General features: G+C 74.5%; 102 protein-coding genes, 1 tRNA gene and 1 riboswitch (1 of these 104 only partly in view). Of the genes, 58 read left to right on the forward strand and 45 right to left on the reverse strand.

The genetic code is table 11. The annotated features are described in order from the left end of the window. Positions 1-507 precede the first annotated feature (507 nt). Complete coding sequence (locus tag ACH4B3_RS11455; RefSeq protein ID WP_398462567.1) at positions 508-2,007, forward strand: hypothetical protein; 1,500 nt, start codon at positions 508-510, stop codon at positions 2,005-2,007. Positions 2,008-2,181: 174 nt separating this feature from the next. After that, complete coding sequence (locus ACH4B3_RS11460) at positions 2,182-2,355, forward strand: hypothetical protein (RefSeq protein ID WP_398462568.1); 174 nt, start codon at positions 2,182-2,184, stop codon at positions 2,353-2,355. Between the two features lie 56 nt (positions 2,356-2,411). Here the strand turns inward: ACH4B3_RS11460 and ACH4B3_RS11465 are convergent, their stop codons facing one another. Continuing rightward, positions 2,412-3,701, reverse strand: coding sequence for an MFS transporter (locus tag ACH4B3_RS11465; RefSeq protein ID WP_398462569.1), 1,290 nt, complete (start codon positions 3,699-3,701; stop codon positions 2,412-2,414). Positions 3,702-3,805: 104 nt separating this feature from the next. On the opposite strand from ACH4B3_RS11465, the gene ACH4B3_RS11470 reads away from it, so the two are divergent. Then, positions 3,806-4,258, forward strand: a complete 453-nt coding sequence (locus tag ACH4B3_RS11470; RefSeq protein ID WP_398462570.1) for a winged helix-turn-helix transcriptional regulator — start codon at positions 3,806-3,808, stop codon at positions 4,256-4,258. 19 nt (positions 4,259-4,277) lie between these two features. Here ACH4B3_RS11470 and ACH4B3_RS11475 read toward each other — a convergent pair whose 3' ends face one another. The 3 genes from ACH4B3_RS11475 to ACH4B3_RS11485 all read right to left on the reverse strand — a co-directional run bounded on the left by ACH4B3_RS11475 (position 4,278) and on the right by ACH4B3_RS11485 (position 7,511). Further along, positions 4,278-5,363, reverse strand: coding sequence for an alcohol dehydrogenase catalytic domain-containing protein (locus tag ACH4B3_RS11475; RefSeq protein ID WP_398462571.1), 1,086 nt, complete (start codon positions 5,361-5,363; stop codon positions 4,278-4,280). Between the two features lie 104 nt (positions 5,364-5,467). Further along, entirely contained in the window at positions 5,468-6,328 is an 861-nt protein-coding gene (locus tag ACH4B3_RS11480) for a MaoC/PaaZ C-terminal domain-containing protein (RefSeq protein ID WP_398462572.1), read from the reverse strand. A gap of 361 nt (positions 6,329-6,689) precedes the next feature. After that, on the reverse strand, positions 6,690-7,511 hold the full coding sequence (locus tag ACH4B3_RS11485) for an SDR family NAD(P)-dependent oxidoreductase (protein ID WP_398462573.1): 822 nt from the start codon (positions 7,509-7,511) through the stop codon (positions 6,690-6,692). 139 nt (positions 7,512-7,650) lie between these two features. On the opposite strand from ACH4B3_RS11485, the gene ACH4B3_RS11490 reads away from it, so the two are divergent. From ACH4B3_RS11490 to ACH4B3_RS11500, 3 genes are all read left to right on the forward strand, one after another. Then, positions 7,651-8,292, forward strand: a complete 642-nt coding sequence (locus ACH4B3_RS11490) for a class I SAM-dependent methyltransferase (RefSeq protein WP_398462574.1) — start codon at positions 7,651-7,653, stop codon at positions 8,290-8,292. A gap of 219 nt (positions 8,293-8,511) precedes the next feature. Beyond that, positions 8,512-9,426 carry an N-acetylmuramoyl-L-alanine amidase gene (locus tag ACH4B3_RS11495; RefSeq protein ID WP_398462575.1) on the forward strand — a complete coding sequence of 305 codons (915 nt, stop codon included), beginning with the start codon at positions 8,512-8,514 and terminating at the stop codon, positions 9,424-9,426. A 200-nt stretch (positions 9,427-9,626) separates the two neighbouring features. Next, the gene (locus ACH4B3_RS11500; RefSeq protein WP_398462576.1) at positions 9,627-10,499 is read left to right on the forward strand and encodes a hypothetical protein; all 873 of its coding nucleotides are present in this window, start codon (positions 9,627-9,629) and stop codon (positions 10,497-10,499) included. Positions 10,500-10,717: 218 nt separating this feature from the next. On the opposite strand, the gene ACH4B3_RS11505 is transcribed toward ACH4B3_RS11500, so the two are convergent. Together ACH4B3_RS11505 and ACH4B3_RS11510 are read right to left on the reverse strand one after the other, a co-directional pair. After that, a complete protein-coding gene (locus ACH4B3_RS11505; RefSeq protein WP_398462577.1) occupies positions 10,718-11,410 on the reverse strand; it encodes a permease prefix domain 1-containing protein in 693 nt (230 codons plus the stop codon). Further along, complete coding sequence (locus ACH4B3_RS11510) at positions 11,407-11,748, reverse strand: PadR family transcriptional regulator (protein WP_398462578.1); 342 nt, start codon at positions 11,746-11,748, stop codon at positions 11,407-11,409. Before ACH4B3_RS11510 ends, ACH4B3_RS11505 begins: the two co-directional genes overlap by 4 nt. A gap of 130 nt (positions 11,749-11,878) precedes the next feature. On the opposite strand from ACH4B3_RS11510, the gene ACH4B3_RS11515 reads away from it, so the two are divergent. The 3 genes from ACH4B3_RS11515 (at position 11,879) to ACH4B3_RS11525 (ending at position 13,443) form a co-directional block, all read left to right on the forward strand. Further along, the gene (locus ACH4B3_RS11515) at positions 11,879-12,352 is read left to right on the forward strand and encodes a hypothetical protein (RefSeq protein WP_398462579.1); all 474 of its coding nucleotides are present in this window, start codon (positions 11,879-11,881) and stop codon (positions 12,350-12,352) included. Beyond that, entirely contained in the window at positions 12,349-12,681 is a 333-nt protein-coding gene (locus tag ACH4B3_RS11520; protein WP_398462580.1) for a hypothetical protein, read from the forward strand. Before ACH4B3_RS11515 ends, ACH4B3_RS11520 begins: the two co-directional genes overlap by 4 nt. A gap of 153 nt (positions 12,682-12,834) precedes the next feature. Next, positions 12,835-13,443: a helix-turn-helix domain-containing protein gene (locus ACH4B3_RS11525; RefSeq protein ID WP_398462581.1), complete on the forward strand. Its 609-nt coding sequence runs from the start codon at positions 12,835-12,837 to the stop codon at positions 13,441-13,443. Between the two features lie 66 nt (positions 13,444-13,509). On the opposite strand, the gene ACH4B3_RS11530 is transcribed toward ACH4B3_RS11525, so the two are convergent. From ACH4B3_RS11530 to ACH4B3_RS11540, 3 genes are all read right to left on the reverse strand, one after another. Further along, complete coding sequence (locus tag ACH4B3_RS11530) at positions 13,510-14,604, reverse strand: prenyltransferase/squalene oxidase repeat-containing protein (protein WP_398462582.1); 1,095 nt, start codon at positions 14,602-14,604, stop codon at positions 13,510-13,512. Then, positions 14,601-15,335, reverse strand: coding sequence for a methyltransferase domain-containing protein (locus ACH4B3_RS11535; RefSeq protein ID WP_398462583.1), 735 nt, complete (start codon positions 15,333-15,335; stop codon positions 14,601-14,603). Before ACH4B3_RS11535 ends, ACH4B3_RS11530 begins: the two co-directional genes overlap by 4 nt. A gap of 134 nt (positions 15,336-15,469) precedes the next feature. After that, on the reverse strand, positions 15,470-16,783 hold the full coding sequence (locus ACH4B3_RS11540) for a glycosyltransferase family 4 protein (protein ID WP_398462584.1): 1,314 nt from the start codon (positions 16,781-16,783) through the stop codon (positions 15,470-15,472). A 508-nt stretch (positions 16,784-17,291) separates the two neighbouring features. Between ACH4B3_RS11540 and ACH4B3_RS11545 the strand changes: the two genes are divergently transcribed. The 7 genes from ACH4B3_RS11545 (at position 17,292) to ACH4B3_RS11575 (ending at position 25,171) form a co-directional block, all read left to right on the forward strand. Then, the gene (locus tag ACH4B3_RS11545) at positions 17,292-17,903 is read left to right on the forward strand and encodes a TetR family transcriptional regulator (RefSeq protein ID WP_398462585.1); all 612 of its coding nucleotides are present in this window, start codon (positions 17,292-17,294) and stop codon (positions 17,901-17,903) included. A 115-nt stretch (positions 17,904-18,018) separates the two neighbouring features. Next, positions 18,019-18,149, forward strand: a riboswitch (cobalamin riboswitch). 203 nt (positions 18,150-18,352) lie between these two features. Further along, positions 18,353-19,666, forward strand: coding sequence for a prenyltransferase/squalene oxidase repeat-containing protein (locus tag ACH4B3_RS11550; protein ID WP_398462586.1), 1,314 nt, complete (start codon positions 18,353-18,355; stop codon positions 19,664-19,666). Continuing rightward, a complete protein-coding gene (locus ACH4B3_RS11555; protein WP_398462587.1) occupies positions 19,666-20,430 on the forward strand; it encodes an SCO2322 family protein in 765 nt (254 codons plus the stop codon). Before ACH4B3_RS11550 ends, ACH4B3_RS11555 begins: the two co-directional genes overlap by 1 nt. Before the next feature lie 215 nt (positions 20,431-20,645). Beyond that, a complete protein-coding gene (locus ACH4B3_RS11560; RefSeq protein WP_398462756.1) occupies positions 20,646-21,884 on the forward strand; it encodes a CbiQ family ECF transporter T component in 1,239 nt (412 codons plus the stop codon). Further along, positions 21,881-23,494, forward strand: a complete 1,614-nt coding sequence (locus ACH4B3_RS11565) for an ABC transporter ATP-binding protein (RefSeq protein WP_398462588.1) — start codon at positions 21,881-21,883, stop codon at positions 23,492-23,494. The genes ACH4B3_RS11560 and ACH4B3_RS11565 overlap by 4 nt, the downstream gene beginning before the upstream one ends. Next, on the forward strand, positions 23,491-24,480 hold the full coding sequence (locus tag ACH4B3_RS11570) for an ECF transporter S component (protein ID WP_398462589.1): 990 nt from the start codon (positions 23,491-23,493) through the stop codon (positions 24,478-24,480). The genes ACH4B3_RS11565 and ACH4B3_RS11570 overlap by 4 nt, the downstream gene beginning before the upstream one ends. 340 nt (positions 24,481-24,820) lie before the next feature. Then, positions 24,821-25,171 (forward strand): transglycosylase SLT domain-containing protein, encoded by a 351-nt coding sequence (locus ACH4B3_RS11575; protein ID WP_398462757.1) that lies wholly within the window; start codon positions 24,821-24,823, stop codon positions 25,169-25,171. 229 nt (positions 25,172-25,400) lie between these two features. Here ACH4B3_RS11575 and ACH4B3_RS11580 read toward each other — a convergent pair whose 3' ends face one another. Continuing rightward, on the reverse strand, positions 25,401-26,570 hold the full coding sequence (locus ACH4B3_RS11580; RefSeq protein ID WP_398462590.1) for a steroid 3-ketoacyl-CoA thiolase: 1,170 nt from the start codon (positions 26,568-26,570) through the stop codon (positions 25,401-25,403). Between the two features lie 551 nt (positions 26,571-27,121). Here ACH4B3_RS11580 and ACH4B3_RS11585 point away from each other — a divergent pair. From ACH4B3_RS11585 to ACH4B3_RS11595, 3 genes are read left to right on the forward strand one after another with little or no spacing between them, the layout of a single operon-like run. Continuing rightward, positions 27,122-27,742, forward strand: a complete 621-nt coding sequence (locus ACH4B3_RS11585) for a DUF6230 family protein (RefSeq protein WP_398462591.1) — start codon at positions 27,122-27,124, stop codon at positions 27,740-27,742. After that, positions 27,733-28,224 carry a DUF6114 domain-containing protein gene (locus ACH4B3_RS11590; RefSeq protein WP_398462592.1) on the forward strand — a complete coding sequence of 164 codons (492 nt, stop codon included), beginning with the start codon at positions 27,733-27,735 and terminating at the stop codon, positions 28,222-28,224. Before ACH4B3_RS11585 ends, ACH4B3_RS11590 begins: the two co-directional genes overlap by 10 nt. Positions 28,225-28,283: 59 nt before the next feature. Beyond that, the gene (locus ACH4B3_RS11595) at positions 28,284-28,979 is read left to right on the forward strand and encodes a hypothetical protein (protein WP_398462593.1); all 696 of its coding nucleotides are present in this window, start codon (positions 28,284-28,286) and stop codon (positions 28,977-28,979) included. A 197-nt stretch (positions 28,980-29,176) separates the two neighbouring features. Here the strand turns inward: ACH4B3_RS11595 and ACH4B3_RS11600 are convergent, their stop codons facing one another. Both ACH4B3_RS11600 and ACH4B3_RS11605 read right to left on the reverse strand, forming a co-directional pair. Beyond that, complete coding sequence (locus ACH4B3_RS11600) at positions 29,177-29,734, reverse strand: superoxide dismutase family protein (RefSeq protein ID WP_398462594.1); 558 nt, start codon at positions 29,732-29,734, stop codon at positions 29,177-29,179. A 54-nt stretch (positions 29,735-29,788) separates the two neighbouring features. Next, on the reverse strand, positions 29,789-32,089 hold the full coding sequence (locus tag ACH4B3_RS11605) for a bifunctional glycosyltransferase 87/phosphatase PAP2 family protein (RefSeq protein ID WP_398462595.1): 2,301 nt from the start codon (positions 32,087-32,089) through the stop codon (positions 29,789-29,791). Positions 32,090-32,319: 230 nt separating this feature from the next. Here ACH4B3_RS11605 and ACH4B3_RS11610 point away from each other — a divergent pair, with 230 nt between their 5' ends. From ACH4B3_RS11610 to ACH4B3_RS11620, 3 genes are all read left to right on the forward strand, one after another. Then, a complete protein-coding gene (locus ACH4B3_RS11610) occupies positions 32,320-32,658 on the forward strand; it encodes an antibiotic biosynthesis monooxygenase family protein (protein WP_398462596.1) in 339 nt (112 codons plus the stop codon). A 248-nt stretch (positions 32,659-32,906) separates the two neighbouring features. Next, a complete protein-coding gene (locus tag ACH4B3_RS11615) occupies positions 32,907-33,146 on the forward strand; it encodes an antitoxin (protein WP_398462597.1) in 240 nt (79 codons plus the stop codon). Between the two features lie 353 nt (positions 33,147-33,499). Continuing rightward, complete coding sequence (locus ACH4B3_RS11620) at positions 33,500-34,024, forward strand: GNAT family N-acetyltransferase (protein ID WP_398462598.1); 525 nt, start codon at positions 33,500-33,502, stop codon at positions 34,022-34,024. 46 nt (positions 34,025-34,070) lie between these two features. Here the strand turns inward: ACH4B3_RS11620 and ACH4B3_RS11625 are convergent, their stop codons facing one another. Beyond that, a complete protein-coding gene (locus tag ACH4B3_RS11625) occupies positions 34,071-36,164 on the reverse strand; it encodes a DHA2 family efflux MFS transporter permease subunit (RefSeq protein WP_398462599.1) in 2,094 nt (697 codons plus the stop codon). Between the two features lie 749 nt (positions 36,165-36,913). Here ACH4B3_RS11625 and ACH4B3_RS11630 point away from each other — a divergent pair. Together ACH4B3_RS11630 and ACH4B3_RS11635 are read left to right on the forward strand one after the other, a co-directional pair. Continuing rightward, positions 36,914-37,639, forward strand: a complete 726-nt coding sequence (locus tag ACH4B3_RS11630) for a peptidoglycan-binding protein (protein ID WP_398462600.1) — start codon at positions 36,914-36,916, stop codon at positions 37,637-37,639. Positions 37,640-37,760: 121 nt separating this feature from the next. Next, entirely contained in the window at positions 37,761-38,438 is a 678-nt protein-coding gene (locus ACH4B3_RS11635; RefSeq protein WP_398462601.1) for an HAD-IA family hydrolase, read from the forward strand. A gap of 114 nt (positions 38,439-38,552) precedes the next feature. On the opposite strand, the gene ACH4B3_RS11640 is transcribed toward ACH4B3_RS11635, so the two are convergent. Both ACH4B3_RS11640 and ACH4B3_RS11645 read right to left on the reverse strand, forming a co-directional pair. Continuing rightward, positions 38,553-39,134: a TMEM165/GDT1 family protein gene (locus ACH4B3_RS11640; protein ID WP_398462602.1), complete on the reverse strand. Its 582-nt coding sequence runs from the start codon at positions 39,132-39,134 to the stop codon at positions 38,553-38,555. 197 nt (positions 39,135-39,331) lie between these two features. Beyond that, the gene (locus ACH4B3_RS11645; protein WP_398462758.1) at positions 39,332-40,198 is read right to left on the reverse strand and encodes an ABC transporter permease; all 867 of its coding nucleotides are present in this window, start codon (positions 40,196-40,198) and stop codon (positions 39,332-39,334) included. A 367-nt stretch (positions 40,199-40,565) separates the two neighbouring features. Here ACH4B3_RS11645 and ACH4B3_RS11650 point away from each other — a divergent pair, with 367 nt between their 5' ends. The 6 genes from ACH4B3_RS11650 to ACH4B3_RS11675 all read left to right on the forward strand — a co-directional run bounded on the left by ACH4B3_RS11650 (position 40,566) and on the right by ACH4B3_RS11675 (position 47,819). Beyond that, entirely contained in the window at positions 40,566-41,234 is a 669-nt protein-coding gene (locus ACH4B3_RS11650) for an HNH endonuclease family protein (RefSeq protein WP_398462603.1), read from the forward strand. Positions 41,235-41,431: 197 nt separating this feature from the next. Further along, positions 41,432-43,183, forward strand: a complete 1,752-nt coding sequence (locus ACH4B3_RS11655) for an alkaline phosphatase D family protein (RefSeq protein WP_398462604.1) — start codon at positions 41,432-41,434, stop codon at positions 43,181-43,183. Between the two features lie 157 nt (positions 43,184-43,340). Then, the gene (locus ACH4B3_RS11660; RefSeq protein ID WP_398462605.1) at positions 43,341-45,305 is read left to right on the forward strand and encodes an FAD/NAD(P)-binding protein; all 1,965 of its coding nucleotides are present in this window, start codon (positions 43,341-43,343) and stop codon (positions 45,303-45,305) included. Positions 45,306-45,448: 143 nt separating this feature from the next. Beyond that, on the forward strand, positions 45,449-45,916 hold the full coding sequence (locus ACH4B3_RS11665) for a DoxX family protein (RefSeq protein WP_398462606.1): 468 nt from the start codon (positions 45,449-45,451) through the stop codon (positions 45,914-45,916). Positions 45,917-46,148: 232 nt separating this feature from the next. Continuing rightward, positions 46,149-46,817, forward strand: a complete 669-nt coding sequence (locus ACH4B3_RS11670) for a DedA family protein (RefSeq protein ID WP_398462607.1) — start codon at positions 46,149-46,151, stop codon at positions 46,815-46,817. A 300-nt stretch (positions 46,818-47,117) separates the two neighbouring features. After that, positions 47,118-47,819, forward strand: coding sequence for a lytic transglycosylase domain-containing protein (locus ACH4B3_RS11675; RefSeq protein WP_398462608.1), 702 nt, complete (start codon positions 47,118-47,120; stop codon positions 47,817-47,819). On the opposite strand, the gene ACH4B3_RS11680 is transcribed toward ACH4B3_RS11675, so the two are convergent. The 6 genes from ACH4B3_RS11680 to ACH4B3_RS11705 form a co-directional block, all read right to left on the reverse strand. Further along, positions 47,806-48,693 carry an alpha/beta fold hydrolase gene (locus tag ACH4B3_RS11680; protein WP_398462609.1) on the reverse strand — a complete coding sequence of 296 codons (888 nt, stop codon included), beginning with the start codon at positions 48,691-48,693 and terminating at the stop codon, positions 47,806-47,808. The two genes, ACH4B3_RS11675 and ACH4B3_RS11680, sit on opposite strands and share 14 nt — an antisense overlap. Before the next feature lie 223 nt (positions 48,694-48,916). After that, positions 48,917-49,120 carry a hypothetical protein gene (locus tag ACH4B3_RS11685; protein WP_398462610.1) on the reverse strand — a complete coding sequence of 68 codons (204 nt, stop codon included), beginning with the start codon at positions 49,118-49,120 and terminating at the stop codon, positions 48,917-48,919. A gap of 213 nt (positions 49,121-49,333) precedes the next feature. Further along, the gene (locus ACH4B3_RS11690) at positions 49,334-50,680 is read right to left on the reverse strand and encodes a lactonase family protein (protein WP_398462611.1); all 1,347 of its coding nucleotides are present in this window, start codon (positions 50,678-50,680) and stop codon (positions 49,334-49,336) included. A gap of 375 nt (positions 50,681-51,055) precedes the next feature. Continuing rightward, a complete protein-coding gene (locus ACH4B3_RS11695) occupies positions 51,056-52,132 on the reverse strand; it encodes a phosphatidylinositol-specific phospholipase C domain-containing protein (RefSeq protein ID WP_398462612.1) in 1,077 nt (358 codons plus the stop codon). 135 nt (positions 52,133-52,267) lie between these two features. Beyond that, positions 52,268-52,885 (reverse strand): dihydrofolate reductase family protein, encoded by a 618-nt coding sequence (locus tag ACH4B3_RS11700; protein WP_398462613.1) that lies wholly within the window; start codon positions 52,883-52,885, stop codon positions 52,268-52,270. Positions 52,886-53,256: 371 nt separating this feature from the next. Next, complete coding sequence (locus ACH4B3_RS11705) at positions 53,257-53,859, reverse strand: TetR/AcrR family transcriptional regulator (RefSeq protein WP_398462614.1); 603 nt, start codon at positions 53,857-53,859, stop codon at positions 53,257-53,259. Between the two features lie 129 nt (positions 53,860-53,988). Between ACH4B3_RS11705 and wrbA the strand changes: the two genes are divergently transcribed. The 3 genes from wrbA (at position 53,989) to ACH4B3_RS11720 (ending at position 57,057) form a co-directional block, all read left to right on the forward strand. Next, the gene (gene wrbA / locus ACH4B3_RS11710; RefSeq protein ID WP_398462615.1) at positions 53,989-54,594 is read left to right on the forward strand and encodes an NAD(P)H:quinone oxidoreductase; all 606 of its coding nucleotides are present in this window, start codon (positions 53,989-53,991) and stop codon (positions 54,592-54,594) included. A gap of 410 nt (positions 54,595-55,004) precedes the next feature. Then, positions 55,005-56,024, forward strand: a complete 1,020-nt coding sequence (locus ACH4B3_RS11715) for an NAD-dependent epimerase/dehydratase family protein (RefSeq protein WP_398462616.1) — start codon at positions 55,005-55,007, stop codon at positions 56,022-56,024. Between the two features lie 298 nt (positions 56,025-56,322). Further along, a complete protein-coding gene (locus ACH4B3_RS11720) occupies positions 56,323-57,057 on the forward strand; it encodes a sortase domain-bontaining protein (RefSeq protein ID WP_398462617.1) in 735 nt (244 codons plus the stop codon). A gap of 94 nt (positions 57,058-57,151) precedes the next feature. On the opposite strand, the gene ACH4B3_RS11725 is transcribed toward ACH4B3_RS11720, so the two are convergent. Both ACH4B3_RS11725 and ACH4B3_RS11730 read right to left on the reverse strand, forming a co-directional pair. Next, positions 57,152-58,426 (reverse strand): serine/threonine protein kinase, encoded by a 1,275-nt coding sequence (locus ACH4B3_RS11725; RefSeq protein ID WP_398462618.1) that lies wholly within the window; start codon positions 58,424-58,426, stop codon positions 57,152-57,154. A 515-nt stretch (positions 58,427-58,941) separates the two neighbouring features. Beyond that, positions 58,942-59,298 (reverse strand): carboxymuconolactone decarboxylase, encoded by a 357-nt coding sequence (locus ACH4B3_RS11730; protein ID WP_398462619.1) that lies wholly within the window; start codon positions 59,296-59,298, stop codon positions 58,942-58,944. A 345-nt stretch (positions 59,299-59,643) separates the two neighbouring features. Between ACH4B3_RS11730 and ACH4B3_RS11735 the strand changes: the two genes are divergently transcribed. From ACH4B3_RS11735 to ACH4B3_RS11755, 5 genes are all read left to right on the forward strand, one after another. Further along, a complete protein-coding gene (locus ACH4B3_RS11735) occupies positions 59,644-60,132 on the forward strand; it encodes an excalibur calcium-binding domain-containing protein (RefSeq protein ID WP_398462620.1) in 489 nt (162 codons plus the stop codon). A 414-nt stretch (positions 60,133-60,546) separates the two neighbouring features. After that, on the forward strand, positions 60,547-61,074 hold the full coding sequence (locus ACH4B3_RS11740; RefSeq protein ID WP_398462621.1) for a hypothetical protein: 528 nt from the start codon (positions 60,547-60,549) through the stop codon (positions 61,072-61,074). A 427-nt stretch (positions 61,075-61,501) separates the two neighbouring features. Next, positions 61,502-61,573 (forward strand) — tRNA-Val (locus ACH4B3_RS11745). A gap of 583 nt (positions 61,574-62,156) precedes the next feature. Continuing rightward, entirely contained in the window at positions 62,157-63,524 is a 1,368-nt protein-coding gene (locus tag ACH4B3_RS11750; RefSeq protein WP_398462622.1) for a hypothetical protein, read from the forward strand. 86 nt (positions 63,525-63,610) lie between these two features. Beyond that, positions 63,611-63,826 (forward strand): zinc ribbon domain-containing protein, encoded by a 216-nt coding sequence (locus tag ACH4B3_RS11755; protein ID WP_398462623.1) that lies wholly within the window; start codon positions 63,611-63,613, stop codon positions 63,824-63,826. Between the two features lie 404 nt (positions 63,827-64,230). Here the strand turns inward: ACH4B3_RS11755 and ACH4B3_RS11760 are convergent, their stop codons facing one another. From ACH4B3_RS11760 to ACH4B3_RS11770, 3 genes are read right to left on the reverse strand one after another with little or no spacing between them, the layout of a single operon-like run. Further along, the gene (locus tag ACH4B3_RS11760; RefSeq protein WP_398462624.1) at positions 64,231-64,935 is read right to left on the reverse strand and encodes an O-methyltransferase; all 705 of its coding nucleotides are present in this window, start codon (positions 64,933-64,935) and stop codon (positions 64,231-64,233) included. Positions 64,936-64,942: 7 nt separating this feature from the next. Continuing rightward, on the reverse strand, positions 64,943-65,590 hold the full coding sequence (locus ACH4B3_RS11765) for a response regulator (RefSeq protein WP_398462625.1): 648 nt from the start codon (positions 65,588-65,590) through the stop codon (positions 64,943-64,945). Further along, on the reverse strand, positions 65,587-67,191 hold the full coding sequence (locus ACH4B3_RS11770) for a histidine kinase (protein WP_398462626.1): 1,605 nt from the start codon (positions 67,189-67,191) through the stop codon (positions 65,587-65,589). Before ACH4B3_RS11770 ends, ACH4B3_RS11765 begins: the two co-directional genes overlap by 4 nt. Before the next feature lie 221 nt (positions 67,192-67,412). Here ACH4B3_RS11770 and ACH4B3_RS11775 point away from each other — a divergent pair, with 221 nt between their 5' ends. After that, positions 67,413-68,036 (forward strand): DedA family protein, encoded by a 624-nt coding sequence (locus tag ACH4B3_RS11775; protein WP_398462627.1) that lies wholly within the window; start codon positions 67,413-67,415, stop codon positions 68,034-68,036. On the opposite strand, the gene ACH4B3_RS11780 is transcribed toward ACH4B3_RS11775, so the two are convergent. The 3 genes from ACH4B3_RS11780 to ACH4B3_RS11790 all read right to left on the reverse strand — a co-directional run bounded on the left by ACH4B3_RS11780 (position 68,005) and on the right by ACH4B3_RS11790 (position 73,039). Continuing rightward, positions 68,005-68,868 (reverse strand): HAD family hydrolase, encoded by an 864-nt coding sequence (locus ACH4B3_RS11780; RefSeq protein ID WP_398462628.1) that lies wholly within the window; start codon positions 68,866-68,868, stop codon positions 68,005-68,007. The two genes, ACH4B3_RS11775 and ACH4B3_RS11780, sit on opposite strands and share 32 nt — an antisense overlap. Continuing rightward, entirely contained in the window at positions 68,865-71,579 is a 2,715-nt protein-coding gene (locus ACH4B3_RS11785; RefSeq protein ID WP_398462759.1) for a phosphoribosyltransferase, read from the reverse strand. The genes ACH4B3_RS11780 and ACH4B3_RS11785 overlap by 4 nt, the downstream gene beginning before the upstream one ends. Before the next feature lie 272 nt (positions 71,580-71,851). Beyond that, complete coding sequence (locus tag ACH4B3_RS11790) at positions 71,852-73,039, reverse strand: HpcH/HpaI aldolase/citrate lyase family protein (protein WP_398462629.1); 1,188 nt, start codon at positions 73,037-73,039, stop codon at positions 71,852-71,854. Between the two features lie 254 nt (positions 73,040-73,293). Here ACH4B3_RS11790 and ACH4B3_RS11795 point away from each other — a divergent pair, with 254 nt between their 5' ends. After that, positions 73,294-74,280, forward strand: coding sequence for a TerD family protein (locus tag ACH4B3_RS11795; protein ID WP_398462630.1), 987 nt, complete (start codon positions 73,294-73,296; stop codon positions 74,278-74,280). A gap of 329 nt (positions 74,281-74,609) precedes the next feature. On the opposite strand, the gene ACH4B3_RS11800 is transcribed toward ACH4B3_RS11795, so the two are convergent. The 6 genes from ACH4B3_RS11800 to ACH4B3_RS11825 all read right to left on the reverse strand — a co-directional run bounded on the left by ACH4B3_RS11800 (position 74,610) and on the right by ACH4B3_RS11825 (position 79,073). Next, positions 74,610-75,347: a Tellurium resistance gene (locus ACH4B3_RS11800; protein ID WP_398462631.1), complete on the reverse strand. Its 738-nt coding sequence runs from the start codon at positions 75,345-75,347 to the stop codon at positions 74,610-74,612. Positions 75,348-75,490: 143 nt separating this feature from the next. After that, a complete protein-coding gene (locus ACH4B3_RS11805) occupies positions 75,491-76,618 on the reverse strand; it encodes a DUF475 domain-containing protein (protein ID WP_398462632.1) in 1,128 nt (375 codons plus the stop codon). 51 nt (positions 76,619-76,669) lie between these two features. Continuing rightward, entirely contained in the window at positions 76,670-77,245 is a 576-nt protein-coding gene (locus ACH4B3_RS11810; protein WP_398462633.1) for a TerD family protein, read from the reverse strand. A 120-nt stretch (positions 77,246-77,365) separates the two neighbouring features. Continuing rightward, a complete protein-coding gene (locus tag ACH4B3_RS11815; RefSeq protein ID WP_398462634.1) occupies positions 77,366-77,941 on the reverse strand; it encodes a TerD family protein in 576 nt (191 codons plus the stop codon). A gap of 97 nt (positions 77,942-78,038) precedes the next feature. After that, positions 78,039-78,497, reverse strand: a complete 459-nt coding sequence (locus ACH4B3_RS11820; RefSeq protein ID WP_398462635.1) for a peroxiredoxin — start codon at positions 78,495-78,497, stop codon at positions 78,039-78,041. Positions 78,498-78,650: 153 nt separating this feature from the next. Continuing rightward, entirely contained in the window at positions 78,651-79,073 is a 423-nt protein-coding gene (locus tag ACH4B3_RS11825; protein ID WP_398462636.1) for a DUF3052 domain-containing protein, read from the reverse strand. Between the two features lie 458 nt (positions 79,074-79,531). On the opposite strand from ACH4B3_RS11825, the gene aceE reads away from it, so the two are divergent. Continuing rightward, complete coding sequence (gene aceE / locus ACH4B3_RS11830; protein ID WP_398462637.1) at positions 79,532-82,279, forward strand: pyruvate dehydrogenase (acetyl-transferring), homodimeric type; 2,748 nt, start codon at positions 79,532-79,534, stop codon at positions 82,277-82,279. Positions 82,280-82,482: 203 nt separating this feature from the next. Here aceE and ACH4B3_RS11835 read toward each other — a convergent pair whose 3' ends face one another. Continuing rightward, on the reverse strand, positions 82,483-82,863 hold the full coding sequence (locus ACH4B3_RS11835; protein WP_398462638.1) for a peptidase inhibitor family I36 protein: 381 nt from the start codon (positions 82,861-82,863) through the stop codon (positions 82,483-82,485). A gap of 211 nt (positions 82,864-83,074) precedes the next feature. Between ACH4B3_RS11835 and ACH4B3_RS11840 the strand changes: the two genes are divergently transcribed. The 3 genes from ACH4B3_RS11840 (at position 83,075) to ACH4B3_RS11850 (ending at position 86,054) form a co-directional block, all read left to right on the forward strand. Continuing rightward, positions 83,075-83,812, forward strand: coding sequence for a TetR family transcriptional regulator (locus ACH4B3_RS11840; RefSeq protein ID WP_398462639.1), 738 nt, complete (start codon positions 83,075-83,077; stop codon positions 83,810-83,812). A 69-nt stretch (positions 83,813-83,881) separates the two neighbouring features. Further along, entirely contained in the window at positions 83,882-85,087 is a 1,206-nt protein-coding gene (locus ACH4B3_RS11845) for an alpha/beta hydrolase (protein WP_398462640.1), read from the forward strand. Between the two features lie 73 nt (positions 85,088-85,160). Next, on the forward strand, positions 85,161-86,054 hold the full coding sequence (locus ACH4B3_RS11850; RefSeq protein ID WP_398462641.1) for a DUF4429 domain-containing protein: 894 nt from the start codon (positions 85,161-85,163) through the stop codon (positions 86,052-86,054). 225 nt (positions 86,055-86,279) lie between these two features. On the opposite strand, the gene ACH4B3_RS11855 is transcribed toward ACH4B3_RS11850, so the two are convergent. Next, the gene (locus ACH4B3_RS11855) at positions 86,280-87,320 is read right to left on the reverse strand and encodes an aldo/keto reductase (protein WP_398462642.1); all 1,041 of its coding nucleotides are present in this window, start codon (positions 87,318-87,320) and stop codon (positions 86,280-86,282) included. 10 nt (positions 87,321-87,330) lie between these two features. Then, positions 87,331-87,795, reverse strand: a complete 465-nt coding sequence (locus tag ACH4B3_RS11860; protein ID WP_398462643.1) for a MerR family transcriptional regulator — start codon at positions 87,793-87,795, stop codon at positions 87,331-87,333. A 125-nt stretch (positions 87,796-87,920) separates the two neighbouring features. Here ACH4B3_RS11860 and ACH4B3_RS11865 point away from each other — a divergent pair, with 125 nt between their 5' ends. Further along, positions 87,921-88,733 (forward strand): serine hydrolase domain-containing protein, encoded by an 813-nt coding sequence (locus ACH4B3_RS11865; protein WP_398462644.1) that lies wholly within the window; start codon positions 87,921-87,923, stop codon positions 88,731-88,733. A gap of 149 nt (positions 88,734-88,882) precedes the next feature. Here ACH4B3_RS11865 and ACH4B3_RS11870 read toward each other — a convergent pair whose 3' ends face one another. Next, the gene (locus ACH4B3_RS11870) at positions 88,883-89,548 is read right to left on the reverse strand and encodes a pirin family protein (protein WP_398462760.1); all 666 of its coding nucleotides are present in this window, start codon (positions 89,546-89,548) and stop codon (positions 88,883-88,885) included. Between the two features lie 75 nt (positions 89,549-89,623). Here ACH4B3_RS11870 and ACH4B3_RS11875 point away from each other — a divergent pair, with 75 nt between their 5' ends. The 5 genes from ACH4B3_RS11875 to fabF all read left to right on the forward strand — a co-directional run bounded on the left by ACH4B3_RS11875 (position 89,624) and on the right by fabF (position 94,570). Continuing rightward, positions 89,624-90,808: a PucR family transcriptional regulator gene (locus tag ACH4B3_RS11875; RefSeq protein WP_398462645.1), complete on the forward strand. Its 1,185-nt coding sequence runs from the start codon at positions 89,624-89,626 to the stop codon at positions 90,806-90,808. Between the two features lie 89 nt (positions 90,809-90,897). Beyond that, a complete protein-coding gene (locus tag ACH4B3_RS11880) occupies positions 90,898-91,851 on the forward strand; it encodes an ACP S-malonyltransferase (protein ID WP_398462646.1) in 954 nt (317 codons plus the stop codon). Between the two features lie 13 nt (positions 91,852-91,864). Beyond that, on the forward strand, positions 91,865-92,875 hold the full coding sequence (locus tag ACH4B3_RS11885; RefSeq protein ID WP_398462647.1) for a ketoacyl-ACP synthase III: 1,011 nt from the start codon (positions 91,865-91,867) through the stop codon (positions 92,873-92,875). Positions 92,876-92,976: 101 nt separating this feature from the next. After that, the gene (locus ACH4B3_RS11890; RefSeq protein ID WP_398462648.1) at positions 92,977-93,225 is read left to right on the forward strand and encodes an acyl carrier protein; all 249 of its coding nucleotides are present in this window, start codon (positions 92,977-92,979) and stop codon (positions 93,223-93,225) included. Between the two features lie 79 nt (positions 93,226-93,304). Beyond that, positions 93,305-94,570, forward strand: coding sequence for a beta-ketoacyl-ACP synthase II (fabF, locus tag ACH4B3_RS11895; RefSeq protein ID WP_398462649.1), 1,266 nt, complete (start codon positions 93,305-93,307; stop codon positions 94,568-94,570). 195 nt (positions 94,571-94,765) lie between these two features. Here the strand turns inward: fabF and ACH4B3_RS11900 are convergent, their stop codons facing one another. After that, positions 94,766-95,260 (reverse strand): DUF3145 domain-containing protein, encoded by a 495-nt coding sequence (locus ACH4B3_RS11900; RefSeq protein WP_398462650.1) that lies wholly within the window; start codon positions 95,258-95,260, stop codon positions 94,766-94,768. Between the two features lie 368 nt (positions 95,261-95,628). On the opposite strand from ACH4B3_RS11900, the gene ACH4B3_RS11905 reads away from it, so the two are divergent. Beyond that, complete coding sequence (locus ACH4B3_RS11905) at positions 95,629-96,651, forward strand: SGNH/GDSL hydrolase family protein (protein ID WP_398462651.1); 1,023 nt, start codon at positions 95,629-95,631, stop codon at positions 96,649-96,651. A 369-nt stretch (positions 96,652-97,020) separates the two neighbouring features. On the opposite strand, the gene ACH4B3_RS11910 is transcribed toward ACH4B3_RS11905, so the two are convergent. Then, on the reverse strand, positions 97,021-99,621 hold the full coding sequence (locus tag ACH4B3_RS11910; RefSeq protein ID WP_398462652.1) for a beta-glucosidase: 2,601 nt from the start codon (positions 99,619-99,621) through the stop codon (positions 97,021-97,023). Positions 99,622-99,979: 358 nt separating this feature from the next. On the opposite strand from ACH4B3_RS11910, the gene ACH4B3_RS11915 reads away from it, so the two are divergent. Next, entirely contained in the window at positions 99,980-101,278 is a 1,299-nt protein-coding gene (locus ACH4B3_RS11915) for a pyroglutamyl peptidase (RefSeq protein WP_398462653.1), read from the forward strand. A 336-nt stretch (positions 101,279-101,614) separates the two neighbouring features. Here ACH4B3_RS11915 and ACH4B3_RS11920 read toward each other — a convergent pair whose 3' ends face one another. Together ACH4B3_RS11920 and ACH4B3_RS11925 are read right to left on the reverse strand one after the other, a co-directional pair. Continuing rightward, a complete protein-coding gene (locus ACH4B3_RS11920) occupies positions 101,615-102,451 on the reverse strand; it encodes an EI24 domain-containing protein (RefSeq protein ID WP_398462654.1) in 837 nt (278 codons plus the stop codon). 392 nt (positions 102,452-102,843) lie between these two features. Beyond that, a complete protein-coding gene (locus tag ACH4B3_RS11925; RefSeq protein WP_398462655.1) occupies positions 102,844-103,863 on the reverse strand; it encodes an NADP-dependent oxidoreductase in 1,020 nt (339 codons plus the stop codon). 256 nt (positions 103,864-104,119) lie between these two features. Between ACH4B3_RS11925 and ACH4B3_RS11930 the strand changes: the two genes are divergently transcribed. Both ACH4B3_RS11930 and ACH4B3_RS11935 read left to right on the forward strand, forming a co-directional pair. Beyond that, on the forward strand, positions 104,120-104,596 hold the full coding sequence (locus ACH4B3_RS11930) for a MarR family winged helix-turn-helix transcriptional regulator (protein WP_398462656.1): 477 nt from the start codon (positions 104,120-104,122) through the stop codon (positions 104,594-104,596). 185 nt (positions 104,597-104,781) lie between these two features. Next, the gene (locus ACH4B3_RS11935; protein ID WP_398462657.1) at positions 104,782-105,612 is read left to right on the forward strand and encodes a hypothetical protein; all 831 of its coding nucleotides are present in this window, start codon (positions 104,782-104,784) and stop codon (positions 105,610-105,612) included. 115 nt (positions 105,613-105,727) lie between these two features. On the opposite strand, the gene ACH4B3_RS11940 is transcribed toward ACH4B3_RS11935, so the two are convergent. Then, a complete protein-coding gene (locus ACH4B3_RS11940) occupies positions 105,728-107,017 on the reverse strand; it encodes a helix-turn-helix domain-containing protein (protein WP_398462658.1) in 1,290 nt (429 codons plus the stop codon). Between the two features lie 2 nt (positions 107,018-107,019). After that, positions 107,020-107,385: a hypothetical protein gene (locus ACH4B3_RS11945; protein ID WP_398462659.1), complete on the reverse strand. Its 366-nt coding sequence runs from the start codon at positions 107,383-107,385 to the stop codon at positions 107,020-107,022. Between the two features lie 129 nt (positions 107,386-107,514). Here ACH4B3_RS11945 and ACH4B3_RS11950 point away from each other — a divergent pair, with 129 nt between their 5' ends. The 4 genes from ACH4B3_RS11950 to ACH4B3_RS11965 all read left to right on the forward strand — a co-directional run. Then, on the forward strand, positions 107,515-108,468 hold the full coding sequence (locus ACH4B3_RS11950) for a DUF3068 domain-containing protein (protein ID WP_398462660.1): 954 nt from the start codon (positions 107,515-107,517) through the stop codon (positions 108,466-108,468). 175 nt (positions 108,469-108,643) lie between these two features. Beyond that, on the forward strand, positions 108,644-109,825 hold the full coding sequence (locus ACH4B3_RS11955) for a glycosyltransferase family 4 protein (protein WP_398462661.1): 1,182 nt from the start codon (positions 108,644-108,646) through the stop codon (positions 109,823-109,825). Positions 109,826-109,923: 98 nt separating this feature from the next. Further along, positions 109,924-110,646, forward strand: coding sequence for a class I SAM-dependent methyltransferase (locus tag ACH4B3_RS11960; protein WP_398462761.1), 723 nt, complete (start codon positions 109,924-109,926; stop codon positions 110,644-110,646). Continuing rightward, positions 110,643-112,546 carry the start of an alpha-(1->3)-arabinofuranosyltransferase family protein gene (locus ACH4B3_RS11965; RefSeq protein ID WP_398462662.1) on the forward strand. The gene runs 2,491 nt beyond the window's last position, so only the first 1,904 of its 4,395 coding nucleotides appear in the window; the start codon lies at positions 110,643-110,645; its stop codon lies beyond the right edge, outside the window. Before ACH4B3_RS11960 ends, ACH4B3_RS11965 begins: the two co-directional genes overlap by 4 nt.

Here is a 112,546-nt window from a genome sequence, read left to right on the forward strand (position 1 = left end):
CAGACCCCGAGCCGACCAGCCGACCGAGGCCGACCAAACCCACCGAGCCGACCAGGGCCACCCGATCGACCGGACCGACCGGACCCACCGAGCCGACCAGGCCACCCGACCGACCAGACCCCGAGCCGACCAGCCGACCGAGGCCGACCAAACCCACCGAGCCGACCAGGGCCACCCGATCGACCGGACCGACCGGACCCACCGAGCCGATCAGGCGACCGGACCGACCAGCCCGACCCCGCGACCAGGCCGACCGACCCGACGGGCCAGGCGCCCCCGCCGACCAGGCGAGCGGGCCGGCCAGGCGAGCGGGCCGGCCGCACGCCGTGCTCGTCCCGCCCGCCGGGGCCCGGGCCGGCGGGCGGACCGCATGGCCGCCAGCACACCGGCGAGCGCCCGCTCCACCGAATCGGGCGATCGCCACCCTTATGCGTGAACGCGCCCGACTCACGTCGTTCGGCAGGAAGTGCGAAAACTACGTTCTCCTGCCGGAGGTGACGTAACACCATGACGGCCTGTGCCATCGAGTCCGCCACGGATTCCGACCACGACGCCGCGCGCTCCCCGCGCCCCACGCACTTCTCACGGCCCCCGCGCCCCGCGCTCCCCGGGCTGGTCCTGGCCGCGGACGGCTCGTACGCCGCACGGCTGGCGCGCTGCGCCGCGACCGGCGGCCACTACCCGGAGCGCTGGACCCTGCACGGACCCGAGCCCTACGCGGTGCCGCTGCACGGCACGCAGCCCGAGGAACCGGGTACCGAGGTGCTGCCGCTCGCGGACGGGCAGGTGCTGATCTGCCGGCGGGTGGCCGGGCACCACCGGGTGTCGCTGCTGTACCCGGCCGGAGCGGGCACCGGGGAGCGGCCGCTGGGGCCGGTGGACCGCGCGGAGCTGTCGCTGCTGCCGCCCGCGCCCGGCGGCACCGCGGCCCTGGCGCTGTCCCCCGCCCCGGACGGGACGGTGACCCAGCTGTGGCTGGTGTACGGCGACGGCGCGCCCCGGCGGCTCACCGAGGTGCCGGGACGCTGCACCGGCGGCATCTGGCTGGACCGCGCCGGATGGCTGCTGGCGCTGGACCGGGAGCTCGACGGGCGGACCAAGACCGTCGTACTGGATCTGCGGCACGGCGGCGGTCCGAGCCCGCTGCTCCAGCTCACCGAGGAGAGTGAGGACCGGCTGCTGCTGGCCGACCCGGACAGCGGGCTGCTGCTGCTGCGCTCCGACGCGCCCGGCGAGGACCGCCTGGGCTGGGGGGTGCTGGGCAGCACACTGCCGGTGCGCTTCCCGGAGTGCCTGCGCGGGGCGGGCGACGCGGGCCTGACCCCGTTCGCGGCGCAGCCGGGTCAGCCGCTGGCGCCGGAGAGCTGCGCGGTGGCCTTCCGGATCACCGGTGGACCGGCCGCGGAACCCGGTGCGCCGGGCGGCGGCGAGGCGGCCGTCGGGCCCGCGGCCCCGGCGGGACGGGCGGGCATCGGGCTGTGGCGGCCCTCCGAGCGGCGGGTGCGACGGCTCACCGCGCCCGAGGGGTGGCTGACCGACGCGGGGTTCTGGACCTCCGGCGGCGAGCTGTGGCTGCCGTACGCGACCGCGACCACCCCGTGCGGCCTGCGCCGGGTGTGTGCCGGCGGCGCCGGGGCGGAGCCCGGACGGGGGTCCGCGGACCGGGCGCCCGCGGCCGGCGGCACAGCCCCCGGGCCCCGCCCGGACGCGCCGGCGGACGGTGCGGAGCGGGCCGGCGAGGCCGGCCCGGGTGCCTGCGCCGGCGCCCCGGCGGATGCCGGTACCGGCGGGCCGGCAGGCGCCGGTGCTCCCGCCGGCGCGGACCTGCCGGAGGCCGCTGACGGCTCGGCTCCGGGCCGGCCGGCCGGGTTCCCGGCGCCCGTCGACCCCCGTGCCGGCGGCCGGGCGGGGCCGCCGGCCGCGACCCGGCCGGTGCCCCTCCAACAGGCTCCGCTGGCGCGGGAGAAGCGGCGCGCCGACTGGTTCGAAGATCCGCTGGATGGATAGAATCCCGCGGGGGGTTTACGCGGCCATGTGTTCCGTACACACCGACACGGACCGGTTCCGACCAGAACCGGCTCCGCTGGACGGCGGGGCATCGACGTGTCGATGGCGCGTAGGGGTGAGTCGTGGCGGCCCCCCGCGCTCAGCACGGACCGATTCGACGGGGTGACTTCCCACATGTCCGAAGCCCAGACCGACAACACCGGAGCGCGGCCGCAGCAGACGGCGGCCGCCCAGTTCCCGCCGGGAGCGGGGAAACACCGCGGCGTCCAGGCCGCGGCCGAGGACGCCCAGGCGCCGGGCCACGGCAGGCACCGGCGGCCCGCTCCGACCCAGGCCTCCCGGGTCTGAGGAGTGGCGCGCCCCCGCCGCGGGGCGCGCCCTCCGCCGCCCCGCGGCGGGGCCCGTCACCTGCCGTCCGGCGCGGGCTCCCCGGCCTCGCCCCGCGAGGCCGCCGCGGCGGCCGGATCCTCGGTGCCGTGCCGGGTGAACGCCCACAGCGCGAGCCCGAGGCAGCTGAACGCGGCCCCCAGCGCGCAGACCGCGCCCCAGCCGGCCGCCGCGTAGAGGGAGGTCGCGGCGACGGCGCCGGTGGCGCTGCCGATCGAGTAGAAGACCATGTAGCCGCCGATCAGCCGGCTGCCCGCGTCCGGGTGCAGCGCGTGGATCAGGGTCTGGTTGGTGACGTGGACCGCCTGCACGGCGAGGTCGAGCAGGATCACCCCGGCCACCAGGGCCGCCGGCGAGCTGCGGAGGAAGGCCAGCGGCAGCCATGAGGCGGTGAGCAGCGCCAGGGCGAGGCCGGTGGTCCGCCGGGAGAGTCCGCGGTCGTTCAGGCGGCCCGCCACGGTCGCGGCCAGGGCTCCGGCGACGCCGATCAGCCCCAGCGCCCCGATCGCGCTGTGCGACAGGAAGTACGGGGCCTCGCTGAGCGGCAGCGCGACACTGCTCCACAGGGTGCTGAAGGCGGCGAAGACCAGCAGCCCGAACAGCGCCCGGAGCCGCAGCAGCCGTTCCCGTGCGAACAGGGTGACCGTGGAGCGCAGCAGCCGTCCGTAGCCCAGGGTGGCCGGTGGAGTGCCCGGGTGGCGCGGCAGCACCCGGTGCAGGACCAGGGCGAGCAGTGCGGTGAGCGTCGCGGAGGCGAGGTAGACCGAGCGCCAGCCCGCGAGATCGGCCAGCAGGCCGGACGCGGTGCGGGCGAGCAGGATGCCGATGACCACGCCGCTGGTGACCGCGCCGACGACCCGGCCGCGCGCGGCGGGCGGGGCCAGTGAGGCCGCGAAGGCCACCAGTGTCTGCGTGACCACCGCGAGAAGCCCCGTCGCGGCCATGCCCGCGAGCAGGATCGCCGCCGTGCCGGCGGTGGCCACCACCGCCAGCGCCACCACCAGGAGCAGCGACTGGGCCACGACGAGCCGTCTGCGGTCGGCCACGTCGCCCAGCGGCACGAGGAAGAAGAGTCCCAGCCCGTAGCCGACGTGGGTGAGGGTGACCACGCTGCCGACGAGTGCCGGGCTCATGGCGAGGTCGTGGCCCATGGTCACCAGGAGCGGCTGGGAGAAGTAGACGTTGGCCACCGCCACTCCGCAGGCGACGGCGAACAGGGTGATCATGCCGCGGGAGAGGGCGGGCGCGGGATCCTCCCGGTTCCGGGCCCCGGTCCGTCGGGTCGGGGCCACCTCGTTGCCGGTCATCGGCTCTCCTCCACACCATCTGGTTTCAACTTGCCACCAACAGCGACGGCGACGGTAGCCGTTCTTGGTAGCATGTTGCAACCATCGTGAGAGTGAGGGACGCCATGGTGAGCAGGACGCGCTTCGACGACAGCGAATGTCCCGTCGCCCGGTCGGTGGACGCGATCGGCGACTGGTGGTCGCTACTGATCGTGCGGGACGCCTTCGACGGGAGCCGGCGCTTCGGGGAGTTCCAGCGCAGCCTCGGCGTGGCCAAGAACATCCTCACCGCACGGCTGCGCACCCTGGTCGCCGGCGGCGTCCTGGAATCCGTCCCCGCCTCGGACGGCAGCGCCTACCGGGAGTACGTACTGACCCCGAAGGGCAAGGCGCTCTTCCCCGTCGTCGTGGCCCTGCGGCAGTGGGGCGAAGAGCACTTCTTCGCCCCCGGCGAGCCGCACTCGCAGCTGGTCGACCGCCACCGGGGGCAGCCCCTCCGGGCGCTGGAGGTGCGGGCCGCGGACGGACGGCGGCTGGACCCCGACGACACCACCGTCCACAAGGTCCCGGCCCGGTGACCCCGGGCGGCGCCCGGGGTCAGAGCTCGATGCAGGTACGCAGCCCCGCGCCCGTCCGCAGCTGCCCGATGGCGTCGTTGATCCCGTCGAGCGGCACCCGGTGGGTGATCAGCCCCGCCAGGTCCACCCGTCCCGCGCGCCACAGGGCGATGGCCCGTTCATAGGTGCGCAGGACGTCCCCGCCGCCGTACACCGACGGCAGGATGCGCTTCTCGTCGAAGAGCAGCTCCAGCATGCCGAACCGCAGCTGGTCGTCGGCCGCGCCGGCCCCGACCAGGCACACGGTCCCGCCGCGCCGGGCGGCGTCGTAGGCGGCACGGGCGGTACCGGACCTGCCGACGACCTCGAAGACGTAGTCGAACCCCTCCCCGGCGGTGATCCGCCTCCGGGCGTCCCCGAGCACCTCGGGGGCGACCGCCTCGGTGGCTCCCAGCCGCAGGGCCGCCGCCCGCCGCGACTCCACCGGGTCCACGGCGAGGATCTGCGCCGCCCCGACGGCGCGGGCCCCCTGGACGACGCTGACCCCGACGCCCCCGCAGCCGAGCACCGCCACCGACGAACCGGCCTCCACCCGGCAGGTGTTGAGCACCGCGCCGAGTCCGGTGGTGACGCCGCAGCCGATCAGCGCGGCGATGTCGAAGGGCAGGTCGTCCGGGATGGGCACCGCACAGCCGGCGTCCACCACCACCTCCTCGGTGAAGGTGCCGCTCCCGGCGAACCCGAAGATCTCCCGCGGTTCGCCGCCGGACCGCCGGAAGTTCGGGGTGCCGACGTTGCGGAAGCCGGCCGGGCAGAGCCGGCCCTGGCCGCGCCGGCACGCCGCGCAACCGCCGCAGGCGGGCAGCCAGCACAGCAGCACCCGGTCCCCCGCGGCGACAGCGGTCACCCCGTCCCCGACCTCCAGCACCTCCCCGGCGCCCTCGTGCCCGGGGACGAACGGCGCGGGCTGCGGCAGCACGCCGGTCATCGCGGAGACGTCGGAGTGGCACAGGCCGGTGGCCCGGATCCGCAGTCTCACCCTGCCCGGCCCGAACCCCACCGGTTCGATGTCGTCACGTACGTCGAGTGTCTGCTGCCCGGTCCGGTGCAGTACGGCTGCGCGCACGGTGCGGCTCCTCTCGGCCGGCGAACCTGTCCGGAATGTGACGTCTCCGGGCGGCTTCCGCCGCGCCCGCCGCGGTGCCGGCGGGATCGGTCCGGAAACGGTGCTCAGTCGTGCTCGACCAGGGTGTCGGAGAGCACCGGGGCGTCCTCCCGCTCCACCGCGGTCACCGCCGCCCGCACCCGCCCGCTCTCCCGCCACATGCGGATCCGCAGGGTCTCGCCGGGGAAGACCACCCCGGCGAAGCGGGCGGTGTAGGACCGGACCCGGGCCACCTCGCCGTCCAGGAGGGTGTCCACCACCGCCTTGAGCACCATGCCGTAGCTGCACAGGCCGTGCAGGATCGGCCGGTCGTAGCCGGCCAGCGCGGCGAACCCGGGGTCGGCGTGCAGCGGGTTCCAGTCCCCGGAGAGGCGGTAGAGCAGCGCCTGGTCCTCCCGGACGGCGCGCAGTTCGGTACGGTCCGGCTCCCGGCCCGGCGGCGGCAGCCGTTCGGTGGCACCCCGCTCGCCGCCGAAGCCCCCTTCGCCCTTGACGAAGATCCGGGTGTCGCAGGTCCACAGCGGGCCGTCGGCGTCCGCGGTGGTGCTGCGCAGCACGATGACCGCCGCCTTGCCCGCGCCCTTGTCGTGGACGGCGGCGACCCGGGAGGTCTGGGTCGCCTTGCCGTGGACCGGGATGGGCCGGTGCAGCTCCACGGTCTGTGCGCCGTGCAGGACGGCGGCGAGGTCGACGTCGACGCCCGGCGCGGACAGGCCGGCGGCCAGGGCCATGCCGCCCCCCGCCACGGTCGCGAAGCTGGGCAGCACATGGAGCCGGCTCTCCAGGGTGTAGCGCAGCTCACCGGGGTCGGTGGCGGGGACGCCCGCGCCGATGCCGAGGTGGTAGAGCTGGACGTCCTTGTGGTCCCAGGTGATCTCGGTGCTGCCGGGTTCGGCGGCGATCGCCTTCGCGGCGTCGATGGGCATCGGGTGGGCGCTCCTCGGCTCGGGCCGTGCGGACGGGTGGCGGGGACCGGCCCGCCCGTCCGCGCCGTCGGCCGGGCCGGGGTCGTGATCGGCCGGCCGGCCCGCGCCACGGCCGCTTCCGGAGCGCGTTCCGGCCGAAGGCACCCATGTATAACGGATCGCACGGCGCCGGGAAAGGCCGCTGACGCGCCGTCAGCAAGGATGCGGCCACCCCGCCGCGGGGCGCGGACGCGGTCCCGCCGGCCCATCGCCGACCGGCGCGGCACACCCCGTGACGAGGTGCGGGGCGCGGCCCTTGCCACCCGTCGCCGACCGGGGCGGCACACCGCGTCGCGGGTGCCGGCCGCACGCCGGGGCCGGCTCAGGTCCGCAGGTAGGAGGCGCCGTTGAGGTCGAGGACGGCGCCGGAGCTCCACTGCGCCCGCGGCGAGGCCAGCCACAGCACCGCGGCGGCGACCTCGTCGGGGTCGGCCACCCGGCCGAACGGGCTCTGCCCCCTGATGGCCTCGCCCTCCGCCCCGTCCAGCCGGTGGGCGACCCGGTCGGTGTCGATGAAGCCCGGCGCCACCGAGGTGACGGCGATGCCGTGCGGGGCGAGCGCCACGGCCAGCGACTGCCCCAGCGCGTGCACCGCGGCCTTGGTCGCCCCGTACGCCGGGTGGTCCGGTTCACCGCGGAAGGCCCCGCGCGACCCGACGTTGACGATCCGGCCGCCGGTGCCCTGGTCGATCATGTGGCGGGCGGCGAGCCGGCTGAGGTTCGCGGTGGCGAGCAGGTTGACCGACACCTGGCGCTGCCAGACGGCGGTCCACTCCTCGTACGGGGTGTCCGCCGGCGGGTGGGCCGGCGCGGCCGCCGCGGCGTTGTTGACCAGTACGTCGATCCCGCCGAGCGCCTCCGCCGCGGCTTCGGCCAGCCGCGCGGTCCGCGCCGCGTCCGTCAGGTCCGCGCCGAGCAGCACATGGCCGGTACCGTCCAGGGCGGCGAGCGTGGCCTCGGCCTCGTCCCGGCGGCTGCCGTAGTGGACGGCCACCCGGTCGCCGTTCGCGGCGAACGCCCGGGCGATGGCCCGGCCCACTCCGCGCGAGGCGCCGCTGACCAGCACCCGGCGCCCGGTGGCGGGGAACGGCGCGGGACCGGCCCCGGCACCGTCGGTACCGGGCTGGGCGGGACGGTCGGACATCGCGGTTCCCCCTGGTGACGGCCGTGCATGGGCGGGCTGCGGAGTCACTCTACGACGGGCCTCGCAGCCGGGGGCCCGTCGGGCCCGCGGGTGCCGTACGGCAGCATGAGCGGCGGAACACAAGCCCAGGAGGACGCATATGGCCCCCAAGCCCGGGACGCTCGCCGCATTCGAGGCGGCGAAGGGTTTCATGCCCGTCGACGAGGGTCTGGCCCTGCACGCGGCGGCCGAAGCGGCCGCCGCGCTCGGCCTGCCGCTGCTGGAGGTGGGCACCTACTGCGGGCGCTCCACCCTGCTGCTCGCCGACGCGGCGCGCGCGGCCGGCACCGTGGCGATCACCGTGGACCACCACCGGGGCTCGGAGGAGCAGCAGCCCGGCTGGGAGTACCACGACCCGTCCGTGGTCGATCCCGAGGTGGGCCTGATGGACACCCTGCCGACCTTCCGCCGCACCCTGCACGCCGCCGGCCTCGAGGAGCACGTGATCGCGGTGGTCGGCAGGTCACCGCAGGTGGCGGCGGTGTGGGGCACTCCGGTGGGTCTGGTGTTCATCGACGGCGGGCACACCGACGAGCACGCGAGCGGCGACTACGAGGGCTGGGCGCCGAAGGTCGCGCCGGGCGGGCTGCTGGTCATCCACGACGTGTTCCCCGACCCGGCGGACGGTGGCCAGGCCCCGTACCGCATCTACCTCCGGGCCCTGGAGTCCGGCCTGTTCACGGAGGTCTCCGCGACCCGGTCGCTGCGGGTGCTGCGGCGGGTCGCCGAGCCGCGCGGCTGACCGGGCGCCGCCTCGCGCGGTCGCACCGGCGGCGGGCCCCGCGGTGCCGCGCACCGCGGGGCGGCCCGGCCCTCCGGGTGGTGCGGCGCCTGCTGCGCGACCACGCCCGCGCCGCCGGCGCCCGCGGCCCGGCGGTGATAGGCGGTCCGACCGGGTGCCCGGCGGCGGCCGGCCGGGGAGCCGTCCGCCGCCCCGGCGGGTGCGACTACCATCGCCCGGGTGTCGAACGGCAGTTTCCCCCCCACCTCCCGCCGCCCGCGCACCGCGCTCGTCATCCTGGCCGTCCTGCTGCTCGTCTGCGCGGCGGGCTGGCTGGTGTGGTCCGCGGTGGCCCATGACGGTTCAGCGGGCGACGACCACGCCGGGCCGGCCGCCCCGCACGGGCGGACCACCGCCCCGGGCTCCGGGCCGTCGGGCGCCGCCGGCTCCGACGACCGCGGATCCGGCGGTTCCGGCGAGCGGCCCCTCGAGGGCAAGGTCGTGGTGATCGATCCTGGACACAATCCTCACAACGGTGAACACTCGGCGAAGATCGCGCGGCTGGTCGACGTCGGCACCCACAAGAAGGAGTGCGACACCGCCGGGGCCACCACCAACTCCGGCTACACCGAGGCCGCGTACACCCTCGATGTGTCGCGCCGGGTCCGGGAACTGCTCGAAGCCCGGGGCGCCGAGGTGACGTTGACGCAGGACGGCGACCGGCCCTACGGGCCGTGTGTGGACGAACGGGCCCGGATCGGGAACCGGGCGCACGCCGACGCGGTGGTCTCGGTGCACGCCGACGGTTCGGCGGCCGGGAACCGCGGATTCCATGTCATCGCGCCCGCCCGGGTGCGCGGTGGAAAGGCCGACACCTCGGCCATCACCGGGCCGTCCCGTACACTCGCCGACCGGCTGATCGCCCGGTTCGGCGAGGAGACCGGCGCGGACCCCGCCAACTACCTCGGTGGGGGGCGCGGGTTGACCGTCCGGGACGATCTCGGCGGACTCAATCTGTCGACGGTGCCCAAGGTGTTCATCGAATGTGGCAACATGCGCGACCCGAAGGACGCGACACTGCTGACCGATGAGAAGTGGCGGGAACGGGCGGCGCGCGGGATCGCGGCGGGCATTACGGACTTCTTGCAAGGCTAGTCCGACGCGCCCTCCGCCGCTTTCGTCACCGTGTTCACCCGTGTGCGAAACGGCAGCGTAACGGGGAGATACCGAGAGGACGACCCGACGGTCCCGCCGCTAGATTCACCCGTACGATGGGGGACCACCCCCGCGCCTTCGCCCCACGCGTCCGGCGACAGCGACCTGAAAAAACGACGAGACCCACAAAGGACCATACGTTGAACATCCGCTCTCTCACTCGAGGCGACGGCGTGGTGATCGGAGCAGCGGTGTTGCTGTTGATCGCCTCGTTCCTGCCCTTCTTCAGCGCAGATGGCTGCTCCGGCGACGAGTGTGACGTCAACGCCTGGAGCTCGGCGACTCTTCCGATGCTGCCGACGGTGCACCTCGCCGCCCTGATCGCGGCCGGCCTGTTCGTCGCCGCCCGCGCGCTGCCGGCGGAGCGCAAGGTGCTCACCCTCACCCTCGCCCAGTGGGGCCTGGCCGTCTCGGTCTTCGTCGGCTGGGCGGCCCTGTGGTCCGCGTTCTCCAACCTCTTCCCTGACCTGGGCGGCGGCCTCGGCGGTGACCCGAACGACTCCATCGACATGGGCGCCGGTGGCTACCTGACCATCATCTTCGGCCTCGCCCTCGCGGCCGGCGGTGTGCTCGGCACCACCCTCCCCGCGCTGAAGGCGCCGCTCGCCGGCGGTGCGGCCCCGGCCGCCGCCCCGTACGGTGGTGGCGCGGCGGCCCCGCAGGCCGGCTACGGCTACCCGGGCCCGGGTTCGCAGGCCGCCGCTCCGTCCCCGTACGGCCAGCAGCAGCCCTTCGGTCAGCCCGGCGGACAGCCCGCCCCGGCGGCCGGTGCCGGTGCCCCGCAGCCCGCTCCCGCGGCGGCCGGCGGCTCCGCCGACTTCGCACCGTTCTGGTTCGCGGTTCCGGTGGCCCGTCCGCTGTACGCCGAGGACGGCTCCTCCACCACCATCGCCGAACTGGCCCCGGGTACCTGGTACCTCGCGGTGGAGCAGCGCGGTCAGGCGCTCGTCGCCCAGACCCAGGACGGCCGTCGTGGCGTCCTGCAGGACACCAGCGGCATCCAGCGCGGCTGACCCCGCCCGCCCGGCGCGTCCGGGCGACCACTTCAGCGGCCCCCGTCCGATCCGGACGGGGGCCGCTGCCGTCGCTACCGCCGGGTGGGGCCGCCATCCCGTCCTGCGCCTCACCACTCATGACGGTGCGTCAGCCAGTCGGCCGGGTGCGGGCCCGGCCGCGTCCGCCCCGCCGGGACGCCGCGGCCCTCCGGTGGTACCGCGGTCCGCGGGGGCGGTCACACTCCGGCGGTGTCCGGCTCCGGTGTCAGCGGCTGGGGGCGGGCGCAGCGGCGGCAGGCCCGGGCCGAGGCCGCCACGACCCCGTGCGACACGGCGGTGAGCAGCCCGGCGCACACGATGGACGGACCGTCGGCGGCCGGCACCGAGGCCGCGGCGAGGGCGAGCGCGGCGATCCCCATGGCCACGCCGGCCGCGGTGCCGGCCCAGGCGACCGCGAGGGGCAGCCGGCGCGGTGTCCGCAGCCGGCGGGCGAGGGCGCCGGTGGCGGCCAGCGTGGCGGCGGCGAACAGTGCGGACCCGGCGGCGACCGCGGCCAGCAGCAGGGCCAGCAGCTGCGCCGCGGGCGGCAGCTGACGCGGTGGGTCGAAGCCGATGACCAGGTACCAGCAGCCGATCAGGAACGGCGCGGTGAGGGCGACGGCGCGGGCGGTGTGCCGGGCCTGGGCGATGGTCAGCTCGCGCTGGCAGCCCGGGATCAGCTCCTCCGGGGTGCCGAACTCCCGGACCGCGTACCGGGCGGCGCGGTGGTAGGGCGTGCCCTCGCCGGTGTGCGCCGCCACGGTGTCGAGCAGGCCGTCCCGTATCTCCTCGATCATCCGGGCCTTGGCGCGGGCCGGGCCGTGCAGCCGGGCCCGCAGGGTCGCGGTGTAGTCCTCGACGGGGTCGGCGGCCCGACCGGCGGTGCTCATGTGGCGGGCCGCGGCGGCGCGGCGGGGTTGAGGACGGAGCCGATCACGGCGGTGAACTCCCGCCACGCGCTCCGCTCGTCCGCCAGGGCGCCGCGCCCGGCGTCGGTGAGGCGGTAGCACCGGCGGCGGCGCTCGCCGACCGACTCCCAGCTGCTGCGGAGCAGCCCGGTCCGCTCCAGTCGGTTCAGGGCCGGGTAGATGGTGCCGGTCCGCAGGTCCAGCGCTCCGCCGCTGCGCTGCTGGACCGCCGCGATGATCGCGTAGCCGTGCAGTGGCCCGGGTTCGAGCACGGCCAGCAGCAGCCCGTCCAGATGTCCTCGTACCGCGTCCGCTCTCATGAGTAGGCAGCCTACACATCGAAAGCATTGGCGTGCTATCTATTGGCAGCCAACATATTGGCGGTCGACGCACCGGCCCGGAGGCCGGCGTCGGCCCTCCGTGCGCTCTCCCGACCCGAAGGGGCGAAGTGTGACCAAGGTGCTGCTGTCCGCGCATGTGCTCGCGGCGATACTGGTGGTCGGCCCGATCACCGTGGCCGCCTCGCTGTTCCCGCGCTACGCCCGGCAATCGCTCGGCGGCGACGATCCGGGCGGCCGGTCCGCCGGGACGGCCGCCCTGCTGCACCGGATCTGCCGCGGTTACGCCGTGGTGGGCATCGCCGTCCCGGTGTTCGGTCTCGCCACCGGTGCCCAGCTCGGGGTGCTCACCGACGCCTGGCTGATCACCTCGATGGTGCTGACCGGGATCGCCGCGGCCGTCCTCGTCGCCGCCGTGCTGCCCGCCCAGCAGCGCCTCCTGGCCGCCGGCCCGGACCCCGCCGACGACTCGGGCCACCGCCGCGCGGCGGCCCGACTGGCCTCGCTCACCGGCGTGTTCAACATCCTCTGGGCGGTGGTCGTCGTGCTGATGATCGTCCGCCCCGGCTCCACCACGGGAGCGTGAACCCGGTGCGCACGCTGCGGATCGCGGCCCACGCCGAGGCCGTCACCCTCGCGGTCCTGCTGGTCAACCTGGGCACCGTCCACGCCCGGCCGGTCAGCACGCTCGGCGGCCCGCTGCACGGCCTGGCCTACCTCGTCGTCATCGCGACCACCTGGCAGGCCACCACCGCCGCCCCGGTGGCCGCCCGGTGGTGCGCCGTCATCCCCGGCATCGGCGGACTCCTCGCCCTGCGGCGGGTGCCACGCCGTCCCCGTCACCCCGGTGGCACCCGCCCCGGGGCGGCCCGGGGCGGGCAGCAGCCGGAGGGCGGGCCGACCGGTCACGGCTGACGGGCACTGCGCCGCGCCGGCCGCCGGGGACGCCCGTCGCCGCCCGGTGCGCGGGTCCCCGCGCCGCGCGACGGCCGCTCCGGCCCGCGGGGCAGGGCCGCCGGCGAGCGGAAACGGCAAATCCGATTGCCGTTCCGGGGACGTCCGGGTGCAATGGACGGTGTGGAACCCTCCCCTGCCATAGCCCGCGCCCTGACCGAGGTCGGGCCCCGGCTGAAGCGGCTGCGCACCGAGCGCGGCGTCACCCTGTCGGCGCTCTCCGCGGCCACCGGCATCTCCAAGAGCACCCTCTCGCGCCTGGAGTCCGGGCAGCGCCGGCCCAGCCTGGAGCTGCTGCTGCCCATCTCCCAGGCGCACCAGGTGCCGCTGGACGAACTGGTCGGGGCGCCGGAGGTCGGCGACCCCCGGGTCCGGGTCACCCCGCGGACCGTGAACGGCAACACCGTGCTGCCGCTGACCCGGCAACCCGGTCCGCTGCAGACCTTCAAGATGGTGCTGCCCGCGACCCGGAGCACGCCCGAGCCGTGCACCCACGAGGGCTACGAGTGGCTCTACGTCCTCTCCGGGCGCCTGCGTCTGGTGCTGGCCGACCACGACCTGGTGCTGGCGGCCGGCGAGGCGGCCGAGTTCGACACCCGGCTGCCGCACTGGTTCGGCTCCACCGGCGACGGCCCGGTGGAGGTCCTCAGCCTGTTCGGCCGCCAGGGCGAGCGCATGCACGTACGCGCCCGGCCGCGGAGCCGCGCCGAGCCGGACGCCTGACCCGGGCCCCCGGTGCCGCCGGCGGCACCGGCCCGGCCGCGACCCCGGGGCGGGCGGCGGGGCGCGCTAGCAGCAGCCGGGGTCCAGTCCGGTGGGCAGCCGCTCGCCGCCGAAGACGGCGGTCGTCGCCTCGTCGCCGCCCAGCGCGGCCACCGCGAGCAGCAGCGAACCGGCGGTCCAGGTGGTGAGCTCCTCCGGCCAGACCACGCGGTCGTCGAAGACGTAGCCGGTCCAGTACATGCCGTTCTCGGCACGCAGGTACGGCTGGATCCACTGGAGAATCTCCACCGCGCGGTCCGACTCGCCCATCGCCCACAGCGCCAGGGCCAGTTCGCAGCTCTCGCCACCGGTGACCCACGGGTTGGGGACGACGCAGCGCACCCCGACGCCGGGGACCACGAAGCGGTCCCAGCCCTCCTCGATGCGCTCCTTGGCCGCGGTGCCGGTGAGGGCCCCGCCGAGCACCGGGTAGTACCAGTCCATGGAGTAGCGGTCCTTGGCGAGGAACCGGTCGGGGTGGCTGCGGATGGCGTGCGCCAGCAGCCCGGCGGAGACCTCCCAGTCCGGCTGCGGCTCCTCGCGGTGCTCGGCGATCGCCAGCGCACAGCGCAGCGCCTGGTAGATGGAGGAACTGCCGGTGAGCAGCGCGTCGGTGACGGGCGTGCCGTCGGCCTCGCGTCGCCAGCCGATCTGGCCGCCCGGCTGCTGGAGGGCGAGGACGAACTCGACGGCGGCGACCACGGTCGGCCACATGCGGTCCAGGAAGGCGTCGTCGCCGGTGGACAGGTAGTGGTGCCAGACGCCGACGGCGACATAGGCGCAGAAGTTGCTCTCGGCCCCGCGGTCGTCGGGCTGGGCGGTGTCCACCCCGGTCGGCGTGTCGGGGTAGGCGGCGTACCAGGACCCGTCCGGGTTCTGGTGGTCGGCGAGCCAGCGGTAGGCGGCCTCGGCGCGTCCGTGCTCCCCCGCGGCGTCCAGGGCCATGGCGGCCTCGACGTGGTCCCAGGGGTCGAGGTGGTGGCCGCGGAACCAGGGGATGGCGCCGTCGGACCGCTGGGCGGAGGCGATGCCCTCGACGGTGCGCAGCGCCTCTTCGGCGGTGAGCACGCCGGGCAGGACGAGCCGTTCGGTGCGGCCGGGGCCGCGGCGGGACGAGGTCACACCGCCGCCCGGCGGGTGTCGTGCGGCTTGGTGGCGTAGGCCACGAAGCTCTTGCCGATGAGCGGGTTCAGGGCCTGCTCGGCGACCCGGGTGGCCAGCGGCTTCTTCATGATGTCCCAGACCAGCAGCTTGTGGTACGCGCGGACCGGCAGGGCCTTGTCGTTGTCCACGCCGAAGGCGCACTTGAGCCACCAGTAGGGGCTGTGCAGGGCGTGCGCGTGGTGGGTTCCGTAGGGGCGCAGTCCGGCCTCGCGCATCTTCTCCAGCAGCTCCTCGGCGCGGTAGATGCGGATGTGGCCGCCCTCGACCTCGTGGTAGGCGTCGGAGAGGGCCCAGCAGATCTTCTCCGGGCCGTAGCGGGGCACGGTGACGGCGATCCGTCCGCCCGGCTTGAGGACCCGGACCATCTCGGCGAGGACGCCCTTGTCGTCCGGGATGTGCTCCATGACCTCGGAGATGATCACGACGTCGAAGCTGTCGTCGGGGAAGGGCAGCGCGAGCGCGTCCCCTTCCATCGCGGTGGCGGTGGCGCCGTCGGGCGCCTCACCGGCCTCCTTCATCGCCGCGAACCAGGTGGCGACCTCTCGGATCTCGTCGCCGTTGCGGTCGAGCGCGACGACGTGCGCGCCGCGCCGGTAGCACTCGAAGGCGTGCCGCCCGGCGCCGCACCCCAGGTCGAGGACGCGGTCGCCGGGGGCGAGGGGGAAGCGGGAGAAGTCGACGGTCAGCAAGGGGGTCTGCTTTCGTCCGGGCGGATCGGGAGGGGGTGGGCGGTGGGCGGTGGGGGCGCCGTGGGTGGGGGCGGTGGGGGCGGTCGGTCCGGCCGGCGGGGGCGGGGGGTGCCGCCGGGCCGGGCCGGTGTGGGTCAGGTGAACTGCCGTGGTGGTGCGGCGACGGGGACGGGGGCGGCGCGGCGGGCGGCGGGGCCCTGTTCGGCGATGGCGGTGCGGTAGTGGTCGGCGGTGCCGCGGGCGGCCTGTTCCCAGGTGAACCGGCTCAGTACCCGGTCGCGGCCGGCGGCGCCGAGCCGGCGCCGCAGCTCGTCGTCGCCGAGCAGGCGGGTCAGTGCGGCGGCGAGTGCCTGGGAGTCACCGGGCGGTACGGCCAGGCAGGTCTCGCCGTCGGGGCCGGCCACCTCGGGGATGGCGCCGCCGGTGGTGGCGACCAGGGCGGTGCCGGTGGCCATCGCCTCGGCGGCGGGCAGCGAGAAGCCTTCGTAGAGGGAGGGGACGCAGGCGATCTGGGCCCCGCGTATCAGGTCGACCAGCTCGGCGTCGCTGATGCCCTTGACGAACCGGACCGCCTCCTCCAGGCCGTAGCGGGTCATCGCGGCGGCCACCGGCCCCTCCTCGGGCCGCTTGCCGACCACCACCAGATGGGCGTCGGGCTGCTCGGTGCGGACCTTGGCGAGCGCTTCGACCAGGTGGACCAGGCCCTTGAGGGGGACGTCGGCACTGGAGGTGGTGACGATGCGGCCGGGCACCTCGGGGACGGCCGGGTCCGGGGCGAACAGCCGGGCGTCGGCGCCGATGGGGACCACGTGGACCCGGTCGGCGCGCACCCCCAGGTCGTCCATGATCTCCCGGCGGGAGGAGCCGGAGACGGTGAGCACCGAGGGCAGCCGTCCGGCGACCCGCTTCTGCATCCGGGTGAAGCCGTACCAGCGGCGCACCGAGGCGCGGCGGCGCCAGTCGGGGGCGGCGTCCAGTTCCAGCCGCCGGTCCACGGTGATGGGGTGGTGGATGGTGGTGACCAGCGGGAACCCGACGCGGTGCAGGCCGAGCAGGCCGTAGCCGAGGGTCTGGTTGTCGTGCACGACGTCGAACTGGCCGCGCCGGGCGGCGAGATGGCGGCGGGCCCGCAGGCTGAAGGTGAGCGGCTCGGGGAAGCCGCCGGTCCACATGGTGGCGACCTCCAGCGCGTCGATCCAGTCGCGGTACTCCCCGCGCGCGGGGGTCCGGAAGGGGTCGGGCTGCCGGTACAGGTCGAGGCTGGGCAGCTCGGTGAGGGTGACCCCGTCGTCCAGGACCGGGTACGGCTGGGCCCCGATCACCTCGACGTGGTGGCCCAGTCGCGCCAGTTCGCGCGAGAGGTGGCGTACGTAGACGCCCTGGCCACCGCAGAACGGGTTCCCCTTGTAGGTGAGCAGCGCGATGCGCAGCGGCCTGTCGCCGGTCACTCGCGGCCCCCTTCTCGGTGCAGTTCAGCGGGAGCGTATCCGCAAGCAAACGGCTAGAACAAGTTTCACTTACGGATCGCCGGAGAAGTCCGAAGATACCCGCCCGGCACCGGCCCGCCCGGGGCGGGACGGGTGATCCGCGCCACTGCCGCCGCCCGGTGCCGCGCGGCGCCCCGGCCGGGTGCCGGCCGGGCCGCCGCCGGGTCGCCCGGGCACCGTGCCGCACCAGCGGCGACGGCCGCGGGACCGGTGGGCGGCGGGGCGCCCGGCGGGCCGTCCGGCGGGCGGCGCCGGAGCACCGGACCCCGACGCACCGTCACCTGACGGGCGAGTACCGCGACCGGCGGCAGGAACCTGTCCGAGCTGGGACGACGGCGCTCCGGGCGGGCTTCGGCGGGGTTAGCCTGGAACACGTTTCAGTGACTCGCACCACTCCGGCGGCCCTGCCATCATGCACGGTGTCCGCAGCCTGCAGACGGAACGTACCGAAGGCACCGAAGTAGGACAGATGACCGCAGAAGCCAAGCCAGCCTCCCTGCAGCTGACCGAGCGGCAGGAAGCACGCCGCCGCCGGATCCTGCACGCCAGCGCCCAGTTGGCGAGCCGGGGCGGCTTCGACGCGGTGCAGATGCGCGAGGTGGCCGAGACGTCGCAGGTGGCCCTGGGCACGCTGTACCGCTACTTCCCCTCCAAGGTCCATCTGCTCGTCGCGACCATGCAGGACCAGCTCCAGCAGATGCACGAGACGCTGCGCAAGCGTCCGCCGACCGAGCCCGAACCCGCGGCGCGGGTGGCCCAGACCCTGATGCGGGCGTTCCGCGCGCTGCAGCGCGAACCGCAGCTGGCGGACGCGATGGTGCGGGCGCTGACCTTCGCCGACCGCTCGGTGAGCCCGGAGGTCGACGCGGTCTCCCGGCTCACCACCGCGATCATCCTGGACGCCATGGGCCTGACGGGGTCGCCGACCGCCGAACAGCTCTCGGCGGTGCGGGTCATCGAGCACACCTGGCACTCGGCGCTCATCACCTGGCTGTCGGGACGGGCCTCGATCGCCCAGGTCAAGATCGACATCGAGACGGTGTGCCGGCTGATCGACCTGACCGCGCCGGCCCGCCGCTGACCGACGGCCGGCCGCCCGGTCGGCCCAAGCGCCCGTCGTCCGCCGCCCGGACCGGCCGGTCACCGGTACGCGCCCGAGCCGGGGCCGGGTCACGGACACCGCCCCGGTTAGAGTGTCCGTGCACAACTTCATCGGTGTCCGATCGGGAGAAGCCGGTGCGAATCCGGCGCTGACCCGCAACCGTGAGTACGGCCCTTCCCGGCGCCGTACGAGCCGGAGCGCCCGGCCGGACGTCGCACAGGCTCCCGTCACCGGCGGCGCCGCGCACGCTGCGCCGCCGGGACGCGGCACCGTCGAGGAATACGGAGCCGGGCCCGGTGCCTCCGCGTCGCCGGCCGCAACCGATGCGGGCGCGCGGGTGGTCGGCCGCGCGCGGCTGCGCAGAACCGCACCACCCACCGCAACGACGTCAACCGGCCCGGCCGGTCTCCACCGAGAGGCACCGTCCCATGAACGCACGCCGCAGCGCAGCGGCTCTGGCTGTCTCCGTCGTCCTGGGCACGGCCCTCGCGCCCGCCGCGACCGCCGCCGGAGCAGCCCGGCAGGACACGCCCAAGCCCACGGCATCCGCCCTGCCGGAGGCCCTGTACGGCTCCGGAGACCCCCGGTTCGACGGCGTCTGGCGGCAGTCCCTGGCACTCCTCGCGCAGGACGCGTCCGGCCTCACGCCGCCCGCGGCGGCCGTCGACTGGCTGGCCGGACAGCAGTGCGCGGACGGCGGGTTCGCGGCCTACCGCGACGAGACGGCGACGCCCTGCGAGCCGAAGAAGGGCGAGTTCAGCGACGCCACGGCGGCCGCCGTGCAGGCGCTGGCCGCGGTCGGCGGCCGGGGCGCCGTGGTGGAGAAGGGCATCGCCTGGCTCAAGCGGCAGCAGAACGACGACGGTGGCTGGGGCATGAACCCGGGCAGCCCCAGCGACGCCAACTCCACCGCCACCGTGATCGGGGCCTTCGCGGCCGCCGGCGAGGACCCCGCCGGGATCACCTCCGCCAAGGGCGGCCACAGCCCGTACGACGCGCTGCTCGCGCTGCAACTGGGCTGCGACGCCGACCGGGACGAGCGCGGCGCCTTCGCCTACCAGCCGGACAAGGGCAAGCTGCACGCCAACCCGCTGGCCACCACGGCCGCCGCGCTCGCCGCCCACGGCAAGGGATTCGTGTTCGACGTCGCGAAGGCAGACAAGACGGACAAGCCGCTCGCGCCGCTGGACTGCGACGGCGGCAGCGGCGACGACAAGGCCGCGCGGGAACCGGCGGCCGGCGCGGACGCCGCCACCGCCTACCTGTCCGCCGCGCTCGCCGCCAACGGCCAGCACCTCAACGGCACGATGCCGGGGCAGGAGAAGCAGCCCGACGTCGGCGGCACCGCGGACGCGGTGCTCGCACTGGCCGCCGGCGGCCACCGGGAGGCCGCCGCCAAGCCGCTGAAGTGGCTGACCGGCAAGGAGGCCGGGGCCGTCGCCTGGGCCGAGGACCAGCCCGCGGCGCTGGCCAAGCTCATCCTCGCGGGCCGCGCCGCCGGGGCCGATCCGCGGGACTTCGGCGGTACCGACCTGCTCCGCGCGCTCGGCGAGACCGGCCCCGGCGCCGGGACGCCGTCGGCCGACCCGAGCGGGACCGAGCGGAAGAAGGACTCCGAGAACGACAAGGACGACAACGACGACGACGGCGGCTACGGCGTCTGGTGGATCGTCGGCGTCGGCGCGGTCATGGGCATCGGCATCGGCTTCCTGCTGAGCGGCCGGAAGAAGCAGCAGCACTGATGGACACCGCAGCGACCCCCCGGAGGCGGACCGGCCCCGGGACGGACGGGACCGCGCGCCCGCCCGCACCGCCCCGGGCGCGGCCGTCCGCCGTCCCGGGCACGGCGATATCCGGCGCGGTGGCCGCCCTGGCGGCCGGAGCCCTGATCGCCCTCGGCGCCACCCCCGCGGCCGCGGCCGACGGCTACCGCTACTGGTCCTACTGGGAGCGGGACGGCGGGCGGTGGACCTACGCCACGCAGGGCCCGGGGACCGCCCGGCCCGGGGACGGCGACACCGTCGGGTTCCGGTACGCCGTCAGCCCCGACTCGCGGAACGCCACGCGGCCGCGCGGCACCGCCTCCTTCGACACCATCTGCGGGGACACCCCGGCCGGGGACGGCGGCAAGCGGGTCGCCGTGGTCATCGACTTCGGTACCGCGGCCGACGCGCCGGACGGGCACACCCCGCCGGCGGCCCGCACCGCCTGCGCCCGGGTCGCCGGCGGCGCCACCGCGGCGGACGCGCTGGCCGCGGTCGCCGAGCCGCTGCGCTACGACTCCTCGGCGCTGCTCTGCGCCATCGGCGGCTACCCCCGGTCCGGCTGCGCGGAGGTCGTCTCCCGGTCCGCCGGTTCGGGATCCGCCGACGACGACGGCGGATCCCGGGCGGACGGCGGGGACGGCGGGGACGCCGGCCCCTCGGCCGGTCTGATCGGCGGGGCCGCCGCCGTGGTCGCGCTCGGGGCCGCCGCCCTGTGGCAGGCGCGCCGCCGCCGCGGATGAGCGCCGGCGGACCCCGCCCGTCCCGGCCCGGTGCGGCCGAAGGCGGACCCGGGGGCGAGTGCGGGGCGGTGCCCGGCCGCCGCGGCGGCACCGGACCCGGCGCGCCGCAGGGCGCGCCCGGCGGCACCGCGGCCGACCCGCCGGAGGGCGCCCGGGGCGGCGCACCCGGCACCCCGAAGGGCACCGCGAGCGGGGCGGCCTCGCTCGCCGAACGGCTGCGGGCCCCCAGGGAGACCCGCCGCACCGCCCTGCACGCCGGCGCCTGGTGGCTGTGGGCGCTGGGACTGGCGACCGCCGCGTCCCGCACCACCAACCCGCTGCTGCTCGGGCTGCTGATCGCGGTCGCGGGCTATGTGGTCGCGGTGCGCCGCACCGACGCGCCGTGGGCCCGGTCCTACGGCGCGTTCCTCCGGATCGGCCTGCTGGTGCTGGCGATCCGGCTGTTCTTCGCGGTCTTCCTCGGCTCGCCCATCCCCGGCACCCGGGTGCTGGTCACCCTCCCCGAGGTGCCGCTCCCGGACTGGGCGCGCGGGGTGCGGCTCGGTGGCGCGGTCACCGCCGAGGGCCTGCTGTTCGCCTTCTACGACGGGCTCAAGCTGGCCACCCTGCTCATCTGCGTCGGTGCGGCGAACGCCCTCGCCAACCCGGTCCGGTTGCTGAAGTCGCTGCCCGGCGCGCTCTACGAGGCCGGCGTCGCGGTGGTCGTCGCCATGACGTTCGCGCCGAACCTGGTGGCCGACGTGCAGCGGCTGCGGTCCGCCCGGCGGCTGCGCGGCCGCCCCGACCGGGGGGTGAAGGCGCTCCTCCAGGTGGGGATGCCGGTCCTGGAGGGCGCGCTGGAGCGGTCGGTGGCGCTGGCCGCGGCGATGGACGCCCGGGGGTACGGCCGTACCGCCCGGGTCCCGGCGGCGGTGCGCCACACCACCACGGCGCTCACCCTCGGCGGGCTGCTCGGCGTCTGCGCCGGCACCTACGGGCTGCTCGCCGCGCAGGGCGCCGGGTACGGGCTGCCGGTGCTGCTGGCCGGGCTCGCCGCCGCGCTGGGCGGCCTCCGCCTGGGCGGCCGCCGGTCGGTGCGGACCCGGTACCGGCCGGACCGCTGGGGGTTGCGGGCCTGGCTGGTGGCCGGGTCGGGCGCGGCGGTCGCGGCCCTGATGATCTGGGCCTCCGACTACGCGCCGCAGGCGCTGCACCCGCCCGCGGTGCCGCTCACCGCGCCCACGCTGCCGCTGTGGCCCGCCGCGTCGGTGCTGCTCGGCCTGGTACCGGCGTTCGTCGCGCCGGCGCCGGCCCGCCCCTCGTCCGGGGCGGCGGCCCCGGCCCGGACCGGGCCCGCGTCCCGTACCCCGGCCGCCTCCCGTCCCCCGTCCCGTACCCCGGCCGGTCCCGCGTCAGGGGTCCCGGCCGCGTCCCGCGCCGCGGCCCGGCCGCGTTCCGAGGAGTCCACCCAGTGATCCGCTTCGACCAGGTGTCCGTCACATACGCCGACGCGGCCGGCCCCGCGCTGACCGGCGTGGACCTGACCGTGCCCGAGGGCGAACTGTGCCTGCTGATCGGGCCGTCCGGAGTCGGCAAGTCGACTTTGCTGGGGACGGTCAGCGGTCTGGTCCCGCACTTCACCGGCGGCACCCTGCACGGCCGGGTCACGGTCGCCGGCCGCGACACCCGCACCCACCGGCCCCGGGAACTCGCCGACGTGGTGGGCACCGTGGGCCAGGACCCGATGGCCCACTTCGTCACCGACACCGTCGAGGACGAGCTGGCCTACGGCATGGAGTCACTGGGGCTGCCCGCCGACACCATGCGCCGCCGGGTCGAGGAGACGCTGGACCTGCTGGGCCTGGCCGAGCTGCGGGACCGGCCCATCAGCACCCTCTCCGGCGGGCAGCGGCAGCGGGTCGCGATCGGCTCCGTGCTCACCACGCACCCGCGGGTGCTGGTGCTCGACGAGCCCACCTCGGCCCTCGACCCGGCCGCCGCCGAGGAGGTGCTCGCCGTCCTGCAACGGCTGGTGCACGACCTGGGAACCACGGTGCTGATGGCCGAACACCGGCTGGAGCGGGTGGTGCAGTACGCGGACCGGGTGATCCTGCTGCCCGGCCCCGGCGAGGCACCGGTGGCCGGGGACCCGGCCGAGCTGATGTCCGTCTCGCCGGTCCACCCGCCGGTGGTGGCCCTGGGCCGGCTGGCGGGCTGGTCGCCGCTGCCGCTGTCGGTGCGGGACGCGCGCCGCAAGGCCGGGCCGCTGCGGGAACGGCTGGCCGGCCGGGCCCCGGCGGCGGAGCCGGCACCGCCGCCCGCGGCCGCGGTGGGCGAGGCGGCCGGGCTGTCGGTGCGCCGGGACGGCGCCGAGGTTTTGCACGCCGTGGACCTGGCGGTACGGCCCGGTGAGACGGTCGCCCTGATGGGCCGCAACGGCGCCGGCAAGTCCACCCTGCTGTCCGCGTTCACCGGCCTGCACGAACCGTCCGCGGGCGGCGTGCGGGCCGGTGCGGCGGTCCCGCACCGCACGCCGCCCGCCGAGCTGCTGCACCACGTCGGTCTGGTGCCGCAGGACCCGCGCGACCTGCTGTACGCGGACACGGTGGCCGCCGAGTGCGCGGCGGCGGACCGGGACGCCGGTGCCGCGCCCGGCAGCTGCCGGGCGCTGGTGAGCCGGCTGCTCCCCGGGGTGGCGGACGGAACCCACCCCCGGGACCTGTCGGAGGGTCAGCGGCTGGCGCTGGCGCTGGCCGTGATCCTCACCGCCGGGCCGCCGCTGCTCCTGCTGGACGAGCCGACCCGGGGCCTGGACTACGCGGCGAAGGCGCGGCTCGCGGACCTGCTGCGGGAACTGGCGGCGAACGGCCATGCCGTGGTGCTGGCCACCCACGACGTGGAGCTGGCGGCCGAGCTGGCGCACCGGGTGGTCGTGCTGGCCGACGGCGAGGTGGTGGCGGACGGACCCACCGCCGAGGTCGTGGTCTCCTCGCCCGCCTTCGCCCCGCAGGTCGCCAAGGTGCTCGCCCCGTCGCCCTGGCTGACGGTGCCGCAGCTGCGGCGGGCGCTGGAGGACCCGGCGTGAGCGGCGTGCACGGCGCGGGTGGCCAGGACGCCGGGAGCCTCCCGGCCGAGGTGCGGCACGGGGCCGCGGACGGCCGCCCGCCGGGCGGCGGCGCTCGGCGGCCCCGGCCCGGCGGCCGGGTCCGGGCGGTCCGGCTGGGCCCGCGGTCGGTGGCCTCGCTCGTGCTGGTGTCGGCCGTCGGCGTCATGGCGTTCGGCTGGCCGCTGCTCGCCGCGCCGGACTCCGGGCTCGCCCACTCCTCCGACGCGCCCTGGCTGTTCGCGGGGCTGCTGCCGCTGCTGATCGCCGTGGTGGTGGCCACGATCGCCGACTCCGCGCGGGACGCGAGCGGCGGGACCGCGACCGGCTCCGGCGCCTGGACACCCGGGCTCGACGCCAAGGCGGTGGCGATGCTGGGGGTGCTCGCCGCGGCGGGCGCCGCGCTGCGGCCACTGGGCGGCGGCACCGCGGGGATCGAGCCGATGTTCTTCCTGATGGTGCTCTCCGGCCGGGTGCTGGGGCCCGGTTTCGGTTTCGTCCTCGGTGCGGTGGCGATGTTCGCGTCCGCCCTGCTCACCGGCGGGGTGGGGCCGTGGATGCCGTTCCAGATGCTGGCCATGGGGTGGGTGGCGATGGGGGCGGGCCTGCTGCCGGCCGCGCGGCGGCTGCGCGGGCGCGGCGAACTGCTGATGCTCGCCGGGTACGGGGCGGTCGCGTCGGTGCTGTACGGCACGGCGATGAACCTGCAGGGCTGGCCGTATCTGGGCGGGATGGCGGCGAGCGTGTCGTTCGTGCCGGGCGATCCGCTCCCCGACAACCTGGCCCGCTTCCTCGCGTACTGCCTGGCCACCTCCATGGGGTGGGACCTGCCCCGGGCGGTGGTCACGGTGGTGCTCGTCCTGACGCTGGGCGGCACCATCCTGCGGGCCCTGCGCCGGGCCACCCGGCGGGCGGCGTTCGGCGCACCCGTCGCCTTCGCGGAACCGGACCGGTCGCGGATGCGCTGAGCGGGCGTGCCCGACCGACTCGTACGTGTGAAGCCCGGCGTGGCGGCCATCGGCGGTTACGACCGTCCTTCGTAGCCGGCCGGGGCGGCGGGCGCGCACCTGGGACGCGCGGAACCGGGCGGCCCGGCCGGGGCTTCTCCGACCGGGGGTAGTACGTGGCTGAATTGCGGTCAGCTGTCGGGGCGTCAACAGTGAGCTTGCCGCCGGGGCGGCAGCAGGCCACTCCGGCGGGGTCCTTGCCGCCTACGGAAGGTGTCGCTCCGTGTCCCTCAGCCACAGCTGCAACCGGCCCCTGCCCCTGTCCTGTCGGAGAAGTCTCGCGGTCGGCGCCGCGGCGGCCATGGGCGCGGTCGCCCTCACCGCGCTGCCGGCCGAGGCCGCCGCGGCCCCGCGCAAGAGCGGTGCCCCGGCGCGGGAGGTGGCCCGGAAGATGATCCCGGACAAGACGCAGTTCGGGTGCTTCAACAAGCTCGTGGAGCGGGAGAGCGGGTGGAGGGTCACCGCGAGCAACGCGGTGAGTGGCGCGTACGGACTGCTGCAGGCGTCCCCGGGGACCAAGATGGCCTCGGCCGGGCCCGACTGGAGAACGAATCCGGCCACCCAGATCAGCTGGGGGCTGGACTACATGAAGGACCGGTACGGCGGCCCGTGCGGCGCCTGGTCGTTCTGGCGCGCCAACCGCTGGTACTGATGCCCGGCCGGCCCGGGCGGGCGGCGGGCGCAAACCCTCCGCCTCCCCGGGCGGCCCGCGGCGCCGGCTCTCCCGGGGCGCGGCCGGCCGGACCGGCCCGGGCCGCCCCGGATCCGGGCCCGGGCCGGGTGCCCCTCCCCCTCCCGGGTCCCAGGCGCTGGATGATGGCCGCGGGTCACAGGCGCTGGATGATGGTCGCGGGTCACAGGCGCTGGATGATGGTCGCGGGTCACAGGCGCTGGATGATGGTCGCGGTGGCCAGCGCCCCGCCGGCGCACATCGTGATGAGCGCGAACTCCTTGTCGCCCCGCTCCAGTTCGTGCAGTGCGGTGGTGACCAGCCGGGCGCCGGCCGCGCCGGCCGGGTGGCCGAGGGCGATGGCGCCGCCGTTCACGTTGACCTTCTCCAGGTCCTGCTCGAAGAACTGGGTCCAGGACAGGACGACGGAGGCGAACGCCTCGTTGATCTCCACCAGGTCGATGTCGCGCAGCGTCATCCCGGCCTTGCCGAGCACCGCCTGGGTGGCGTCGATCGGGCCGTCGAGGTGGAAGTGCGGGTCGGCCCCGACCAGCGCCTGCGCCACGATCCGGGCCCGGGGCCGGAGTTTCAGGGCGCGGGCCGCGCGCCGGGACGCCCACAGCACGGCGCAGGCCCCGTCGGACAGCTGGGCGGAGTTGCCGGCGGTGTGTATCGCGGTCGGCATGACCGGTTGGAGGCCGGCGAGCGCCTCCATCCGGGTGTCGCGGAGCCCTTCGTCGGTGTCGACCAGCCGCCACATGCCCTGTCCGGCGAGTTGCTCCTGCTCGGTGGTGGGTACCTGCACGGCGAAGGTCTCCCGCTTGAACCGCCCCTCGGCCCAGGCGCGGGCGGCGCGCTCCTGCGAGACCAGGCCGAGGGCGTCGGCCCGCTCCCGGGTCAGGCCGCGGCGGCGGGCGATCCGTTCGGCGGCCTCGAACTGGCTGGGCAGGTCGACGCTCCAGGCGTCGGGCCAGGGCCTGCCGGGGCCGTGCCGGGCGCCGCTGTCCCACGGCACCCGGGACATCGCCTCGACCCCGCAGGCGATGCCGATGTCGATGACACCACCGGCGATCATGTTGGCGACCATGTGGTTGGCCTGCTGGGAGGAGCCGCACTGGCAGTCGACGGTGGACGCGGCCGTCTCGTAGGGCAGCCCCATGGCGAGCCAGGCGCCGCGGGCGGGGTTCACGGACTGCTCGCCGGCGTGGCCGACCGCGCCGCCCACGATCTGCTCCACGCAGTCGGGCTTCAGGGGGGTGCGGGCGAGCAGTTCACGGTACGTCTCGCCGAGCAGCTGAGCGGGGTGGAGCTCGGCGAGCGCGCCCCGGCGCCTGCCGATGGGGGTGCGCACGGCTTCGACGATGACGGGTTCGGCGGCCATGAAGGTCCTCTCCTCGCGCCCGCGGACAGAACTGGTACGCGTTCTAGTTGCGCCACCGCAGTCTGCTGAGCGGCCGCGCGGCGGCGCAAGAGCCGTGCACGGCCGGATGCGGACCGTGACCCTCCCGTAGTCAGCGGGCCCCTCGGGCACCACCGGGCCGGTCGCCGCCGCCCGCGCGACCGACGGGGCGTCAGACAGCGGGCGGCCGGCGCCGCCCACCCCGCGCGGCCCCGGGAGGCGTCCGGGCGGCGCGCGCCGGACCGCGTCCGCCCCAGGGGCCGGCGACCGGCCCCACCTGCGGCCGACCGACCTGACGATCGATCAGTTCCCTGACTGAAAAGCACCCCTCCCCGATTATTGCCAGTGCCCGCTGGCGTGCTTACTCTCAAGTAAGTCGAGCGCATTGACATGCTCGACTCAATCAAGCGCGACATCCGGCCTGCGCCGCACCCCCGCCGCACGACCCCGCGCCGCTCATACGCACGCCGCAGGCACTCCCCCCACGCGCACACCGCAGGGCACTTCCGCACGCCTGAAGGGGACTTCTCACCATGAAGGATGAACAAGGCAGACATATCACTGGACGTGTGAGGTGGCGCCGGTTCGCCGTCCTCTCCGTGCCGGGCTTCGCCGCGACCGCCGCGCTCGCCGTCGCCCTCGCCAACGGTGCCATCGCCGCGTCGTTCGCGGTGTCGGGGCAGCAGTTCAAGGTCTCCGCCGACCAGCTCAGGGGCGAGGGCTTCGCCCAGTACGGCAGTGTGGACGTCAACGCCCGCGAGGACCTGCTGCCGGTCGCGGTCACCGCCATCCGCGAGGCGAAGATCGACAACCTGTGCCAGTCCGTGGTCACCCACCTGCCCATCATCGGCGACATCTCGCTGAAGCTGTCGGCCGGCACCGGCGGCAAGTCCGTCGAGGCCACCGACCTCTACATGGACGCCACCGACATCGCCGGTGACGCCAGCTTCAACAACATCGAGATCGGCCGGGACGCCTCCACCCTCGACAAGGGCCCGGACGGCGCCCAGGGCATGCAGGACCTGTTCTCCCAGCAGGCCGACGACGTCCGCATCGTCGACCTGCGCACCACGGCCTGGGCGACCACCGCCGGGACCTTCAAGCTCAACGGCCTGAGCATGAAGATCAGCAAGGGCAAGAAGGAATGCTTCTGAGATGGCGCCGGTGGCGTAGGAGCCGGCCGTTCTGGGGCGGCCTGGTCACCGTCGCCGCGGGCGCGGAGATCAGCTCCATACCGCTGGCCCCGCTGAAGGTCATGGTCCTCCAGGGCGTCACCGGGATCGTGTCGGTGCTCATCGGACTCGTCCTGATCGTCCTGGGACTCAGCGCCTGGTTCGCGCCGCACCACCGCGGACTCGCCGGCGTGCTGGCCGTCCTGGTCGCCGCGGCCGCCCTCGTCCTGTCCAACCTGGGCGGCTTCTTCCTCGGCACCATCGCCGGCGTCATCGGCGGCAGCCTGATCTTCGCCTGGCAGCCGGTGCCGCCGAAGCCCGGCCCGGCCCGGGCGTCCGGGCCCGCCGACGCGGCCGGACCGGACCGCGTGCCCGGGGACGAAGACCCCGCGTCCGCGACCGGCCCCGGGACGGCGTCCGGTCCCGGGACGGAGACCGCGCCGAGCTCCGCGTCCACCCCCTGAACCCACCCCCCGACGCACCATCGCGCACCACACAACCCTCACGAAGGAGCCGCAACCCCATGTCCCTCAACCGCACCTTACGAGGCCGCGCCCTGCTCACCGCGGGTGCCGGTCTGGCCACCGCCGCCGCGCTGACCGTCGCGGGCACCGCCACCGCGCTGCCCACCGGCGCGGCGGCCGGGTCGACCACGGTCACCCCCGCCGGCCACTACTTCAAGGCCACGCTCTCCGGAAAGGCCACCTTCAAGGCCGGATCGGTGACCGTGACCTGCTCCGTCTCCGTCTCCGCCTCCCCGACCGGCACCGACGGGAAGAACCAGATCCCGGCGGCTCCGAACAACACCAACGCCGACGGCCCGGTCGGCGGCCCGCTCAGCGCGCCCACCTACAGCTCCTGCACCGCCAGCCTCCCCGGCGTCACGCCCACCGTCACCACCAGCGGCGACTGGGGCGTCTCGGTCCAGAACGGCTCGCCGTCCACCGCCAGCCTCACCATCCCGACCGGCGGCTTCGTCCTCAAGACCAGCGGACTGGCCAGCTGCACGGTGACCGCCGCGCCCACCTCCAGCGCCTCGGTGACCGGCACCTGGACCAACGGCACCCCGGCCAAGCTCGCCTTCTCGGGGGTCTCGGTGCCGGTGAAGGTGGTCGGTGGCTTCGGCTGCCCGACCAGCTCCACCACCTCCACGTTCACCGTCGCCTATGACATCACCGACGTCACCGACCCCACCCAGCAGATCACCGTGACCGGCTAGGACCGGTCCGGACGGCGGCGCGCCGGCTCCCGGGGCGCCGCTCCGGTGGCGGCGGCGCGCCGGCCGCCGGACCATGGAGGAGCGGCGATCCGCGCCGGGCCGGGCGGGGTTCCGCCCGGCCCGGCGCACCCGCGTCCGACGCCCCGGCACCCGGCGGCGGATGCCCGCCCCCGGGTGCCGGCACACCGGGACCCGCGCTACGCGAACGGCACCGTCACGCACGCCAGTCGGGCGCCCGCGGTGCCCGCGTGGCCGTCATGGGTGTTGGTGGCGTGCTCGTGCACCACCACCGAACGCGCCCCCTGCGCACGGAACTTCCAGTCCACCACGGCCTCCGCCCGGCCCGAACCCCGCCGGTCGGTGGTCAGGTCCAGCCAGATCTCGTTGCGCGGGTTGGCGTAGGCGGAGTCGGTGGAGGGCTGCTTGGGATCCACCACGTCCTGGTAGTGCGGGCCCGCGTCGGCGGGCAGCGCCCCACAGGGCTTGGTGTGCACATGAGCGCCGAACGTCCGGTTCGCCTCGACTCCCCGTATCCGCAGCACGACCCGGGAACCCCCGTCCGCGGTCGGGTGCTTGAGGACCGTCACCCGGCTGCCCTCCGGAATGGAGGCGGTGTCATACGTCACCGCGTCCTGGACACCGGTGCCGGAGACCGCCTGGTACCTCTCCTGCACGATCGTCACCGGGCACTGGGTCCCGCTCGCGGCGGATACCGAGGCCATCGAAACGGCCAGCGCCGTCGTCACCAAAGACATCTGAGACGTCTCCCGTCATCATCGCTCTCACGGATATGAGCTGCGGGCACGACGCTATAGGCCGGTGCCGCCGCTCGACCGGGGAACGGAGCGCACGGCCGGATCCGGTTCCTCGTCGGCCGGGCCGCCCGCCAGGGGGCCGCGGTCCGCCGGTGCGGGGCCGGCCGGTCTCCCGGGCGCGGAGGTGCCGTCCGCCGGCCCGCCGCCGGCCGGGGCCTCTCCGCCGCCGGCGGAGAGCCCGGTCCGGGGTCCGCCGCGGTGCCCGTCACCCGCGGTCGGCGCCCGCTTCATCCGGGCGGGGCCGGGCAGCGCCCGGACCGCCGCCAGCGCGGTGCGCGGCAGGTCCCGGAACGACAGGTCCCGGTCGGTCCGCGGCACCCGCCGGGTGCCGGTCAGCACGTACTGCAGCGCGAAACCGACGGTCACGACGAGGGCGCCGCCCACCGCGTCCAGCACGTAGTGGTTGGCGGTGCCCACGATGACGGCGACCGTCATCAGCGGGTACAGCATGCCCAGCACCTTGATCCACGGCCTCGGCGCCACCATCGCGATGATCACACCGCACCACAGCGACCAGCCCACGTGCAGCGACGGCATCGCCGCGTACTGGTTGGACAGCTTGGTGAGCGCGCCGAAGTCGGGGTCGTCGAAGTCCTGCGGGCCGTGCGCGGTGTCGATGTAGCCCAGCCCCGGCATCAGGCGCGGCGGCGCGAGCGGGTAGAGCCAGAAGCCGGCCAGGGCCAGCAGGGTGGCGAGGCCCAGCGGGGTGCGCGCCCACCGGTAGGCGGCGGGGCGGCACACGTAGAGCCAGCCCAGCAGCGACATCGGCACCAGGAAGTGGAAGGTGGAGTAGTAGTACCCCATGCTCTCCTTCAGCCACGGGGTGCCGGCCACCAGGTGGTTGAACCAGTACTCGACGTCGATCCTCAGCCACTCCTCGGCGGCCAGGATCTGCCGGCCGTGGCCCTCGGCGAGGCTCCGCGAATCGGGCGCACCGCCGCGCACACAGGAGTAGCCGAAGTAGAACACCCGGATCAGCAGCAGTTCCAGGAGCAGGTTCGGACGGGACAGCGGCCGCCGGTACGAGCGCAGCAGCGGGACGTACCGGAAGCGGCCGCGCTCCGCGGCGGCCAGGGCGGTGGCCTCGGGCGCCGACCACAGCGGCGAGGTGCGCGCCATGAACGGCACCACCAGCGCGGCGGCCAGCGCGGCCAGCAGCGGGGCGTTGTCGCCGAGGACGTCGTAGAGCCTGATGTCCGGCAGCAGCGCGGTCCGGCTGAGCGACATCACCAGCATCACGATCACCGGCCACATCAGCCGGTCGGAACGGCGCTTGCCGACCCGGCCGACGATGGCCAGCAGGATCCACAGCTGCTGGTACTGCCAGGAGGTGGGCGAAACGGCCAGCGCCACGCAGCCGGTGACGGCCACCGCGAGCAGCAGCTGCCCGTCCTCGGCGTACCGCACCGCGCGCCGCAGTCCGAACCAGACGACCGCCGGCGCCAGCACCGCCAGCAGGGCGAGCTCCAGCGGTCCGTGCAGGCCCAGCCGGAGCAGCAGACCGTGCAGCGACTGGTTGGACAGGCTGTCGGCGGGCGCGCCGAGCCCGGCGCCGCCGATGTGGTGGAACCAGTACGTCCGCGACTCCCGCGGTATCACGGCCCAGGCCAGCGCGGTGGTCACGGCGAAGGTGCCGGCGCCGAAGGCGACCGCCCGGCGCTGCCCGGTGAGCCAGTGGAGGACGGCGAAGAGCAGCAACGCGGGCTGCAGGGCCGCGGCGAGCCCGGTGAGCAGCCCGGCCTGCCGGCCGGAGGTCCTGCGCAGCAGGGTCAGCAGCACCAGCAGTACCGGGATGATGCTGGTCTGGCCGAGTGTGAAGGTGCTGCGGACCGGCAGCGACAGCGCCATCAGGCTGATGGCGACCGGCGCGGCGAGCAGCTTGGTGTTCCGGGACACCTGCGCGGGCAGGGCCCGCGCCACCACCAGCCCGAGCGCCACCACCAGCAGCAGGGTGCCGAAGGTCCAGGCGACACCGAGGCTCTGTTCGGCGGCCCGGGTCAGCGGTTTGAGGACCAGTCCGGAGAACGGGGTGCCGGTGAAGCTGTCCCCCTCGTAGAGGGAGCCGCCGACATGCAGCACGCCCTGGTCACCGATCCAGGTCTCCAGGTCGGTGAGTCGTTCCCCGGCGGGCCGGCGCAGCACCGCGACCGCCTGACGGGCGGCCAGGAGCCCGGCGAGGAGCCACAGGGCGGCGAGCGTCACGCCGGTCCGGGACGTCCGTGGCCCGGCCACGGCACCGGGTTCCGGCCCCTTGCCCGGGGCCTCGGCCAGTCCGCTCCGCTCCGCTTTCGTCACGCCCCGCCGCTCCCCCACTCTTCGCTTCCGCTCGTTCGGCCGCACCGGGCGGAGGGAACTCCGCCGGGCCTCACGGCCCTTGCCGGCCGCCGCCACGGGCGGAGCATACGGGACGTTTCCCCCTATCAGTTGATATCTGACTGGGGCGCACGGGGGTGCGGACCCGGCGGATCCGGCCGACCCGGCGCCTGCCGCGCGGCCCGTCCCCGGCCGTGCGGCAGGATGGCCGTATGAGCATCGTGAAGATCAATGTGCTGACCGTGCCGGCCGAGCAGCGGGAGGTGCTGGAGCAGCGTTTCGCCTCCCGCGCGGGGGCCGTGGAGAACTCCGACGGCTTCGAGTGGTTCGAGCTGCTGCGGCCGGTCGAGGGCACCGACCAGTACCTGGTGTACACGCGCTGGCGCAGCGAGGAGGACTTCGCGGCCTGGATGGAAGGCCCGATGAAGGCGGCGCACCAGGGCGGCGGGGACGGCGGCGGAGAGGGTGCCGCCCGGCCCCGGCCCGCCGCGTCCGGCTCGACCCTGTGGTCCTTCGAGGTCGTCCAGCAGGCGGCGCCCAAGCAGTCCTGACGCCCGCTTCCGCCGTCCGCCGCGCGGTGGACGGCGGAAGCCCGACCGCCGTGCCCGGGCCCTTCCGGGCCGCTCGCCACCGTCGGGTGGCGGGCCCTTCCCGCCGTTCGCCCGGTCCTTCCGGGCCGCTCGCCCGCCGGGCGCCATCATCACCCGATCGGAGTACCTCCGTTCGCCCGGCGCCCGGTCACGCCGAACCCTGTGAGGGAAGGTCCGCCCCAGCGAGAAGAGTGGTTCCCATGGGCTTGATGGACAGCATGAAGAACCTCAAGAACAAGGTCACCGGCGCTGCCAAGGAACACCCCGACCAGACCGGACGGGGCATCGACAAGGCCGCCGACGAGGCCGACCGGCGTACCGGCGGAAAGCACACGGGCCACATCCACAAGGGCGCCGACCAGGCCCGGCACCGGTTCGGCGGCCACGGCGAGGGCCATCGGCGCGGCGGCGACTCCGGCGAGGGCCGGGGCGGCGGCACCCCCGCCTAGCGGTGCGTACGGGTACGGCCGGGCGGCACCCCCGCCCGGCCGTACCCGTACCGGTCGACAGCCGGAACCGGCGCCGCCCGGCTGTACCCGCCGCCCGGCCGGCCCCGGCCACCACCCGGGCGGTGGTGCCGTGGCCGCCCGCGGTGGTGCCGGCTCGCACGGGCTGCGGCGGCTCGCACGGCTGCGGCGGCTCGCACGGGCTGCGGCGCCGGGCCCACCCGAGCGCTGGTGCCGGGCATCGCACCCGCGTGGTGCACCGGGCCGCGTTGCCGGGCCCGCGGGCGCCGTGGCGCCGGCCCGCCCGGGCGGAATCCCGCTGGGCGCGGCGGGCCGCCGCTGCGATCATGACGGCCATGACCGAGAGCGCAGACCCCCGCACCCGCTGGACCGCCGCCGCCGAGCCGGTGCACTCACCCACCGCGGCCGCCCTGCTCCGGGAGTACTTCGTGGAGGTGGCCGACCGCTGGTACCGGCTGCACCGGGGATACCCGGCCACCCCCGAGGAGATCGAGGGCGGACTGGCCGAGCACCACAGCGACGACCTCGTGCCGCCGCACGGCGTGCTGCTGGTGGCCCGGTACGACGGCGAGCCCGCGGGGTGCGTCGGGCTGCGGCGGTGGGACGAGGTCACCGTGGAACTCACCCGGATGTTCGTCCGCCCCGCCCACCGCGGGCTGGGCGGCGGGGGGCGGCTGCTGGCGGCGGCCGACCGGGCGGCCCGGGACCTGGGCGCGCGGCGCATCACCCTGGACACCCGGCTGGACCTGGTGGAGGCGCGCGCGCTCTACGCCCGGCACGGGTACGCCGAGATCCCGGCGTACAAGGAGGACCGGTACGCGGAGTGCTTCTACGGCAAGGACCTCCTCCTCACCGCCTGAACCCGCCGGGGCCTCCCCCGTCCGCCTGAGGGTTCCCGCCGCCGCGCTAGGCGTGGCGCGGCGGCGGGGGCCGCCAGTCGCCGCCGCGGTCACCGCCGTCGTGGGGCTGCTCGGCGTCCGAACCGCACAGTTCGCGGCTGAGCTGGTCGACCAGTTCCCTGAGGTCGGTGGGGCGGTCGGCCGTCCACCAGTCGCCGAGCAGTTCGGCGAGCGTCTCCTCCCGGGCCCGCAGCAGCCGGGCCGCCACCGCGCGCCCGCCGTCCGTCAGCACCAGCGGCAGTCCCTGCCGCACCGCGAGGCCGCGCGACTCGACCTGGCGGGCCGCCTCGGTGAGGGCGCGCAGCGGCACGGTCGTGCGTTCCGCGAGCAGATAGGGCTCCGCAGATCCGTAGTGGTTGATCCGCAGCAGCAGCCAGCTCGCGGCGGGCTGCAGGTCGAGTCCGGCGCGTTCGGTGATGTCCGCGTACACCTGCCGGCGGCCCTCGCGGCTGCCGAGCAGGGACAGCGCTCGGGCGCACTCCTCTCGCGAGGTGCGCTCGACGGGGTTGCTGGAGAGCACCTCGCTGGTGTCGGGGGCGGTGACCGAGCCGCGCAGCGGCTCCTCCCGGAGGAACCAGGCGAGGACGAAGGCGACGAGTACCACCGGCACCGCGTACAGGAAGACGTCGGTGATGGAGTCGGCGTAGGCGTCGAGCACCCCGGCGCGCTCGTCGGCCGGCAGCCGGGACACCGCGCGCGGGTCGCCGCTCAGTTCACCGGGGTCCACGCCCGGTGGCAGGGGCCGGCCGGCGAGCGCGTCCTCGATCCGGGGGCCGAGTTGGTGGGCGAAGACGGTGCCGAAGATGGAGACGCCGAAGGAGGCCCCGATGGAGCGGAAGAAGGTGGCTCCCGAGGTGGCGACGCCCAGGTCGCGGTAGGCGACGGCGTTCTGCACGATCAGCACCAGCACCTGCATGACCAGGCCCAGTCCGAAGCCGAACACGAAGAAGGAGGCGCTGATCCCGGCGTCCGAGCTGGACACGTCGAGCTGGTGCAGGAGCAGCAGGCCGAGCGCGGTCACCCCGGTGCCGGCGATGGGGAAGAACCGGTAGCGCCCGGTGCGGCTGACGATCTGCCCGGAGCCGGTGGAGGCGAGCAGCATGCCGAGGACCATGGGGAGCATGTGGACCCCGGACATGGTGGGCGAGACGCCCTGCACGACCTGGAGGAAGGTCGGCAGGTAGGTCATGCTGCCGAACATCGCGAAGCCGACGACGAAGCCGATGACGGAGCAGAGCGCGAAGGTCCGGCTGCGGAAGAGCTTCAGCGGCAGCACCGGCTCCACGGCGCGCCGCTCGACCTGGACGAAGGCGACCAGGAGCACCGCGCCCAGCACCCCGAGCCCGATGATCTGCGCCGAGCCCCAGTCGTAGCTGACCCCGCCGAGCGAGGTCATGAGCACCAGGGACGCGGCCACCGCGGCGATCAGGAAGGTGCCGAGGTAGTCGATGGTGTGCCGGGTGCCGCGGGCCGGGATGTGCAGCACCGTGGCGATCACCGCGAGGGCCACCGCGCCCACCGGCAGGTTGATGTAGAAGACCCAGCGCCAGCTGAGGTGGTCGACGAAGAGGCCGCCGAGCAGCGGGCCGAGCACGCTGGTGCCGCCGAAGACCGCGCCGAACAGGCCCTGGTAGCGGCCGCGCTCCCGGGGTGGGACCAGGTCTCCGACGATCGCCATGGAGAGCACGATCAGCCCGCCGCCGCCCAGGCCCTGCACGGCGCGGAAGGCGATCAGCTGCGGCATGTTCTGGGCCAGGCCGCAGAGCGCCGAGCCCGCCAGGAAGATGACGATGGCCAGCTGGTAGAGGCGTTTGCGGCCGTACTGGTCACCGAGTTTGCCCCACAGCGGGGTGGCCGCGGTGGAGGCGAGCAGATAGGCGGTGACCACCCAGGACAGATGGTCCAGGCCACCGAGGTCGCTGACGATGGTGGGCAGCGCGGTCGAGACGATCGTCTGGTCCAGGGCGGCGAGCAGCATGCCCAGCAGCAGGGCGCCGATGGCGACCAGCAGGGAGCTCCGCGGCTGCTCCGCGCCGGGTTCGGCGACCGGGGCGCCGGGCGGGGGCGGTCCGGAGCGGGAGCTCCTCTCCTCCTGCGCCATCACCCCTCCTCGGGTCGGTCACGCGGCTCGGGGCCGGGCCGGGCGGCGGGCGCGGCCCGGGCGCCGTGCGGCGGCGGTCCGGACCGGCCGGGTCCGCCCGGGCGGGCTCGCGGCCGGTCCGGCGGGCCCGTCCAGCCATCCTCACCCGTATGCCCTGGTACGGCCCGTCGAGCGGGTCCGTCCGGCGATCCGCCCGGCACCCGCCCGGCGTCCGGTGGCCATCCGCCCGGCACCCGGCGGCCATCCCGAAGCCCTGCGGAGACCGGTTTCGGGCCCGCATAATCGCTGCGACTCCAGGGAGGGACAGACTTGTGACGGCAGACGACTGCCCGCACTGCCTCGCGCCCCCGCGCGAGAACGGACGCCCCGGATGCGCCTGTGCCGCGCGCGCCGCGGCCGCCGCCCGGCACCCGCACCCCGCGGACACCGCGCCCGGCGCGGCGCCCGGCGCGGCGGACCGCGCCGCGAGACCCGCGGCGGCGCACCCCTACGTCGGCCCCGACGACCGGCGGCTGGGCGGCGCGAGAGGCGCCGCGCTGTTCAGAACGCGGCCGGCGGGCCCGGCCGCCGGCGGGTGGGACGGCCCGGACGGGCCCGGTGGGGAGCCGGGCGCCGCCGCCCCCGGACCCGCGTCCGGGCACCGGCCCGCCCGGCGGGACCCGGGGCCCGCCACCGGCCCGGACGGCGAACGCGCCGCCGGCGCCGCGCCCGGCGCGGCCTTCCCCGCCGGCCGGGCGGACCCCGGGCCCGTGCCCCTCGGTGCCGGCGGCCCGGCGGGCCTCCCGGACGCCGCGGACGCCCCGGCGGACACCGGTCCGGCCGCGGACACCCGGGCCCGGCACCGCCGGAGCAGGCCGCTGGTCGCGGTGTCGGCCGCGGCGGCGGTGGTCGCGCTGGCCGGCACGCTCGCGTTCGGCACCGGGCTGCTGGGCGGCGACACCGGTGAGGACCGCGGTGACCGGGCGCTCCCGGACCACCGGTCGCCGCTGCCCACCCGGCCGGTGGAGACCTGGAACGGCAGCATGACCCCGGACGGGCCGCCCGCCACCACGCCCGCCGGCCCGCCCGCCGCGGCGACCTCGGCCACACCGAGCCGCGGCCCGGCCGGCAGCGCGCGGCCGTCGCCGGCCACCTCGCCCGCGCCGAGCACCGCGTCACCGGACCGCCCGTCGCCGTCGGCGGTGGAGACCGGGCCGGCCGGCACCCCGTCGCAGAGCCCGTCGCCGGAGCCCACCGGGCCGCCGGTGCTGCGGCCGGGCGACAGCGGCGCCGAGGTGGTGGAGCTGCAGAAGCGCCTCAAGCAGACCCTGACCTATCTGGGCGGCGCGGACGGCGAGTACGACGAGGGCGTGCGGAACGCGGTCGCGCGGTACCAGCGCGACCACGATGTGGACGGCGATCCGGAGGGGGTGTACGGCCCGGCGACCCGTGCGGTGCTGGAGTCCCGGACCGAGGAGCCGGCGGTGGATCCCTGAGGGGGTTGGCGTTGACCGCGCTCACTTTGTATCGTTGAGGAACAAAGTGGTTCCGCCCGCACTCCCTGACCGGCGGGCGGAACCGCTTGTGCCATCCGTTCCCGCCGCCAGGAGGCCAACGATGTCCTCGGCCGCTGCCCCCGGTCTCGCCGCCCACGCCCTCCTGCTCGACATGGACGGCACCCTCGTCGACTCCGACGCCGTGGTGGAGCGCTGCTGGCGCCGCTGGGCCGAGGAGCGGGGGCTGGACCCGGAACACGTGCTCCGGCACGTCCACGGACGGCAGGGCCACGCCACCATGGCGATGCTGCTGCCGGACCGGCCCGCGGCCGAGAACCTGGCGGACAACCGGCGGATGCTGGAGTGGGAGACCGCCGATGTGGCGGGTGTGGTGCCGGTGCCCGGCGCCCCGGCCTTCCTGGCCTCCCTCACCGGACTGCCGCACGCCCTGGTGACCTCGGCGGACCGGGGCCTGTCCGCGGCCCGGATGGCCGCCTCCGGCCTGCCGCTGCCGCCCGTCCGGATCACCGCCGAGTCGGTGGGCGCGAGCAAGCCGGACCCCGAGGGCTTCCTCAAGGGCGCCGCCGAGCTGGGCTCCGCCCCGGCCGACTGCGTCGTCTTCGAGGACTCCGGGGTGGGCATCGCGGCGGCCCGGGCGGCCGGGATGCGCGTGGTGGGGGTCGGCCCGCGGGCCGCCGCGCACGCGCCCGACGCGCATGTACGGGACCTGACCGAGGTACGCGTCGAGGCGCTGCCGGACGGCTCCCTGCGCCTGCACTTCGCGACCACCGCCCCCTGATCCCGGCGCCCCCGCGCCCGGGCCCCCGCGGCGGTCCAGGATCCGCCGGGCACGCCGCGGCCCCCGGGCCCGTGTCCCGGTGGCGGGCGGCCCGTCGCCGGGCCGCCCGGCCGCTCAGCCGGCGGCGGCCTCGTACAGCGAGAGCCCGGCGAGCACCAGCATCACCACCGCCGCGATCTTGGTGATCAGCTTCAGCGGCACGTACCTCATCAGCGTCCGGCCGCCGACGATGCCCAGTCCGGCCACCGCCCACAGGGCGAGCACCGCGCCGACGCCGACCGACAGCGGATCGTCGTAGCGGGCCGCGAGGTTCGCGGTCATGATCTGGGTCAGGTCGCCGAACTCGGCGACCAGGATGAGCGAGAAACCGGCCCCGGCCACCTTCCAGAAGGACTGGTCGGCGGGCTTGCCGATCTCCTCCTCGCCGTCGTCCTTCTTCAGCAGCAGCACCGCCGCGCCGGCCAGGAAGAGCACCCCGACCACCCCCTGCACCACCCGGTGCGGGAGCAGGGTCAGCACGCTGCCCGCGGCGATGGCCAGGGCGACGTGGACGGCGAAGGCGGCGGCGACACCGGCGAAGACGTACGAGGCCCGGTAGCGGGTGCCGAGCATCAGCCCGGCGAGGGCGGTCTTGTCGGGCAGCTCGGCGAGGAAGACGACGCCGAAGACGACGGCGGCGACGGTGATGTCGAACACGGGGGCTGGTACCTCGTTCGGTCGGGCTGTCCGCACCGAGAGGGAGCCGCCTGTTCCAGGGGTCGCTTCGGCACGGCAGCGTCATGGACACTGCGGCCGAAGGTCTCGCTGGCACGGTGCGCACAGGCGGCACGCACCGGCTCCGGGCGCCGGCCCGCCATTCGAGGCGGGCAGTATGTCGACGGTCCGGCGAAGAGCTACTCCCCTTCTCCTCGCCCCAGGATACGCGACCACCATCGGACCGGGCCGCCCGGCGCCCCGCCCCCGCTCGCGCCACCGCCGCTCCCCCGGCCGCCCACCGGACCGCCCCCGTCCCCCGCCCGGTGCAGCCGCCCGCGGGCGACCAGTTCCAGCACCGCGGCGACCGCCACCGCCTGCACCGCCATCAGCGCGACCAGGACGAACAGCTGGACCGCGCCCGCCAGGACCGGGGACGCGCCGCCCAGCAGCATCCCCACGAAGGCGCCCGGCAGGGTGACCAGGCCCACGGTCCTGGTCTGGTCGAGCCCGGGCAGCAGGGCGTCCGACGCGGCCGGGCGGGCGATCTCCAGGCGGGCGTCGCGGTCCGGCAGCCCCAGCGCCAGACCGGCCTCCACCTCGCCCCACCGCAGCCGCAGCTCGTCCAGCGCCCGGCGGCCGGCCAGCACGGTCGCGGTGAGCGCGCCGCCGATCAGGATCCCGGTGACCGGGATGAGCGCGATGCCGTCGACCGGGACCAGCCCGGTGAGCAGCAGCAGGGCGACCACCGGCAGCACCCCGGCGCCGATCGGCACCGCCGCCCACCACCAGGTGCGGTTGCCGGTGATCCGGCGGCCGGCGGTCCGTACCGCGACCGCGAACATCAGCGCCACGAAGCACAGCAGCAGCGGCAGGGCGCGGACCACCCAGCCGATGAGGTACGAGACGGCGGCCAGCTGGACGGCGGCGCGCAGTCCCGCGGTGGCGACCGCGCGATGGTGGCCGCGCCCGTCCCGGTCGGCGAGCCGGGCCAGCGCGACGACCGTGACGGCGGCCGCCAGCAGGGTGGCGAGGACGATGCCGAGGGTGGCGTCGACCGGCAGCAGGGTGTCGGCGGCGAGCTCCCGGGCGGCGCCCGGGGACGGCGGCCGGTCGCCGGGCACCGGCCATGCGGACGGCCGGGCCGGGGCGCCGGCCGGCGGGTCCGGGAGCGGCCGCGCGCCGGACGCGGCCGGAAGATCGGCGAACACCCGGCAACCCTATGGGCGGGCCGACCCGACCGGGCGTCAATCACCGGGCGTCGCCGCCCCGTTCCCGGCACCGGTCAGACCATACGAATAACGGACACCCCCTTGCCTTGACATGACCGCGTCGCCACCCTGTTACCTGGCGCCCACCCCACAGCAATCCGGCGTCGCCACCATGGCCGGGCACCGCTGGCCATGATGTCCCCCCACTGCCAAGGGAGTTCGCATGTTCCGACTGCGCGGTACCGTTGCACGCCCTCGCCTCTACGCGCGTCGCGTCTCGGTCTTCGGCGGCCTCACGGCCCTGCTCGGGACGCTCTTCCTGAGCGCCCCGACCGCCCAGGCCGCCCCGCCCACCCCGCCGAGCGCGTCCACCGCCCGGACCTACCTGGCCTCGCTGACCGTCCGCGCGGAGGGCAGCCTGGACGGCTACAGCCGCGACAAGTTCCCGCACTGGATCACCCAGAGCGGCGCCTGCAACACCCGGGAGGCCGTCCTCAAGCGGGACGGCACCAACGTCGTCACCGACTCCAGCTGTGCCGCGGTGAGCGGCAGCTGGTACTCCCCGTACGACGGCGCCACCTGGCACGCCGCCTCCGACATCGACATCGACCACATGGTGCCGCTGGCCGAGGCCTGGCGTTCCGGCGCCAGTTCCTGGTCGACCGCCACCCGCCAGAACTTCGCCAACGACCTGACCCGCGCCCAGCTGCTCGCCGTCACGGACAACGTGAACCAGTCCAAGGGCGACCAGGACCCGGCCGAGTGGATGCCGTCGCGCACCGCGTACCACTGCACCTACGCCCGCTCCTGGGTCTGGGTGAAGCACTCCTACGGCCTGTCCGTCGACTCGGCGGAGAAGTCCAAGCTCAGCTCCATCCTCAGCGGCTGCTGACCCGCGGGCCCGCCCCGGACGCGCCGGCGCCGCGAAACCGGCGCCGAGCCGCCCGGGAACGCCCCGTGACGGCGGGGTGAACCCCCCGCCCGACCGGCCGCCGTTCCGGTGGAACCCTCCCGCCCTCCTCCGTCGTTCCGTACCGTACGAACCACCGTACGAACGGGTACGCGCCAGGTACGACGGAGGAGGGCCGGATGGCCGGACTGCGGCTGGGACCACTGCTGCGCCAGGTCGAGAGCTCGTCCGCGCCGCCCGCCGAGGGCGGCACCGCCACCGTCTGGGTCGAGACCGACGGTCCGTGCCTGGCCGAGGTGCGCTGCGCCGACGGCGCCGGCGGCACCGCCCGCACCTGGCGGATCGCCGGCCACCACTACGCGCTGGTCCCGGTCACCGGGCTGCGGCCGGGCACCGAGACCGCGTACCGGGTGCTGCTCGACGGCGAGCGGGTCTGGCCGCCGGCCGACTCGCCGTTCCCGGCCAGCACCATCCGCACCCCGCCCGCCGACGACCCGGACGGCGGGCGCACCGTACGCGTCGCCTTCGGCTCCTGCCGGTGGGCGGCGCCGCCCGGCGACCACGTCCCCGGGGACCACCATTGGCACCGGGGACGGCCGCACGCGCCCGGCAGACCCGGCCGCGAACGGGCGCCCGACCCCGTCGGCCCGGACGCGCTGGACACCCTGGCCGCCGACCTCGCGAGCGACCCCGAGGCCCCGCGCCCGGACGTGCTGCTGCTCCTCGGCGACCAGGTGTACGCCGACGAGACCTCGGAGGACACCCGCCGCTGGCTGGCCACCCGCCGCGACCTCGGCCGGCCGCCCGGCCCGCAGGTGGCTGACTACGAGGAGTACACCCGGCTGTACTACGAGTCCTGGCTGGACCCCGAGATCCGCTGGCTGCTGTCCACCGTGCCCAGCTGCATGATCTTCGACGACCACGACGTGATCGACGACTGGAACACCTCGGACGCCTGGCTGCGGCGGATGCGCGCCACCCCGTGGTGGCGCGAGCGGATCCTCAGCGGCCTGATGTCGTACTGGGTCCACCAGCACCTGGGCAACCTCTCCCCCGCCGAACTGGCCGCCGACAAGCTGTACGCCGCGGTGCGGGAGGCCGGCGACGGCACCGAGCTGCTCCGCGACTTCGCCGCCCGGGCCGACGCCTCCCCCTCCCACACCCGCTGGAGCTACCGCCGGGACTTCGGCCGGGTGCGGCTGGTGATGGTCGACACCCGGGCCGCGCGGGTGCTGGAGGAGGACTCCCGGGCGATGCTGGAGGCCGGCGAACTCACCTGGCTGCGCGAGCAGACCACGGCCGACGGCGGCTGCGACCACCTGCTCGTCGGCACCTCGCTGCCCTGGCTGCTGCCGCACTTCGTGCACGACGTGGAGACCTGGAACGCCGCGGTGTGCGCGGGCGCGCGCGGCGCCCGCTGGGCGCGCTGGGGCGAGGCGGCGCGGCAGCGGGGCGACTTGGAGCACTGGGCCGCGTTCCCGGCCTCCTTCGACACCCTCACCGAGGTGCTCGCCAAGGCCGGCTCCGGCCCCGGGGCACCGGCCACCATCAGCGTGCTCTCCGGCGACGTGCACCACGCCTACGTCGCCGAGCCGGACTGGTCCGGCCACCTCCGACCGCCCCGCAGCCGGGTCCGGCAGCTGACCTGCTCCCCGGTGCACAACCGGGTCCCGTTCGGGATCCGCCTCGCCTTCCGGTTCGGCTGGAGCCGCCCCGGGCGGTGGCTGGGGCGGGCCTTCCGCCGGCACGGCCGGGCCCGGCGGCCCGGGCTGCGCTGGCGGCGCACCGGCGGCCCGTGGTTCGGCAACCAGCTGATGACGCTGACCCTCCGCGGACGGGCCGGGCGACTGCGGCTGGACCACGCCCGGCCCGCCGGGGAGGGCCGGTCCCGCCTGGTGACGGTGGCGGAGGAGGACTGGCCCGCCCAGTGATCCGCCCCACACCAGGCGGCCGGATGGGCCGGAGCCCTCGACTCCCCGGCCGCGCGCGGCATGATGGACTCCGCCCGGCACTCGGATCCCCGTGGCCGGAGCTCGTTACCGTCGCGCGCCCTGGTCCGCGCGCGCCTGTCCCCGGGAGACGTCCATCTTGGCCGGAGAGCACCACGCCATAGCCGTCGTCGGATCAGGTCCCCGAGGCACCAGCGTGCTGGAGCGGTTGTGCGCCTCGGCCGCCGAACTGGCGCCCGGGACACGGGTGACCGTGCACATGATCGACCCCGCCCCGCCCGGCGCGGGACGGGTGTGGCGGACCGACCAGCCTGCCGAACTGCTGATGAACACCGTCGCCTCGCAGGTGACGCTGTTCACCGACGCCAGCGTGACCTGCGAGGGACCGGTGCGCCCGGGCCCCAGCCTGTACCAGTGGGCCGTGGCGCAGGGCGAGCGGCTGGGCCCCGACGACTACCCGCCCCGGTCGCTGTACGGCCGCTACCTGGAGTGGGTCTTCGACCGGGTGGTGCGCACCGCCCCGGAGTCGGTGACGGTCCTCCCGCACACCACCCGCGCCGTCCGGCTGGGGCAGGACGGGGACGGCACCCAGCGGCTCGCCCTGGAGGACGGGCGGGAGCTGACCGGCCTGTCCGCGGTGGTCCTCGCCCAGGGCCACCTGCCGGCCCGCCCGGACGCGGTGGAGGAGGAGTTCACCGCCTACGCGGCCCGGCACGGCCTGCGCTACCACCCCCCGGCCAACCCCGCCGACCTGGACCTGTCGGACGTCGCGCCGGGCGAGCCGGTGCTGCTGCGCGGGCTGGGCCTGAACTTCTTCGACCACATGGCGCTGTTCACCACCGGCCGGGGCGGAGTGTTCGCCCCGGACGGCCGCGGCGGCCTGGTCTACCTGCCGTCCGGCCGCGAGCCCCGGCTCCACGCCGGGTCCCGGCGAGGGGTTCCGTACCACTCGCGGGGCGACAACGCGAAGGGGCCGTGCGGCCGCCACGAGCCGCTGCTGCTGACGCCCGGGGTGATCGCGCGGTTCCGCGAGCGCGCGGCGGCCGGGGACGCCCCGGACTTCCTGGCCGAGGTCTGGCCGCTGATCGCCAAGGAGACCGAGACGGTCTACTACGAGGCGCTGCTGGCCGGCCGCCCGCGGCCCCCGGCGCCCGCGACCGCCGGAGCCCCGCCCGGCGGGGCCCCGCGGGACCCGGCCGGGTTCCGCGGACGCTTCCTGCGCACCGTCCACGGCAGTGCGGCCGAGGCCGCGGTCCTGGCCGAGCACGGCATCGGCGCAGCGGAGCGCTGGTCGTGGGAGGCGGTGGCGCGTCCGTACCGCGGACACGAGTTCGGCGACGCGGCGGGCTTCCGGGACTGGCTGCTGCGGTATCTGCGCCAGGACGTGGCGCACGCCCGGCTGGGCAACGTGGCCGGGCCGGTGAAGGCGGCGCTGGACGTGCTGCGCGACCTCCGCAACGAGCTGCGGCAGATCGTCGACCACCGGGGGCTGCCGGGCGCCTCCCGCCGGGCCCATCTGGACCGCTGGTACACGCCGCTCAACGCGTTCCTCTCGATCGGCCCGCCGCGGCGCCGGATCGAGGAGATGGTGGCGCTCGTCGAGGCCGGGGTGCTCCGGGTGCTGGGGCCGGGCCTGGAGGTGGTCTGCCAGGACCCCGGCGGGCCGGCGCCCGGGTTCCGCGCCCGGTCCACCGAGGTGCCGGGGCCGGCGGTGACGGTGACCACGCTGATCGAGGCCCGGCTCCCCGAGCCGGACGTGCGGCGCACCGCGGACCCGCTCCTCGCCGACCTGCTGCGCACCGGCGGGTGCCGGCCGCACCAGGTGGACGGGTACCGCACCGGCGGCCTGGACGTGACCCCGGAGCCGTACCGGCTCCTGGACGCGGCGGGCCGGCCGCATCCGCGCCGGTTCGCCATCGGGGTGCCGACCGAGGGCGTGCACTGGGTGACCGCGGCGGGCGCCCGGCCCGGGGTCAACTCGGTGACCCTGTGCGACACCGACGCGGTGGCGCGGGCGGCGCTGCGGGTGACCGCCGGGGACGTCGCGGGCGCCTCCCGCCGAACATGGCAGGAGGATGCCTTGACGGGCGCCGCACGGGCGTGAAACGGGACGCCGGAAGCCTGCGACAACCCCTTTCGCGGCATCAGAATGGCATAAACTTGAACTTGCAACAAAAGCTCAGGTGAACCTAACCTGGCGCCCTCGTTGTTTCCCGTCCCCGAAACCGAAACGAGGGTCCCGTCCCCATGTCGTCCCCCACTTCGCTCGAGTCCCGCCTGGACAGCTCGCGCCCGTACGTGATCTCCCTGTTCCGCATCGTCGTGGGCCTGCTGTTCTTCTGCCACGGGGCGTCGTCCCTGTTCGGCTGGTTCGGCGGCCTGATGGGCACCGGCGCCACCGTCGACGCCGGCACCTGGCCCGGCTGGTACGCCGCGGTCATCCAGCTCGTCGGCGGCGGACTGGTGATGGTCGGCGTGGGCACCCGCAGCGCCGCCTTCGTCTCCTCCGGCTCGATGGCCTACGCCTACTTCGTGGAGCACCAGTCCGAGGCGCTGTGGCCGATAGAGAACCACGGCGAGGCGTCCGCGATGTTCTGCTGGGCCTTCCTGGTGCTGGTCTTCACCGGCCCCGGCCCGTGGGCGCTGGACCGCCTCTTCAGCGCGAACGCCGCCGCGCGGGTGTCCGAGCCCAGCCGCCGGCCGTCCGCCGTCTGACCTCCAGCGACCGGCGGCCGAACCCGGCCCGCACCCGGTCCGGATGAGTCATCGTTCGCGTCATGCGGGGGCATAGCGCCCCGCATGACGCGAATGTGACGTGATTAGAACTACATCCGCACCTCCTGATCGCTATCCTCGACTGGTACAGGCGTACGCTGTACGGCTGTAGAGGCCGCTCCTGCCGCTCCCTTGCGACATCGCGGCGGGGGGAACGGGACCGGGAGACGCGTTGCTGGAACATGTGGGGGCACTGATCAACACCCCCTGGATCTATGCCTTGATCGGGCTGTCCGTGCTCCTTGACGTCTTCCTGCCCGTATTGCCCAGCGGTGTCCTGGTCATCACCGCCGCCACCGCGGCCGCGGGGACCACCGCCGACGTGGTGGGCGGCGCCGCCCGCGCCGCGCAGGCCGGCAGTGTCTTCCCGGAGATGCTCGCCCTGGTGCTCTGCGCCGCCGGCGCCTCGGTCCTCGGCGACCTGGTCGCCTACCGGCTCGCGTTCCGCGGCAGCGACCGGCTGGACCGCGCCATCGCCCGCTCCCGCCGACTCACCGCGGCGCAGCAGAAGTTGGGCACCGCCCTGGTGAAGGGCGGCGGCCCGCTGGTGGTGGTGGCCCGGTTCGCCCCGGCCGGCCGCTCGGTGGTCAGCCTGAGCGCGGGCGCGGCACACCGCCGGGTCACCGAATTCCTGCCCTGGTCCGCGGTGGCCGGACTGGTCTGGGCCGCCTACAGCGTGAGCCTGGGTTACTTCGGCGGCCAGTGGCTGGGCGCCACCTGGCTCGGCACCGCCGTCTCGGTACTCGCCCTCTTCGCCGCGGGCGCGGGCGCGGTGTACGTGGTCAAGCGCCCCGGCGCACGGGAGGCCGCGGCGCCCACCGCCCAGGAGGGCACCGCCTGACGCCCCGGGCCGGGCATCCGCACGCCGCCCGTACCACTGACCGCGACCGGTCGGCGAACCGCCGGCGAACCGCCCGGGCCGCACACCTCGCACCGGCGCCCGGCCACCCGGCGCCGGCCTCCCCACCGGTCGGTGACGGCCCGGCCGCCGTCCGTACGAACCGTGCGGCACACCACCGAACGGCACGAACCGGACCCGCCGTAAACCCTGTCGCCATCCGTCCCGGTGAACCGATTTCAGTTCGGTCGGACTATGCGGTTACCGTCCCCCCATGCGGATCTCCCCTCCCCTCGCTCCGGCATGGTGAGCCGACGCGGCCGGCGTGCCGGCTCGGCGATCGGCGGCACGCTGCTCCTGGCCTGCGCCGCGGTCGTCGTCGTCCGTGAGCTGGCGTCCGACGACGGGCCGCCGACCGTACCGGACGAGTACCGCCCCGCCATCGAGGCCGCCGCCGGCACCTGCCGCCAGCTGAGCGTGCCGCTGCTGGCTGCGCAGATAGACGCGGAGAGCGGCTGGCGGACCGACGCGGACTCCGGACACGCCCAGGGGATCTCCCAGTTCGCGCCGGTCACCTGGAAGGAGTGGGGACGCGACGGGAACGGTGACGGCAAGGCCGAGGTCTGGGACCCGCAGGACGCCATCCCCTCCCAGGCCAGGTACATGTGCCACCTGTACGAGACGGTCCGCGAGGTGCCCGGCGATCCCACCCGGCTCGCCCTGGCCGCCTACAACGCGGGCCCGAACGCCGTGCTCCGGGCGGGCGGCATCCCCGACATCGACGAGACCCGCGGCTATGTGGACCGGATCGTCAACGATCTGCTCCCGGGGTACCGGAAGAGCGAGGCCGAGCGGGCCTCCGCCTCCCCCGGTACCGCGTCCTCCGGCACCACGTCGCCGGGCGCCGGCCCGTCCGGTGCCGCCGCCTCCGGCTCCGCGCCCGCGACGGCCCCCGCTCCGGGCGGCACCGCGGCCGGCGCTCCGACGGGGGCTACGACCCCCTAGCCTTCGCGGCCTCCGTGGCCCTGGCGGCGGTACCGCCGGCCGCCGGGGCGTCCGGGGCCCGCCGGCCGTCCGGGGCGTCCGGGGCATCCGCGGCGAGGAAGTCCTCCACGGCCCGGACCAGCTCCAGCGGGGTCTCGTCCGCCGGGTAGTGCCCGGCGCACGCCAGTTCCACCAGTTCGGCGTTGACGTACCAGCGCAGCCAGGTCCGGCGCATCACGTCGGCGGTCAGCGCCGGGTCGTGCGCGCCGACCACCAGCCGGACCGGCACCGTGGACCCCTCGACCTCGGTGTGGAAGTCGTCCTTCGCCCAGGAGTCCAGCCAGGACCGCAGCGCCTTGCTGTCGCTGTACCGCCGCGAGTGGCGCACCATCAGGTCGAGCCAGGCGGCCGGATGGCGGTTGCCGGTGGTGAGGTCGATGATCGCCCGGCGGTTCTCCGGGTGCTCGGCGGCGCCGGCGAACATCTCCCACTGCTCGCCTTCGAGCGGCACCCCGTTCGCCGGTACGGCCGCCACCCCGACCAGCCGCCGGACCCGCTGCGGTGCGGCGACCACCACCCGCTGGGCGACCGCGCCCCCCATCGAGTGGCCCACGACGGAGAAGCGGTCCCAGCCCAAGTGGTCCGCGAGGGCGAGCAGATCACGGCCGGCTTCGGCCGTGGTGTACTCGCCGGGGATGTCCCGCGCCTCGCCGTAACCGCGCAGGTCGGGCAGCGCGTAGGTGTACGCCCGCCGGTCGATGTGCGGCAGCACCGCGGCGTACGCGGCCCGGTCGGAGAACCAGCCGTGCACCGCGATGACCCGGTGCGGGCCCTCGCCGACCAGTTCGTACGGTGGAACGAAGGGTGGATCAGGGGGTGGCACAAGGGGTCCCATGGCGCCTCCGGTCCCAGTCGGATACGGGCGCCAAAACTGCGCCCGCGCGCACCACGGTGTCGCCAACCGGCCGGTACGGCAAGGCCGCTGCGCATATGCGCCACCGACTTCGGCCGAGACGCCGCTCCGGCGCGGTCCGCGGCCCCCGGCGCGGTGGTGCGGAGCCCTCCCGTCCGCCCCGCCACGGCGCGATCGCGCCGTGGCGAGCGGCCGCCGGGCCGGCTCAGGCCGCGGTGCCGATCCGGCCCCGCACCGCGCCCAGGTAGACCCCGAGCAGTCGCCGGTACTCCACCCGCTCCTCGGGCAGCAACGGCCTCGCCGTGCGGGCCCGCAGGAATTCGCGGATCGCCTCATTGGCACGGAACGCCGCGTCGGCGGCGTCCGCGTCGGCACGCGCGGGGTCCGGGGTCAGCGGTAAGGGGGACATATGACAAGGCTAAGGCTCGGGTGTGACAAGGAAAGACCGCAGGCGCCCGATCCAGACGTAATACCCGCCACATCGAAGGTTGAAAGTGGTCGGAGGTGAGGTTTTCACGGCGGTACGAGGCGTTGACCGGTCGACCGCGCCGCGCCCCGTCTCGCCGCCCCGCCCCGCCCCCGCCGGCCCGGTCGGCTACCCCCGGCTACCGCCCCGGCTGTCTCACGGGGCGCCGTCAGCCGTCCCGTTCCCGCTGCCGTCCCCGTGGGGGTTCCCGTCGGCGTGCGGTCCGGCGGGGAGCGCCAGCGGGAGCACGCACACCGGCGAAGGCGCCCGGAACGGCTCGCCGGCCGGGGTGAGCGCCCCGGTACGTCCGTCCACCCGGAACACCCCCACGGTGCCGGAGTTCTGATTGCCGGTGAACAGCAGCCCGCCGGACGGCGCGAGCCCCAGGCCCCGCGGCCAGGACCCGCCGCAGGGCACCGTGTCCAGCAGCCGCAGCCCGCCCCCACCGTTCGTCACCGCGAACCGCGCCACACTGTCGTGGCCCCGGTTGGACACGTAGACGAACCGCCCGTCGGCCGACACCACCACCCCGGCCGGGTAGTTGCGCTCGCCTCGTCCGGCGTCCTCGGGCAGCGTCGGGAGGGAGCGGCGCGGGTCGAGCCGCCCGTCGCGCGGGTCGTACCCGGCCACGGTGACGGTGCCGTCCAGCTCCCCCACCACGTAGGCGAACCGACCGCGCGGGTGGAAGGCGAGGTGGCGGGGTCCGGAGCCGGGTGTCATGCGCGCCCGGGACACCGGCGCCAGCCGGCCGCGCGCAGGGTCCAGCCGGTAGGTGTACACCGTGTCGGTGCCGAGGTCGACCGCGAGCACGAAGCGGCCCGCGGGGTCCGGCAGCACCTGGTGGGCGTGCGGCCCCTCCTGCCGTTCCGGGTCGGGCCCGGAGCCGGTGTGGCGGACCAGGTCGGTACGCTCGCCGAGCGCGCCGTCGGGGCCGATCGGGTGCACCGCGACACTGCCGGAGCCGTAGTTGGCGGTCAGCAGGTGGCGGCCCGTGGGGTGCACCGCCAGGTGGGTGGGGTGGTCACCGCCGGTGGACCGGGCCGGGCCCAGCGGGGTGAGCGCGCCCCGCGCGCCGACCGCCAGGGCCCGTACGGTGCCGTCGGACCTCTCGTCGAGGGCGTAGAGCACCCGGCCGGTGGGGCCGGGCGCGAGGAACGACGGGTCCCCGATGCCGTGGTAGCCGCCGGTGGCGGTGAGCGCGCCGGTGCGCTCGTCATAGGTCCCGATGGTGATGCCCGCACCGAACGAACCGAGGTACACCGACCGCACTCCCGTCTGCCGCGACCGGCCCCGCTTCCCGGGACCGTCCTTGCCCCTGCCGCCGGCGGTGGCGCCATCGGAACCGCCGCCGGAGCCGGGCGCTTCCGGCCCGCCGCCGGGGCGCGGTGCGTCCGTCCCGCCGTCCGCCTGCCCGGCCGCCCGGGAGACCGCCACGGTCCCCGCCGCGCCCGCCGCCGCCACCCCGACGGCGCCGAGCACGCCGAGGACCCGGCGGCGGGTCACCCGATCACCGTTCCACGACACGTACACCCCCACTTCCGGTCGGCCACGACCTCCCAGGGTGCCGGTCCAGACCAATTACGGCAATCGCCGACCGGTACGCGGACGCGGCCGGGGGTGCGGTCGGCGGTGCGGCCGGGGGTGCGGTCGGCGGTGCGGTCGGCGGTGCGGTCGGCGGTGCGGTCGGCGGTGCGGTCGGCGCCATCGGCGCCGTCATCCGCGCCCGGGCGGGCGGTGCGGCCGCCGCCATCGGCAGCCGCCATCGGGACCCGCCGCCGGTGCGGCGGGCGTGCGGTCGGCGGCGGTGCCCGGGGCCGCGCGGCCCCGGCGCGGCCCGGTCCGCCGGGGCGACCGGAGACCGCCGCCGGCCGCGGCCGCTCAGCCGCGCGGCAGCACCGACCCGAGGACGGCGGGCAGGGGATACCAGTCCGCGGTCAGCACGCTCGCATGATTCCGGGCCAGCAGCTCCGCCCGGGCCCGTGCCTCGGACTCGGTGGGGCGGGTGCCGTCGATCGCCGGGGCGACGCCGTGCGCGTCGGTCATCACCAGCAGATAGTGGCGCTGGTCGTACCAGGCGGTGTCGATGCCGTTCGCCACATAGGCCGAGGCGTCCCCGTCGAAGACCACGAACCAGGGGCGGATCGAGGCGTCGGCGTACCGGGTGACCCGCGGATCGCCCGCCTCCGCCTTGTGCACCGCGGGGAACGCGGTCGCCTGGCGCAGTCGTCCGGCGGCGGCCAGGTCGCGCAACCGGTTGGCGTACTCCCGGTCGGTCCACAGCGAGTCGAACGGGTTGGACTCCTCGACCGTTCCGGGGATCAGTTCGAGGATGAACTTCCCGGCGAGCGCGTCCCGGCCCGGCCAGCCGGTGGCCCGTACCGCCTCGTCGAGCGTGGCGTGGCCGCCGACCAGGTCGGCCGGGCGGAACACCGCGTCCCCGAGTGCCTGGCCGACCAGCGCGTCGAACTCGTCCGGCCCGCGGCCGCCCCGGTCGTTGAAGCCGTCCTTCATCTCGATCTTGAGCATGATCGGACGGTGACCGGGGTGCGCGTCGTGCCAGGCCCTCAGGTCGGCGAGGCAGCCGGCCAGGCCCTGGTTCCGGGGCTTGGTGCGCAGCTCGGCCGGGGACTGCGCGTTCTCGCAGTTGCTGGCGTTCCCCAGCGGGTTGCTGTGCGCCACCCGCCACGGGCCGCCCAGGGAGTTGGTCCACACGTCGATCTCCAGCAGCCCGGCTCCGGAGTCCAGCGCGTCCGCCAGGTACGGGTACTTCGCCTGCTCGTAGGCGTTGTGGACACCGACCGAGGTGGTCGCGGAGTACGCCGCCGCCGGGCCCTCGCCCTCCGCGTGGGCCGTGCCGGACGCGGTGAGCGTGGTGACGAGGGCCACCGGGAGCGCCAGCAGCGCCGCCCGGCGGGACTTCCGCGCGGTGCCCCTGGTCAGTCTGGATGTGCGCATGCGTCGCCGCCTTGGGTACGAGGGGATCAAGTCGGCGCCAGCGTACGGGCATTCGAGTGGCGTGCCCATGGCCGCCTGGTGTCCGGCGCACCGGCCGCGGCCGAACGGCGCGCCCCGGCCCCGCGCCGTCCCGCGTCAGTCGGCGAGCTCGAACGACCCGACCGTCGGCCGCCCGGCGAACGCGTAGCGGTGCACCGCGACCCCGGTGCCGGTGGTCCGGGAGTCCAGCAGCCGGAACGCCGTGGGGACCGACTCCTCGGCGAACAGCCGCTTCCCGGTGCCGAGCACCACCGGATAGACCAGCAGCAGCAGCTCGTCGATCAGGTCGTGGGCGAGCAGCGACTGCGCCAGCCGGCCGCTGCCGTGGATCTGCAGCTCCCCGTCGAGGTCGCCCTTGAGCTTCCGGACCGCGTGGGCGGCGTCGGAGATGAGCGTGGAGTTGTGCCACTCGGCCCGCGCGAGGGTGGTGGACGCGACGTACTTGGGCAGGTTGTTCAGCCGGGACGCGATGACGTTGCCCTGGTCCGTGACGCGCGGCCAGTACCCGGCGAAGATCTCGTAGGTGCGGCGCCCCAGCACGAACCCGGCGGCCCGGTCGAACACCTCCGCCATGGTCCGCTCCATGTCCTCGTCCACGTACGGCACCAGCCAGCCGCCGAGTTCGAAGCCGCCGCTGGTGTCCTCGTTGGGGCCACCGGGCGCCTGCATGACGCCGTCCAGCGAGAGGAAGGTGGTCAGGGTCACTTTCGCCATGGTCGGCTCCGCTTCCTGGGGGTCGGGTACGTCGCGCCTCCCAGGTAACCCGCACCGCGCCCCGCGCCGGGTCTCCTGCGGTTCCGACACGTGATTTTCTGCCCGGCCGGAGGCCACCGCCCGGACCGCCCGCCCCGGCAGGACCCCGGACCACCCGTCACCACGGCCGCCCGGCCGCGTCCCACCCACCGCGAAGTGGCCATCCCCGCCGGACGCCTCCGGGAGCGCACGGGCACGACGGCTCCCGGCCCACCGCCCGGCGCCGCTCAGTCCGGCACCGCTCAGCTCGGCACCGTTCAGCTCGGCACCGTTCAGTCCGGTTCCGTTCAGTCCGGTTCCGTTCAGTCCGGTTCCGTTCAGTCCGGTTCCGTTCAGTCCGGTTCCGCGAGCCGGAGCAGCGCGTCGATGCCGTCCTTGATCTGTTCCGGCGTCAGCGCCCGGTCGGCCGAAAGGTGCTCGAACAGGCTGGGCACGAAGGGCGCGAGCAGCAGGTGGGCCAGGGTCCCCGCGTCCGTCCCGGGACGCATCAGGCGCAGCAGCATCGACACGTGGGCGTGTGTGGTGAGGTAGGCGCCGTTGCGGTACCGGGCGCTCGGCGAGGCCGTCTCCGCCGCGTACATGATCATGCGCTGTTCGAGGACCCGGTCGGCGAGTGCGTGCAGGAAGGCGCGCAGCCGCTCGGCGGGCGGCGCGCCCGGGCCGAGCGGCGGCGGGCCGGTCATGAACGCCTGCTGGAAGCGCCGCTCACCGTGGTCGAGCAGCGCGAACAGCAACTGGCTCACCCCGCCGAAGCGGCGGTACACCGTGCCGACGCCCATGTCGGCGGCGTGCGCGACGGCGTTCATGGTGACGGCCTGGGCCCCCTGCTCGGCGACCAGCCGAGCGGTGGCGTCCAGGATCCTCCGGCGGTTTCGGGCGGCGTCCGCGCGTTCCGGCGGGCCCTGACCCGAGATCGGGAGTTCGGTGCGGCTCATGACCCGAGGCTACCGGATAGCTATCCGCTTCCACTTGCCATCTAGATCATCATCCTGTTTACTCTTGAACCACGGAAGCGGATAGCAATCCGGTTCTCTACGAACTCTCCCTTGGGAAGGGGCCTCGCCATGAGTGCCAAGGTCGCGGTCGTCTACTACTCCTCCACCGGCAACGTCCACCAGCTCGCCCGGGCGGTCGCCGAGGGCGCCGAGAAGGCCGGGGCCGAGGTCCGTCTGCGCCGGGTGCCCGAACTCGCCCCCGAAGCCGCCATCGACGCCAACCCGGCCTGGCGCGAGCACGTCGAGGCCACCCGGGACGTCGACATCGCCACCCTCGACGACCTGTCCTGGGCCGACGCCTACGCGCTGGGCTCGCCGACCCGCTTCGGCAACATCTCCTCGCAGCTGAAGCAGTTCATCGACACCACCGGCGGCCTGTGGCAGCAGGGCGTCATGGCCGACAAGCCCGCCACCGGCTTCACCAGCGCCCACAACGCGCACGGCGGCAACGAGTCCACCCTGCTCGCCCTCTACAACACCTTCCACCACTGGGGCTCGCTCATCGTCGCGCCCGGCTTCACCGACCCCGTCGTCTACGGCGCCGGCGGCAACCCCTACGGCACCTCGCACGCCGCCGGCACCGGCGACCCCAGCGAGGAGACCCTGGCCGCGGCCCGCTACCAGGGCGAGCGGCTGGCCACCATCACCGCCCGCCTCCAGGCCACCGCCGGCTGACACCGCCCGCCCGGGCCGACCGGCCTGCGGTAGCCGCCCGGGCCCCCACGGGTCGCGGGACCGCCCGGGCCGACCGCCCGGGCCCCCGCCGGCTTGCGGCCTCCGCCCGGATCCCCACTGGGTTGTGGCATCCGCCCGGGCCGACCGGCTCGCGCCGTCCGCTGACCCACGCCCCGCCGACTCGCGCCGCCCCCGACAGGGCCACTCGAAGGCGGGGCGCGGGACCGTCCCGGTGCCCCTTCGGCCCCGCCCAGCCCAGGGGACACCGGGCCACCGGCGCCACCCCCGACGAGGCCCACTCGACAACCGGGCACGGGCCCACTCCCCGGCGCCCCCGCCTCCCTCACCGCCCCCTCTGCCCTCGGCGAATACTCGTTGGCGGCCGCCCCGGGCGGTGCTTGGCTGACCCCATGGAGATCCTGGTACTGGGCGGCACGGCATGGGTGGGCAGGCAGCTGTCACGGCAGGCGATCGACCGCGGCCACCGGGTGACCTGCCTGGCCCGCGGGGAGAGCGGTCCCGTGGCGGAGGGGGCGAGACTGGTGACCGCCGACCGCCGCGACCCCGCCGCGTACCGGCCCCTGCTCGACCGGGAGTGGGACGCGGTCGTCGAGGTCTCCTGGCAGCCCGCCTTCGTCCGCGGGGCGCTCGCCGCCCTGGCCGACCGGGCCCGGCACTGGACGTACACCTCCTCCATCAGCGCCTACGCGTCCCACGCCCTGCCGGACGCGGACGAGTCCGCGGAACTCCTCCCGCCCACCGACCGCGACGAGGTCGGCCGCGAGTTCTACGGCGAGGCCAAGGTGGCCTGCGAGCGGGCGGCCGCGGACGCGGTGGGCGACCGTCTGGTCATCGCGCGCGCCGGCCTCATCGGCGGTCCCGGCGACGGCAGCGGCCGGTCCGGCTACTGGGTGGCCCGGGCCGCGCGCGACCCCCACGCCCCGCTGCTCGTCCCGGCCGTGCCGGGCCTGCCCACGCAGGTCATCGACGTCCGCGACCTCGCCGGCTGGCTGCTCGACTCCGCCGAAGCGGGCAGCACCGGCACCTACGACGCGGTGGGCCCGGCCCTCCCCTTCGGGGACTGGATCGCACTGTCCCGCGCCGTCGGCGGACACACCGGCCCGGTGACCGCGGCCGACTCGGCATGGCTGCTCGCGCACGGCGTCGCCGAGTACATGGGCCCGGAGTCCCTGCCGATGTGGCTGGTCGAGCCGGGCACCGAAGGCTGGTCGGCCCGCAGCGGCGCCGCAGCCCGCGCCGCCGGACTCCGGCACCGCCCGCGCGTGGACCTGCTCACCGACACGCTCCACTGGGAACGCGAGCAGGGTCTGGACCGCCCCCGCCGCGCCGGCCTGAGCGCCGAACGCGAACGGGAACTGCTGCACGCGCTTCGCCAGGCCGAAGACGCCCCGCCGAGCCCTCAGGCCTGAGCCCCCACCCCGAACCAAGAAGACACCCCGACGACCCCAGCCCCCGCCCCGCCGGGCCCCGCCAGACTCCCAGCCTGCAAGCCCCGGACAGAACCAGCTCCCCCCTCCGAGACCTCACGCCACCGCGCGAGCCCACCGCCCACCGCCCGAGAAGTCACCGATCCGCACCACCCACCCGTAGGAGCACCCGGCTCCGCGGAAGGATTCCCGGCCGCTGCCCGTTGTTCTTCATGAGAGGCGCCCCACCGCCTCCCGGCCCGACATGCCCCCACTCCCTCCGCTCCAGCCGGGAAGTCCCATGTCAGCTCCGCTCGCGGCCCTGATCGCGGTCATCGGCTCCATCACCCTCGTCCTCGCCGGATGCGTCGACGACGACCCCGCCTCGGACACCCCCTCGCCGACCCCGCACCAGACGAGCCCGCCGACCCCGGACAAGACGAAGCCCACCCCGCCCGGAACGAACCCGTCGACTCCGGAGGAGACGAAGCCGGCCCCGCGCGACACCGCCCCACGGACCGATCCCGCCGCACTGACCATCCCGGCGATCGGCGTGCGGGAACTGCGTGTCGTCCCCTACGAGGGGACCACCGACGACTGGCCGGGCACCCGCATCCAGAACCGCGGCGTGGCCGCCAGCCCGTACGGCGACCGCGGCGGCGTGGGCCCCGGCGAGACCGGCAACTACCTGGTCACCGCGCACCGGCTCTCCGCCGGCGGCCCGCTGCGCGACCTGCCGGCGCTCGGCAAGGGCGACAAGGTGCACGTCACCTCGGGCGGCACGATCTACGAGTACGAGATCACGGAGACCCGGGAGACGTCCTTCCGCTCCCAGAGCTCACTCGCCGCACAACGGGCCGCCGTCCCCGGCTCCCCCGGCGAACGCCCCGTGGCGCCCATGATCACCATCTCCACCTGCGCCACCCCGGAGGACAACGCCGACGGCAACTTCTGGCGCGACGACAAGGGCAACCCCGAGCACCGCATCGACAAGGTCGGCGTACTGACCTCGGAACGCGACGCTCCCACCCCTTAGAGATCATCTCATTCGGTGAGTCTGCGCCAGCCGACCAGAGGCTACGGAGCCGAAGCAGACGCTGCTCGAACAGGCCCACATGGCCCGGGACTTGCTACTCCGGCAGGTTCTCCGAGCCGACCAGCACGAAACGGAAAAGCTGGTTCGGCCCGCCGTGTCCGGAGTACTGGACGATCGGCGTGTGGTCGTCGGTGCGGGCCTCGAGGACGTCCAGCCGCTTGCCGGCGAACGTCCCGATCCCGAACAGGCCCTGGCCGATCGGGTGCAGGGTGAACTGCTGGTTCGGTCCACCGTGGCGGCTGTGCTGGACGATCTGTGCGAAGTCTTCGGTGCCGGCACCCCAGACATCCAGACACTTGCCGGCGAACGTCCTGATCTCGTACAGCCCGTCGCCCACCGAGTGGAGGGTGAACTGCTGGTTCGGCCCACCGTGGCAGCTGTGCTGGACGATCCGCGTACCGTCCTCGGTGCTGGCACCCCAGACATCCAGGCATCTGCCGGCGAACGTCCAGATATGGAACGGACCCAACGGGCCACTGTCCAGTTTTCGCAGCTCCCGCGCGAGTGCGGCGGCATCCGGGTACCGCTGGGCGGGATCCTTGTCGAGCAAGGTCAGCACGAGATCGTCCCAGTCGGGCGGGACACCCTCGGACACCGAGCTGGGCGTGGGCGGCTGCTGGGTGGAGTGCGCGGTGATGTAGCCCAGGGCATCGGGGGCCTGAAACGGCGGCCGGCCCGTGACCAGCTCGAAGAGAAGGCAGCCGAGGGCGTACAGGTCGCTGCTGGGTTCCGGAAAGCCGCGCGCCTGTTCAGGGGCCATGTACGCGGGACTACCCACGATGAAGCCCGTCCTCGTGACCCGGGTCGCTATGGGGTCGGCTGCCTTGGCGATGCCGAAGTCGAGGACCTTCACGACGCCCGACGGTGTGATGAAGACGTTGGACGGCTTGATGTCCCGGTGCATGATCCCGGCCTTGTGCGCGTCGTCGAGCGCCTCACAGATCTGCACGCCCCACCGGGCCACGTCCGGCAGAGCGGCGGCCCCTCGCTTCAGCACCGCATCCAGGCTCTCGCCGCGGACCATCTCCATCACCAGGAACGGGACACGGTCATTCCCCTCGCCAGTCTCGCCGAGATCGTGGACGGTCACGATGTTGGGATGCTGCAACTGGGCGGTGATCCGGGCTTCACGCAGGAACCTGACACGTTCCTGATCGCCGCGCCGTCCGCCACCGGCGAGTTGAAAGATCAGCTTGACGGCGACAGTGCGTCCCAGCGTCTCGTCCTGCGCCTCCCACACCTCCCCCATCCCACCCTCGGCGAGCTGCCGCACCAACCGGTAACGACCCGCTAGTAGCCGGTCCTGCACTGCTACGCCTCCCCGTTTCGAACATCGCTTCCTCTCCCGCACACGAGCGGAGTGCCCGGGAAGGATCAGTTTCGCGCACGGGCACCACTCCGTCAGCCACTCGGAAGCACGCCGTCGCGCACCCGACCCTGAGGCAACTCGACGGAGTCACCGGACACGACAGATGCCTCCCTGTCCCGTGGATGGACTCCGGTGGGGGAGGGATGTGCGTCGGAGGGAGACCTTCACCGGCATAGGCTGCGCCTCATCCGCCCAGACTCATCAAACGAGCTGATGTCCCAGCCGGCAGCCCCGGTGTCCCGACGATGGCGCTGCGGGCAACAGCGCGTGCGAACGGCGGCCCCGGGCACCGCATGTGCCCGGGGCCACCAGGGGGGTGAGCGCGCGCTCCAGGGACTTCCGCGGGGGCACCGCACGTACGTACCCGGGGCCGCCACCCTCATCCACTCGTGCAACCGGCGATGAACGTGAACCGCGCGCCGATTGGGCCCGCCCTCGGGCGGATCCCGCTCCCCTCAGCCCTTGCCCCGGCTCCGGGCCTCCGTCTCGGCGATGGACACGGCTTCGGACTCGGCCAGCCCGATGGCGAATCCCAGCGCCTCCGCGATGTGACCCGCGGCGGACATGACGCGCGCGGTGCCCACCACCGGGGCGACCGCGACCAGGACGTCCTGCACCTTCTCCACCGTCAGATTGGCCTTGATCGCGGGATCGATGTGGGCCACGTAGGACAGCGCGGGTGCGTCCATGGCCACCAGCGCGGCGATACGGGTCAGGATGAGCGACTCCTCGTCCATGCCACAACGTTCGAGGGAGTCGACCGTCATGGCGGCGATGGTGTCGAGAACAGGGGCGTCAGACGCAGTGGCCATGTCGGGGCCGCCTTCCGGTGCTGTGCGGACCGACACCCACGAGACCCTGACCAGGGAGCACCCCGGACGTGCCGGCGGTTTGCCCTCTCACCGTAACGGCGCCCCACACACCGCGCATGTCGGATCGTGTGGCCCTGGGTTCACCACGTGGAATCCCCAAAGAGCGCCCGCGAGGCGCGTGGGTCTTCGCCCCGCCTCACACAGATGGCTCCCTCGGCTGCAGCCCGGTCGTCGTCCTGATCACGTCCACCCTCACGAACGTTTCTTCAGCGCAAGATTGGGCCGCTTGAGTGATCTGTCGCCCCGGACCGGCCCCAATCAGCGCCCTCCGGGGAAGACAGAGGCATGAGCACCCCGCCCGACCGACAGGAGCCGCCTCAGCCGTCAGGACGCCGGCCCCGGTGGCGTCTCTGGTTGCTTATCGGCCTCGTTCTCCTGGCACTACTGATTCTCATCGGCGGCATCGGGGCCCTTGTGGGGGGAGGTTCAGAAGGTGATGGACCAAGCCCAGACGAGACGGCGACGACCGCGCCGGCATCCACTCCGGCATCCGAAGAGTCAGGAGCTTCACCTACCGAATCTCAACCTGCTGAGCCGGCCGAAACCGTGTCGGCAACCGAGTCGCCCGACGTCCCGGAGGATGTGCCGGAAGAGGTGCCTGAGGACGAGCCGGCAGAAGTTCCGGAGGACGCGCCGGAGGATACGGGGGAGCCGGATGGCGCTGTGTACTACAAGACCTGCGATGAGGCGCCGCACCCCCTACTCAGAGGCGAACCAGGGTATCGGCCAGAGCTGGATCGTGATGATGACGGCGTGGCGTGCGACGTTGAGTGAAAGTAGAGCGCAGGCGAGGCAGCGCCGCCACGGATCATCCGGCTCACGTCCGAGCTCGCGCGCATTGGTGGGCTGACAGAGGCGCACCGTCGGGGCGCCGGGGTCGACTGCTCTTGAAGTACCCCGTTGTTCTGGCGGGACCGGCAGGGATCGTGTCCTTTTCGCGCACTGGTGGCCTGACGGAGCCGCCCCGCCCGGGCGCTTCCAGCCGAGCAAGGTGCATGACGAGCGAACTGCCTGCCTCGCCCCTGATCCACGACCGGCTTCCCCGGGGGATTCGCGTCCGGGCACACCGCTGGTGCGCCCGCGGTCGACCTCGACCTCGATGCGTACGCCGACGCCGCGAACTCGCTCGGCGGGCTGAATTCACCGTCCGCGCCCACGACTTGCGAGCCTGGGCGGCAGAATTCCTGCATGGATCAAGGATGGGCCGCAGTCATAGCGGGTGTTACGGGTCTCGTGGGAGCGGTTTCCGGGGCGGCGGTGGGTGGTGCCGCGGCAGTCCGGGGTGCTCGTTCGGCTGCACAGACCGCCGCTCAGGAACAGCATCAGCAGTGGGTTCGGCAGGAGCGGCGCCTCGCGTACGGACAGGTGCTGGCGGCATACACCGCTTACACCGCTGCGGTGGACGAGGAGCAGCGGCTCCTCAGTCGGGGGACGACCCCCGAGGTCGAAGCGCGCCTGTCCACTTTGCATGGTCTCAGGGCTTCCTGCGCGAGCCTCATGCTGCTTGCGCCGTCGAGAGTGCAAGACGCCTCCCTTCGCTTGCAGCAAGCCATCGGACGATTCGACGAAGCCCACGCCGACTACGGCGCGGCCGTTTGCAGTGGGATGGCGGCCGAGGAGATCGCCGAAGCCCGGGCCGTCATGGCCGCGGTTCGGGACACGATCGCCGACACCTACTTCGACTTCCAGGAGGCATGCCAGGGTGACTTGCTGTAGACGGGGGTGAGGAGGAGGAAGAGCAGGAGACGTCAGTCGGCATGCTCACCGATTCCAGGACCGTTGGGCCTGGTGGCCGATAGGGCCGAGTGCCGTGTGGGCCTGGTTCAGGGCCTGCTCGTCAACGTCCGCCTCACCGCACAGGACATCGTCTCGGCCAAGGTGCTCGCTGCGGCCGAGCGGCCTGGCGGTCCGGGCCGGATCCCCTTCCCCTTCTCGCACCGGCTTCACGTGCCCCTGCTCCCCCACGCCGGGCCGGCCCGCCGTCATGCCTGGGCGATGCCGGCCTCCGTGCAGCCGCCCCTCGCCGCCGCACCGGCCCGCCGCAACGCGGGCCCTCGTTCCCCCGCCTCTGTGGGCCATGCCCGCCCGGCCCAGGTGTTTGCGGCCACCCCGCCGGGACAATGTAGGCTGTCAGCTCATCCCGGGGCGCATAGCTCAGCGGTAGAGCGCTGCTCTTACAAAGCAGATGTCGGCGGTTCAAATCCGTCTGTGCCCACCCCTCGCCGAACACGGCAAAGGCCCAGGTCAATCGGTACGAAACCGGGCGCCTGGGCCTTGATCGTTTCCGGGTGCGGGGCCCGACTCGAAAGGCCCTGTGCCACTCACGTGGCAGGACGCCCCTCGGGCCGCCCGTCCCGCACCTGCCGTATCCGCCGATCAAGGCGGCTCGCCGGCTCTCCGCGCGCGCCCCGGTCCCCCCGCGCCGCCGCTCCGCGTCCGGGCGGCGCGAACTGATCGGGCCGGGGGTTCGTCCTTCTCGGTGGGAGAATGACAACCGGAGCTTGGCGATCATTCGGGAGAGGGACGTGACGGGGACACGCGCGTGGGGCCGGCCGGGTCGACGGGGTTCGCGTCGCCGTGCCGCCGCTCCGCGCCCGGGCCCGGAGACGGCCGCTCCGCGGGCGGGGGACGAGTCCGCCGGCTCCCGGGGGCAGGCCGCGCGACCGGGCGGGGGCGGTGTCGGCTCGCGTTCGGGCGCCGTGCGGCCGCCCCTGGGCGGGGCACCGCCGGTGCCGAGAATCCGGGGCGAGTCACCGCCGGTGCGGCGGACCCGGGACGGGGAACGACAGGGGCGGGGAATGCGGGGCGGGGCGCGGCCGGTGCGGAGGCTTCTGGGGCCGGTGCGGAAGCTGGTGGGGCTGGTGTTGTTGCCGTTGCCGCTGGTGGCGGTGGCGGTGGCGGCCGTGCCGGGAGCGTTCCCCGGGGGCGGGACGCGGCGGTGGTTCGGTCGGGGTGACAACCAGCGAGCCGAGGCGCAAGCGGCCAAGGACGCCGCAGCGGCCGCGTTCTACGAGCTCGACACCGCGCAGCGGGATCTCCGCATCTCGATCGAGACGATCGCGGCGGTGGACGACTCCCCCGCCGGGCGGAAGGTCGCGGCCGATTTCGAGGCGCTGGGACGCCGCATCGACGAGGTCAGCCACGCGTACATCACCGCCGTGGACGCGCACGATCTCGACCGGGACGGTCTGGACGCCGCGTCCGCCGCCCGTGCCCGTGCCGAGCTGGTCCGGGCGAAGGAGGAGCTGGAGCGGGCCAAGGCCGAGCTGGAGCGGTTCGAGCAGGGGCTGGGGACGGTGCTGGAGCGCGCCGAGACCCAGCTGGCGCGGTTGGCACCCGCGGTGGAGCGGGCCCGGCAGGCGCTGCTGGCCGCGACCGAGGCGCTGGACGCGGTACGGGCCTCCGGCCTGCGGGCCGATGACCTGGCGGCCCGGCTGGCCGCGCTCGCCCCGGAGCTGACCAGGCTGAACGAGGGTGCCGCCCGGCACGGGGTGCGGGAGACCATCCGGCGGGCGGACGACGTGCTGCGCAAGGCCGAGGCGGTACGTCTGGAGGCCGAGCGGTTGCCCGAGCGGGCGGCGGAGACGGACCGGCGGCTGGTGTCGTTGCGTACCCGCGCGGAGGCGATCACCACCCGGGCGGCCGGTGTGCAGCCCGTGCTCAGTGAGCTGCGGCGCCGGTACAGCGCCGCCTGCTGGCAGGACCTGCAGCCGGTACCGGACCTGGCGGAGCGGGACGTGGCGCTCGCCGAGCGGAGGCTGGCGGAGGCGCGGGCGGCACGGGCGGAGCAGCGCTGGGCCGACGCCACCGCGCTGCTGGCCACCGTCCGGGCCCTGCTGAACACCACCGACGAGGCGGTCTCGGCGGCCGGTGACCGCCTGCGGCGGCTCGACGAGGTGTCGTTCGATCCGCAGAAGGAGATCGACCGTACGCGTTTCGCGGTCCGCGACGCGCAGCGGCTGGCGATGGAGGGGCGCACCACGCCGGACCCGCGCCACGCGCGTCCGCTGGATGACGCGGTGGCCCGGGTGGACCGGGCGGTGAAGGGTCTGGAGGGCCGGCACCCCGACTGGTGGCACTTCCTGTCGGAGATGGAGGCGATCCGGCAGGCGGTGACCCGGGTGGTGCGGGAGATCCGGGAGGAACGGGCCGCGGGCGCGCGGTGAGCGGCGGTCGCGGGACGGCCCGGCCGCTCGGCCGGCCGGCCGCGGCGATCTGTTGACCTGCGGCGGGTCTCGTTATGCTGCGTCGCATGCCTCGTTACGAGTACCGGTGCCGCGCCTGCGGGACGACGTTTGAGCTGAACCGTCCGATGGCCCGGGCCTCGGACCCCGCCCCCTGCCCGGACGGGCACGACGACACGGTGAAGCTGCTCTCCGCGGTGGCGGTGGGCGGCACGGCCGCCGCGCCGCGCCCGGCCGGTGGCGGCGGTGGCGGCGGCTGCTGCGGTGGTGGCTGCTGCGGCTGAGCCGGCGGGTCATACGTCACCTGCGGCGCCGGCGCTCCCGCGCTCCCGCGCTCCGGCCGACCGGCCGCGGTCGCCGGCGCGCGGTGACGGCTGCCGCGGCCTCGCGGACCCTTGTGGTGCGGCGGGGCGGGGGCTGGGCGACCGGTTTCCGTCGCGGGTCGGCGGTGACGGCTGCCCTGGCCGTCCCCGGCCCCGCCCTCCCCGGTGCGTCGGCCCGGACCACGGCCGAGGGCAGCCGGGGCCGGTGAGGACCACGGCCGAAGGCCGGGCGGGACCGGCCGGGACGGGAACGGCCCCGGTCGGTGGACTCCGCGGTGCGGCGGTCGGGATGTCCCCGTCCCCCATCGTCGGTCGTACCCCACCATCGGTGACGGCTTACCCGAGTGGGACCCGCCGGGTGCGGGTCAGGGGCGGCGGCGGGCGAGGGTCACGCCGTCGGCGACGGTGAGCATCACGGCTTCGGTGCGCGGGTCGGCGGAGACGTGCTCGTTGAAGGCCCGGATGGCGGCCGGGGAGCCGGTGGCGCCGGGGTCGGTCACCTGGCCGTTGAAGAGGACGTTGTCCGCGACGATGAGGCCGCCGGGGTTGAGCCGGGGGACGAGTTCCTCCCAGTACGCGATGTAGTTGCCCTTGTCCGCGTCGAGGTAGGCCAGGTCGATGTGGGGCTCGTCGGGGAGTGCGCGCAGGGTGTCCAGGGCCGGGGCGATGCGCAGGTCGACACGGTCGGCGACGCCGGCCCGTTCCCAGGCCCGCCGGCCGTGGCCGGTCCATTCCTCGGAGATGTCGCAGGCGATGAGCTTGCCGTCGGCGGGGAGCGCCTGGGCCATCGCGAGGGCGGAGAAGCCGGTGAAGGTGCCGACTTCCACCACGAGCCGGGCGCCGGTGAGCCGGACCAGGAAGGCGAGCAGCGGGCCCTGCTCCTGGGCGGACTGCATGTGGGCGGTGGCGGGGAGTTCGGCGTGGGTGCGTTCGACGAGTTCCCGCTGCACCGGGTCGAGCGGCGGGTTGTGGGCCAGCACGTAGTCGTACAGCTCGTCGGTGATCGGGGTGAGCTTCTTCGGGGTCCCGGCCCAGCCCTCGCCGCGGTCGGTGTGGGTGCTCTCGGTCACGCGCTCGTCAACTCCCCAGGTAGTGGAGAACAGCCAGGACGCGGCGACTGTAACCCGAACTGCCCGGCAGTTCGAGCTTGTCGAAGATGGCGTTGATGTGCTTTTCCACCGCGCTGCGGGAGACGTGCAGCCGCTCGGCGATGGCGTTGTTGGCGTGTCCTTGCGCCATGGCGTCCAGGACGTCGCGTTCGCGCGGGGTGAGGCGGCTCAGGGGGTCGGTGTGGGTGCTGCGGACGAGGAGCTGGCGGACGACTTCGGGGTCGAACGCGGTCCGCCCGGCGGCGACGCGTTCCAGCGCGTCGAGGAATTCGTCCACCTCGACGACCCGGTCCTTGAGGAGGTAGCCGATGCCTTCGCCGGTGCCGGTCAGCAGCTCGGTGGCGTAGCGCTTCTCGACGTACTGGGACAGCACCAGCACGCCCACTCCGGTGTGCCTGGCGCGGATCTCCAGCGCCGCGCGCAGTCCTTCGTCGGTGTGGGTCGGCGGCATCCGGACGTCGACGACGACGGCGTCGACGTCCGGGTGCCGGTCCACCTCGGCGAGGAGCGCGGTGGCGTCCCCCACCGCGGCGACCACCTGGTGGCCCTCCTCGGCGAGCAGCCGCACCAGTCCTTCCCGGAGCAGCGTCGAGTCGTCGGCCAGGATGAGTCTCATCGGGGGTTCGGGGCCTCTCCGGTGGTGCGGGCGATACGGGTGCCGGACGGGGCGGGGGGCGGGGGTACCGCGGCCGGGGCCCGGCGGGCGGGACCGGGCCGCGGCCGCGGGTCCGCGGTGTACGGCGCCGGGTCGGGGAGTTCGGCGGTGACCGTGGTGGGGCCGCCGGGCGGGCTGTCGACGTGGAGCCGGCCGTCGAGGGCTGCCACCCGGCGGGCCAGGCCGAGCAGGCCGCTGCCGGCCGGGTCGGCGCCGCCGGTGCCGTCGTCGGTGATCCGGATGTGCAGGGCGGGGTGGCCGGGGAACGGCGGGGCGGCGGCGGGCTGGGGGGCGGTCCCCGGCCGGTGCGGGGAGGCGCTCGCCGGGGTGGCGGCCGGGTGGGGGGCCGTGTCCGCCGGGTGGGGGGTGGCGGTGTCCGCGCGCTGGGGGGCGGTCGCCGGGTTACCGGACGGCTGCCACGGGGCGGCCGCCGGGCCCCCCGACCGGTGCCGGGCGGCGGCCGGGCCCCCGGACGGCTGCCACGGGGTGGTCGCCGACCGGGCCAGGGTGACGTCGACGCGGGTCGCGCCGGAGTGCTTGATCGCGTTGGTGACCGCTTCGGACACCACGAAGTAGGCGACGGTGCGCGCCGCCGTACCGGGTTCCTCGGGGAGCGCGTAGTCCACGCGTACCGGGATCGGGGAGCGTTCGGCGACCGTCTCCAGCGCGGCGCGCAGCCCCGCCTCGTCCAGCGCGGTGGGGTACACCCGCCAGGCCACCTCGCGGAGGTCGGTCAGTGCCTGTCTGCTCTCGGCGTGCGCCTGGGCGATCAGTGCGGTGATCTTGCCGGGGTCCTGGGCCCGGCGGGCGCGGCCGAGCAGCATGCCGAGGACCACCAGGCGCTGCTGGACGCCGTCGTGCAGGTCGCGTTCGATGCGGCGGCGTTCGTCGTGCACCGCCTCGACGACGCCGGCGCGGGTGCTGGCGAGTTCGGCGATGCGGCGTTCCAGCGCGTCCTGCCGGCTGGGGCCCAGGAAGTGGCGGGCCAGCTGCCCTTCCATGGTGGCGACGCCGAGGACGCCCTGGAGGGCGAGGAAGAGCAGGAACACCCCGCCCAGGCCGGAGCCCAGCACGTGCCACCAGTTGTCCTGGTCCATCAGGACCCAGCCCCACAGCAGCAGGCTGGTGTACCCGGCGCCGACCGCCACCGCCAGCAGCACCAGGGCGCCGAGGACGCCCAGTGTCCAGCGGGCGGCCAGGTACCGCAGGGCCTGGCCGCCGGTGTAGTCGGTCGAGATCTCGTGCCGGAAGAGCCGGGCCAGCCGACGCCGTTGCAGCCCGGCCAGCCGGCGCACCCCGCCCGTCACCGGGACGAGGACCCGGGCCCGGGCACGCGGCCAGGCGGTCACGCAGAGCAGGGCGAGGCCCGCCGCGGCGAGGAGGAGCAGTTCGGCGACGGCGGCGGCCGCTCCGGTCGCCAGACCGGCGGTGAGCCGCAGCCCGTGCCGCGCCCGCCGCCGTCGCGGATTCCGCCCGGCCGCCGCGGGGAAGGGCGGGCCGCCGGGCCGGTGCCCCGGCCGGGCGCCGGGCGACCGGTCTCCGGCGGGAGCCGGTGCCGGCACCGGCGAAGACGCGGGCGGCCCGGCGGGGTGCCGCCCGGTCGGCCGCCGGGCCGGCAACAGGCCTTCCGGCCGAGTCCGTTCGTGCATGGGACCCCACGCTAGCGGGGGTGCGTAGGGAAGACACTGAGGATTTCCGCAGGTTGCGACTGTGGTGTGCGTCCGTCCCGCCGGGTGGTCGCCCTCATGGCCGGGCGCGGCCCGGATTCCTAGCGTTGCCGCTCATGAGCGACCGAATCACCGACTGGGCCACCGACTTGATGGACACCCTGGGCGCGCCGGGGGCGGGCGCGGCCATCGCGCTGGAGAACCTCTTCCCGCCCCTGCCGAGCGAAGTGATCCTGCCGCTGGCGGGGTTCGCGGCGGCGCGCGGTGAGATGAACCTGTACGCGGCGCTGCTGTGGACCACCGCCGGTTCGGTGGTCGGCGCGCTCGCGCTGTACTGGGTGGGTGCGCTGCTGGGCCGCGACCGCACGGTGGCGCTCGCGGCCCGGCTGCCGCTGGTGAAGGCGAGCGACGTGGAGCGCACCGAGCGGTGGTTCGCCCGGCACGGCACCAAGGCGGTCTTCTTCGGCCGGATGGTGCCGATCTTCCGCAGCATGATCTCGGTGCCGGCCGGGGTCGAACGGATGCCGGTGGCGCGGTTCCTGGGACTGACCACGCTGGGCAGCCTGATCTGGAACTGCGTGTTCGTCCTCGCCGGTCATCAGCTGGGCGACAACTGGGAGGAGGTCACGGGGTACGTCTCGGTCTACTCCAAGGTGGTGGTCGCCGGTGCGGTGCTCGCGGTGCTGGTGTTCGTGGCCGTGCGGGTGGTCAGTCCCGGCCGCGGGAAACGGCGCGGATGACGGCCTCGCTGCGGGCCCGGGCGCGGATCACCGAGGCGTGCTCGGCGATGGCGCGGACGATCGCCTCGCCCGCCGCCACGCCCCGTTCGGCCAGCGCGGTGACCTGGGGCGCGGTCCAGCCGGCGTCGGCCAGTTCGCCGTGGCCGGGGCGCCAGCCCTGGTCGCCGGCGAGCAGCAGGTCGGTGTCGAGCAGCGAGTCCCCGGCGGTGAGCACCTCGGTGGCGCCGGTGCGGCGTGCCACCTCGGCGACCGCGGCGCTCTTGGTGAGCGGCTTGGGCACCGCGTAGATCTTGCGGCCCTGGAGGGAGACCGTCCAGCCGAGCGGCTCGGCCCAGGCCGTGAGGTCCTTGACGTAGTCGTCCGGGAGTTGCTCGCGGTCCACCACGAGGTAGGCGAACAGGTCCTCCGCCACCCGCTCCTTGAGCAGCCAGTCCGGGTCCGCGGTGCGGTTGAGGTGGGTGCGGACGTCGTCGAGCGGGGCGCATTCGGAGGCGAGGGTGGCGCGCACCGAGTCGTGCCAGTCCAGGTCGGCTTCGCCGTCGACCAGCAGATGGCCGCCGTTGGCGCAGATCGCGTACTTCGGCGCGGGTCCGGGCAGCCGGATCCGGCGGTACTGCTCCCGGGTGCGGGTGGTGGTCGGCACGAAGCAGGAGGTGCGGGCCACTTCGGCGAGCAGGGTGGCGGCTTCCTCGGTCAGGTAGGACAGCGGCCTGTGTTCGTACACCTCGACGCAGAGCAGGCGGGGTGCCTCGGCGTCCGGCATGTCCAGGCCGAGGGCTGCCGCGGAGTAGATCAGGGTGCGGTCCAGATCGCTCGCCACCAGGACTGTCATCGCTCGTCCGCCTTTCCTCCGGCCGTGCTGCCGGCCTGTGTGTCGGCCGACTCCTCGGCCCTTGCGTCGCCTGCCGCGGCGGCCGCGCCGGCCGTCGCGGCGGGGCTGCCGCCGGCCGCCGCGACGGCCTTCCCGTCGGCGCCCGTCGCCCCCCGGGTGTAGCGCGGGTGGATCAGGCCCACACAGGTGTACGGCAGCCCGTCGACTTCTTCAACCGGTACGCCGCGCTGTTCCGCGAGCAGTCGTACGTGGTCCAGGTCCGCGCCGGCGCCCCGCTTGGCGAGGACCTTCCACGGGACGCGGCGCAGCAGCACCCGGGTCGTCTCGCCGACCCCGGGCTTGACGAGGTTGACGTCGTGGATGCCGTACTGCTCGCTGATCCGCTCGACGGCCGCCCAGCCTTCCCAGGTGGGGGTGCGGTCGGTGGTGGCCAGCTCCTTGGCCTCGGCGGTCACCGCGTCGGTCACGTCGGGGAAGCGGGCCGCGACGGTGTCCAGGAAGAGCCCGGAGACGTCGGCGCCGGCGAGTTCCCGGTAGAACTTGGCGCCGTGGAAGTCGTCCGGCCCGACCAGGTCGGCGCGGAGCACGGTGCGCGAGACCAGGCCCGAGACGGTGGAGTTGAGGCAGGCGGAGGGGATGAGGAAGTCGTCGCGGGTGCCGTAGGTCTGCACGCAGCCGCCCGGGTCGGCGAGTACCGCGATGCGCGGGTCGAAGCCCGGGTGGTCCGCGACGGCGTCGGCCAGTTCGCGGGTGATGGCGCCCTTGCCGGTCCAGCCGTCGACGAAGACGACGTCGGCCGGGTCGTGGTGGTCCGCCAGCCAGCGCAGCGCGGCCGAGTCGATGCCGCGGCCGCGCACGATGGATATGGCGTAGTGCGGCAGGTCGAGGCCGTGCGCGAACCGCGCCCAGCGGCGCATCAGCACGCCGACCGGGGTGCCGGCCCGGGCCAGGGAGACCAGTACCGGCCGCGGTGACCGTTCGGCGAGCACCGTTTCGGTGACGGTGCCCACGGCGCGGGCGATCCGGGTGGCCGAGGCGTCCAGGGCGCTCCGGAACAGCGCCTGGTAGGCGTCGCTGGGCTGGTACTCCACCGGCAGCGACTCCGCGTAGTGCGCGCCGCCGCTCTGGATCGCCTCCTCGCGCTCCTCGGTGGGGGCCTCCAGGGTGACCTCGGAGAAGTCCTGGAGCAGCCAGCCGACCTCGTCGGCGGCGTAGGAGGAGAAGGCCGGGCCGCGGAGCGGTCCGGGCCGGCGGGCTTCCGGCCGGCGGGGTTCTGGCATGGGGAGGGCCTGTCGTTCGGCGGTGGGCGGGGACGGGGGGACGGCCGCCGGGGCGGGAGCCGGGCCGTCGGGGACGTAGGACGGTACGACGGCGAGCAGCACCCGGCCGGTGTGCGCGGCCAGCCGGGCCAGCAGGCCGTCGGGGGCGTGCAGTTCCGGGGTGTCGGCGGCCGAGTCGACGACGGCGACGATCGCGTCGAAGCGGCGGGTGGGGTCGTCGCCCGGGGCGACGTTGTACGCGTAGCGCTCGCCGGGCCCGTCGGCGGGGGTGTCGTGCGCGGGGAAGGCGAGCCGGGTGCGGATCGCGTAGCCGGGGTCGTCGACGGCGAGCACCGGTGAGCGGGTGGTGGTGGAGTAGCGCACCTCGGCGTCGATCGTCCGGTCCAGCGCTTCGGCGAGCCGGAGCGGGGCGTACATCAGCTCCTCGAAACCGAGCACCAGGACCCGCCGCGGGGCGGCCCCGGCCGGTCCGGTGTCCGTGCTGGTGGGCGGCGTGAGGGCGCCTGCGATGCGGGCGGCCAGGTCCGGCAGCGCGGCCTCCAGCCGGGCCCGGTGAGCGGGGGTGAAGCCGTGCCGTCCGCCGTCGGGCAGGTCGCGGGGCCAGCCGAGTTCCACCCGTACGGCGGGCGGGGCCGGTTCGGGGGCGGGACCGGGCGGCGTCGCGGTGTCCGGGGAGGTCTGCGGGCCGGGCGGCGTCGCGGTGTGCGGGGCGGACGGGTCCGGCCCCGGGGCGGCGGCCTCCTGCTCGGCGACCAGCCGCTGCCCGCGCTCCAGGACGCCCGGCGGGAGGGCCACCGTGCCCGCCGCCATGGCGACCAGGTCGACCCGCGCCCCCAGGCCGGCGGCGAACTCCCGCAGCCGTTCCCGGTCCTCGGGCGAGCGCATGTCCACCAGCGCGACGACCACGTACCGGTCGCGGGGGTAGCGGGCGTGCAGCGCGGCGATGGTGTTGAGGACCGTGTTGCCGGTGGAGAACTCGTCGTCCACCAGGACCAGCGGGCCGTCGCCGCCGAGCAGGCCGGGGTCCTCGGGCAGCAGGAAGTGGGAGGTGGCGTGGCTGTGCTCCTCCTCGAAGCCGCCCACCGGGCGCACCGTGGCGACCGGCCGGCGCGTGGAGTGCAGACAGGGGGCGAGGCCCAGGCCGTCCGCGACGCTGTGGCCGAGTCCGGTGGCGGTCTCGGCGTAGCCGAGGACGACGGCGCGGGCCGCGGCCTCGTCGCCGAGCAGTTCCCGCACCCGGTGGCCGAGCCGCAGCCCGGCGCCGTACACGGTGCCGGGCCGTTGCGGCACGTGCTTGCCCAGCACGTTGGAGACCAGCAGGTGGGCCCGCTTGGGGTTGCGCCGCAGGGCGAGCCCGAGCAGCCCGGTGAGCTGCGGGTCGCCGTGCAGGGACACCTGGAGCCGGTCGGCGACCCACTGCCCGGACCACACGGCGCCGCCGGTCCGCCGCGCACCGGCCGCGCCGGCCGCCGCCGGGACGTCGGCCGGGTCGTCCGCCGCGCCGCCGGCCGGGCCGTCCGTCGGGTGGTTCCGCACGCCGTCCGTCACCGTCGCCGCCTCCTTCTTCGTCGGGCCGCCCATCCGCTGCCCGGTCCCGTCCGTCCGATCCGCCGCCGTGCCCGCGGGGTCCGTGGCGCCGCGCGCTCCGTCCGCCGCCGGGCCCGCGGGGTCCGCGGTCCCGCGCGCTCCGTCCGCCGCCGTGCTCATGCGGTCCGCAGTCCCGCGCCGAGCAGTTCCACGAAGCTCACGTCCTCGCGGGCCACCCCGAACGCCTCGGCGCGCAGCATGATGCGCTCGGCCCAGGCGCGGTGCGGCTTCACCTCGTTCATCTTGTTGGTGTAGGCGGAGCGGAGGACGCCGCCGCCGCTGCGCTCCGGGCCGAGGATGTCGGTGGCGTCGCTGAACTCCTCGTGGCTCACCACCGACAGGGCGTGCACCAGGGACACATGGGTGGGGTGTATGCAGGTCTTGCCCTGCAGTCCGTTGGCGCGGTCCAGTTCGATCTCGCGCAGCAGACCGTCCATGTCGTGCTCGATCAGCGCGGTGCGCAGCGCCTCGGCGGAGCCGGTGAAGGGGCTGCGCCGCAGCTGCGGCTTGAACATCCGCTCGTGGGGCTTGAAGTACTCCCACACCGGTCCGGTCACGGTGAACCCGGTTCCGTCGGCCCGGCCCAGCACGTTGACCACATCGGAGATGACTCCGGCGATCAGCTGCACGTCGTAGGCGGTCATGTCGGGTGCCCGGCGCAGCCCGTAGGCGGAGCAGAAGTCGGTGACGCCCAGCCGCAGTGCCAGGATCCGGTCCCGGTACTTGTCGACGGTGCGGGCGATGCCGCCGAGCGTCTCGGTGCGGGTCTCCAGGTGGAGCAGTTCCGGCGATTCGAGGACGGGCATGGCGAACAGGCGCCGTCCGCCGAGCTCTCGGGCGATGTCCGGCGTCTCGGCGGATATCAGGGCTTCCATGAAGGGAACGCCGCGCTCTTCGGTGAACTTGGGGAGTACGAATCCGGACAGCAGGCTGACGGCCGGGCCGAGCCGCCGGACGAGTTCGGTGATCTGCTCGGGGGTGCGGACGCGGATGAACAGCAGCGGCAGCGCATCGCCGGCGGGGCGGGCCAGCAGGTCGGCGAACTGGCGCACCAGGTTGTCCTCGGCGTCCCCGACCTCGGCGTCGTCGATGGAGTCCTCCAGGCAGAGCACCATGGACACAACGCCGCGACCTGCTTGTTTGACGATGTCGTCGGCGAGACGGGGCCGGGTCGCGGGGCTGTAGAGGGTGGCGCCGAGCGCGGTGGCGAGAGTGCGGGCCGGTGAGTGCAAGGTGAACTCACCAGGCTCGCGGTGGAACAGGTCCCTCCGCACCGCAGCCGACAGGTGACCGAAATGCCGCATGTATCTCCCTGTGCCGCCGTGACCGAGCGATTGACTCCCACGAACCGGGCGGTCGTGAGCATGGCCGATAATCGTACGTCCAGGGCCGGGTCCAGAGTTCCCGCCGGGTGTGAAGAACAAGTTACTCGCAGGCGTCGTCAGGGTGGCCCGGGCCGGGGAGCGCCCCGGCGGCCGCGGCCGGCCGTCCACGCACCGTGGTTCCACCCGGCACCCTGCGTTGTACCGGGCACCCGGGAGAAGGCAGGATTGCGGACATGACGCACACGATGCTGAAGGGATCGAACATCCCGCTGGACACCACGGCGGTGCGGGCCGTGCTGCGCTGGGCTCCCGGCGCGGACGTGCCGGACGTGGACGCGTCGGCGCTGCTGCTGGCCGACGGCCGTGTGCGCTCGGACGAGGACTTCGTCTTCTACAACCAGCCCAGACATCCCTCGGGGATGGTCCGGCACCTGCCCAAGAAGCGGGTGGCGGAGGGGCTGACCGACACCATCGAGGCGGACCTGGGCGGGCTGGACGCCGGGGTGGAGCGGGTGGTGCTCGCCGCCTCCGCGGACGGCGGTCCGTTCGGCCTGGTGCGGGATCTGACGGTGTTGCTGTACGACGCCTCGGCCGCGGCGGCCGCCGACCCGATCGCCGTCTTCCCGGTGGCCGCGGAGACCGGCCGGGAGACCGCGATGATCTGCGGCGAGCTGTACCGGCGCGGCGAGACGTGGAAGTTCCGGGCGCTGGGCCAGGGGTACGAGTCCGGACTGGTCGGCCTGGCCACCGAGTTCGGCATCTCGGTCGACGACGGGGAGCCGGACGGGGTGGCCCCGCCGGCGCCGGAGCAGCCCGCGGTCACCCGGCAGCGGCCGGCGCCGACCGCCCCGCCGGCCCAGTCGCCGCCCGCGCCGGAGCCGTCGGCCGTCACCCAGCCGACGCCGCGCCCGCCGGCCGAGCCGCCGGCCGCTCCGGCGGTTCCGCCCGGCCCTGGATACAGTGACGGGGCGTGGGCTCCGGCGGCCCAGCCGGCCGGCTCGGGCTACGGCTACCCGCAGGTGCCGCCGCCGCCCACCGCTCCCCCGCAGCCGGTGCCCGGTTACGGCTATCCGCAGCCGACGCAGCCCCCGCAGCCGGCCTACGGCTATCCGCCGCACCCGGCGTACGGGTATCCGCAGCAGGCCCAGCCGGTGGCGCCGCCGCTGCCCGACCCGTCGTTCACCCTGCCGCCGCAGGGGCCGCAGTTCCAGAAGCGCTGACCGCCCGCACCGGCGACGGCCGCGCCCGGCCCGCACCGCGCCCGGCCCGCCGGGTGGTGGGCCGGGGCGCCCCGGCGCGGTGGCGACCGGCGCCGGGGGCGAGCGCCGCGGGGCGCGGCCGGGGCCGGGCCGCGCGGCACGGGCGGCGGCGCGGGCCCGCGGTCGCCCCGCCCGCCCTCGCTCCCGCACCGGGCGGCGGCACGACCGCGGCCGGGTCGAGCCGCGTCGCGCCGTCGGGCCTTGGCCGCCCACCAGGGCACGGACGGGCCGCGGGCAGCGTCGCGTCAGGTCGCGTCGGGTCCGACCACTGCGCGGCCGGGGCCGGGTCGTCAGACCTTCTGCTTGTAGCCGCGGCCCCACTGCAGGCCCCAGCCGTACAGCCGGTCGAGTTCGGCCTGGAAGCCGTAGACGTACTTCACCTCGCGGCGCACCATCATCTCGCCCTTGACCTTCTCGATCATCACCACGGCGCAGGAGCGGGCCTCCGGCGCGCGCTCGTCCAGGGAGATCTCGATCCGGGGGCCGTTGCTGGGGAAGAGCGTCACGACGGCCTGCGTGCGGTCGAAGGCGGGCGTGCCGTCGTAGATGTAGACGAACACCAGCAGCCGCTTGATGTCCTCGTGGTGGTCCATGTTGACGTAGATCGTCTCGCCGGAGCCGGAGCCGAACCGGTCGTCGCCGCTCAGCTGGACGTACGGCGCGGAGTTGAGGGCGCCGAAGAAGTCGCCCAGCGGCTGCACCACACCCTTGCTGCCGTTCTCGAGTTCGTACATGCAGGCCAGGTCCAGGTCGACGTTGACCATCGCCGGCCCCTGGGCCTGCACCATTTCGGGCTTGAACATCTTCAGCGGGTTGCGCAGGGTGCTCTGGTCGAACCCGCGCCGGCCGGTGCCGAAGTCCGAGGTGCGCATCCGCCAGGACAGGTTGATGCGCAGGTTGCCGCCGGCCGCGCCCTGTTTGGCCAGCGAGATGGTAGGGCGCCGTTTGGTCAGGGCGACCGCGCCCGTCGCGCCCCCGCTGTCGAAGTCGTGCGCCGGGCCACGGCCCCAGTTGCTGAAGAACCCCACTGTCGTCCACCCCCACCCTGCCGGCGGTATGCCGCCGGCGTCGTCCCCGGTCCGATCGCCTCGGGGCGGCCGGGAGGTGAACCCTCCCGGCCGCCCCGCTCTGAGCGTTCCTCAATCGTGCCGCTGTCACACCCCGACGGGGGTCACACTCCGGAGGACACTTCCTTCCCGGAGGGCCCGTCGCCGGCTGCCGCCTCGCGGCGGTTGCGGACCACCGACGACCAGTACGAGGCGATGATCAGCAGCACTCCGATCAGACCGGTGATGACCTCGCTGATCTCGAACTTGATGGTGATCAGCAGGATGACGGCGAGCGCGCCGATGGCGTAGTGCGCGCCGTGCTCCAGGTAGACGTAGTCGTCCAGGGTCCCCTTGCGGACCAGGAAGACGGTCAGCGACCGGATGTACATGGCGCCGATACCGAGGCCCAGGGCCATCTCGAAGATGTCGTTGGTGATGGCGAAGGCGCTGATGACACCGTCGAAGGAGAAGGACGCGTCGATCACTTCCAGGTAGAGGAAGAGGGAGAAGGCGGCCTTGCCGGCGAGGCCGACGGCGGTGGTGCCGTTCCCGGCCCGGGCCTGCTTGGCCGCGGCTTCGTCGGCCGCCTCCTCCTCGTCCTCCAGCTTGGCCTCGAAGTAGCCGGAGATGCCGCCGACCACCAGGTAGGTGAGCAGACCTGCGACCCCGGAGAGCAGGACGGTGGCGGACTTGTCGCCGCCGCCGGGCGCCACGTCCTCGGCGAGGGTGCTGGCGGTGATGAGCAGCGCGCTCAGCGCGACGACGATGGACAGCGTCTCCAGCTTGCCGAGTTTGGCCAGCGGGCGCTCGATCCACGCCAGCCACTTGATGTCGCGCTCCTCGAGGATGAAGTCGAGGAAGATCATCAACAGGAACATGCCGCCGAAGGCGGCGATCGCCGGGTGCGCGGCGGTGACCAGGTGCTCGTACTGGTCCTTGTCGTTGATGGCGAGGTCGATGGCCTCGATCGGCCCCAGCTTCGCGGTGACGGCGACGATGAGGATCGGGAAGACGAGACGCATGCCGAAGACGGCGATCAGAATGCCGACGGTGAGGAAGATCTTCTGCCAGAAGGCATTCATTTTCCGCAGGATGCCGGCGTTGATCACGGCATTGTCGAACGAGAGCGAGATCTCCAGGATCGAGAGGATCCCGACGATCGCGAGCCCCTTCCACCCCCAGAGGACGCCGGCCAGGGCCAGGCCGGCCACCGTGACGGCGAACGACCAGCCAAAGGTTTTCAGGAGCACTGGCTTCCCAATCCTTCTTCGTGAGGGGTCTGCCCCGCGCCTTTCGCGGCTTTACGACACATTGACCCCGAAGTCTAGAGCGATTCCACGCAGCCCCGAGGCGTACCCTTGCCCGACAGCCCGGAACTTCCATTCGCCGTTGTGGCGGTAGAGCTCGCCGAAGATCATCGCTGTTTCACCGGAGGCGTCCTCGGAGAGGTCGTAGCGGGCCAGCTCATTGCCGTCCGCCTGGTTCACCACCCGGATGAAGGCGTTGCTGACCTGCCCGAACGCCTGCCCCCTGGCGTCCGCCTCATGGATCGAGACCGGGAAGACGATCTTGTCGACCTGCGCCGGGACGGCGGACAGGTCCACCGCGATCGACTCGTCGTCGCCGTCGCCCTCGCCGGTGAGGTTGTCGCCGGTGTGCTCCACCGAGCCCTCGGGGCTGGTGAGGTTGTTGTAGAAGACGAAGTACTCGTCGCCGAGCACCCGGCCGGACCGGCACAGCAGTGCGCTGGCGTCCAGGTCGAACGGGGCTCCGGTGGTGGAGCGCGCGTCCCAGCCGAGGCCTATCAGCACCTTGGTGAGATTCGGCGCGGCCTTCGAGAGGGAGACGTTGCCCCCCTTGGCGAGCGTGACGCCCATGATCCTTTTTCCTCCCCGGGTCGGTGCGCGGATCAAGCACGCCCGGCGCCGCACCCCTGTGTGATCAGGTGTGCGGCGCCGGTTTCATGCGGCCGTAGCGATGTACGGATGAGATGCGGGTCAGACGTTGACGCCGAAGTCCTGCGCGATGCCCCGCAGGCCCGAGGCGTAGCCCTGGCCGACGGCCCGGAACTTCCACTCGGCGCCGTGGCGGTAGAGCTCACCGAAGACCATGGCGGTCTCGGTGGAGGCGTCCTCGCTCAGGTCGTAGCGGGCCAGCTCGGTGTTGTCGGCCTGGTTCACCACGCGGATGAAGGCGTTGCGCACCTGACCGAAGCTCTGCTGGCGGGTCTCGGCGTCGTAGATGGACACCGGGAACACGATCTTGGCGACATCGGCCGGGACGCCGGCCAGGTTCACCTTGATCTGCTCGTCGTCGCCCTCGCCCTCACCGGTGATGTTGTCACCGGTGTGCTCCACGGAGCCGTCGGGGCTCTTGAGGTTGTTGAAGAACACGAAGTTCTGGTCGCTGGAGACCTTCCCCTCCGGGTTCGTCAGGATGGCACTGGCGTCGAGGTCGAAGTCAGTGCCAGTGGTGGTACGGGCGTCCCAGCCCAGACCGACGATCACCGCGGTCAGGTTCGGCGCTTCCTTGGTCAGCGAGACGTTGCCGCCCTTGCTGAGGCTGACTCCCACGAGTCCTCCCAATAAAGGTTCGTCAGGAGCACGGTGTGCCCCCATTGCGTTTGCCATCGGATCAACGAGTCGATCCTAGTGAGGGGTTCCCCCCGGATTACAGGCTTTCGAGCGCCTTGACGTAGTCGTTCAGGTCGCGGGCGTCCGGCAGGCCGTTGACGACCGTCCAGCGCACCACGCCCTCCTTGTCGATCACGAAGGTGCCGCGCACCGCGCAGCCCTTCTCCTCGTCGAAGACGCCGTAGGCGCGGCTCGTCTCGCCGTGCGGCCAGAAGTCCGACAGCAGCGGGTACTCCAGACCCTCCTGCTCGGCGAAGACGCGCAGCGAGAACGGCGAGTCGCACGAGACCGCGAGCAGCTGCACGTCGTCGTTGACGAACGTGGGCAGCTGGTCACGGAGCGCGCACAGCTCACCGGTGCAGACACCGGTGAAGGCGAACGGGTAGAAGAGCAGCACGACGTTCTTCTCGCCGCGGAAGTCGGCGAGACGCACCGTCTCTCCGTGCTGGTTCTTCAGCTCGAAATCCGGGGCCTTCGTACCGGCCTCTATCGCCATGGAAGCCATCCCTTCGCATCGGTCGCTACGGATCGCGACCACCCTACGCGCGTGAGCCCCCTTCCGACGCGGCCCCCCGGCCGCGTCGGGCGCGGGGGACCGTTTTCGGGAAGGGGGCTCATCGGGCGGGTCCGCCTCGGCGTCGCCGGCCTCTCAGCGCTTGGGGGCGACCAGGCGGCTGCCCGACCAGTCCTTGGCGGCGTTGATGCTCTTGGTCTGGGACAGACCCGCGGTCTGGGCGGCATCGCTGATGTCGCTCGGCTCGATGTAGCCGTCGCGCCCGGTCTTGGGGGTCATCAGCCAGATCAGGCCGCCCTCGTCGAGCAGGCCGATGGCATCCACCAGCGCGTCCGTCAGGTCACCGTCCTCGTCCCGGAACCACAGCAGGACGACGTCGGCCACGTCCTCGTAGTCCTCGTCGACGAGATCCTGGCCGATGACGGACTCGATGCCTTCGCGGAGATCCTGATCGACGTCATCGTCGTAGCCGATCTCCTGGACCACCTGTCCGGGCTCGAACCCCAGCTTGGCCGCCGGGTTGGTCCGCTCCTCCGCGTGGTCCGCGGTCGCGCTCACGGATGTCCTCCTGTCACGTTTCATGAATGTGGTCTGGACCCCGCGCGTACGCGAGGCATTGGGCGTAGTCCACACGTGCCGGGCGGATCGCGCAAGTACCCGGCCGCGGAGACCGCCGAAACGGTGACGGATGCGGCGCTCTCACCGCAACTCGCATCGCCTCCGCGAGGCCCCTGGTGATTCACACCACAGCGTTCCGCGGCTTTTGTGAACTTCTGTGGCCAGATTACGACGGCTGCGGCCGAACGGCCGTACGCGGGGGACTCCCCTTGTGGGCGTAAGGTTGCGATTTGGCCGCCGCCGGCCGACCGGGCGCGCGGCGCCAGTCTCACAGAGTGGTGGTTACCACTCGGTAGAGATGACGTACCCCGTACCCGAGGTACACGATGGAGACCGGCGCGACAGCAGAGCACGAATCCACCGTGTGCACGGCACCACCGAAACAGCGAAGGAACAGCGTGGCTTCCGGATCCGATCGCAACCCGATCATCATTGGCGGCCTTCCCAGCCAGGTCCCCGACTTCGATCCCGAAGAGACCCGGGAATGGCTCGACTCGCTCGACGCCGCCGTCGACGAGCGGGGCCGGGAACGCGCCCGCTACCTCATGCTCCGCCTGATCGAGCGCGCCCGCGAGAAGCGGGTCGCGGTGCCCGAGATGCGCAGCACGGACTACGTCAACACCATCGCCACCAAGGACGAGCCGTTCTTCCCCGGCAACGAGGAGATCGAGCGCAAGATCCTCAACGCGACCCGCTGGAACGCGGCGGTGATGGTCTCCCGGGCCCAGCGGCCCGGCATCGGCGTCGGCGGTCACATCGCCACGTTCGCCTCCTCCGCCTCGCTGTACGACGTGGGCTTCAACCACTTCTTCCGCGGCAAGGACCAGGGCGACGGCGGCGACCAGATCTTCTTCCAGGGCCACGCCTCGCCGGGCGTCTACGCCCGCGCCTACCTGCTGGACCGGCTCAGCGAGCAGCAGCTGGACGCGTTCCGCCAGGAGAAGTCGAGGGCCCCCTACGGCCTGTCCAGCTACCCGCACCCGCGGTCGATGCCGGACTTCTGGGAGTTCCCGACCGTCTCCATGGGCCTGGGCCCGCTCGGCGCCATCTACCAGGCGCGGATGAACCGCTACATGGAGGCGCGCGGCATCGCCGACACCTCCCGCAGCCACGTCTGGGCGTTCCTGGGCGACGGCGAGATGGACGAGCCGGAGTCGCTGGGCCAGCTGTCGCTGGCGGCGCGCGAGGGCCTGGACAACCTGACCTTCGTGGTCAACTGCAACCTGCAGCGGCTGGACGGCCCGGTGCGCGGCAACGGCAAGATCATCCAGGAGCTGGAGTCGCAGTTCCGCGGTGCCGGCTGGAACGTGATCAAGCTGGTCTGGGACCGCACCTGGGACCCGCTGCTGGCCCAGGACCGCGACGGCATCCTGGTCAACAAGCTGAACACCACCCCGGACGGTCAGTTCCAGACGTACGCCACCGAGACCGGCGCGTACATCCGGGACCACTTCTTCGGTGACGACCAGCGGCTGCGCAAGATGGTCGAGAACATGACCGACGACCAGATCCTGCACCTGGGCCGCGGCGGTCACGACCACAAGAAGATCTACGCGGCGTACGCGGCGGCCAAGGCGCACAAGGGCCAGCCGACGGTGATCCTGGCGCAGACCGTCAAGGGCTGGACGCTGGGTCCGAACTTCGAGGGCCGCAACGCGACCCACCAGATGAAGAAGCTGACGGTCGACGACCTCAAGCGCTTCCGGGACCGGCTGCACCTGCCGATCGCCGACAAGGAGCTGGAGTCCGGCCTGCCGCCGTACTACCACCCGGGTCAGAACTCCGAAGAGCTCCAGTACATGCACGACCGCCGCAAGGCGCTGGGCGGCTACGTGCCGACCCGCGTGGTGCGGTCCAAGCCGCTGGACCTGCCGGCCGACTCCACCTACGCCGCGCTGAAGAAGGGCTCCGGCCAGCAGCAGATCGCCACCACCATGGCGTTCGTGCGGCTGCTGAAGGACCTGATGCGGGACAAGGGGATCGGCAAGCGCTTCGTGCCGATCGCGCCGGACGAGTACCGCACCTTCGGCATGGACTCGCTCTTCCCGTCGGCGAAGATCTACAACCCGCTGGGCCAGACCTACGAGGCGGTCGACCGCGAGCTGCTGCTCGCCTACAAGGAGTCGCCGACCGGCCAGATGCTGCACGACGGCATCTCCGAGGCGGGCTGCACCGCGTCGCTGATCGCGGCGGGCTCCGCGCACGCCACGCACGGCGAGCCGCTGATCCCGGTCTACGTCTTCTACTCGATGTTCGGTTTCCAGCGGACCGGTGACCAGTTCTGGCAGATGGCCGACCAGCTGGCGCGCGGTTTCGTGCTGGGTGCGACCGCCGGCCGGACGACCCTGACCGGTGAGGGCCTCCAGCACGCGGACGGCCACTCGCAGCTGCTCGCCTCGACCAACCCCGCCGTGGTGGCCTACGACCCGGCGTTCGGCTTCGAGATCGCGCACATCGTGCAGGACGGCCTGCGCCGGATGTACGGCGCGTCGCCGGAGCACCCGCACGGCGAGGACGTCTTCTACTACCTGACCGTCTACAATGAGCCGATCCGGCACCCGGCCGAGCCGGAGAACGTGGACACCGAGGGCATCCTCAAGGGCCTGTACCGCTTCAAGGCGGCCGAGAAGGGCGCGATCCCGGCGCAGATCCTCGCCTCCGGTGTCGCGGTGCCGTGGGCGCTCGAGGCCCAGCGCATCCTCGCCGAGGAGTGGGACGTCAAGGCGGACGTCTGGTCGGCGACCTCGTGGAACGAGCTGCGCCGGGACGCCGTCGAGACGGAGGAGTACAACCTGCTCCACCCCGAGGAGGAGCAGCGCGTGCCGTACGTGACCCGCGCGCTCACCGGCGCCGAGGGCCCCAAGGTCGCCGTCTCGGACTGGATGCGGGCGGTGCCGGACCAGATCGCGCGCTGGGTGCCGGGCGCCTACCAGTCGCTGGGCGCCGACGGCTTCGGCTTCGCGGACACCCGCGGGGCGGCTCGCCGCTTCTTCCACATCGACGCGGAGTCGGTGGTGCTGGCGGTCCTCACCGAGCTGGCCAAGGAGGGCAAGGTGGACCGCTCGGTGCTGAAGCAGGCCATCGACCGCTACCAGCTGCTCGACGTGGCGGCGGCCGACCCGGGCGCCGCGGGCGGCGACGCCTGAGCCGGTAACCGGTCGGAACACACAGGACCGGGGCCCCGGGCCGCACCCTCGGGTGCGGCCCGGGGCCCCGGCCGGTTCCGGTCGGCGGCGAGGCCCGACGACCGGGCCCCGGTGGCCGGAAACCCGCGGGCCGGACGACCGCCCGGTCGTCTCCGACGATGCCGGCCGGCGCCCGGGGCGGCCGCCGCCCGGGGTGCCGCCGGTCAGCTCTCCCAGATCTTGAACGCCCGGATGCGGTACGGCGGCTCGGGAGCCCAGCTGCCCGACGGGTAGGTGTCGAACTCGCCCGTCTCCGCGCACTCGGCGCTCTGGTACGTGGTGACCGGGCGCCCGGTGCGGTTGGCGAGCGAGGCGGCGGTGACGCCGCGCGGCAGCGGCACACAGCTCTCGATGTCGGTGCCGGCGAGCTCGTGGGTGTGCCGGGCGCCCCGGAACCCGGTCTTCTCCCACAGGCACAGCTCTCCGGCGGCGCAGTCGCCGTCGCGCGCGGTGGCGGTGGCGGCGAGCGACGGGGCCGGCGCCAGGGCGGCCGGCAGGGCGGTCAGAGCGGCGGCGACGGCGGTCGTGGTGATGAGGGCGCGCATGGTCGGTTCTCCCCGTGTTCGGTGTGTCGAAGGCCCGCGGTGCGGACGGGAGGCAGCCTGTCGGCCGGCTCCGGCCCTGCTCAAGACCGGTGATCACGCTCCACCCGGATAGGGGGCGGTGCCGGCGGGGCGCGCCGCCGCCCCCGCCGGGTTGACGGACGGTTCCCGCCGACTGGTGCTTCGGAGGGTCACCGACGGCTCACCGGTGGGTATGGTGACCACCCCGTTCCGCGGCTGGAAGAGAGACCGACACGTGCCGACCGAGCAGGCAACAGTCCCGGTGGGACTCCGCGAACGCAAGAAGCTGCGTACCCGCAACTCCCTGACCAGAGCGGCGCTGGAGCTGTTCACCGAGCAGGGCTACGAGCACACGACGGTGGACGAGATCGCCGCCGCCGTGGACGTCTCCCAGCGCACCTTCTTCCGCTATTTCAGCAACAAGGAGGAAGTGGCCTTCGCCGTACAGGATGTGACGGACGCTCACATACTCGCCTCGCTGTGCGCGCGACCCGCCGACGAGGCACCGTTCACCGCCCTGCGGCACGCCGCGCTCTCCGCCTGGGAGAGCTTCGGTGACGCCATAGAGACCGTGGTGCCCATCGATCTGCATCTGCGCATGTACCAGTTGATCGAGTCCACCCCGGCCCTGCTCGCGGTGCATCTGCGCCGCGCCGCCGAGATGGAGGAGCGGCTGGCCTGCGAGATCGCCCGCCGGGAGGGGCTGGACGTGGACGCCGACCCCCGGCCGCGCCTGGTGGTGGCGGCGTTGAGCGGGGTGATCCGGGTCGCCGGGCGGATCTGGGGCGAGGGCCCGGACCACTCCCTGGAGGCGCTGCGCGCGATAGCGGCCGAGCAGTTGGCGCAACTGGGGCCCGCGCTCCTGGAAGACTGGAGCAGAAAGGATATTTCTTGCCAGTTACCGATAAACCATGACGAGATACTCAATTGACTGTTTTCAAACGTGAGATGAGTCACGCGTTTTCCAGTCGCTGGTGGGTGTCTCCTAGGGTGTCCCGCGGTGACTTCCTTCCCGGAGCTCGACTCCCCCTCCCCCACCACCACCGCCTGGCGCACGCTGCTCGCCCTGGCCGTGGTGTTCGTCCTGCTGGCCACCACCGGGTGGACCGCGATCAGACAGCCGGGGAACACCGATCCGCGGGCCGCGGCGCTGGCCGCCTGGCGGACCGGGAGCATCGACGGGCACCGGCTCCCCGACCCGTACGCCCCGCCCCGGCAGCTGACGCGGTTCTTCGACACGCTCAGCCCGGTGCAGCGGGACCGGCTCGCCCGCCGCTACCCGCTCGTCGTGGGCAATCTCAACGGCGCTCCGGTCCCCCTGCGGTACCGGGCCAACCGGCTGGCGCTGCAGCGCGCCCGGCAGGTCGAGCGGCAGCGGATGGACGACTCCTCCCTCACCCCGTTCGGGCGCCGGGAGGCGGGACGGCGGATGCACCGCTACACCTCGATGCTCGGCGGCGGCCGGCAGATACTCGCCTTCGACCCGGCCGGCCCCGGACGGGCCGCGGAGGTCTTCGGCGATCTGTCCCGCGCCCGGCACGTGGCGGTGGTGGTGCCCGGCGTGGACACCAACATCCTCACCTTCCAGAAGACCCGGCGCGCCTACACCGCGCCGGTCGGGATGGCCCGGGCCGTCTACTCCGCCGAGCGGGCCATGCGGCCCCGCGGCGGGTACGCGGTGATCGCCTGGGCCGACTACACCGCTCCGGTGGGCACCGGACTGGACGCCGCCACCGGCAAGCTCGCCGCCGAGGGCGCCCTGCGGCTGCGGGCCATGGTCAAGGGGCTGCCGGAGCGGGCGCGGGTGTCGCTGCTGTGCCACAGCTACGGCTCGGTGCTCTGCGGGGTGGCCGCCCGCGAGCTGTCCCCCTCGGTGACCGACATAGCGGTGGCGGGCAGCCCGGGGATGCGCGCCGGGCACGTCTCGGACTTCGGCACCACCGCGCGGGTGTGGGCGATGCGGGACGCGGACGACTGGATCGAGGACGTGCCCAACCTGACCCTGGGCGGTCTGGGGCACGGCGCCGACCCGATGGGCGAGGGGTTCGGGGCCCGCCGGCTCTCCGCCGCCCGGGCCGAGGGGCACTCCGGCTACTTCACCCCCGGCACCGAGAGCGTCCGCAACTTCGCCAGGATCGGTATCGGTGACGTACGGTCGGTGACCTGCGCGGACCGTGCCGACTGCGGCACCTCGCCGAGCGCATGACCGAATAGGCGTTTTGACGCGCGTAGTGCACCAAAGGGGGACGGGCGGGCCGCCGCCGCATACGATGAGCCGCATGGGTGATGTGCTGGCGGGTTTCCACACCGTCTGGGAGTTCGACACCGACTCCGTGCTCATCCGCTTCGAACGGGGGATCCGCACACCGAAGTTGCTCCAGACGCTCGGTGAACGCCGCGTCCCGTACGAGGCGCTGGCCGGGGTGGAGCTCACTCCCGGCAAGCGCGGCACGGTGGTGCTGCGCGCCGTGCCCCGGCCCGGCGCCGATCCGCTGATGGACGCGGCCGACGGCCAGCTCAAGGAGGGCTGCGACCCGTACCGGCTGGTGCTCCCCGTCCAGCGGGAGACGCTCGCCGAGTACTACGCCGACGAGATACGCGCGGCCCTGGACCCGCGCGCGGACCAGCCCGCCGAGCGGCAGCTGGTCGCGGCGCCCGCGCCGCCGATGACCTTCAAGGCGTACGACGGCAAGGCGTCCTTCGACGGTACCTCGGTGACCTTCCGCTGGTTCTGGACCGGGGCCTCCTCGGCGAAGTGGAAGGTGGGGGACCAGCGGTTCGCCGTGGAGGAGCTGAGCGGCGTCGAGTGGCGCTCGCCGGAGGTCTACAACGGCTACCTCCAGCTGCTCCGCGAGGACGGCCCGCGGACCGCCGGGGCCGCGCGGCCGCCCGCGGACCAGGACCCCGCCGCCGTGGTCTTCGGCATGGGGTACGGCCTGGTCCACGAGTCGCTGCCGTTCGCCGCGGCGGTGCTGGAGGCGGTCCGGGCCGCGAGCCCCGCGGGCCCGGCGCTGACCCCGGAGCAGCCCGCGGCCCGGGTCACGGTGGCCCCGCGCAGCGGGGCGGCCGAGATCGCCGACCGGATCCGCCAGCTCGGCGAGCTGCACACCGCGGGGCTGCTGACCGACGACGAGTTCAGCACGAAGAAGGCGCAGCTCCTCGCGGAGCTCTAGCGGGCCGCGGGCCGCGGCCGCCGGCCCGGCGGTCCCGCGCACCCGCCCGGTGGGCTCCAGGGCGCCCGCCCGGTGGACCCCGCACACCCGCCCGGGGGGTCCAGGGCTCCCGCCCGGCGGTGCGGACGCCCGCCCGGCGGTCCAGGGCGCCGGCCCGGCGCCGCGGGGCTCCCTCGCGGAGGGCCCGCCCGGCCCCTGGCGGGCCGGTACGGCCGGGCCGCCGGGCTACTCCCGGCCCGCCGAGGTGAACCCCATGTCGGCGTACCGGCCGCCGGCCACCCGGCCGGCGATCGGCTCCAGCCGGGCCAGCTCCTCCGCGGTCAGCCGCAGCCGGGTCGCGGCGGTGTTCTCCGCCAGCCGGCCGCGCCTGCGGGTGCCCGGGATCGGCACCACGGTCAGCCCGTGCACCTCGGCCCGCTGCTGCACCCAGGCCATCGCCACCTGGGCCAGGCTCACCCCGCGCTCCTCGGCGATCCGCCGGACCGGGGCCAGCAGCGCGGCGTTGGCCGCCGCGTTCTCCCCGGTGAAGCGCGGCTGGGTGCGCCGCCAGTCGTCCGCCGACAGCTCCGTCTCGGCCTGGGTGAACGCCCCGGTGAGGAAGCCGCGGCCGAGCGGGGAGTAGGGCACGAACGCCACGCCCAGCTCCCGGGCCGCGGCCACCACGTTCTCCTCCACGTCCCGGCTGAACAGCGACCACTCCGACTGCACGGCGGCGATCGGATGCACCGCCGCGGCGGCCCGCAGTTCGCCGCCGGAGACCTCGCTCAGCCCCAGGTGCCGGACCTTGCCCTCGGCCACCAGCTCGGCCATCGCGCCGACCGTCTCCTCGATCGGCACGTCGAGGTTGCGGCGGTGCATGTAGTACAGGTCGACGTGGTCCACGCCCAGCCGCCGCAGGCTGCCCTCGATCGACTGGCGGATGTACCCCCGGTCGTTCCGGATCTCCTGGTAGGACGGATCGTCCTCGCGCCGCGCGATGGCGAACTTGGTGGCCAGCACCACCCGGTCCCGGTGGACCCGGAGGAACGGGGCGAGGAACTCCTCGTTCCGTCCGAAGCCGTAGATGTCGGCGGTGTCGAAGAGGGTGACCCCCAGGTCCAGGGCGTGTTCCAGGGTGGCCCGGGCCTCCCGCTCGTCGGTCGGCCCGTAGGCGTTGGACATGCCCATGCAGCCCAGCCCCTGCACACCGACCCGGGGTCCCCCCGTGCCCAGCGTCGCGGTCGCGATCGGCTCCGGCTGCCCGCCGGTCTGTGCGCTGTCGGTCATGTGGTGTACCTCAGGCCCTCTCCGACGCCCGTCGGGCGTCCGCGTAGACATCGATCTTGTAGTCGAGGACTTCGAGCGTGCCCTGCAGCTCGGCGATCCGCTGCCGCACCGCCTCCCGGTGCGCGGTCAGCAGTTCCTCGCGTGCGGGGTAGCTGCTCTTCCCCTCCCGCACCAGCTCGGCGTAGCGGACCATGTCCGCGACCGGCATGCCGGTCAGCCGGAGCTTGCCGACGAGGGCCAGCCAGTCCAGATCGCGGTTGGTGAAGCGGCGCTGCCCGGTGTGGTTGCGGTCCACGTGCGGCATCAGCCCGATGCGCTCGTACCAGCGCAGGGTGTCCGCCGACATTCCGGTGTGCGCCGCGACCTCGCTGATGGTGTACCGGTCCTGCCCGGTCGGCCGCGGGTGCGGCACCGGTGTCAGGCACAGACTCAGCGGGACGGGCATGCTCTCGATCACGGTCTCCGTCACGGTCATGACCGCTTCACCTCTTCGCGGGTCCGGGTGCTGTTCCCTCACGACCTGATCAACGCTAGAGAGTTGGAGCGCACTCCAGGCAAGCGCGGATTTGACGTTCTCTTGTACGAGTTAGGCTCAGGGCCATGGAGAGCCTGCGGATGATCGAGAACTGGCCGGTGACCACGGCGGCGGCCGCCGTGGTACGGGCCGACGGCACCGTCCCCGGATCGTACGGCCCCACGGCGCACCGGTTCCCGCTCGCGTCGGTGACCAAGCCGCTGGCCGCCTACGCGGTGCTGGTGGCGGTCGAGGAGGGCGCCGTCGAGCTGGACGAGCCGGCCGGCCCGGACGGTTCCACCGTCCGCCATCTGCTGGCCCACACCTCCGGGCTCGCCTTCGACGAGCACCGGGTCATGGCGGCCCCGGGCACCCGGCGGATCTACTCCAACGCGGGGTTCGAGGTGCTCGGCGACCACCTCGCCCGGGCCACCGAGATCCCGTTCGCCGACTATCTGCGGGAGGCGGTGCTGGAGCCGCTGGGCATGGCCGCGACCGAACTGCCCGGCTCGCCCGCCAAGGACGGCGTCTCCACCGTGGCGGACCTGGTGCGGTTCGCGGCGGAGCTCCAGTCCCCGCGGCTGCTGTCGGCGCCGACCGTGGCGGAGGCGACCTCGGTGGTGTTCCCCGGGCTGAACGGCGTGCTGCCCGGCTACGGCAACCAGAAGCCCAACGACTGGGGGCTGGGCTTCGAGATCCGCGGCGCCAAGTCGCCGCACTGGACCGGCGCGTCCTCGTCACCCCGCACCTACGGCCACTTCGGGCAGTCCGGGACGTTCCTCTGGGTCGACCCGGAGGCCGGAGCGGCCTGCGTGGCCCTCGCGGACCGCGCGTTCGGCGAGTGGGCGGTGGCGGCCTGGCCGAAGCTGACCGAGGCGGTCCTGGCCGAACTGGGCTGAGCCGGGCGGGGTCCAACCCGGCCGAGCCGGGCCGAGCCCGGCGGGTCGAACCGGGCCGAGCCCGGCCGGGCCTCCCCCGTGGACCTGCCGGCCCGGACCGGCCCGTGTTCCGGCCGGCCCGGCCCGGTGGCCGCGGCCCGGCGCGGCGGTCAGCCGTAGACCGGCTCGGAGGCCATCTCCCACACCAGGAACTCGGCCGCGCCGACCGCCTCGGCGTCCAGCCCGGCCGCGTCGGCGACCCGGGCCGCGTCGCCGGGGCCGAGGCGTTCCCCGGCGATGTCCACCGTCCCGCGCACCACGTGCGCGTACACCCAGGGCGCGGCGGGCAGCGGTGTCCGCTGCCCGGCCGCCGGGCGGTGCACATGGAGCACCGCGTCGGCCCGCGGCAGCGGGTAGGGGGCGGCCTCCGGCAGCCGGCGCACCACCTCGTACTCCGGCTCGCCGCCGAACTCCGCCGGGCTCAGCCACATCTGCACGAAGCGCAGCGGTTCGGAGCCGGTGTTCCGTTCCGTGTGCCGCACCCCGCGGCCCGCGCTCAGCCGCTGCAGATCGCCGGGGCGGACCACGGTGCGCCGCCCGGTGGAGTCCTCGTGGGTCAGCTCGCCCGCCACCACCCACGTGACGATCTCCACATCGCGGTGCGGGTGCTCCGCGAAACCGGCGCCCGGTGCGAGCCGCTCCTCGTTGCACGCCACCAGCAGCCCGAACCGCACGTTGTCCGGGTCGTAGAAGCCGGAGAAGGAGAAGGCGTGGCGGGTGTCGACCCCCGCGTCGTCGCCGCCGCGGAAGCGCTCACCAGCGCGTTGCACCCACATCACGGACCCCACCGTAGTCCCCGGTGGCCGGGGCACCCACACGAGCACTCGTCCCGATGAGGCAGGCTTGTCCTCGTGCCTGAACCCGCGCCCCACAACGCCCACCCGCACTCCGCGACCCTGCGCCGCCTGGAGAAGTCCTCCGGGAAGCTGGCCGCCAGCGCCATCGCCCGGATGGACGAGCAGCTGCCGTGGTACCGCGCCATGCCCCCGGAGAACCGGTCCTGGATCGGGCTGGTGGCGCAGGCCGGCATCGCCGCCTTCACCGAGTGGTTCCGGCAGCCGGAGGCCCCGCAGGCGATCAGCACCGACGTCTTCGGCACCGCGCCGCGCGAGCTGACCCGGGCGATCACGCTCCGCCAGACCGTGGAGATGGTGCGCACCACCATCGAGGTCATGGAGTCGGCGATCGACGACGTGGCGGCGCCGGGCGACGAGTCGGTGCTCCGCGAGGCGCTGCTGGTGTACGCCCGGGAGATCGCCTTCGCCACCGCCCAGGTGTACGCGCAGGCCGCCGAGGCGCGCGGCGCCTGGGACGCCCGGCTGGAGTCGCTGGTGGTCAACGCGGTGCTGTCCGGGGAGGCGGACGAGGGCGCGCTGTCCCGCGCCGCGGCGCTGGGCTGGAACTCCCCGGAGCACGTGGTGGTGGTGCTCGGCACCGCGCCGGACGGCGACAGCGAACTGACCGTGGAGGCGATCCGGCGGGCCTCCCGGTATGCCAAGCTCCAGGTGCTGACCGGAGTGCTGGGCAACCGCCTGGTGGTCATCGCGGGCGGCTCGGACAACCCGCTGCAGGCGGCGAAGGCCCTGATCGGGCCGTTCGCGGCCGGGCCGGTGGTGGCCGGGCCGGTGGTCGCGGACCTGCTGGCGGCCACCCGCTCCGCGCAGGCCGCCGCCGCCGGGCTGAAGGCCTGTGCGGCGTGGCCCGACGCGCCCCGGCCGGTGTTGGCGGATGATCTCCTTCCGGAGCGCGCGATGGCGGGAGACCCTTCCGCACGCGAGCAATTGGTGGAGGAGATCTACAGACCGCTGGAGGAGGCCGGCTCTGCACTACTCGAAACACTGAGCGTCTATCTGGAGCAGGCCAGCAGTCTGGAAGGCGCGGCCCGGATGCTTTTCGTTCACCCGAACACCGTGCGCTACCGGCTGCGACGTGTGACCGACGTCACCGGTTGGTCACCCTCCGACGTCAGGTCGGCGTTCACTCTCCGTATCGCACTGATCCTGGGCCGCCTGGCGGACGGAGACACGCAAAGTTAGGTATTTGTAGGGCCCCGACAATTCCCTCAGCGGTTCTTGGTCCCTGTCCTCACGGGCGGGCCGGACCCCCCTCAAGAGAGAGTGTGAGAGTGCTCGTACTCGTCGCTCCCGGCCAGGGCGCCCAGAAGCCCGGCTTCCTGTCCCCCTGGCTCGAACTCCCCGGTGTCGCCGACCGGCTCCGCGCGTGGTCGGACGCCATCGACCTCGATCTGATCCACTACGGCACCGAAGCCGGTGAGGAGGAGATCCGCGACACCGCCGTGGCCCAGCCGCTGCTGGTGGCCGCCGGCCTGGTGTCGGCTCAGGCGCTGTTCGGGACCGGATTCACCGGTGGCTTCGACGTGGTGGCCGGCCACAGCGTCGGCGAGCTGACCGCGGCCGCCGCGGCGGGCGCGCTGGCCCCGCGGACCGCCGTCGAGCTGGTGCGCAAGCGCGGCCTGGCGATGGCCGAGGCCGCCGCCCGCGCCGAGACCGGCATGGCGGCGCTGCTCGGCGGCGAGCCGGAACACGTGCTGCCGCACCTGGAGAAGCTCGGCCTGACGCCGGCGAACGTCAACGGCGCCGGGCAGATCGTGGCCGCGGGCACCGCCGAGCAGCTGACCGCGCTGGCCGAGGACAAGCCGGAGGGCACCCGCCGGGTGGTGCCGCTGAAGGTGGCGGGCGCGTTCCACACCCACCACATGGCGCCCGCGGTCACCGCGCTGGACGCCGCGGTACGGGACCTGGAGGTCGGTGACCCGCGGCTGCCGTTCGTCTCCAACCGGGACGGCGAGGTCGTCAAGGACGGTGCCGACCTGATCCAGCGCCTGGTGAACCAGGTCTCCAGCCCGGTCCGCTGGGACCTGTGCATGGAGCGGTTCCAGCAGCTGGGCGTGACGGCGCTGGTCGAGCTGACGCCGGGCGGCACCCTGACCGGCATCGCCAAGCGGGCCCTGCCGGGTGTGGTCAACCTGGCCCTGAAGACCCCGGACGATCTCGACGCGGCGCGTGCGCTCGTCGCCGAGCACGCCGTAATCCCCGCCGCCGTGTCCCCGGCCGAATAGGAGCACCCAGAGCATGACCGCGAAGATCAGGCCCAGCAAGGGCGCCCCGTACGCGCGGATCCTCGGCGTCGGCGGCTACCGGCCCACCCGGGTGGTGCCGAACGAGGAGATCCTCGAGCACATCGACTCGTCGGACGAGTGGATCCGCTCCCGCTCCGGTATCGCCACCCGGCACTTCGCCGGCCCGGACGAGACGGTCGCCACGATGGCCGTCGAGGCCGGCGGCAAGGCGATCGCGGACGCCGGGCTGATGCCCGAGCAGATCGGGGCCGTGATCGTCTCCACCGTCTCGCACTTCAAGCAGACCCCGGCCATCGCCACCGAGATCGCGCATCTGCTGGGCACCGGCAAGCCGGCCGCCTTCGACATCTCGGCGGGCTGCGCGGGCTTCGGCTACGGCCTCACCCTGGCGAAGGGCCTGGTCGTGGAGGGCAGCGCGGAGCACGTGCTGGTCATCGGCGTGGAGCGGCTGTCGGACCTGACCGACCGGGAGGACCGGGCCACCGCGTTCCTGTTCGGCGACGGGGCCGGCGCGGTCGTCGTCGGCCCGGCCGACGAGCCCGCCATCGGCCCCACGGTCTGGGGCTCGGAGGGCGACAAGGCCGACACCATCACGCAGACGCTGCCCTGGGACGTGTACCGCGGTGCCTCGGCCGACGAGGTGCGGTACCCGGCCATCGCGCAGGAGGGCCAGGCGGTCTTCCGCTGGGCCGTGTTCGAGATGGCCAAGGTCGCGCAGAAGGCGCTGGACGAGGCCGGGGTGAAGGCCGAGGACCTCGACGTCTTCATCCCGCACCAGGCCAACATGCGGATCATCGACTCGATGGTCAAGACCCTCAAGCTGCCGGAGCACGTCATCGTCGCCCGCGACGTGGAGACCACCGGCAACACCTCGGCAGCCTCCATTCCGCTCGCCATGGAGCGGCTGTTGGCGACCGGGCAGGCGAAGAGCGGTGACACCGCGCTCGTCATCGGCTTCGGGGCGGGTCTCGTCTACGCAGCCACGGTCGTTACCCTCCCCTAGGCAAGATCCTCCCAGCTGACGCCGGGAGGGCCCCCTCGCAGCCCGGCAGCAGCCGGACGCTGTGTACTCCACCGCAACACACCGAATGAAGGAGCGCCGCAATGGCCGCCACGCAGGAAGAGATCGTCGCGGGTCTCGCGGAGATCGTGAACGAGATCGCCGGCATCCCGACCGAGGACGTCGAGCTGGACAAGTCGTTCACCGATGACCTGGACGTCGACTCGCTGTCCATGGTCGAGGTCGTCGTCGCCGCCGAAGAGCGCTTCGACGTGAAGATCCCGGACGACGACGTCAAGACCCTCAAGACGGTCGGCGACGCGACCGACTACATCCTCAAGCACCAGGCCTGAGCCGAGCGCCTGTCGCCACCCTCATGCGGTGGCGGGCACAGCACCCACTGCACCGTCTAGACGCGGAGTAAGAATTCCGATGAACTCGACCAATCACACCGTGGTCGTCACCGGTATCGGCGCAACCACACCGCTGGGTGGCGACAGCGCATCGACCTGGGAGGCCCTGCTCGCCGGACGTTCCGGCATCGGGCGCCTGGAACAGGACTGGGCGGCGGAGCTGCCGGTCCGTATCGCCGCCGAGATCGCGGTCGAACCGACGGAGATCATCCCCCGGCCGCAGGCCCGCAAGCTGGACCGCTCGGCGCAGTTCGCGCTGATCGCGGCCCGTGAGGCGTGGGCCGACGCCGGGTTCACCGGCAAGGCCGGCGAGGACTCCTCGGTCGACCCGGACCGGCTCGGCGCCGTGGTCGCCTCCGGTATCGGCGGCGTCACCACCCTGCTCGACCAGTACGACGTGCTGCGCGAGAAGGGTGCCCGAAAGGTTTCTCCGCACACCGTGCCGATGCTGATGCCCAACAGCCCGGCGGCCAACGTCGGCCTGGAGGTCGGCGCCCGGGCCGGTGTGCACACCCCGGTCAGCGCCTGCGCCTCGGGCGCCGAGGCCATCGGCTACGCCATCGAGATGATCCGCACCGGCCGCGCCGACGTGGTCATCGCGGGCGGCACCGAGGCGGCGGTCCACCCGCTGCCGATCGCCGCGTTCGGCAACATGATGGCGATGTCGAAGAACAACGACGACCCGCAGGGCGCGTCGCGTCCCTTCGACACCGCGCGGAACGGCTTCGTGCTCGGCGAGGGCTCCGGCATGATCGTGCTGGAGTCGGCGGAGCACGCGCGGCAGCGCGGCGCGCGGATCTACGCGGAGGCCGTCGGCCAGGGCGTGTCGGCCGACGCGCACCACATCACCCAGCCGGAGCCGTCCGGCAACGGCATCGCGCACGCCCTGCAGAACCTGGTGGCGGCCACCGGGCTGAAGGCCGCCGAGGTCGTGCACGTCAACGCGCACGCCACCTCCACGCCGCAGGGCGACGTCGCCGAGATCAAGGCGCTCCGCAAGGTGTTCGGTGACGACGTGGACCACATGGCGGTCTCCGCCACCAAGTCCATGACCGGGCACCTGCTCGGTGGCGCCGGCGGTGTGGAGACCGTCGCGTCGGTCCTGGCCCTGTACCACCGGATCGCCCCGCCGACGATCAACATCGACGAGCTGGACCCGGAGGCGGACGCGGACATCGTGCGCGACAAGCCCCGGGAGCTGCCGCAGGAGGGCACCATCGCGGCGCTGAACGACTCGTTCGGCTTCGGCGGCCACAACGTGGTGCTGGCCTTCCGCACGGTCTGATCCCGCCCGAACCACCGGACGCACCCGGCAGACGGCGGACTCCGCCGTCCGGATGATCCGTCCCGAGCGCCCGCCCGGTCCCCTTCCGACCGGGCGGGCGCTCGGCGTGTGTGCCGCTGCCGACGGTGCCGGCTGACGGACCGTCGGCGGCGGGCGCGCCGGGCCGCCGGGCCCCGGGCCACGGCCGTCGGGGCGTCAGACGACCTGGTGCAGCCAGCGGACGGGGGCGCCTTCACCCGCGTAGCGGAACGGTTCGAGTTCGTCGTCCCAGGGCTTCCCGAGCAGCTTGGCGACCTCGGCCTCCAGGTCGGTCTCCCCGCGGGAGGAGCGGGCCACCGCGGCGCGCAGCCGGTCCTCGGGGATGAGGATGTCGCCGTGCATCCCGGTGACGGCGTGGAAGATGCCGAGCTCGGGCGTGGAGCTGTAGCGCTCGCCCTCCGCGGTGGCGCAGGGTTCGGCGGTCACCTCGAAGCGCAGCAGGTGCCAGCCGCGCAGCGCGGAGGCGAGCTTGGAGGCGGTGCCCGCCTGGCCCTGCCAGGAGAATTCGGCCCGCCAGGTACCGGGGGCCGCGGGCTGTTTGATCCAGTCGAGGGTGACGCGCACGCCGAGGACGCCCGCGATGGCCCATTCGACATGGGGGCACAGCGCGCGCGGGGCGGAGTGCACGTACAGAACTCCACGTGTCGTCACCGGGACCTCCAGTGCGGTTCGAGGTTCGCCTTCCCCAGCGGCCTCGTGTCCGTACCGGTCGCGTCCGGGACAGCAACAGACATTCTGCCCCAATGATCACTCCTGCACCAGCTCCGAGGTTACATGAAGTAAACACCACTGAGCTTAATTCTCCACAAAAGGGACAGGATGTGACGCGGTGTGATGCTCCAGTGTCGGTACGCGCCATCCGCCGGGTCGCAGCCCAACTAGCACGGGAAAAAGCTACCGCGCTGTGCGTACCCGGGAGTGACGTACCGTCGGTCCTGGATAGATATCACCCATCAGTCGGAGGGGGAACAGCCATGCGGGGCCTGGAGCGGCACGAGCGGCGCAGATTTCCGATCCCGATGAGCACCGTTCCGGTCGCTTCCGACCCGCCCGGGGCGGCCGCCGGAGCGGGTGAGGGCCCCGGCCCGGACCCGTCCTCGCAGGCGGGGCGGGGGCCGGCGGCGGGGGCCGGCGCGGCACCGGGCGGCGGCCGGGTCGCCCGGGCGGCCCGGGGCGCGGTCGTCCTGCTGTCCGCGGCGGCGGTGCTGGCCGGCTGCACCGGCGGCTCCGACGGCGACCGGACCGCGGAGCACGGCACCGCCGCGAAGCGCCCCACCGTCAAGCCGGCGCGACCGTGGGACACCCGCCCGGATTCCATCGCCTCCGTCGGCGACTCCATCACCCGCGGCTTCGACGCCTGTTCGGTGCTCTCCGACTGCCCGGAGGTGTCCTGGTCGACGGGGGACGAGGTGGACAGCCTGGCCCGGCGGCTGCTGCCCGCCCGCACCGGCAAGGGACCGGTCCGCAGCTGGAACCACGCCAAGACCGGCGCGGTGATGGCGGACCTCCCGGACCAGGTGCGGGAGGCCACCGCCCACCGGCCCGAGCTGGTCACGGTGCTGATCGGGGCGAACGACGCGTGCCGGGACTCGGCCGACGAGATGACCCCGACGGATGACTTCCGCACCGACTTCACCGCCTCGCTCAAGGCGCTGCGCAAGGCGCTGCCGAAGACCCAGGTGTACGTGGCGAGCGTCCCCGACCTGAAGCGGCTGTGGTCGGAGGGGCGCAAGGACCCGTTCCGCAAGCACATCTGGAAGCTGGGGATCTGCCCGTCGATGCTCAAGGACGCCGACTCCGACGACGCCGGGGCGCGGGAACGCCGCGGCCGGGTGGAGCGGCGGGTGGACGAGTACAACCAGGTGCTCGAGCAGGTCTGCTCCGCCGACCTGCTGTGCCGGTACGACGACGCGGTGCACGACTACCGTTTCACCGCCGACGAGTTGAGCAAGTGGGACTGGTTCCACCCGAGCAAGGAGGGGCAGCGGGTGCTGGCGGACATGGCGTACCGGGAAATCACCCGGAAGGAGCCCACCGCCTGAGTCAACCGCGGCGCCGGGACACCCCCGCCCGGGTGCGGGCGGGGGTGCCCGCGGGCCCCGGACGGGCCGGTCCACGAGGCGCAGGCGGGCCGGTTCGCGAGACCCTGGCGGGCCGGACCCCGAGGCCCGGGCAGGTCGGGCCGCGGGACCCGGGCGGGTCGGGCCGCGGCGCCCGAGCAGAGGTGTCCGCGGAACTCGGACGGGCCGGTCCACGGGACCCTGGCGGGTCAGGCCGCGGCGCCCGAGCAGAGGCGTCCGCGGAACTCGGACGGGCCGGTCGGCGGGACCCTGGCGGGTCGGACCGCGAGGCCCAGGCGGGCCGGTTCGCGCGACCCGGGCAGGTCGATCCGCGGGACCCGGAGGGGTCAGTCAGTCCGTGGTGACCTCGACCGGGACGGACAGGCGCCGGTCGGCCACACTGCGCCCGGCCTCGGCGAGGTGGCGGCCGGTGCGCAGCCGCCAGCCGCCCCCCGCCGGATCACCGGTGCCGTCCGCGGCACCGGCCGGGTGCCAGTACCGCGCGGCGGAGCGCGGTACCTCGATCACCGCCTCGACGGCCTCCCCGGGCCGCGCCCGGACCGACGCGAAGCCCGCCAGTCGCCGCGCGGGCCGGCGGACCTCCGCCGCGCCGTCCGCCCCCGGACCGCCGGTCGGGGTGCCGGCTCCGTCCGGTGCCGTCAGGTAGAGCTGGACGATTTCCCGCCCCGGGCGGGTCCCGGTGTTGCGGACCCGGACGGTGACCGTGCCCAGCGAGCTGCCGTCACCCTGCCCGGCGGGGGTGTAGGCGGCGTGTTCGTAGGCCCAGTCGGTGTAGCCGAGGCCGTGCCCGAACCAGTAGGCGGGTGCCGCGCCGGACCGCTCCCACGCCGCGTGGCCGATGAACGGCCCCTCCGCGTAGGGAAGTCGGCCGCCGTCCGGCACGACGCGGGTGACCGGGGCCTCGGCCAGCCGGCCGGGCCAGGTGGTGGGCAGCCGCCCGCCCGGCTCCTCGGCGCCGAGCAGGACGTCCGCCAGCGCGGCCCCCGCCTCCTGTCCCGGGAACCAGCCGAGCAGCACCGCAGCCACCTTCTCCCGCCACGGCAGCTCGACCGGGGCACCGGAGTTGACCACGACCACGGTGCGGGGGTTGGCGGCGGCCACCCGGTCGACCAGTTCGTCCTGGCGGCCGGGGAGCCGCAGGTCGGTGCGGTCGAATCCCTCGCTCTCCACCCGCTCGGTGGTGGCGACCACCACCACCGCGACGTCGGCGGCGGCCGCCGTGGCGACCGCCTCCTCGATCATCCGGTCCGGGTCCCGCTCCGGTTCCCGGTGCATCAGCCCGAAGCCGACCGCCTCGACCGGGGCGTCCTCGATCCGGGCGACGACACACCCCAGGGCGATGTCCACCGGGCGACCCGCGGTCAGCTCGGCCTCGCCGCGCACCACCGGGGCGCCGAAGAACGCCTCGAACGGGTCGGCGTGCTCGTCCAGCCCCTGCCGCCCGTCGTACAGCGGGACGCCGCCCACCGAGAGCCGGAAGCCGCCCAGGCCCCTGGTGCCGAAGGAGTGCCTGCCGCCGACCCGCGGGGTGAAGGTGCCGGTGATCTCGATGCTGTGCAGCTCGTCGAAGGTCACCCCGGCGGGCAGGTCGCCGCCGAGCCAGCGCAGTTCGCCGCCGGGGAGCCGCCGTTCGCCGAGCACACGGCCGTCCGCCGCCCGGACCACGGCGCGCAGCGCGAAGCCGGGGCCGGCGACACCGAGTTCACGGGTGGGTTCGGCGCCGGTGGCGTACTCCAGCGCGACCGAGTCGGGCAGCGCCGCGCGGAGCCCGTCCAGCGGCGCGACCGTCCGGGCCGGGAACACCTGGGCCGAGCCGCCGCCCTGCACCCGTGCGTCCCGGGCGGCGCCGCCGATCAGGGCGATCCGGGCGACCGCGCCGGGGTCGACCGGCAGCGCCCGCCGCTCGTTGCGGAGCAGGACGAAGGAGCGCCGGGCGATCTCCCGGGCCAGCGCCGCGCCGTCGGCGGGGCCGCCGGCGGGCGGGGGCGGGGCGGGGGCGGTGGTGAGGGCCCCGGTGCGGGCGGCGAGCCGCAGCACCCGCCGTACCGCGGCGTCCACCTCGGCCTCGGCGACCCGTCCGTCCCGTACCGCGGCGGCGAGCGCCGGTCCGTAGACGGTCCGCGGACCGGGCATGGCGATGTCCAGGCCGCCGCGGAGCGCGCGTACGGTGTCGCGGGCGGCCATCCAGTCCGAGACGACGGCGCCGTCGAAGCCCCACTCCTCGCGCAGCACCTCCCGTTGCAGCCGCCGGTGTTCGGTCATGGTGGTGCCGTTGACCGCGTTGTAGGCGGACATGACGGCCCAGGGGCGGGCGTGTCGCACGATGTGCTCGAAGGGCGCCAGGTACAGCTCGCGCAGGGTCGCTTCGTCGATCCGGTTGTCCACGGTGAAGCGTTCGGTCTCGGCGTCGTTGGCGACGAAGTGCTTCACGGTCGCCGCGACTCCCCCGTCCTGCACCCCGGCGACGTAGGCCGCGCCGATCAGGCCGGTGAGGCAGGGGTCCTCGCTGTACGCCTCGAAGTGCCGGCCGCCCAGCGGCGAGCGGTGCAGGTTGACGGTGGGCGCCAGCAGCACGTGGACGCCCTTGCGCCGGGCTTCCTGGGCCAGTAACCGGCCGGCCCGCCGGGCGAGTTCCGGGTCCCAGGTGGCGGCGAGCGCGGTGGGGGACGGGAGCGCGACCGAGGGGTCGTCGGCCGTCCAGCGCACCCCGCGCACCCCGATCGGCCCGTCGGACATCACCAGGGAGTCCAGCCCGATCCCGGGGACCGCGGGGAGCGACCACATGTCCTGCCCGGCGAGCAGGGCGGCCTTGGTGTCCAGGTCGAGCGCGTCGAGCGCGGCCCGGACCGCCCCGGCCTCGTCGAGCGTGTGGTCCCTCAGCTGGTCCGTCACAGCCGTGCCTCCTCGTCGAAGTCCGCACCGGTCCTCCATCCTCGCCCCGGCCCGGCGCCGCCCGGTAGCCGTCGTCGCCGGCCGGGTGACGGGCCGTCCGGGGCGCGATCGACGGGACCGGGGCGGGGATCGCCGGGACCGGGGGCCGATGCCCGGGCCCGCCGGGAAGGCGACCGGCCGTTCGGGGCGCGATCGACGGAGCCGGGGCCGGTGCCCGGCCGGGGCGCGATGGCCGGGGCCGCCGGCCGGCGGGGGCCGATCGTGGGAAGGGCCGGGGCCCGATGGCCGGAAGGAACGCGATCGCGGGCGGCCGGGCATGGCGCCGGGTCGCCGGGCGCCGGAATACTGCCGCTCGGCTGAACGACTTCGATCAGGTCTGACCGGAAGGAATCGCCGTATGAGAGGGATACCTACCCGGCTCGGTGTGCTGGCCGCCGCCGTGCTCGCCGTCGTCGCCGCCGGGCCGCCCGGGGCGCTCGCCGCTCCGGGCGGCCCGGCGGGCGCCGCCCCTGGCGGTCCGGCACCGACCGTGGAGGAGCGGCGGCTCGACCAGGCCGTCCCGCGGGAGATCCTGCGCCGCAGCGGGTTCGACTCCGTGGCCCCGGACTTCGCCCGCGCCCTGGACCGGGCGGGTTCGGCCCGGCAGGCCGAGCGGGTGGTGGCTCGCCACGGCGAACGGCTGTGGCAGCGGGCGGTGGACCGGGCGCAGGGGCGCGGACCGGCGGCCCGCGAGGGGGACCTGGCCCGGGACGACGACCGGCCGCTGTACTGGGCGCGGCTGGGGATGACCCGGGCGCTCGGCGAGTGGCGGCCGGCGTTCCCGCTCGCCGCCGAGCGGCGGGCGGAGCTGCTGGCGGGGCTGGAGCGGTCCTCGCGCGGCCAGGACTCGCTGGACCTGCCCGCGGGCCGGCGGGTCACACGGGTGCTGGTGACCGGGTTCGACCCGTTCCAGCTGGACGCGGACCCGCGCCGCAGCAACCCCTCGGGCGCGGCGGCACTGGCGCTGGACGGCACCACCATCCGCACCGCCGCGGGCCCGGCGCGCATCGAGGCGGCCGTCTTCCCGGTCCGCTGGGCGGACTTCGCGGACGGCACGGTGGAGCGCACCCTGCTGCCCGGCTTCCGCTCCGGGCCCCGCCGGGTGGACCTGTTCATGACGGTCAGCCAGGGCCGGGTGGGCCGGTTCGACGTGGAGCGCACCAACGGGGCGTGGCGGGGCGGCTACCCGGACAACCTGGCGGTGTCCGACACCGGAACCATCCCGGTGCCGGCCGGGGTCCCCACACCGCGCCCGCAACCGCAGTGGACGTCCACCACGCTGCCGTACCGGGCCATCGTGGCGGCCCGTACCGGGGACTTCCCGGTGTACGACAACACCGCCGTCACCGAGATCCCGGCGGGCGGCAGCACCCCGGTGAACCGGCCGGACGGGCCGACCGAGGGCTCCGTCGCCCGCGCGGGCGGGGGCGGCGACTACCTGTCCAACGAGATCGCCTACCGGGCGACCCTGCTGCGCGACGCGCTCGGGCTGCGGGTGCCGGGCGGGCATCTGCACACCCCGGTGCTGCGGTTCGGGCCGGGCAACACCGATCCGGCGACCGGGCAGATCAGCGATCCGGAGTTCGTCCGCAACCGGCTGGCGATCACCGACCAGGTGCGGGAGGTGCTGCGGGTCGCCGCCGGAACGGTGACGTGAGCGGCCGCCCCGGCGGTGACCACCGGGGCCTTCCCGGGCGGTGACCACCAGGGCCTTCCCAGGGGCCGGGTGAACGGCGCCGGGTGCGGGCCGAGTGCGGGGCCGGGGTGGGCCGGGTGCGGGCCGACCGGGCCCGCCGGGGCGTTCCCGTCCCCGGTGAACAGCGCCGGGTGGACCGGGCCGGGTGGACCGGGCCGGGTGCGGGCCGACCGGGACCGCCGGCCGGGGCCTTCCCGGACCGGGTGGACCGGGCCGGGTGAACCGCGCCGGGGTGAACCGGGACGTATGAACCCGCGCCGGGTGCGGGCCCGCCGGGGCGGGTGCCGCCCGGAGGGTTCAGCCGGCCCGCGGAGCCGGGGCGTGCCCCGGCCCCGCGCCGGGGCCGGCCGAGGCCGCCGCGCCGTCCGTCCCGGGGTCGCCGCCGGGGTCCTCCGCGTCCTCCCCCGTCAGGTCCCGGACCAGCAGCGTGGCTCCGGCCACCGCGCCCGGCATCAGCAGCACGGCGACGAACGGGACCAGGAAGAGCAGGGTGAGCGGGACCCCGAAGCCCAGGGTGAGCAGCCGCCGGCCGCGCAGCAGCCGCAGCCGTTCCTTCAGCAGCACGCCGCGCCGGGCGAGCGCCACGGCGGTCAGCTCCTCGGCGAGGAAGAACCCGGAGACGCAGAAGCCGAGGGCCGGGATGACCGTCTGGCCGACGAACGGCACGAAGCCGAGCGCGAAGAGGAGCACTCCCCAGAGCACCACCCGGAACACCACGGCCAGGCTCTCCCGGGCGGAGAGCAGCAGTTCGCGCCAGAGCGGCAGACCGGACTCGGGGGCGGCGCCGCCCACCGAGCGGTCCACCTGTTCGGAGAGCGACTCGTAGAAGGGCTGCCCGACCAGCAGGGTGACCGCCGTGAAGGTGATGACCGCGAGCAGCAGGCAGGTGCCGACCAGCAGCACCGCGAGCGCGCCGCGGAACAGGCCGAGCCACGGCGTGGACCAGTCGTCGGCGAACGGGGTGGACCAGGCGATGATGTCATCGGTCCACAGCACCAGGGCGACCACCGCCGCCGCGTAGCCGACCAGGGTGATGAGTGCGGGGATCATGCCGAACCCCCACCACCGCCCGTGCCGGGCGACCCAGCGCTGCCCCTTCACCAGATAGCCGAACCCCGCGGCAAGATCACGCATGGCCCGCAGCCTAGTGGGCGCGTCCGGCCCGGACCGGGGCCGGGCCGGGACCCGCACGGGGAGGCGCCCGGCCTGCCCCGCGGGGAGATGTCCGGGCCCCGCGCGGCAAGGTGTCCCGGGCCCCGGACGCAGAGGTGCCACCCCCACACCGGAGTGGCCGGCCCACGCACGGAGAGATGCCCCGGGCCGCCGCGCGGGGAGGCGTCCGGTCTGCCCCGCGGGGAGGTGTCCGGGCCCCGCACGGAAAGGTGTCCGAGCCGCGCGTGGGAGGCGCCCGGCCCCGTACAGGGGGGTACCCCGGCCGGCCACCGTGCCCGCCCCGGGCGGGCCCCGGGCGGGCACGGCCGGGGCCGGGGCGCCGGGACCGGGGGCGCCGGGGCCCTGGGGCCGGCTCAGTCGCCGAGGGTGACGAGCATCTTTCCGGTGTTCGCGCCGCGCAGCATGCCGAGGAAGGCGTCGGCGGCGTTCTCGATGCCGGAGACGGACGTCTCGCGGTACTTCAGCTCCCCGGACCGCACCCAGCCGGAGACCTCTGCCACGAACTTCGGCTGGAGGTCGTAGTGGTCGCCGACGAGCAGTCCCTCCATCCGGAAGCGCTTGCCGATGATCTGCGCGAGGTTGCGCGGCGCCGGGGTCGGTTCGGTGGCGTTGTACTGGGAGATCATCCCGCAGACGGCGATCCGGCCGTGCAGCCGGATGGCCGAGATGGCGGCCTCCAGGTGCTCGCCGCCCACGTTGTCGAAGTAGACGTCGATGCCGTCCGGGGCGGCCTGGGCGAGCTGCTCGCGGACCGGGCCGTCCTTGTAGTCGAAGGCGGCGTCGAAGCCGTACTCCTCGGTCAGCAGCCGGACCTTGTCGGCGGAGCCGGCGCTGCCGATGACCCGGGAGGCGCCCTTGAGCCTGGCGATCTGGCCCACCTGGCTGCCGACCGCGCCGGCCGCGCCGGACACGAAGACGGTGTCGCCCTCCTTGAACTCCGCGACGCGCAGCAGTCCCGCGTAGGCGGTCAGCCCGGTCATGCCGAGCACGCCGAGGTAGGCGCTGAGCGGCGCGAGGCCGGGGTCCACCGGTACCGCGGACTTCGCGTCCAGCACGGCGTACTCGCGCCAGCCGAAGTGGTGCAGCACGTGGTCGCCCTCGGCGAAGCCCTCGGCGCGTGAGGAGACCACCTGGCCCACCGCCCCGCCGAGCATCGGCTTGTCCAGCGCGTACGGCTCGACGTAGGACTTGGCCGCGCTCATCCGGCCCCGCATGTACGGGTCGACGGACAGGTACTGGTTCCGGACGAGGATCTGTCCCTCGGCCGGTTCCCGGATCTCCGCCTCACGCAGCGCGAAGTCCCGTTCGGGGTCCGGCCAGCCTTCGGGGCGGGCGATCAGGTGCCATTCACGGCTGGTGCTGGGCAGCGGCATGGGGAGAGCCTCCTAGATGCTTCATGTACCGAAACAATGTTTGGACTGAATAGTTAAGATTGTCAAGCAGTTCTCTCCGGCGCGGCTTCCGGCGCGCCCGCCCCGCCCCACCGGGTGCCCCGGGGACCGCCGGGCAACCGGCCGCGGGCACTCCGGTGCGCCGGGGGTGCCGGGGGTGCCGGACCGGCCCCGGAAGGCCGGTACCAGCGGGAACCTCCGCATTCAGGGGCTTCGAGCGGTTGGTTAGGGTGTCGGCATGACGCCGCCGACCGACCCGCTGACCACCGAGGTCGTCGGGCTCATCGGTTCCGTGGTGGCGCGTTACCACGAGGAGTACGAGCGGGCGGCGGCCGAACACGCGCTGACCGGGGCACAGGCGCGGGTGCTGAGACTGCTGGCCGAGGAGCCGTCCCCGATGCGCCGGATCGCGGCGCGGCTGCGGTGCGAACCGTCCAACGTGACCGGCATCGTGGACCGGCTGGCCGCCCGCGGGCTCGTCGAGCGCCGCCCCGACCCAGCCGACCGCCGGGTGAAACTCGCGGTCGCGACCGCCCTCGGCAAGGAGACGGCGAGCCGGCTGCGCGGCTCCCTGGACTTCGCGGACGAGCCGCTGGCGGCACTGAGCGCCGGGGAGCGGACGGCGCTGCGCGATCTGCTGCGCCGGATGCTGGGCCCGGCCGCGGAGACTTCCGGGGCGGACTCGGCGCCGCGGAGCGGGGAGACCGCGGACTGAGCCGGCGGCCGGGTGCCGCGGCGGTGCGGTGCGCCGGCCGGGGCCCGCACGGCCGGCGCACCGCGTCCCCGGCACCCGCGTCCGGACCCGCCGCGGCGACCCGGCGGAGGCCCTGGCCACCTGCACACGATCCTCACACTCCGCCGTTCCTGGATGATTCATCCGTCACATAATCTGCCCGCGTCATGGACTACTGCCCTCCGTGCCGCCGGCACCTCAACGGCGCGCTCTCCTGCCCAGGCTGCGGAACCCCCGCCGAGGACCTCGCCGCGCCGTCCGCCGGGTCCGGCACCGACACCGGCACCGGCACGACCCGCGCGGCACGGCGCGCGGCCGCTCGGCGCACCCCCTCCGGCGCCGCTTCCGCCGCGCCCGGAGCGGCCCCCGCCCGGCAGGCCCCGTCCCGGCGCAAGCCGCGCCGTCCGGCCGGCCGTGCCCGCCGGGCGCGACGGGGCAGGGGCCGCCGGATCACCCTGCTGGCGGCCGTCCTCGGGCCGGTGCTCGCGGCGGTGTTCGTCGCCGAACTGGCCACCGAGGGCGGGATCTTCCACGAGACCGCGGGACCGTCGAGCGACCGCCCGGCGGCCGCGGACCGGAGCCCGGCGGGCGGGGGCACCGCGGACGGCACCGGTCCGGCCGGCGGCCCCGGGCACAGCGCCGCCCCGCGCGTCCCGGCCGGGGCGACCGATCGCCCCGGCGGCGCGGACGGGCAGCAGGACGAGGACGGGCGGAAGGACGAGGACCCGGACGGCCCGGAGGACGGCGCGGCGGACGCGGACCGCGACGCGCGGCGGGACGGCGACCGGAGCACCGGGGACCCGGACGCGCCGGGCGCGAGCGGGCCGGCGGACGGCGGAACGCCCCCGGCCCCGACCGCACCGCCCGCCGAGCCGACGCCGAGCGGCCCGCCGGCCGGCACCCCCGGTGACCCCGGCCCGGCCCCGACCACCCAGCCGCCCGCCGAGCCCACCCCGGAGCCGACGCCCTGCGACCGGTTCCTGTGGTGGTGCACCTGACGGACCCCGCCGACCGGGCCGCGAGCCGAGCGGCCGGCCCCGGTCACGAGCCGGCCCGCACCGGGGTGCGACGGCAACCGGCCCGGCGCCGCCGGCGCGGGGGCCTGACGCCGGCTCAGCCCTGCGGCCGGCCGTCCGTGCCGGGCCGCAGCGGACCCGGACCGGCAGGACCCAGCTCCTCGGGGCCCCCGCCGCCCTCCGCGCCGAACCCACCGCGCAGGCGCTGGGCGCGGAGCACCACCTCCAGCTCGAACCGGGTGGCCGGATCGGCCAGTTCCTCGCCCCACAGCTCGCGGATCTGCCGCAGCCGGTAGCGCACCGTCTGCGGGTGGACGCCGAGCTGGGCCGCCACTTCGGGGGCGCCGCCGCGGGTCTCCAGCCAGGCCAGCAGGGTCTCGGCGAGGCGGCGGCCGTGGGTGGGGCCGCACTCGGCGAGCGGCGCGAGCCGCCGCCGAGCGAGGGCGTCGATCAGTTCCCACGGCGGCAGCAGCACCAGCGCCTCGGTGTGCTCCGAGCAGTCCAGCACCTCGCCGGAGGGCAGCAGTCCGCGTTCCATCAGCCCGACCGCGACGGTGGCCCAGCGCAGCGAGGTGGCCGCCTCGGCGAGCGGTACGGAGGGCCCGAGCGCTCCGGACCAGCCCGCGGTGGTGCGGCGCAGCAGCTCCGCACGGCCGGGGGACTCGGGGTCGGGGACGACCATCCGGGGCCGCTCGCTCTCCATGTCGAGCAGCACGTCCTGGCTCACCGGCGGGGCGAGGGCGTCCCGGGCCGGGCGCAGCAGCACCGCCACCGCGACCCGCTCCGGCAGCGGCCAGCCGATCCGCGCGGCCCGCTCGGCCACCGCGTCGGCGGAGTCGGGCCGCGCGGGTTCCCCGAGCAGCACCTCCAGCAGCCGGCGCTGGAGCCGGAGCCGCTCGCCCGCCTCGCGGGCGGCGGCCTCGGCGTAGCCGAGCATGGACTGGGCGACCAGGCCGTCCAGGTACTCGAACCCGGTCTCCGCCAGTTCGTACATGGCCGGCGCCGGGATGTGGATCTGCTGGCCGATCTCGGCCAGCCGCCGCCAGGCGAGCCGCACGCCGAGCCGGTACATGCCCTGCAGGGAGTCCAGGCTGCGGCCGTGCTGCAACTGGCCCCGGCCGAGTTCCTGGAAGACCCTCGGATGGGCCCGGTCGCGGTCGGAGTCGGAGGTGACCTGCTGGACGAAGTGCTCCAGCGCGCCGCGGATGGCGGTCAGCGCCACCGGTTCACCGCGGTCGACGGGGTTGGCGGAGATCCGGGGGTACTCGCGCTGGATCTCGCGGAGGATGTCCTCGGCGAGCATCGGGATGCCGACGACGAACCGCTCGGCGAACTCCCGTTTCTGCTCCGGGGGGACCCGCGCCCATTCCGAGCCCAGGGGGGACATGGTCAGCGCTCCCCCGGTTCCGCCCCGGCTTCCCGTTCCGGCTCGGCCGTCGCGTCGGGCCCGGCCTTCCGGTCCGCGTCGCTCGTGCCGTCCTTGTCACCCTTGTCACCCTTGTCGTCCTCCGCCCCGGCGGCGGGTGCGGTGCTGCCGCCCGTCGGCTCCGCCTGGGCGGTGGGGAAGGTGACCAGCGGAACGTTCGGCTGATCGGGTGGACTGTTGAGGATGGCCACGATTCCGATCGCGGCACCTACGGCGAGCGCGGCGGCGACCACGGCGGTCACTGCGGCGACGATAAACCTGGGCATGGCGCGTCTGGCCCCTTCCACATGTGGCAGCGCACCGGCCCGGTCCGGATTCATCGTCAGCATGCGGGGAGCATTGACACAAAGTCAAGCCTTTGCCTACGGTCCCGCCTCAACAGAGAACTCGTCAGTAGGTTCCGCCGGCCTCCTGCCCGCGATCACCGCTGGCCCCTCCCATGAGACGGAGTGCACGCCATGCGCCGCTCTGTATCCCCACTTTCCCTGATCGTCTTCGGTTTCGGCGTATTCCTGCTGGTTCTGGCGCCGATGCTGGCGTGGTACGTCGAGCCACGCGCCAAACGAACACCCATCGACACCGATGTGACCACGATCTTCACCGGCCCGGGTTCGTACTTCGACACCCAGGCCGTCAAGGAGCGGCATGACCAGCGGCTTACCGTGACCCGCCATGTGCTGGGCGACGTGGGTGACAGCGACCGCGGCACCGCGGTGTGGGACGTGTCGACCACCATCGACACCCCGCGCAGCCTGCCGTTGAAGGACCCGCGGAAGTCCTTGCAGTGGACCACCGAGCGGTGGGTCACCGACCGGAGGACCAACGCGCCGAAGCACTGTTGCGGCGAGGCCCCCCGGGCCTTCCAGGGGGAGGCTTACCTGAAGTTCCCCTTCGACGTGGAGAAGCGGAGTTATCGCTGGTGGGACAGCACGTTGAAGGCCCCGGTGGTGCTCCGCTACGCGGGCACCACGAAGATCCAGGGCTACCAGGGCTACCGGTTCACCGGCAGCGTGCCGGCCACCGAGATCGGCACCCGGCAGGTGCCCGGACGGCTGGTGGGCAAGCCCAAACAGGGCCAGGTGCACGCCGAGGAGTGGTACTCCAACGGCCGGATAGAGCTGGTCGCCGACCAGCTCACCGGTCGCATCATCAACGCGAGCATCTCGCCCCGGCTGGCGCTGCGCGCCCCCGGCGGCAAGGGCGGCGACAAGGTGACTTTGCTCCACGGAAAGGGGCTGGAATTCACCCCCGCGACCCAGCGCTCCCAGGTCGGGCTGGCACGTGATGACAACGACCGGCTGGAACTGGTGGGTCGTACCGCGCCCCTCGCGGCCGCGGTGACCGGCGGCGTTCTCGCCGCGGCCGGCACCTGGCTGCTGATCCGCGGCCGGGTCCGGGGCGCGCGGCACTGAGCAGGATGACGAAGCGGCGTCCTCTTCGCATCCGGAAATTGTCACCCAGGTGAGTAGCCGGATGCGAACAGGACGACGAAAACTGGGCTCCTCAACAGCACCTCCCCCGGTCCGCTCCCCCCAGTCTCCGTCCCTGAGACGAGAGTCTCCGTCCCTGAGACGAGTTGGAGCACTCATGTCCCAGCACGTGAAGTCCTCACCGCCTTCCGCGCCCCCGGCGCGGATCCCCCACCCCCCGCAGCTCTCCCCGGCGGCGCAGGCGGCGCCGCCGGTCCCGCCGCCGGTGCCGCGTCGCATCGTCTTCCTGGCCCGGCGGGACCTGGCCAACCCGGCCGCCGGCGGCTCCGAGCTGCTGATCGACCGGATCGCCGACGGACTGACCGCGAACGGTCACGAAGTCACCCTGCTGTGCGGGGGGCCGGCCGTGCACCGCGACTACCGCGTGGTGTCGGCCGGTGGTGACGCGGATCACTACCTGCGGGCCAGGCGGGCCTTCGCCCGGCAGGTCGGCGAGTGCGATCTGCTGGTGGAGGTCAGCAACGGCATGCCGTACCTGGCGCCGCTGTGGCACCGCGGCCCCACCCTGTGCCTTGTCAACCACGTGCACACCGACCTGTGGGGGATGCGGCTGCCCTCGGCCGCCGCGCGGCTCGGCAGGCGGCTGGAGCACTGGGCGCTGGCCGGCACCCACCGGGGCAACCTGATGGTCGCGGTCTCCGAGTCCACCGCCGCCGCGCTGCGGGCGCTGGGCGTGCCCGGGGACCGCATCCGCATCGTGCACAACGGTGTGGAGGACCCCGGCCGGCTGCTGCCCAAGTCCCCGGAACCGCTCTTCGTCGCCATGGGACGACTGGTGGAGTACAAGCGGATCGACCTGCTGCTGCGGCTGTGGGAACGGGTCCGCCCGGTCACCGGCGGCCGGCTGGTGATCGTCGGCGACGGGCCCGAGCGGGCCCGGCTGGAGGCGATGGCGGGACCCCAGGTCACCTTCGCCGGCCATGTCTCCGAAGAGGAGAAGCACCGGCTGCTGTGCGAGTCCTGGCTGCTGCTGCACCCCTCGATGGTCGAGGGCTGGGGCCTGGTGGTGATGGAGGCCGCGATCCGCGCCACCCCCGCCGTCGGGTTCGACATCCCCGGACTGCGCGACTCCGTCGAGGACGGCGCCACCGGGGTGCTGGCGCCCGGCGAGAGTTCGTTCGCGGCCGCCTGGTGCGCCCTGGCCCTCAGCCGGGAGCGCCGGGACGCCATGGGCACCGCGGCCCGGCTGCGCGCCGAGCGGTTCCGCTGGAGCAGCACCGTACGCGGCTTCCAGGCGGTGGCCGCCGAGGCGTACCTGACCTCGGCACGGCGGCGGTGACCGCGCCGATGCGAGATGACGCGATGCCGGACACCGCACCGGCCGCCGGCCCGCCCGAGACGGCGCCGCGGCCCGCGCCACCGGACGACGACGGGACGCTGCGGGACCCCTCCCTGAAGCGCTCGGCCACGCTGTTCCGCGCCTTCATGCGCGAGCAGACCGACCCCGACCACGCCTACGGGCTGCTGGCCCGGGACGCCGCCCGGCAGGTGGAGAAGTACCTGCCGCTGCGCGACAAGGTGGTCGTCGACATCGGCGGCGGCAGCGGCCACTTCACCGAGGAGTTCCGGCGCCGCGGCGCGCACGGCTACCTCTTCGAACCCGATCCGCAGGAGCTCGGGGCGCGCGGCACCGCGCCGACCGGCGCGGTGCTCGCCGACGGCTACCTGCTGCCGCTGGCCGACGGGGTCGCGGACGTGTGCTTCTCCTCCAACGTGCTGGAGCACGTGGCGGACCCGCAGACCTTCCTCAGCGAGATGGTCCGGGTCACCCGGCCCGGCGGACTGATCTACGTCTCCTTCACCAACTGGCTCTCCCCCTGGGGCGGGCACGAGACGGCGCCCTGGCACTACCTGGGGGCGGGCCGGGCGCGGGCGCGCTACCGGCGGCGCACCGGGCGCAGTGCCAAGCACACCGTCGGCGAGAACCTCTTCCCCATCCACATCGGACCCACGCTGCGGCATGTGCGCGGACGCGACGACGTGACCGTGGTCTGCGCGCGGTCCCGGTACTGGCCGTTCCTCGCCGAGGCGGTCACCCGGATTCCGGGCCTGCGCGAATTCGCCACGTGGAACCTACTGCTGATCCTGAGGCGGTCATGACCCAGGTGCTCCCTTCCCGTCCCCCTTCCCCGCCCGCGCCGAGCGCCGTGCCGCCCGCCGCGCGACCGGAGCCCGAGCCGCCCCGGTCGCGGCGCTGGCTGTTCGGCTTCTGGGCCCTGGCGCTGGTCGCCTTCCTGGCCCCGTCGCCGGGCAAGATGACCTTCGACACCAAGCTTGCGGTGGCCCTCGACCCGTTCGGGTTCCTCGGCGACCTCACCGAGCTGTGGCACGACCGGGCCGGCTTCGGCGGGATCGCCGACCAGTACATCGGCTACGCCTTCCCGATGCTGCCGTACTACGCGCTCACCGACCTGCTGCACCTGCCGGTGTGGCTGGCCGAGCGGCTGTGGCTGTCGATCGTGGTGACGGCGGCGTTCTGGGGCGCGCTGCGACTGGCCGAGCGGCTGGGCATCGGCTCCTCCGCCACCCGCCTGCTGGCCGCCGCCGGGTACGCGCTGTGGCCGACGTTCTCCATCGTGGTGGGGTCGACCTCGGCGGCGGCGCTGCCGGGCGCGCTGCTGCCCTGGGTCCTGCTGCCGCTGACCAACCCGGCCACCAGTGCCCGGGTGGCCGCCGCCCGTTCGGCGCTGCTGATCCCGTTCATGGGCGGCGTCAACGCCGCGTCCACCCTCGCCTCACTGCTGCCGGTGGGCCTGTACCTGCTCAGCCGGCCGGCCGGGAAGCGGCGCCGGCAGCTGCTGTGCTGGTGGCTGCCGGGCGTGGTGCTGGCCACCGCCTGGTGGGTGGTGCCCCTGCTGCTGCTCGGCACGTACGGCGAGGACTTCATGCCGTACGTGGAGCAGTCCGACACCACCACCGCCACCATGTCGGCGACCGAGCTGCTGCGCGGCGCCGGCAACTGGGTGGGCTACCTCAACTTCGGTGAGGCGTGGCTGCCCGGCGGCTGGACCGCCGCCACCTACACCCTCGCCGTGCTGGGCTCGGCCGCGGCCGCCGCCCTCGGCCTGGCCGGCCTCGCCCGCCGGGACCTGCCCGAGCGCCGCTGGCTGGTGCTGACCGTGCTCGCGGTCGCGCTGGTCACCCTCGCCGGCTACGGCGGCGCGCTGGGCGCGCCGTTCCACGGCACCGTGCAGGAGTGGCTCGACGGCTGGCTGAAGCCGTTCCGGAACATCTACAAGTTCCAGCCCGGACTGGCGCTGGCGCTCGCCTTCGGCGTCGCGCACGTCACCGCGCAGGCCGCCCGCCGGCTGCCGCTGCCCGCCCCCGGCCGCCGGGCGCTGCCCGCGGTGGCCGCGCTGCTGGTGCTGCCGGGGCTGGCGCTGCCGTACCTCAACGGCACCGTGCTGCAGCCGGGCGCCTTCAGCAAGCTGCCCTCGCACTGGGACAAGGCCGCCGACTGGCTGGAGAAGAACTCCCGGGACAGCCGCGCCCTGGTGGTCCCGGCCACCGCGCACGGGATGTACACCTGGGGCTCCCCCATCGACCAGCCGCTGGACGTGCTGGCGGAGTCCCGCTGGGCGCAGCGCGACTTCGTGCCGTTCGGCACCGCCGGGTCCCGCCGCGCGATGGACGCCGTGGAGCAGGCCCTGCTGACCGGTTCCGAGGTGCCCGGGCTGCGGGACTTCCTGGGCCGGGCCGGCCTGCACGACGTGGTGGTCCGCAACGACCTCGACCCCGACCAGCTGGGCTACGTGCCGCCGCAGACCGTCAAGCGGACCCTGGAGGCGTCCGGCTACCGCAAGGTGACCGGCTTCGGCCCGATGCTGACCGGCGGCCGGATCCCCGACGACACACCGCTCCAGGTGCAGGGGCTGTACCCGCGCCAGCAGGCGGTGGAGATCTACCAGCCGGTGGACACCGAGCGGCCCGGCAAGGTCGGGGCGCGGGCGGTGGACGCCACCGCGCAGGTCAGCGGCGGCCCCGAGGCGCTGCTCCAGCT

This window comes from Streptomyces sp. NPDC018031 (assembly GCF_044327625.1).
Lineage (GTDB): Bacteria > Actinomycetota > Actinomycetes > Streptomycetales > Streptomycetaceae > Streptomyces.

What these genes read in the sequence shown, in the direction of transcription:
- ACH4B3_RS11455 (WP_398462567.1), top strand. Translation starts at nt 508, where the DNA reads ATGACGGCCTGTGCCATCGAGTCCGCCACGGATTCCGACCACGACGCC.
- ACH4B3_RS11460 (WP_398462568.1), top strand. Translation starts at nt 2,182, where the DNA reads ATGTCCGAAGCCCAGACCGACAACACCGGAGCGCGGCCGCAGCAGACG.
- ACH4B3_RS11465 (WP_398462569.1), bottom strand. Translation starts at nt 3,701, where the DNA reads ATGACCGGCAACGAGGTGGCCCCGACCCGACGGACCGGGGCCCGGAAC.
- ACH4B3_RS11470 (WP_398462570.1), top strand. Translation starts at nt 3,806, where the DNA reads ATGGTGAGCAGGACGCGCTTCGACGACAGCGAATGTCCCGTCGCCCGG.
- ACH4B3_RS11480 (WP_398462572.1), bottom strand. Translation starts at nt 6,328, where the DNA reads ATGCCCATCGACGCCGCGAAGGCGATCGCCGCCGAACCCGGCAGCACC.
- ACH4B3_RS11485 (WP_398462573.1), bottom strand. Translation starts at nt 7,511, where the DNA reads ATGTCCGACCGTCCCGCCCAGCCCGGTACCGACGGTGCCGGGGCCGGT.
- ACH4B3_RS11490 (WP_398462574.1), top strand. Translation starts at nt 7,651, where the DNA reads ATGGCCCCCAAGCCCGGGACGCTCGCCGCATTCGAGGCGGCGAAGGGT.
- ACH4B3_RS11505 (WP_398462577.1), bottom strand. Translation starts at nt 11,410, where the DNA reads ATGAGCACCGCCGGTCGGGCCGCCGACCCCGTCGAGGACTACACCGCG.
- ACH4B3_RS11510 (WP_398462578.1), bottom strand. Translation starts at nt 11,748, where the DNA reads ATGAGAGCGGACGCGGTACGAGGACATCTGGACGGGCTGCTGCTGGCC.
- ACH4B3_RS11525 (WP_398462581.1), top strand. Translation starts at nt 12,835, where the DNA reads ATGGACGGTGTGGAACCCTCCCCTGCCATAGCCCGCGCCCTGACCGAG.
- ACH4B3_RS11545 (WP_398462585.1), top strand. Translation starts at nt 17,292, where the DNA reads ATGACCGCAGAAGCCAAGCCAGCCTCCCTGCAGCTGACCGAGCGGCAG.
- ACH4B3_RS11550 (WP_398462586.1), top strand. Translation starts at nt 18,353, where the DNA reads ATGAACGCACGCCGCAGCGCAGCGGCTCTGGCTGTCTCCGTCGTCCTG.
- ACH4B3_RS11555 (WP_398462587.1), top strand. Translation starts at nt 19,666, where the DNA reads ATGGACACCGCAGCGACCCCCCGGAGGCGGACCGGCCCCGGGACGGAC.
- ACH4B3_RS11575 (WP_398462757.1), top strand. Translation starts at nt 24,821, where the DNA reads ATGGGCGCGGTCGCCCTCACCGCGCTGCCGGCCGAGGCCGCCGCGGCC.
- ACH4B3_RS11580 (WP_398462590.1), bottom strand. Translation starts at nt 26,570, where the DNA reads ATGGCCGCCGAACCCGTCATCGTCGAAGCCGTGCGCACCCCCATCGGC.
- ACH4B3_RS11585 (WP_398462591.1), top strand. Translation starts at nt 27,122, where the DNA reads ATGAAGGATGAACAAGGCAGACATATCACTGGACGTGTGAGGTGGCGC.
- ACH4B3_RS11590 (WP_398462592.1), top strand. Translation starts at nt 27,733, where the DNA reads ATGCTTCTGAGATGGCGCCGGTGGCGTAGGAGCCGGCCGTTCTGGGGC.
- ACH4B3_RS11595 (WP_398462593.1), top strand. Translation starts at nt 28,284, where the DNA reads ATGTCCCTCAACCGCACCTTACGAGGCCGCGCCCTGCTCACCGCGGGT.
- ACH4B3_RS11600 (WP_398462594.1), bottom strand. Translation starts at nt 29,734, where the DNA reads ATGTCTTTGGTGACGACGGCGCTGGCCGTTTCGATGGCCTCGGTATCC.
- ACH4B3_RS11610 (WP_398462596.1), top strand. Translation starts at nt 32,320, where the DNA reads ATGAGCATCGTGAAGATCAATGTGCTGACCGTGCCGGCCGAGCAGCGG.
- ACH4B3_RS11615 (WP_398462597.1), top strand. Translation starts at nt 32,907, where the DNA reads ATGGACAGCATGAAGAACCTCAAGAACAAGGTCACCGGCGCTGCCAAG.
- ACH4B3_RS11620 (WP_398462598.1), top strand. Translation starts at nt 33,500, where the DNA reads ATGACCGAGAGCGCAGACCCCCGCACCCGCTGGACCGCCGCCGCCGAG.
- ACH4B3_RS11625 (WP_398462599.1), bottom strand. Translation starts at nt 36,164, where the DNA reads ATGGCGCAGGAGGAGAGGAGCTCCCGCTCCGGACCGCCCCCGCCCGGC.
- ACH4B3_RS11635 (WP_398462601.1), top strand. Translation starts at nt 37,761, where the DNA reads ATGTCCTCGGCCGCTGCCCCCGGTCTCGCCGCCCACGCCCTCCTGCTC.
- ACH4B3_RS11650 (WP_398462603.1), top strand. Translation starts at nt 40,566, where the DNA reads ATGTTCCGACTGCGCGGTACCGTTGCACGCCCTCGCCTCTACGCGCGT.
- ACH4B3_RS11655 (WP_398462604.1), top strand. Translation starts at nt 41,432, where the DNA reads ATGGCCGGACTGCGGCTGGGACCACTGCTGCGCCAGGTCGAGAGCTCG.
- ACH4B3_RS11665 (WP_398462606.1), top strand. Translation starts at nt 45,449, where the DNA reads ATGTCGTCCCCCACTTCGCTCGAGTCCCGCCTGGACAGCTCGCGCCCG.
- ACH4B3_RS11675 (WP_398462608.1), top strand. Translation starts at nt 47,118, where the DNA reads ATGGTGAGCCGACGCGGCCGGCGTGCCGGCTCGGCGATCGGCGGCACG.
- ACH4B3_RS11680 (WP_398462609.1), bottom strand. Translation starts at nt 48,693, where the DNA reads ATGGGACCCCTTGTGCCACCCCCTGATCCACCCTTCGTTCCACCGTAC.
- ACH4B3_RS11685 (WP_398462610.1), bottom strand. Translation starts at nt 49,120, where the DNA reads ATGTCCCCCTTACCGCTGACCCCGGACCCCGCGCGTGCCGACGCGGAC.
- ACH4B3_RS11695 (WP_398462612.1), bottom strand. Translation starts at nt 52,132, where the DNA reads ATGCGCACATCCAGACTGACCAGGGGCACCGCGCGGAAGTCCCGCCGG.
- ACH4B3_RS11700 (WP_398462613.1), bottom strand. Translation starts at nt 52,885, where the DNA reads ATGGCGAAAGTGACCCTGACCACCTTCCTCTCGCTGGACGGCGTCATG.
- ACH4B3_RS11705 (WP_398462614.1), bottom strand. Translation starts at nt 53,859, where the DNA reads ATGAGCCGCACCGAACTCCCGATCTCGGGTCAGGGCCCGCCGGAACGC.
- wrbA (WP_398462615.1), top strand. Translation starts at nt 53,989, where the DNA reads ATGAGTGCCAAGGTCGCGGTCGTCTACTACTCCTCCACCGGCAACGTC.
- ACH4B3_RS11715 (WP_398462616.1), top strand. Translation starts at nt 55,005, where the DNA reads ATGGAGATCCTGGTACTGGGCGGCACGGCATGGGTGGGCAGGCAGCTG.
- ACH4B3_RS11720 (WP_398462617.1), top strand. Translation starts at nt 56,323, where the DNA reads ATGTCAGCTCCGCTCGCGGCCCTGATCGCGGTCATCGGCTCCATCACC.
- ACH4B3_RS11730 (WP_398462619.1), bottom strand. Translation starts at nt 59,298, where the DNA reads ATGGCCACTGCGTCTGACGCCCCTGTTCTCGACACCATCGCCGCCATG.
- ACH4B3_RS11735 (WP_398462620.1), top strand. Translation starts at nt 59,644, where the DNA reads ATGAGCACCCCGCCCGACCGACAGGAGCCGCCTCAGCCGTCAGGACGC.
- ACH4B3_RS11740 (WP_398462621.1), top strand. Translation starts at nt 60,547, where the DNA reads ATGGATCAAGGATGGGCCGCAGTCATAGCGGGTGTTACGGGTCTCGTG.
- ACH4B3_RS11750 (WP_398462622.1), top strand. Translation starts at nt 62,157, where the DNA reads ATGCGGGGCGGGGCGCGGCCGGTGCGGAGGCTTCTGGGGCCGGTGCGG.
- ACH4B3_RS11755 (WP_398462623.1), top strand. Translation starts at nt 63,611, where the DNA reads ATGCCTCGTTACGAGTACCGGTGCCGCGCCTGCGGGACGACGTTTGAG.
- ACH4B3_RS11765 (WP_398462625.1), bottom strand. Translation starts at nt 65,590, where the DNA reads ATGAGACTCATCCTGGCCGACGACTCGACGCTGCTCCGGGAAGGACTG.
- ACH4B3_RS11775 (WP_398462627.1), top strand. Translation starts at nt 67,413, where the DNA reads ATGAGCGACCGAATCACCGACTGGGCCACCGACTTGATGGACACCCTG.
- ACH4B3_RS11780 (WP_398462628.1), bottom strand. Translation starts at nt 68,868, where the DNA reads ATGACAGTCCTGGTGGCGAGCGATCTGGACCGCACCCTGATCTACTCC.
- ACH4B3_RS11790 (WP_398462629.1), bottom strand. Translation starts at nt 73,039, where the DNA reads ATGCGGCATTTCGGTCACCTGTCGGCTGCGGTGCGGAGGGACCTGTTC.
- ACH4B3_RS11795 (WP_398462630.1), top strand. Translation starts at nt 73,294, where the DNA reads ATGACGCACACGATGCTGAAGGGATCGAACATCCCGCTGGACACCACG.
- ACH4B3_RS11810 (WP_398462633.1), bottom strand. Translation starts at nt 77,245, where the DNA reads ATGGGCGTCACGCTCGCCAAGGGGGGCAACGTCTCCCTCTCGAAGGCC.
- ACH4B3_RS11820 (WP_398462635.1), bottom strand. Translation starts at nt 78,497, where the DNA reads ATGGCGATAGAGGCCGGTACGAAGGCCCCGGATTTCGAGCTGAAGAAC.
- ACH4B3_RS11835 (WP_398462638.1), bottom strand. Translation starts at nt 82,863, where the DNA reads ATGCGCGCCCTCATCACCACGACCGCCGTCGCCGCCGCTCTGACCGCC.
- ACH4B3_RS11840 (WP_398462639.1), top strand. Translation starts at nt 83,075, where the DNA reads ATGGTGACCACCCCGTTCCGCGGCTGGAAGAGAGACCGACACGTGCCG.
- ACH4B3_RS11850 (WP_398462641.1), top strand. Translation starts at nt 85,161, where the DNA reads ATGGGTGATGTGCTGGCGGGTTTCCACACCGTCTGGGAGTTCGACACC.
- ACH4B3_RS11855 (WP_398462642.1), bottom strand. Translation starts at nt 87,320, where the DNA reads ATGACCGACAGCGCACAGACCGGCGGGCAGCCGGAGCCGATCGCGACC.
- ACH4B3_RS11860 (WP_398462643.1), bottom strand. Translation starts at nt 87,795, where the DNA reads ATGACCGTGACGGAGACCGTGATCGAGAGCATGCCCGTCCCGCTGAGT.
- ACH4B3_RS11865 (WP_398462644.1), top strand. Translation starts at nt 87,921, where the DNA reads ATGGAGAGCCTGCGGATGATCGAGAACTGGCCGGTGACCACGGCGGCG.
- ACH4B3_RS11870 (WP_398462760.1), bottom strand. Translation starts at nt 89,548, where the DNA reads ATGTGGGTGCAACGCGCTGGTGAGCGCTTCCGCGGCGGCGACGACGCG.
- ACH4B3_RS11885 (WP_398462647.1), top strand. Translation starts at nt 91,865, where the DNA reads ATGACCGCGAAGATCAGGCCCAGCAAGGGCGCCCCGTACGCGCGGATC.
- ACH4B3_RS11890 (WP_398462648.1), top strand. Translation starts at nt 92,977, where the DNA reads ATGGCCGCCACGCAGGAAGAGATCGTCGCGGGTCTCGCGGAGATCGTG.
- fabF (WP_398462649.1), top strand. Translation starts at nt 93,305, where the DNA reads ATGAACTCGACCAATCACACCGTGGTCGTCACCGGTATCGGCGCAACC.
- ACH4B3_RS11905 (WP_398462651.1), top strand. Translation starts at nt 95,629, where the DNA reads ATGAGCACCGTTCCGGTCGCTTCCGACCCGCCCGGGGCGGCCGCCGGA.
- ACH4B3_RS11910 (WP_398462652.1), bottom strand. Translation starts at nt 99,621, where the DNA reads ATGGAGGACCGGTGCGGACTTCGACGAGGAGGCACGGCTGTGACGGAC.
- ACH4B3_RS11915 (WP_398462653.1), top strand. Translation starts at nt 99,980, where the DNA reads ATGAGAGGGATACCTACCCGGCTCGGTGTGCTGGCCGCCGCCGTGCTC.
- ACH4B3_RS11920 (WP_398462654.1), bottom strand. Translation starts at nt 102,451, where the DNA reads ATGCGTGATCTTGCCGCGGGGTTCGGCTATCTGGTGAAGGGGCAGCGC.
- ACH4B3_RS11925 (WP_398462655.1), bottom strand. Translation starts at nt 103,863, where the DNA reads ATGCCGCTGCCCAGCACCAGCCGTGAATGGCACCTGATCGCCCGCCCC.
- ACH4B3_RS11930 (WP_398462656.1), top strand. Translation starts at nt 104,120, where the DNA reads ATGACGCCGCCGACCGACCCGCTGACCACCGAGGTCGTCGGGCTCATC.
- ACH4B3_RS11935 (WP_398462657.1), top strand. Translation starts at nt 104,782, where the DNA reads ATGGACTACTGCCCTCCGTGCCGCCGGCACCTCAACGGCGCGCTCTCC.
- ACH4B3_RS11940 (WP_398462658.1), bottom strand. Translation starts at nt 107,017, where the DNA reads ATGTCCCCCCTGGGCTCGGAATGGGCGCGGGTCCCCCCGGAGCAGAAA.
- ACH4B3_RS11945 (WP_398462659.1), bottom strand. Translation starts at nt 107,385, where the DNA reads ATGCTGACGATGAATCCGGACCGGGCCGGTGCGCTGCCACATGTGGAA.
- ACH4B3_RS11950 (WP_398462660.1), top strand. Translation starts at nt 107,515, where the DNA reads ATGCGCCGCTCTGTATCCCCACTTTCCCTGATCGTCTTCGGTTTCGGC.
- ACH4B3_RS11955 (WP_398462661.1), top strand. Translation starts at nt 108,644, where the DNA reads ATGTCCCAGCACGTGAAGTCCTCACCGCCTTCCGCGCCCCCGGCGCGG.